Annotated in this window: 84 protein-coding genes (1 of these 84 cut by a window edge); 41 read left to right on the top strand and 43 right to left on the bottom strand. The window is 48.8% G+C overall.

The annotated features are described in order from the left end of the window. Positions 1 to 352 precede the first annotated feature (352 nt). The gene (locus ACKFKH_RS05815; RefSeq protein WP_446857302.1) at positions 353 to 1,678 is read right to left on the bottom strand and encodes an AAA-like domain-containing protein; all 1,326 of its coding nucleotides are present in this window, start codon (positions 1,676 to 1,678) and stop codon (positions 353 to 355) included. Positions 1,679 to 2,861: 1,183 nt separating this feature from the next. Between ACKFKH_RS05815 and ACKFKH_RS05810 the strand changes: the two genes are divergently transcribed. Both ACKFKH_RS05810 and ACKFKH_RS05805 read left to right on the top strand, forming a co-directional pair. Beyond that, complete coding sequence (locus ACKFKH_RS05810) at positions 2,862 to 4,595, top strand: putative bifunctional diguanylate cyclase/phosphodiesterase (RefSeq protein ID WP_446857301.1); 1,734 nt, start codon at positions 2,862 to 2,864, stop codon at positions 4,593 to 4,595. Positions 4,596 to 5,125: 530 nt separating this feature from the next. Continuing rightward, positions 5,126 to 6,610, top strand: coding sequence for an esterase-like activity of phytase family protein (locus ACKFKH_RS05805; RefSeq protein ID WP_446857300.1), 1,485 nt, complete (start codon positions 5,126 to 5,128; stop codon positions 6,608 to 6,610). 231 nt (positions 6,611 to 6,841) lie between these two features. On the opposite strand, the gene ACKFKH_RS05800 is transcribed toward ACKFKH_RS05805, so the two are convergent. Beyond that, positions 6,842 to 7,924 carry a hypothetical protein gene (locus ACKFKH_RS05800; RefSeq protein WP_446857299.1) on the bottom strand — a complete coding sequence of 361 codons (1,083 nt, stop codon included), beginning with the start codon at positions 7,922 to 7,924 and terminating at the stop codon, positions 6,842 to 6,844. A 586-nt stretch (positions 7,925 to 8,510) separates the two neighbouring features. Between ACKFKH_RS05800 and pstS the strand changes: the two genes are divergently transcribed. The 5 genes from pstS to pstB all read left to right on the top strand — a co-directional run bounded on the left by pstS (position 8,511) and on the right by pstB (position 14,383). Continuing rightward, positions 8,511 to 9,557, top strand: a complete 1,047-nt coding sequence (gene pstS, locus ACKFKH_RS05795; RefSeq protein ID WP_446857298.1) for a phosphate ABC transporter substrate-binding protein PstS — start codon at positions 8,511 to 8,513, stop codon at positions 9,555 to 9,557. A 141-nt stretch (positions 9,558 to 9,698) separates the two neighbouring features. Further along, positions 9,699 to 11,558 carry an iron uptake porin gene (locus ACKFKH_RS05790; RefSeq protein ID WP_446857297.1) on the top strand — a complete coding sequence of 620 codons (1,860 nt, stop codon included), beginning with the start codon at positions 9,699 to 9,701 and terminating at the stop codon, positions 11,556 to 11,558. Positions 11,559 to 11,646: 88 nt separating this feature from the next. Continuing rightward, positions 11,647 to 12,618: a phosphate ABC transporter permease subunit PstC gene (gene pstC / locus ACKFKH_RS05785; protein ID WP_446857296.1), complete on the top strand. Its 972-nt coding sequence runs from the start codon at positions 11,647 to 11,649 to the stop codon at positions 12,616 to 12,618. 82 nt (positions 12,619 to 12,700) lie between these two features. Continuing rightward, positions 12,701 to 13,567, top strand: a complete 867-nt coding sequence (gene pstA, locus ACKFKH_RS05780) for a phosphate ABC transporter permease PstA (protein ID WP_446857295.1) — start codon at positions 12,701 to 12,703, stop codon at positions 13,565 to 13,567. Between the two features lie 3 nt (positions 13,568 to 13,570). Then, on the top strand, positions 13,571 to 14,383 hold the full coding sequence (gene pstB / locus ACKFKH_RS05775; protein ID WP_446857294.1) for a phosphate ABC transporter ATP-binding protein PstB: 813 nt from the start codon (positions 13,571 to 13,573) through the stop codon (positions 14,381 to 14,383). A 197-nt stretch (positions 14,384 to 14,580) separates the two neighbouring features. Here the strand turns inward: pstB and ACKFKH_RS05770 are convergent, their stop codons facing one another. From ACKFKH_RS05770 to ACKFKH_RS05755, 4 genes are all read right to left on the bottom strand, one after another. Next, positions 14,581 to 14,988 carry an ExbD/TolR family protein gene (locus ACKFKH_RS05770; RefSeq protein WP_446857293.1) on the bottom strand — a complete coding sequence of 136 codons (408 nt, stop codon included), beginning with the start codon at positions 14,986 to 14,988 and terminating at the stop codon, positions 14,581 to 14,583. Between the two features lie 491 nt (positions 14,989 to 15,479). Continuing rightward, positions 15,480 to 15,893, bottom strand: a complete 414-nt coding sequence (gene arfB, locus ACKFKH_RS05765) for an alternative ribosome rescue aminoacyl-tRNA hydrolase ArfB (protein ID WP_446857292.1) — start codon at positions 15,891 to 15,893, stop codon at positions 15,480 to 15,482. 21 nt (positions 15,894 to 15,914) lie between these two features. After that, a complete protein-coding gene (rpsU, locus tag ACKFKH_RS05760; RefSeq protein ID WP_446857291.1) occupies positions 15,915 to 16,097 on the bottom strand; it encodes a 30S ribosomal protein S21 in 183 nt (60 codons plus the stop codon). A 96-nt stretch (positions 16,098 to 16,193) separates the two neighbouring features. Then, a complete protein-coding gene (locus tag ACKFKH_RS05755) occupies positions 16,194 to 16,484 on the bottom strand; it encodes an RNA recognition motif domain-containing protein (RefSeq protein ID WP_446857290.1) in 291 nt (96 codons plus the stop codon). Positions 16,485 to 16,745: 261 nt separating this feature from the next. Here ACKFKH_RS05755 and topA point away from each other — a divergent pair, with 261 nt between their 5' ends. Further along, positions 16,746 to 18,944 (top strand): type I DNA topoisomerase, encoded by a 2,199-nt coding sequence (topA, locus tag ACKFKH_RS05750; protein WP_446857289.1) that lies wholly within the window; start codon positions 16,746 to 16,748, stop codon positions 18,942 to 18,944. 302 nt (positions 18,945 to 19,246) lie between these two features. On the opposite strand, the gene ACKFKH_RS05745 is transcribed toward topA, so the two are convergent. Continuing rightward, complete coding sequence (locus tag ACKFKH_RS05745) at positions 19,247 to 19,423, bottom strand: hypothetical protein (RefSeq protein ID WP_446857288.1); 177 nt, start codon at positions 19,421 to 19,423, stop codon at positions 19,247 to 19,249. A gap of 166 nt (positions 19,424 to 19,589) precedes the next feature. Here ACKFKH_RS05745 and ACKFKH_RS05740 point away from each other — a divergent pair, with 166 nt between their 5' ends. The 4 genes from ACKFKH_RS05740 to ACKFKH_RS05725 all read left to right on the top strand — a co-directional run bounded on the left by ACKFKH_RS05740 (position 19,590) and on the right by ACKFKH_RS05725 (position 21,786). Next, positions 19,590 to 19,838 (top strand): helix-turn-helix domain-containing protein, encoded by a 249-nt coding sequence (locus tag ACKFKH_RS05740; RefSeq protein WP_446857287.1) that lies wholly within the window; start codon positions 19,590 to 19,592, stop codon positions 19,836 to 19,838. A gap of 103 nt (positions 19,839 to 19,941) precedes the next feature. Continuing rightward, entirely contained in the window at positions 19,942 to 20,505 is a 564-nt protein-coding gene (efp, locus tag ACKFKH_RS05735; RefSeq protein ID WP_446857286.1) for an elongation factor P, read from the top strand. A 139-nt stretch (positions 20,506 to 20,644) separates the two neighbouring features. After that, positions 20,645 to 21,169 carry an acetyl-CoA carboxylase biotin carboxyl carrier protein gene (accB, locus tag ACKFKH_RS05730; protein ID WP_446857285.1) on the top strand — a complete coding sequence of 175 codons (525 nt, stop codon included), beginning with the start codon at positions 20,645 to 20,647 and terminating at the stop codon, positions 21,167 to 21,169. A 263-nt stretch (positions 21,170 to 21,432) separates the two neighbouring features. Beyond that, positions 21,433 to 21,786, top strand: a complete 354-nt coding sequence (locus ACKFKH_RS05725) for an ArsR/SmtB family transcription factor (protein ID WP_446857284.1) — start codon at positions 21,433 to 21,435, stop codon at positions 21,784 to 21,786. 327 nt (positions 21,787 to 22,113) lie between these two features. Here ACKFKH_RS05725 and ACKFKH_RS05720 read toward each other — a convergent pair whose 3' ends face one another. The 7 genes from ACKFKH_RS05720 to ACKFKH_RS05690 form a co-directional block, all read right to left on the bottom strand. Next, a complete protein-coding gene (locus ACKFKH_RS05720; RefSeq protein WP_446857283.1) occupies positions 22,114 to 22,776 on the bottom strand; it encodes a GerMN domain-containing protein in 663 nt (220 codons plus the stop codon). A gap of 121 nt (positions 22,777 to 22,897) precedes the next feature. Further along, on the bottom strand, positions 22,898 to 23,674 hold the full coding sequence (locus tag ACKFKH_RS05715) for an LmeA family phospholipid-binding protein (RefSeq protein WP_446857282.1): 777 nt from the start codon (positions 23,672 to 23,674) through the stop codon (positions 22,898 to 22,900). Between the two features lie 952 nt (positions 23,675 to 24,626). After that, positions 24,627 to 25,283: a glutathione S-transferase family protein gene (locus tag ACKFKH_RS05710; RefSeq protein ID WP_446857281.1), complete on the bottom strand. Its 657-nt coding sequence runs from the start codon at positions 25,281 to 25,283 to the stop codon at positions 24,627 to 24,629. Beyond that, positions 25,283 to 27,127, bottom strand: coding sequence for a proline--tRNA ligase (locus ACKFKH_RS05705; protein WP_446857280.1), 1,845 nt, complete (start codon positions 27,125 to 27,127; stop codon positions 25,283 to 25,285). The genes ACKFKH_RS05710 and ACKFKH_RS05705 overlap by 1 nt, the downstream gene beginning before the upstream one ends. A gap of 435 nt (positions 27,128 to 27,562) precedes the next feature. Continuing rightward, positions 27,563 to 28,090 (bottom strand): cofactor assembly of complex C subunit B, encoded by a 528-nt coding sequence (locus tag ACKFKH_RS05700; protein ID WP_446857279.1) that lies wholly within the window; start codon positions 28,088 to 28,090, stop codon positions 27,563 to 27,565. Between the two features lie 81 nt (positions 28,091 to 28,171). Beyond that, complete coding sequence (locus tag ACKFKH_RS05695) at positions 28,172 to 28,549, bottom strand: PadR family transcriptional regulator (protein ID WP_446857278.1); 378 nt, start codon at positions 28,547 to 28,549, stop codon at positions 28,172 to 28,174. A gap of 1,165 nt (positions 28,550 to 29,714) precedes the next feature. Continuing rightward, positions 29,715 to 30,365, bottom strand: a complete 651-nt coding sequence (locus ACKFKH_RS05690; protein ID WP_446857277.1) for a response regulator — start codon at positions 30,363 to 30,365, stop codon at positions 29,715 to 29,717. A gap of 321 nt (positions 30,366 to 30,686) precedes the next feature. On the opposite strand from ACKFKH_RS05690, the gene ACKFKH_RS05685 reads away from it, so the two are divergent. Then, positions 30,687 to 31,241 carry a DUF3611 family protein gene (locus tag ACKFKH_RS05685; RefSeq protein ID WP_446857276.1) on the top strand — a complete coding sequence of 185 codons (555 nt, stop codon included), beginning with the start codon at positions 30,687 to 30,689 and terminating at the stop codon, positions 31,239 to 31,241. A gap of 123 nt (positions 31,242 to 31,364) precedes the next feature. After that, a complete protein-coding gene (locus ACKFKH_RS05680) occupies positions 31,365 to 32,582 on the top strand; it encodes a glycoside hydrolase family 10 protein (protein ID WP_446857275.1) in 1,218 nt (405 codons plus the stop codon). Between the two features lie 18 nt (positions 32,583 to 32,600). Here ACKFKH_RS05680 and ACKFKH_RS05675 read toward each other — a convergent pair whose 3' ends face one another. After that, the gene (locus ACKFKH_RS05675; RefSeq protein WP_446857274.1) at positions 32,601 to 32,840 is read right to left on the bottom strand and encodes a DUF2949 domain-containing protein; all 240 of its coding nucleotides are present in this window, start codon (positions 32,838 to 32,840) and stop codon (positions 32,601 to 32,603) included. A 523-nt stretch (positions 32,841 to 33,363) separates the two neighbouring features. Continuing rightward, positions 33,364 to 34,185 carry a nucleoside triphosphate pyrophosphohydrolase gene (gene mazG, locus ACKFKH_RS05670; RefSeq protein WP_446857273.1) on the bottom strand — a complete coding sequence of 274 codons (822 nt, stop codon included), beginning with the start codon at positions 34,183 to 34,185 and terminating at the stop codon, positions 33,364 to 33,366. Between the two features lie 659 nt (positions 34,186 to 34,844). Here mazG and eno point away from each other — a divergent pair. Together eno and ACKFKH_RS05660 are read left to right on the top strand one after the other, a co-directional pair. Further along, complete coding sequence (eno, locus tag ACKFKH_RS05665) at positions 34,845 to 36,137, top strand: phosphopyruvate hydratase (RefSeq protein WP_446857272.1); 1,293 nt, start codon at positions 34,845 to 34,847, stop codon at positions 36,135 to 36,137. Positions 36,138 to 36,629: 492 nt separating this feature from the next. Continuing rightward, positions 36,630 to 37,238, top strand: coding sequence for an exonuclease domain-containing protein (locus ACKFKH_RS05660; RefSeq protein WP_446857271.1), 609 nt, complete (start codon positions 36,630 to 36,632; stop codon positions 37,236 to 37,238). 218 nt (positions 37,239 to 37,456) lie between these two features. Here the strand turns inward: ACKFKH_RS05660 and ACKFKH_RS05655 are convergent, their stop codons facing one another. Next, positions 37,457 to 38,827 carry a glycosyltransferase family 4 protein gene (locus tag ACKFKH_RS05655; RefSeq protein ID WP_446857270.1) on the bottom strand — a complete coding sequence of 457 codons (1,371 nt, stop codon included), beginning with the start codon at positions 38,825 to 38,827 and terminating at the stop codon, positions 37,457 to 37,459. Between the two features lie 98 nt (positions 38,828 to 38,925). Continuing rightward, the gene (locus tag ACKFKH_RS05650; protein ID WP_446857269.1) at positions 38,926 to 39,999 is read right to left on the bottom strand and encodes a glycosyltransferase family 4 protein; all 1,074 of its coding nucleotides are present in this window, start codon (positions 39,997 to 39,999) and stop codon (positions 38,926 to 38,928) included. Positions 40,000 to 40,627: 628 nt separating this feature from the next. On the opposite strand from ACKFKH_RS05650, the gene ACKFKH_RS05645 reads away from it, so the two are divergent. Further along, positions 40,628 to 40,783 carry a hypothetical protein gene (locus ACKFKH_RS05645; protein WP_446857268.1) on the top strand — a complete coding sequence of 52 codons (156 nt, stop codon included), beginning with the start codon at positions 40,628 to 40,630 and terminating at the stop codon, positions 40,781 to 40,783. 198 nt (positions 40,784 to 40,981) lie between these two features. Here ACKFKH_RS05645 and lipB read toward each other — a convergent pair whose 3' ends face one another. Next, complete coding sequence (gene lipB, locus ACKFKH_RS05640) at positions 40,982 to 41,653, bottom strand: lipoyl(octanoyl) transferase LipB (protein ID WP_446857267.1); 672 nt, start codon at positions 41,651 to 41,653, stop codon at positions 40,982 to 40,984. Positions 41,654 to 41,901: 248 nt separating this feature from the next. Here lipB and hpf point away from each other — a divergent pair, with 248 nt between their 5' ends. Further along, complete coding sequence (gene hpf / locus ACKFKH_RS05635; RefSeq protein ID WP_446857266.1) at positions 41,902 to 42,552, top strand: ribosome hibernation-promoting factor, HPF/YfiA family; 651 nt, start codon at positions 41,902 to 41,904, stop codon at positions 42,550 to 42,552. Positions 42,553 to 42,966: 414 nt separating this feature from the next. Then, a complete protein-coding gene (locus tag ACKFKH_RS05630; RefSeq protein ID WP_446857265.1) occupies positions 42,967 to 45,075 on the top strand; it encodes an elongation factor G in 2,109 nt (702 codons plus the stop codon). Between the two features lie 477 nt (positions 45,076 to 45,552). On the opposite strand, the gene ACKFKH_RS05625 is transcribed toward ACKFKH_RS05630, so the two are convergent. After that, entirely contained in the window at positions 45,553 to 45,774 is a 222-nt protein-coding gene (locus tag ACKFKH_RS05625) for a ChaB family protein (protein WP_446857264.1), read from the bottom strand. Between the two features lie 27 nt (positions 45,775 to 45,801). Between ACKFKH_RS05625 and hemL the strand changes: the two genes are divergently transcribed. Next, the gene (gene hemL / locus ACKFKH_RS05620; protein ID WP_446857263.1) at positions 45,802 to 47,223 is read left to right on the top strand and encodes a glutamate-1-semialdehyde 2,1-aminomutase; all 1,422 of its coding nucleotides are present in this window, start codon (positions 45,802 to 45,804) and stop codon (positions 47,221 to 47,223) included. A 244-nt stretch (positions 47,224 to 47,467) separates the two neighbouring features. Beyond that, a complete protein-coding gene (locus ACKFKH_RS05615; protein ID WP_446857262.1) occupies positions 47,468 to 48,676 on the top strand; it encodes an NACHT domain-containing protein in 1,209 nt (402 codons plus the stop codon). A 289-nt stretch (positions 48,677 to 48,965) separates the two neighbouring features. On the opposite strand, the gene ACKFKH_RS05610 is transcribed toward ACKFKH_RS05615, so the two are convergent. The 3 genes from ACKFKH_RS05610 to ACKFKH_RS05600 form a co-directional block, all read right to left on the bottom strand. Continuing rightward, positions 48,966 to 49,409: a phospholipase A2 gene (locus tag ACKFKH_RS05610; RefSeq protein WP_446857261.1), complete on the bottom strand. Its 444-nt coding sequence runs from the start codon at positions 49,407 to 49,409 to the stop codon at positions 48,966 to 48,968. 310 nt (positions 49,410 to 49,719) lie between these two features. Beyond that, positions 49,720 to 50,304 (bottom strand): hypothetical protein, encoded by a 585-nt coding sequence (locus ACKFKH_RS05605; RefSeq protein ID WP_446857260.1) that lies wholly within the window; start codon positions 50,302 to 50,304, stop codon positions 49,720 to 49,722. 273 nt (positions 50,305 to 50,577) lie between these two features. Then, the gene (locus ACKFKH_RS05600; protein ID WP_446857259.1) at positions 50,578 to 51,003 is read right to left on the bottom strand and encodes a hypothetical protein; all 426 of its coding nucleotides are present in this window, start codon (positions 51,001 to 51,003) and stop codon (positions 50,578 to 50,580) included. A 349-nt stretch (positions 51,004 to 51,352) separates the two neighbouring features. On the opposite strand from ACKFKH_RS05600, the gene ACKFKH_RS05595 reads away from it, so the two are divergent. Next, the gene (locus ACKFKH_RS05595) at positions 51,353 to 55,084 is read left to right on the top strand and encodes a WD40 domain-containing protein (protein ID WP_446857258.1); all 3,732 of its coding nucleotides are present in this window, start codon (positions 51,353 to 51,355) and stop codon (positions 55,082 to 55,084) included. A 177-nt stretch (positions 55,085 to 55,261) separates the two neighbouring features. Here ACKFKH_RS05595 and ACKFKH_RS05590 read toward each other — a convergent pair whose 3' ends face one another. From ACKFKH_RS05590 to ACKFKH_RS05580, 3 genes are all read right to left on the bottom strand, one after another. After that, positions 55,262 to 57,850 (bottom strand): sigma 54-interacting transcriptional regulator, encoded by a 2,589-nt coding sequence (locus ACKFKH_RS05590; RefSeq protein ID WP_446857257.1) that lies wholly within the window; start codon positions 57,848 to 57,850, stop codon positions 55,262 to 55,264. Positions 57,851 to 57,858: 8 nt separating this feature from the next. After that, positions 57,859 to 58,692: a hypothetical protein gene (locus ACKFKH_RS05585; protein WP_446857256.1), complete on the bottom strand. Its 834-nt coding sequence runs from the start codon at positions 58,690 to 58,692 to the stop codon at positions 57,859 to 57,861. Between the two features lie 261 nt (positions 58,693 to 58,953). Continuing rightward, positions 58,954 to 60,141 (bottom strand): glycosyltransferase family 4 protein, encoded by a 1,188-nt coding sequence (locus ACKFKH_RS05580; protein WP_446857255.1) that lies wholly within the window; start codon positions 60,139 to 60,141, stop codon positions 58,954 to 58,956. Positions 60,142 to 60,610: 469 nt separating this feature from the next. On the opposite strand from ACKFKH_RS05580, the gene ACKFKH_RS05575 reads away from it, so the two are divergent. Then, positions 60,611 to 61,798, top strand: coding sequence for a histidine kinase (locus tag ACKFKH_RS05575; protein ID WP_446857254.1), 1,188 nt, complete (start codon positions 60,611 to 60,613; stop codon positions 61,796 to 61,798). Positions 61,799 to 62,003: 205 nt separating this feature from the next. On the opposite strand, the gene ACKFKH_RS05570 is transcribed toward ACKFKH_RS05575, so the two are convergent. After that, positions 62,004 to 63,518, bottom strand: a complete 1,515-nt coding sequence (locus tag ACKFKH_RS05570) for a tetratricopeptide repeat protein (protein ID WP_446857253.1) — start codon at positions 63,516 to 63,518, stop codon at positions 62,004 to 62,006. Positions 63,519 to 63,717: 199 nt separating this feature from the next. On the opposite strand from ACKFKH_RS05570, the gene ACKFKH_RS05565 reads away from it, so the two are divergent. Both ACKFKH_RS05565 and ACKFKH_RS05560 read left to right on the top strand, forming a co-directional pair. Continuing rightward, positions 63,718 to 64,269: a glycosyltransferase family 39 protein gene (locus ACKFKH_RS05565; protein WP_446857252.1), complete on the top strand. Its 552-nt coding sequence runs from the start codon at positions 63,718 to 63,720 to the stop codon at positions 64,267 to 64,269. Then, positions 64,266 to 65,348, top strand: a complete 1,083-nt coding sequence (locus ACKFKH_RS05560; RefSeq protein ID WP_446857251.1) for a hypothetical protein — start codon at positions 64,266 to 64,268, stop codon at positions 65,346 to 65,348. The genes ACKFKH_RS05565 and ACKFKH_RS05560 overlap by 4 nt, the downstream gene beginning before the upstream one ends. A gap of 44 nt (positions 65,349 to 65,392) precedes the next feature. Here ACKFKH_RS05560 and ACKFKH_RS05555 read toward each other — a convergent pair whose 3' ends face one another. Then, entirely contained in the window at positions 65,393 to 66,364 is a 972-nt protein-coding gene (locus tag ACKFKH_RS05555) for a DUF6492 family protein (protein WP_446857250.1), read from the bottom strand. A 153-nt stretch (positions 66,365 to 66,517) separates the two neighbouring features. Further along, positions 66,518 to 68,302: an N-acetylmuramoyl-L-alanine amidase gene (locus ACKFKH_RS05550; RefSeq protein WP_446857249.1), complete on the bottom strand. Its 1,785-nt coding sequence runs from the start codon at positions 68,300 to 68,302 to the stop codon at positions 66,518 to 66,520. 183 nt (positions 68,303 to 68,485) lie between these two features. On the opposite strand from ACKFKH_RS05550, the gene ACKFKH_RS05545 reads away from it, so the two are divergent. Both ACKFKH_RS05545 and ACKFKH_RS05540 read left to right on the top strand, forming a co-directional pair. Then, positions 68,486 to 70,147 (top strand): CTP synthase, encoded by a 1,662-nt coding sequence (locus ACKFKH_RS05545; protein WP_446857248.1) that lies wholly within the window; start codon positions 68,486 to 68,488, stop codon positions 70,145 to 70,147. 208 nt (positions 70,148 to 70,355) lie between these two features. After that, the gene (locus ACKFKH_RS05540; RefSeq protein ID WP_446857247.1) at positions 70,356 to 70,571 is read left to right on the top strand and encodes a hypothetical protein; all 216 of its coding nucleotides are present in this window, start codon (positions 70,356 to 70,358) and stop codon (positions 70,569 to 70,571) included. A gap of 72 nt (positions 70,572 to 70,643) precedes the next feature. On the opposite strand, the gene ACKFKH_RS05535 is transcribed toward ACKFKH_RS05540, so the two are convergent. The 3 genes from ACKFKH_RS05535 to ACKFKH_RS05525 form a co-directional block, all read right to left on the bottom strand. Beyond that, complete coding sequence (locus ACKFKH_RS05535) at positions 70,644 to 73,589, bottom strand: hypothetical protein (protein ID WP_446857246.1); 2,946 nt, start codon at positions 73,587 to 73,589, stop codon at positions 70,644 to 70,646. Positions 73,590 to 73,661: 72 nt separating this feature from the next. After that, entirely contained in the window at positions 73,662 to 75,908 is a 2,247-nt protein-coding gene (locus tag ACKFKH_RS05530) for a hypothetical protein (protein ID WP_446857245.1), read from the bottom strand. A gap of 248 nt (positions 75,909 to 76,156) precedes the next feature. Continuing rightward, complete coding sequence (locus ACKFKH_RS05525) at positions 76,157 to 78,388, bottom strand: hypothetical protein (protein ID WP_446857244.1); 2,232 nt, start codon at positions 78,386 to 78,388, stop codon at positions 76,157 to 76,159. Positions 78,389 to 78,625: 237 nt separating this feature from the next. Here ACKFKH_RS05525 and ACKFKH_RS05520 point away from each other — a divergent pair, with 237 nt between their 5' ends. Beyond that, the gene (locus ACKFKH_RS05520) at positions 78,626 to 79,207 is read left to right on the top strand and encodes a YkgJ family cysteine cluster protein (RefSeq protein ID WP_446857243.1); all 582 of its coding nucleotides are present in this window, start codon (positions 78,626 to 78,628) and stop codon (positions 79,205 to 79,207) included. A gap of 300 nt (positions 79,208 to 79,507) precedes the next feature. Here the strand turns inward: ACKFKH_RS05520 and ACKFKH_RS05515 are convergent, their stop codons facing one another. Further along, positions 79,508 to 81,724: an FdhF/YdeP family oxidoreductase gene (locus ACKFKH_RS05515; protein ID WP_446857242.1), complete on the bottom strand. Its 2,217-nt coding sequence runs from the start codon at positions 81,722 to 81,724 to the stop codon at positions 79,508 to 79,510. Positions 81,725 to 82,532: 808 nt separating this feature from the next. Between ACKFKH_RS05515 and ACKFKH_RS05510 the strand changes: the two genes are divergently transcribed. Then, the gene (locus tag ACKFKH_RS05510) at positions 82,533 to 83,036 is read left to right on the top strand and encodes a L,D-transpeptidase (RefSeq protein WP_446857241.1); all 504 of its coding nucleotides are present in this window, start codon (positions 82,533 to 82,535) and stop codon (positions 83,034 to 83,036) included. A 184-nt stretch (positions 83,037 to 83,220) separates the two neighbouring features. Further along, complete coding sequence (locus ACKFKH_RS05505; protein ID WP_446857240.1) at positions 83,221 to 83,958, top strand: hypothetical protein; 738 nt, start codon at positions 83,221 to 83,223, stop codon at positions 83,956 to 83,958. Positions 83,959 to 84,058: 100 nt separating this feature from the next. Here the strand turns inward: ACKFKH_RS05505 and ACKFKH_RS05500 are convergent, their stop codons facing one another. From ACKFKH_RS05500 to secD, 3 genes are read right to left on the bottom strand one after another with little or no spacing between them, the layout of a single operon-like run. After that, complete coding sequence (locus ACKFKH_RS05500) at positions 84,059 to 84,472, bottom strand: hypothetical protein (RefSeq protein WP_446857239.1); 414 nt, start codon at positions 84,470 to 84,472, stop codon at positions 84,059 to 84,061. 11 nt (positions 84,473 to 84,483) lie between these two features. Beyond that, on the bottom strand, positions 84,484 to 85,443 hold the full coding sequence (gene secF, locus ACKFKH_RS05495) for a protein translocase subunit SecF (protein WP_446857238.1): 960 nt from the start codon (positions 85,441 to 85,443) through the stop codon (positions 84,484 to 84,486). Further along, positions 85,440 to 86,855, bottom strand: a complete 1,416-nt coding sequence (gene secD, locus ACKFKH_RS05490; protein WP_446857237.1) for a protein translocase subunit SecD — start codon at positions 86,853 to 86,855, stop codon at positions 85,440 to 85,442. Before secD ends, secF begins: the two co-directional genes overlap by 4 nt. 380 nt (positions 86,856 to 87,235) lie before the next feature. On the opposite strand from secD, the gene ACKFKH_RS05485 reads away from it, so the two are divergent. Further along, positions 87,236 to 89,845, top strand: coding sequence for a dynamin family protein (locus ACKFKH_RS05485; RefSeq protein ID WP_446857236.1), 2,610 nt, complete (start codon positions 87,236 to 87,238; stop codon positions 89,843 to 89,845). Between the two features lie 148 nt (positions 89,846 to 89,993). On the opposite strand, the gene ACKFKH_RS05480 is transcribed toward ACKFKH_RS05485, so the two are convergent. Together ACKFKH_RS05480 and ACKFKH_RS05475 are read right to left on the bottom strand one after the other, a co-directional pair. Then, positions 89,994 to 90,398 carry a hypothetical protein gene (locus ACKFKH_RS05480; protein ID WP_446857235.1) on the bottom strand — a complete coding sequence of 135 codons (405 nt, stop codon included), beginning with the start codon at positions 90,396 to 90,398 and terminating at the stop codon, positions 89,994 to 89,996. 467 nt (positions 90,399 to 90,865) lie between these two features. Then, a complete protein-coding gene (locus tag ACKFKH_RS05475) occupies positions 90,866 to 91,849 on the bottom strand; it encodes a pyruvate dehydrogenase complex E1 component subunit beta (RefSeq protein ID WP_446857234.1) in 984 nt (327 codons plus the stop codon). Between the two features lie 218 nt (positions 91,850 to 92,067). On the opposite strand from ACKFKH_RS05475, the gene ACKFKH_RS05470 reads away from it, so the two are divergent. Together ACKFKH_RS05470 and ACKFKH_RS05465 are read left to right on the top strand one after the other, a co-directional pair. Next, the gene (locus ACKFKH_RS05470) at positions 92,068 to 92,523 is read left to right on the top strand and encodes a cupin domain-containing protein (protein ID WP_446857233.1); all 456 of its coding nucleotides are present in this window, start codon (positions 92,068 to 92,070) and stop codon (positions 92,521 to 92,523) included. Then, complete coding sequence (locus ACKFKH_RS05465) at positions 92,523 to 94,178, top strand: CocE/NonD family hydrolase (RefSeq protein ID WP_446857232.1); 1,656 nt, start codon at positions 92,523 to 92,525, stop codon at positions 94,176 to 94,178. Before ACKFKH_RS05470 ends, ACKFKH_RS05465 begins: the two co-directional genes overlap by 1 nt. Here ACKFKH_RS05465 and ACKFKH_RS05460 read toward each other — a convergent pair. Next, positions 94,163 to 95,452, bottom strand: a complete 1,290-nt coding sequence (locus ACKFKH_RS05460) for a pentapeptide repeat-containing protein (RefSeq protein ID WP_446857231.1) — start codon at positions 95,450 to 95,452, stop codon at positions 94,163 to 94,165. The genes ACKFKH_RS05465 and ACKFKH_RS05460 overlap by 16 nt on opposite strands. Before the next feature lie 35 nt (positions 95,453 to 95,487). On the opposite strand from ACKFKH_RS05460, the gene ACKFKH_RS05455 reads away from it, so the two are divergent. The 5 genes from ACKFKH_RS05455 to ACKFKH_RS05435 all read left to right on the top strand — a co-directional run bounded on the left by ACKFKH_RS05455 (position 95,488) and on the right by ACKFKH_RS05435 (position 102,497). After that, on the top strand, positions 95,488 to 95,955 hold the full coding sequence (locus tag ACKFKH_RS05455) for a GNAT family N-acetyltransferase (protein ID WP_446857230.1): 468 nt from the start codon (positions 95,488 to 95,490) through the stop codon (positions 95,953 to 95,955). After that, entirely contained in the window at positions 95,942 to 98,578 is a 2,637-nt protein-coding gene (locus ACKFKH_RS05450; RefSeq protein WP_446857229.1) for a phospholipid carrier-dependent glycosyltransferase, read from the top strand. Before ACKFKH_RS05455 ends, ACKFKH_RS05450 begins: the two co-directional genes overlap by 14 nt. 99 nt (positions 98,579 to 98,677) lie before the next feature. Beyond that, the gene (locus ACKFKH_RS05445) at positions 98,678 to 99,277 is read left to right on the top strand and encodes an L-threonylcarbamoyladenylate synthase (protein ID WP_446857228.1); all 600 of its coding nucleotides are present in this window, start codon (positions 98,678 to 98,680) and stop codon (positions 99,275 to 99,277) included. Positions 99,278 to 99,833: 556 nt separating this feature from the next. Further along, positions 99,834 to 100,673 carry a sensor histidine kinase gene (locus tag ACKFKH_RS05440; protein ID WP_446857227.1) on the top strand — a complete coding sequence of 280 codons (840 nt, stop codon included), beginning with the start codon at positions 99,834 to 99,836 and terminating at the stop codon, positions 100,671 to 100,673. 123 nt (positions 100,674 to 100,796) lie between these two features. Next, on the top strand, positions 100,797 to 102,497 hold the full coding sequence (locus tag ACKFKH_RS05435; protein ID WP_446857226.1) for a serine/threonine protein kinase: 1,701 nt from the start codon (positions 100,797 to 100,799) through the stop codon (positions 102,495 to 102,497). A 469-nt stretch (positions 102,498 to 102,966) separates the two neighbouring features. Here the strand turns inward: ACKFKH_RS05435 and ACKFKH_RS05430 are convergent, their stop codons facing one another. The 3 genes from ACKFKH_RS05430 to ACKFKH_RS05420 form a co-directional block, all read right to left on the bottom strand. Further along, complete coding sequence (locus ACKFKH_RS05430) at positions 102,967 to 103,281, bottom strand: WGxxGxxG family protein (RefSeq protein ID WP_446857225.1); 315 nt, start codon at positions 103,279 to 103,281, stop codon at positions 102,967 to 102,969. A gap of 141 nt (positions 103,282 to 103,422) precedes the next feature. Beyond that, complete coding sequence (locus ACKFKH_RS05425; RefSeq protein ID WP_446857224.1) at positions 103,423 to 104,769, bottom strand: UDP-N-acetylmuramoyl-tripeptide--D-alanyl-D-alanine ligase; 1,347 nt, start codon at positions 104,767 to 104,769, stop codon at positions 103,423 to 103,425. 796 nt (positions 104,770 to 105,565) lie between these two features. After that, positions 105,566 to 105,853, bottom strand: a complete 288-nt coding sequence (locus tag ACKFKH_RS05420; RefSeq protein WP_446857223.1) for a YiaA/YiaB family inner membrane protein — start codon at positions 105,851 to 105,853, stop codon at positions 105,566 to 105,568. 473 nt (positions 105,854 to 106,326) lie between these two features. Here ACKFKH_RS05420 and ACKFKH_RS05415 point away from each other — a divergent pair, with 473 nt between their 5' ends. From ACKFKH_RS05415 to ACKFKH_RS05405, 3 genes are all read left to right on the top strand, one after another. Further along, a complete protein-coding gene (locus ACKFKH_RS05415; protein WP_446857222.1) occupies positions 106,327 to 107,688 on the top strand; it encodes an NAD(P)/FAD-dependent oxidoreductase in 1,362 nt (453 codons plus the stop codon). A gap of 699 nt (positions 107,689 to 108,387) precedes the next feature. Continuing rightward, the gene (locus ACKFKH_RS05410; protein ID WP_446857221.1) at positions 108,388 to 112,908 is read left to right on the top strand and encodes a hypothetical protein; all 4,521 of its coding nucleotides are present in this window, start codon (positions 108,388 to 108,390) and stop codon (positions 112,906 to 112,908) included. 660 nt (positions 112,909 to 113,568) lie between these two features. Then, complete coding sequence (locus ACKFKH_RS05405; RefSeq protein WP_446857220.1) at positions 113,569 to 114,930, top strand: tetratricopeptide repeat protein; 1,362 nt, start codon at positions 113,569 to 113,571, stop codon at positions 114,928 to 114,930. A 93-nt stretch (positions 114,931 to 115,023) separates the two neighbouring features. Here the strand turns inward: ACKFKH_RS05405 and pgeF are convergent, their stop codons facing one another. Next, positions 115,024 to 115,343: the 3' end of a peptidoglycan editing factor PgeF gene (pgeF, locus tag ACKFKH_RS05400; protein WP_446857219.1), read on the bottom strand. The gene runs 466 nt beyond the window's last position; 320 of the gene's 786 nt are visible here — the last part of the coding sequence; its start codon lies beyond the right edge, outside the window — the gene reads right to left on this strand; the stop codon is at positions 115,024 to 115,026.

Here is a 115,343-nt window from a genome sequence, read left to right as displayed (position 1 = left end):
TGGACTGTAGACGCTAAACTGTAGACTTTGGACGCTGGACTTTGGACGCTGGAGTTTAGTATTCAGTAGACCCCCTGCGTGAATAGAATTTTCGATGTCACCTGCCGCTTAGGTCTTGCTCCGTTTGGGTCGGCTTGTGCCCCCTAAATCCCCCATTCTGGGGGACTTTGAAACCGCAAGTCTTGGCTCAAAGTCCCTCACTTGTGGGGGGATTCAGGGGGCGTTTCCGGATTCGCGCAGGAGGTCTAGTCTTCGGTCATTGATTTTCAGTCCCAGGTCTAAAGTCTAAAGTCTAAAGTTCAACGTCTAAAGTCTAAAGTCCAAGCTCCTCTATACTTTACTCAAAACTTTTCTAGCTCACCGCCAATGACTGGGCAAAGTATTTGCGATACAGGTGACAGCTTGGTACAACGTGCTGGTCGCGAATCTTGACCAACCCCTTGCTTTGAAGTTTGAAAGACTGAACGGCTTCTAGCTCGATCGGGGTCGGAGACAACACAACTCGCTTGAGCGCCTCTACCAGTTCGGGGTATTTCTGCAAATCCCACAGCAGGTTTCTCAAATGGGGGCTATAGATACTTTCGGTGGAGATGGCGTTTTCATTGAGTTGTTCGAGGGTGACCTCTTCTAGACTGAGGTGATGTAGCGCCAACTGTACCAGATAAGGACTGCCCCCCACCAGCGTCAGCAAATCGTCAGCGCAGGTTTCGGGTTGTTCTAGTCCATATCGCTGGGCCAGATCGCAGATTTGCTCTTGGGTAAAGGTTGGTAGCTCGATCGCCAGCCCCGCATTAAAGGGCGATTGGTGCATATTTAGCGGCACGTAGACTTCGGTAGAATGCACCAGCACGAGGCGCAGTTTTTGCCAGAGATCACTTCTACCATCGCCATAGCGGGCTTTTTCGTACCAGGCTCTCAACATGCCAAAAAAATCGGTGGCAATTTCGGGATATTCAAACACCACATCGACTTCATCAAACGCCAGCACCAAAGGGGTCTCGACCTCTGACAAAATGTAGTTCTCAAAGTAGTTGGTGCAGTTGTAGCTGTTGCCAAACAGATCGTCCCAATGCTTCTCTAGCTGGTTGGGGAGGCCCAGGCTCTGAGTGACAACGGCACAAAACCACTGCAAAAAGCGCTTCAAATCAGTGAACACAGTCGAGTCGGCCAGTTGCAGGCTGGAAATGGCCGTAGCAAATCGCTGATCTCTGGCTTGAGAAAGTACTCTGGCGACGAGGGAAGTTTTTCCCATTTGGCGGGGAGCTTTAATTCTCAACAACGCCCCTGGTTGAAGAATGGTGTCGTAGGCCAATGTCTCGATCGGGGGCCGTTCGACATAAAAGTTGGAGTCTAGCGGTAGTTGACCACTCAACAATACTTGCTGCCGATTTCCCCCCAGGGAGTCTGAGTCCGCATAATCTTCGGCTCCTAACGTCAGGTCAAACGCCCGAAAGTAGTTTTCTAACGTCTGCTGATCGACCGCAACTTTACGACTTCTCACCCGGGCCAACGTGTTGGGGCTAAGTCCGGTACGATCGCTCAATTCTTGCAGTGTATAGGGCTTTCCAAAATTGCTTTGGCTGACCGATCGTTGCTCTGCGGTCTGCAATCGTTGCCACCCTTTTGAGCTTAGGATGATTCCTCGTTTTCGCTTGATTTGATGAGGGCGTTGCGACATGCGGGTAAAGGGGGACGACACAGAAGAAACCGGATGACCATGAAAGGAGCATTCTAATACGATTTCACCCTGTCGTTGCACCGTACAGGACAGTTTCCAGGTTCAAAGAATGATCACTTTGTACGGAGATAGAAAAGTTGTTGAGCGGTTGATCAAGCTAACTGGCAAACTCGACAAGTTTCTTCTGTGATGCAGCATTACAATTTAATTGTCTGGCTTTTAAGAGTAAGAAAAAGGGAGAATAGGCGATCTTAAGTTCATCAAAACCCTCTCGAAAGGTGAAGATTTTGCCGTTTTTTATCATCGCTTTTTATCCGCAGTGAGTGAGCTAAAAATTAACAATCATTGCCTCGTCACTATATCAGGCTTAAATTGTGGATCTGATTTGTTTTTTTAGGTTAAAACTATATAAATTACTTCAGGTCGGAGTTAATACTTCAAGTATCTAATTGTGATGCGCCTAAAATAGTCATCATTTATCAGAAGCCAGCTTATTTCCTGCAATTTTTGCTCACCGTTTGAAGTGAAAGATCGCGCTGCATCAAGTTTGGCACTCGCTCTTGTCTTGAGTCTTTTTCTAACTTGTGTGCTTAACTAGTGATCTTGAGTAGTCAAGGATTCCCTTGAGATGCAAGCTGTATAAAGGTAGCAAAACTCACTTTACTTACCTCAGTAGTATGATTAGATCTAAGTAAGAAGCCGAGTAGTGTAAGATGTAGCTTTCCAGCTTCCCCCTACCAAGATCTGTGCATCAAGATCGGTAAGGTAATTTTTGTCAGATCGGCGATCGCTGAAACCAGAGTTCCTGAGTTTGTAACTACCTTCAAACAATTCAAGGGTGCATGAAGAGTGACCATTATGAGAATCAAGAACCCAGGTAGCCCAGTATGCTCAATCAAGATAAGTCAAGACTGTAGCGGCCAGACTGTGACCCTGATGAAACGAAATAGTAGAGCTAACCTGATTGACTCAAGCGCGATCAGGGTGACGACTCCTGTTGAGCGCTTCTGCAACGTTCAAATTGATGATCTGCCCCTCAACAACCAGGATTGCGGTCAAAATTAGTGCGTGTAAACTGTTTCTTAAGTTGAGTTGTACACACGCTCTTTTTGCCCAAGTCTTATCGCTAAATCATTTTTTCGACGTTCTGTGACCGCTCTCTTAAATTTCCTTGAATAAACAAATGGCGACTATTCTAGTAATCGAAGACGAGGACATCATCCTTGATAATCTACTAGAGATTTTAGAGTTAGAAGGCTTTCAGTCGATCGGGGCAGAACACGGAGCCGCTGGGATTGCCAAAGCCAAAGCCTATCGACCCGATATCATTCTCTGCGATATCAGAATGCCCGAACTTGACGGTTATGGTGTCCTTGAAGGTCTACGCCAAGACCCTGACACGGCGACGATTCCGGTGATTTTTCTCAGCGCTAAGGGCGATCGTTCTGACGTTCGTCGCGGCATGAATTTAGGAGCCGATGACTATTTGACGAAGCCTTGTGCCATCGCTGACTTGCTAGAAGCTATTCAGTCACGCCTTAAAAAAAAAGCAGTCCTCTTACAGACTTATAGCCAGTCGTCGCACTCATTTTTGCAGTCGATCGCGCATACTGACTCGTTGACCAATTTGCCCAGTCGCTTTCTGCTTCACCAGCATCTTCAACGGGCGATGGAGCAGTCAAATCAAGAGCAGTCGATCGCGGTGCTCTGTGTCAATGTCAATCGGTTTAGAACCATCAATGCTACCTATGGTCATGGAATTGGCGACGAGTTGCTGCAAACGATCGGTCAGCGGCTTCAAAAAACTGTCCAATCAGCCAGTCTCATTGCTCGCATGGGTGCCGATGAGTTTGGGGTAGTTTTGACAAGCGTCCTTGATCAGCAAGCGGTTGCGGATGTTGCACAACTGATTTTGACGGCAGTGACAAGCCTCTATTCTCTCAAGGGACACGAGATCAGGGTGCAGGTCAGCATTGGGGTTGCCTTACATTCTCGACATGCCAAAAGTTCGGAAGAGTTGGTCTTGAGGGCAGAAACGGCGAGGCGCTGGTGTCAAAAGCAGGGACAGAGCAGCTATATGTTTTATAACCTGACGATGGATGCGGTGGAGGCCGAGCGGCGATTAATTGAGTCTGACCTGGGTAAAGCGCTTGAGCAGTCAGAGTTTCAGCTTTATTATCAGCCACAGGTCAACCTGATGACGGGTCAGATTGTGGGGGTGGAGTCGCTGATTCGCTGGTGTCACCCTCAGCGGGGAATGATTCCGCCGAATGCGTTTATTCCGGTTGCCGAAGAGATGGGGTTGATTATTCCGATCGGCGAGTGGGTGTTAAGAACGGCCTGTCTACAAGCGCAACAGTGGCAGCAGATGAGTCTTCAACCGCTTCAGGTCTCGGTTAATTTGTCGATGCGTCAGTTTCAGCAGGCGGATCTGGCGCAACGGGTGGCGCAAATTTTGCAAGAAACGGGGCTTGCTCCTGAGTTATTGGTCTTGGAACTGACTGAAACTTGTCTGATGAAGGATGTAAATTCGACGATCAAAACGCTGCGATCGCTCAAGAAGATTGGTGTAGAAATCTCGATCGACGACTTTGGGACGGGCTATTCATCGCTCAATTATCTCAACCATTTGCCGATCGATACGCTCAAGATGGATCAGACGTTTGTGCGGGAGGCAACGGTCAACCGAGGGGCGGCAGCAATCTCGACCGCAATTATGGCGATGGCTCAAAGCCTGAAGCTAGAAGTGATTGCAGAAGGGGTCGAAACGCATAAGCAACTGCTCTTTTTGCGGGAGATTGGCTGTCAGGCTATGCAGGGGTTTCTCTACAGTCCGCCGCTCCCTGCGGATGAGTTGCAGCCGTTATTGAGAACCGATCGACGCTTACAGATGATCAGCGCTTGCTCTAAAGGTTGATGACGGCGGGTGGATGACTGCTTGACACTTGCTGGAATAGAAATGGGCATTGCAGATAACAGGGATGATCTGTGAGAAGCGTTCATCTTTTCGCCCCCTAAATCCCCTAATCTGAGGGACTTTGAAGGTTTGATTTCCCTCTGCACTGGGGACAATTCATTCCGTAATTCAGCAACACGCGATGTGCAACTAACTTGCCCTCATCCCAACCCTTCTCCCCAGGGAGAAGGACTTTCAAAACTTGTCCGATTCCCTCTCCTTGGGGAGAGGGCTAGGGTGAGGGCAGGTTATCTTCAAGCGTTTAGGAAAAGTTGCACATCGCGTAGCAACGTCTGGAAATGATATTAAAAACTTTGAGGTGAGATCGTCACGGATTAGAAAACAAATTCTTGACCCGATCCGGAAAGCTTCACCCGTTCCTCAACCTACGCTTAAATACGGAACTTTTGTATAAAGTAGCCAAGAAGAAGCTCAGCACTTAAAGCTGGCTTAAAGTCGTCTTAATAAATTCATAGAATGCTGAAATTGTAGTGATTTATACGCTCAAAATGTTGCGATCGAACGCTCGGTTTCTACTGACTCATGGTTTGCTGCTTCTGACGATGGCAGCGCTGCCGACTGCCGCTAAAGCAGGGGTATTAGTCAACAGCTTGACCATTCCTGGAGAATCCACTGACAAAAATCCTGGAAATGGTGCAAATGTCAATCGTCTCGGTTTTTTCTCAGACCTTTACTACGATCGCCACGAAGATGTCTACTATAGTTTGGCGGATCGGGGGCCGGGTGGCGGAACGATCGCCTACAACACACGGGTACAAAAGCTGTCTCTAAATGTAAATGCTCAAACGGGTGAGGTTGGAGGCTTTAAGCTGCTCGACACCATTCTGTTTACCAAAGAGGGGCAAAACTTTAATGGGTTGAACCCTAAAGTCTTGAATGGTGACTCAGCCAAATTGGGTCTGAGCTTTGACCCAGAAGGTTTTGTGGTGGCTCCAAACGGCAACTTTTATGTGTCTGATGAGTATGGGCCATCGATTAACGAATTTACGCCAAAAGGGGTGTTTGTGCGATCGCTGACCACGCCTGACAATCTGATTCCTAGAGAAGGAAAAACGCTCAACTTTTTTGACGGTCGCCCAACGATCACCACAGGTCGCCAAGACAATCGGGGCTTTGAAGGAGCGACGCTCAGTCCTGATGGCTCAAAGCTGTATGCGATGCTGCAAGATCCTTTGGTGAATGAAGGCGATCCGGATGGTCGCCGGGGACGCAACATTCGCATTGTGGAATTTGACACCCAAACTGGAAAAAGCACGGCTCAATATCTCTATCAGCTAGAAGACCGCGCCGACATCAACGATCGCATTCCGGGCACAACAGAAGACTTTGTCCCCAACGCTCAGGGACGCAACATCGGCATCAGTGCGATCACGGCGATCAATGACAAAGAGTTTTTGGTCTTAGAGCGAGACAATCGCGGCATCGGTGTAGAAGATGCGAAAGGCACAACTCCGGTGGGCAGCAAGCGCGTGTTTAAAATCAGTCTGGCAGGCGCGACCAACGTCCAAAACATCAGCCTCGCTGGGACGAACACACTTCCGAGTGGCGTGACCCCCGTCAACAAATCCCTGTTTCTGGATATTGCGGGGCTGCTTAAAACGGCAGGCATGAAAATTCCTGAAAAGATGGAAGGACTGGCGATCGGCCCCAAACTCAAAGATGGTTCCTATGCAGTTTTGGTGGGCACCGACAACGACTTTAGCGTCACCCAAAATAGTAGCGGTGTTCAATCTGATGTTTGCACTGGGGGCACTCAAGTTGCGCTGGATGCGGGCTGCCCGACTGGAGAAACGCTAATTCCAACCTTTCTGTACTCCTTTAAGGTGAGCGGTGACGACCTCAAAGGATTTGTCCCCCCGTCAAAAGTCCCCGAACCGACGACGGCGGGAAGCTTGGTGCTGCTCGGCTTAAGTGGATGGCTGCTTAAAAAGAGAGGCGGGCGATCGGGGGTTTAATACTTCGTCAAGCCAGGGGTGAGGGGTTGCCTTTGGCACGCTTCGCGAGAGGGATGAGGGATGAACAAATCCTGATGCTTTTTTCGTCCCTTGACTTTGAGACGACGGGCTTTAAACAACCTGTGCCGAGTCACGAACCCAATTTCAATGAGATCCCCAATCTCTTTTCAGAAAGCGGGGATCTTTGTTCTTACCCTGATTCAATATTTGGATTCAAAATTGGGCAGACGGCTAACTTCTAGGATCTTTGAGCCAAGTGACGAGAATTGTTCCAACTTCTCCCTTCATGGGCACCAGACTGATGAAAATAGTCGTGCTGCCTTTCTTGAGTTGGTAAAGATCACCACCCCCAAAGGCTCCCAGCTTAGTCACCCCTTCTGTGAAGATGGTATTCAATTCTGCTGCCAGAAAGGTGTTGTAAAAAGCATCTGGAGCTTGACCTGCTGAAAACTTTAGGCGATCGATGCCTTTTCTAGGCACTGCTGGTATTCCATTCTGAGCCTCTTCCTCGGTTGGAATCTGACCGAAAAAGAACTGCGGCTGCTCAAACTGGTCTACGGTGGGAATGTCTCCCTCCACGTTGTCCCGCCCCGGCGGAAAGACTGAACCAATCATCTCGACAAACTCTTCGGGAGGCACCACAGCCCCTTTGAGGGTAGAGAGATCCTGAATGCGCTCAGGAGCCAGCACGACGACCGTAGTACTACCATCTGGAAGCAAGCTGAGAAAGAGCGTCTGTTCGCCTTTGGAAACCTGAAAATACTTTGCGCCGCCTTCGTCTCCGGCTGGCTGAACGTTAAAGCCTTTTTTCTTGGGTTCAGATTGATAAAAGTTGGCGACAGCATCCAATGTGCCAGTGGCGATTCGGCAATTTTCGCCCAGTCCTTTGGCAAAGCAGTCGGGTGTAGACGGCTGAAAATGAGGAAAATCGGCGAAGGGATTGGTGACGTTTTCGTTTCTGCTGGCATTTGTCCCTTGCGCGGCAGGAGGAGTCGGCGTTTCTGTCGCTGGTGTAAGTTGTGGCAGCGTTTTTAAGACGGTGGGGCTAGTTGAGGGACGGTTAATTTTGGGCGTGGAGGGCCGGGTCGCTTTGGGAACCGTGACTCTGGGGGTGAGTTTGGTCTGAGCGCCTGCTTTGGTTGTGGGCAGTTGGGTGATTTTGACGGGAGCCTCTTTGTCTTCGGGCGGCTTTTTCTGCTCTTCAGGAAACGGGACAAACAAAAACAGGGCGTGCAGCCCCAAAGCGGCAAACAGCATCGGGCGAAATAGCGTCTGCAAAGGAGGCAGAGAGGGTAGAGGAAGAGATTTGATCATGAGCCGTTTTGCGGGGGTCTGCTTGGGAGGGAGGAAAGGTTGAGAAGTGGGCAACAGAACAATGTGAGCCTCAAAGACTCAGGATTGTTTGTTTACGGTGGTCAAAAACTTGTGGTCGATCGATTCCCTATTAACGATAGAGGATCTGTTGGCGATCCGGTTAGTCGTGGGTCATATTAGCATTGAATTTTTTCTATCTTCAGTAGATCAACTAGATTCCTCAGTCGATTTACTGATTTATCCTAAGTCGTTGAATTAGCAGCTACTTAGGGTAGCAACTCTCGATAACTACAACAAAACTTACAGCAATGTTGGTCTGATCAGTCAGCGTGATAAAACCTTTGTCAGTTTGCATTGATCAATATACAACCTTGGACAGAGTTGTAGCGACCTCAAATTCATCAAGATTCTATGCTGTAATGCGTTTCAGATTGTATTTAATCTTCCGTTCGCTAAAATTTAACTAAAGATTAAATAGAAATTAACCATTCATTATTCTTTCGTTTGTTTTGGCTTAACTACTTAAGTTGTAGGGTTGTCAGTGTGACTTCAGTATTAATTCGGTCTTTGTTGAGGACGAGGCACAATGTCATTTTCTACAACTGCTCTGCGTCGTGCTGTTACTGCCTCAGTGGTGACTGCTGCGATCGCATTTAGTCCCGTTTTGACCGCAATTGCTCAAGCGGTGACGCTCAATGGAGCGGGGGCAACTTTTCCGGCTTTACTTTATGACCGTTATCGCGCCGAGTTTCAGAAGAAAACAGGCATTTCAGTAAACTATCAAGCGGTCGGTAGTGGGGCTGGAATTCGTCAAACGATCGCGGGTGTGGTTGACTTTGGCGGCAGTGATGCAGCCATGACGGATGCAGATATTGCAAAAGTCCCACAAAAACGGGGCGGGATTATTCTCGTTCCCACGGCTGGAGGGTCTGTTGTTCCGATTTATAATCTTCCTGGCGTTCCGAATTTAAAGCTTGGCCGTCAAGTTTTGCCCGATATCTTTGCCGGGCGCATCACTCGCTGGAACGATCCCAAAATTGTGGCTGATAACCCTGGTGTCAATCTGCCCAACTCTGATATCAAAACAGTCGTTCGTGCAGACGGTAGTGGTACAACGTTTGTATTTGTGAATCACCTGAGTGCGGTTAGCCCTTACTTTAAAGGAAGAGTGGGTGTCGGCACGGCTCCTAAGTGGACATCTAACCCCTTAAAAGGGCGCGGAAATGCTGGGGTTTCGGCTCAAGTCAAGCAGACAGCTAACTCGATTGGCTATGTCGAGCAGTCTTATGCTGAGGAAAACAAACTGACCGTTGCTCAGGTACAGAGTAAGAAAGGAGAATGGCTCTCTCCTTCACTCAATGCAACCAATGCTGCGATCGGGTCTTTGACTCTACCCGACAACTTCCGCGTGTTCAACGGCGACCCGGATGCAGGCTACCCGATCACCGGCCTAACCTGGATGATGGTTTACAAGCAATATGACAGCCCAGAAAAATCTGCCGCAATCAGGAAGTGGATTGAGTGGGTGCTAACCGATGGTCAAAACATCAACAACACCCTCGGCTTTGCTCGCCTCAAACCTGCTGATGCCCAAAGGGTACTGCAAACTGTAAAGGATCAGGTAAAACCTTAGAAGCTCAAAGCATTTTGCTATCAATCGTGGGACGACTGGATGATAGCTTTTTGATTTTGATATCTGAAGTTCATCATTCAGCGTTTCAATACCAGACGATATTCAGGTTCATTTAATTTGTGATGTGAGGAATTTAGTACAATGTCTAGACTTTTCTGGAGTTTGCTGGGGATCGCTCCAGTTTCTCTGTGTTTTAGCGCGATCGCCGCAGTTGCGGCCGTCCCGGAAGCTCCTGTTCAACCAGAAGTTTCAACGACCCAATTGGCACAGGCAACCCCTTCAGTCAGTCAAGTGCTGAATCAGGTTGATGCGAATGCGCCCCTGGCTCAAGTCACGTCTGTCTCACAGCTTTCGGATGTGCGTCCCACGGATTGGGCGTTTCAAGCGTTGCAGTCTCTAGTTGAGCGCTATGGCTGTATTGCAGGCTATCCTGACAAGACCTATCGCGGCAATCGGGCCCTGACTCGCTACGAATTTGCGGCTGGGGTGAATGCGTGTCTCGATCGCGTCAACGAACTGATCGCGGCATCGACGGCTGATTTGGTCAAAAAAGAAGATCTCGCCACCCTGCAAAAACTGCAAGAAGAATTTGCGGCTGAGTTGGCGACGATTCGCGGGATGGTCGATTCGCTCGAAGCCCGCACCACAACGCTCGAAAAGCAGCAATTCTCAACCACCACCAAACTCGCTGGAGAAGTTATTTTCTCCGTAAGCCAGGCTTTTGGCGATGAACGAGCCATCAACTCAGATGTGCAGCGCGTCATTGATTTTCCAGGCACCTCGGCAGCCGCTCGAAACACAGCGATCACGAATGCGATCGGGGCGGGTGCTGCTAGAAATGTCCAAGACAATACCATCCTTGCAACTCGCGTTCGTCTCGCACTGGATTCTAGCTTTACGGGACGCGATCGCCTGAGAACTCGTCTGCAAGCCAGAAACATCACTTCTTTTAGTGGGGCGGTGACCAACACCAACATGACCCGCCTGGGCTATGACGGCTCTAACGAAAACACCGTTGAATTAAACCGTTTGGAATATCGCTTTCCCCTCGGCGACTTAACGACTGTTTTCGTCGGAACAGGCACCAACGATGGTTTGGAGTTCAACGATTCAGTTCCAACATTAAGTCCTGTAGAATCGAGCGGTTCTGGAGCGATTTCTCGATTTGGGCGCTACAACCCGATTTTTAGAGCCTCTACCGGAACGGGGGTCATCATCAACCAGAAGTTTGGCCCAGAATTTACGGTAGGAAACAAACTCACCTTATCGCTGGGCTATCTGGCTCCCACAGGGGACGCACAAGATCCGACGGTCGATCGTGGCTTGTTTAACGGCAGTCATGCAGCCCTGGCACAGCTTGTGTTTCAACCAACTCCCAACATCGGGCTGGGGGTCACTTACGTCAACGCCTATTACAGCACCGGAGCGGGCATTTCGGGCAGTACAGGCAGCGGCTTTGCAAACAATCCGTTTAATAGCTCACAACAAACGGACGCTTCGACCACGGCGACCGCAGCCCAGAGATTAACCAACGTTCCGACGACGACCAACGCGGTTGGACTACAAGGCAGCATTCGCTTAAGCTCTAAATTCATTGTTTCGGGCTGGGCAGGTGTTACGGATGCTAAAGCAGAACGGCGCGTCATTGGGGGCGGATCAGCGATCGATCCCTTTGTCCGTCGGGGAGACAAAGCCACTATTTGGAACTGGGCCGTCACGCTGGCGTTCCCTGATTTGCTCAAGGAAGGCAACCTGGGCGGCATTGTCTTTGGGATGCCTCCAAAAGTGACCGACAACGATTACGGATTAAACAATCGCACCGCGACCAGCGTCCGTCGAGAAGATAGCGACACGTCATATCACCTGGAAGCGTTTTATCGCTATCGGCTGAATGACAACATCGCGATCACACCCGGCTTGTTGGTGATTTTTAACCCAGAACACAACAGCGCCAATGACACGATCTACGTGGGTACGTTGAGAACGACGTTTACCTTCTAATCCACGGGCGGGAGAAGGTGAAATCAGGACTGTTTTAAGCGCCTGCAATCCACTTTCTCCCCTGTCCTTTATTGAGGTTGAATGACTCATGACTGTTGACCCCGTTGAATTGAGCGATCGCTCCACTCCCAGCCTGCTTACCAGCGAACAAGACACGTCCTGGTTAGATCAAGGATTTGCGCGTATGGTTCAAGGAATCGCCCTGGCGACGGTGGCGATTTTGTTTTGGATGGGGTGGGTGATTTTTGTTGAAGCAAAACCTGCCATTCAAGCGTTTGGATTAGGATTTTTGACGCGCCAAGAATGGGATGTAAACGAGCTTCAATTTGGGGCTATCACCTATATTTATGGAACGCTGATCAGTTCGGCGCTCGCCCTTCTCATTGCCATCCCCGTCGGGCTGGCAGTGGCTCTGATCACGAGTGAAAACTTTTTGCCGCCGTGGGTACGATCGCCCCTCAGTTTCTTGATTGAGCTAATCGCGTCGATTCCCAGTGTGATTGTGGGCTTTTGGGGTATTTTGGTTTTGATTCCATTCCTCAAGCCATTTCAATTATGGTTATATCAGCAGTTCAGTTGGGTGCCTTTGTTTAGCACTGAAACCTTTGGGCCGAGTGTATTTGTGGCGGGTGTAATTTTATCGGTGATGATTTTGCCCACGATCGCTGCGATTAGTCGAGAAGTTCTGTTATCCATTCCTCGCGATTTGAGAACGGCATCAATGGCACTGGGCGCAACTCGTTGGGAAACCATCTTTTCGGTATTACTTCCGTCGAGTGCTTCAGGAATCATTGGAGCGATCATGTTAGCGTTAGGTCGAGCATTAGGCGAAACGATGGCCGTAACGATGGTAATTGGCAACTCTGATCAGTTGAGTGTGTCACTATTCGACTCAGGCAATACCATTCCTGCCATTCTCGCCAACCAATTCCCTGAAGCATTAGAGCAAATTCACATCGGATCGTTAATGTATCTGGCGCTCATTCTATTCGCTCTAACATTGCTCGTAAATATTGGGGCCGTCTTTTTAGTGCAAGTCTTCAGCTTCAAAAACAACTAGGTTGATTACTAAATTTACTACTGAAAATACGCTGATCATTTCCTCCCTCCTCCCTCCTCCCTCCTCCCTCCTCCCTGTTTCAATGGATCAAGAACTGACCAAACCCCTACCCGCTACCCGGACTCTCTTCACCTATGGGATGACCGCGATCGCTTTCCTGCTCACCGGGCTGGCACTGCTTCCCCTGCTGTCGATTTTGTTTGAAATTCTTAGCAAAGGCTTGCCTCATCTCAAGTGGGAGACTTTTACAGCCCTGCCTGCTCCTGTTGGCGTTGAGGGGCCCAATGGCTTTGGAAATGCGATTTTGGGAACGATGCTCATGGTGAGTCTTGCGGCTCTGATTAGCGTTCCGATCGGCGTATCGACTGCGGTGTATCTATCTGAATTTGGGAAGCAAACCTCGATCGCTCGGACGATTCGTTTTGTGGTATCAATTTTGAGTGCTGTGCCGTCGATCGTCGTAGGCGTTTTTGCATACGGTGTAATTGTTGTAACGACGAAATCTTTTTCTGCATTCGCAGGCAGTTTTGCGTTGTCGATCATTATGTTGCCGATTATCGTTTTAGCAACTGAGGAAGCATTGAAGCTCGTTCCGGTTCCCCAACGGCTTGCGTCTGCTGCTCTGGGTGCAAACTCGATGCAAACTACATTCCGAATTGTATTAGCGTCCGCATTACCGGGGATTACGACTGGCATTCTGTTAGCGATCGCTCGTGCCGCAGGTGAGACGGCTCCTTTACTGTTAACCGCTCTCTTTAGCCAGGGCTGGATCGAAGGACTCAGCGGGCCGATCGCGTCCCTTCCAGTCTTGATTTACAACTATGCCAACTCCGCCGCCAACGAACAGTATCAGTTAGCCTGGAGCGCCTCTGTCATTTTATTGGGAATGGTTTTGATCACCAACATTTTGTCACGCCTGATTACTCACAAAAGCTCACCTTCTCGTTAAGTTATGCAACCTAGACTCGATCGCTCCCTCACTTCCAATAAAGACAGTTCACTCGCGCTTTGTGTGCAAAATTTGAGCTTTTATTACGGCGATCGCAAAGCAGTAGAAGGCGTTTCGATGGACATTTATTCCAGTCAGGTGACTGCGATTATTGGCCCGTCTGGCTGTGGCAAATCGACTTTTATCAAAGCGCTCAATCGAATTGGTGAACTAGAAGGCAACGTGCGGGTTGAGGGACAGGTCAAATTTTTTGGGCAAGACATCTACAGTCGGCGCGTGAACCTCAATCGACTGCGGCAACAAATCGGCATGGTGTTTCAAAAGCCCAATCCCTTTCCGATGAGCATTTACGACAATGTGGCTTACGGGGTGCGGGTGTTTAGCCGTCCGTCGCGATCGACCCTGGATGAAATCGTCGAAACTGCGCTGCGAGGAGCAGCCCTCTGGGATGAGGTCAAAGATAACTTGAGCAAATCGGCTCTGGGCTTATCTGGTGGTCAACAACAGCGACTTTGTATCGCTCGATCGCTCTCCGTCAAACCCAAAATTCTGTTAATGGACGAGCCTTGTTCTGCGCTAGACCCGATCGCCACCATGAAGATCGAGGAACTGATTCACCAACTTAGAGAAGAGCTGACGATCGTCATTGTCACTCACAACATGCAGCAAGCTTCTCGCGTCTCCGACTACACGGCCTTCTTTAGCACCGACGAAAGCCGCATCGGTCAGCTAGTCGAAATGGGCACCACCACCGACATCTTCACCGCCGCCACTAATTCTCGAACTCGCGATTATGTCGAAGGGCGATTTGGTTAGCGTGACGTGAATTCAGTGAAGTCTCTCGCTGCGGTTGGCCGTTCGGGAAAGCAAGCTAAATTCTCTAAGAGTGAGGGACTTTGAACTCTAATGTTAAATAAAGTCCCCTAAAATTGGCAGCTTGAGGGGTAGAAGCGCTGAACACCAAAGCGAAAAGCTTGGTCGAATTTACGTTTGGGTAGATGAATTTATTTGGATTACTCGATCGCTAGAGAGACTCGATCGCCGCCCACATCTCGCAGCACGCCCAGGGTTTTCACGACTTTTTCGTAAGGAAGGGCTTTGTCTGCCTTGAGCACAATGCTGCCTTTGGGATTCTTTTGAAAGTAAGTCACAACTTGTTGAGCGACTTGAGCCTCATTCACATTAGCAGTGTCGATGAGGACTCGTCCCTGTCGATCCAAACCAATCACCAGAGGATCTTGAGGTCTTTCTTTATTCGTTCCTTTGTCTGTAGTCGGTAGTGATGCGTCTACTGCCTGAAAGTTGGTCAGAGACATGGAGACGAGAATGAAGAAAGTGAGAATCGTCATGATCACATCCATCATCGGAACCAGATTCACTTCTGGCATTTGTGATCCTTGTTTTTGGTGTTTAAATTTCATGTCTGGTAGCGTTGTTCAGAATGGAATCAAGACGGTTTCTAACTGCAAACGGATAAGTCTAAAGTCTTCACATGAGCGGGGTCTGAGGGATATGTCTCATCGCCCAACAAGGCCAGCAAGGAAGCCAGTCCTACAAGAGTTTCCAGCAGTTAAACCGTTCGCTCCAGGGCACAGGCGATCGACAGCACTCCCAACGGCACCATGACCGGCCCACCTTTACTGACCATATCGAACAAATTGGACATAATTTAAGGATGCTCTCTACCGAGTAATCTTAGATACGGAACTTCGATAGGCACACCCCTACTACAATAGCGGAAGTTCTCTCTAAGACTGGTTAAGGGTAGGTAAGGGCGATCGTAAGCCTACGTTAAGCTCTGATTTTTGCTCGACATCAATGGCTAGAACGACGCTTCCAAAGGAACTATTCTTTCTAAAATTCTGCAAGTATGGATGTCAACTGTCTGAACCGCCGAACCCTGTTCTAATCGTCACTCGGTTACGGGTTTTCTTAAAGATTTCACCTGACTGCGCTTGATCTTGCTCTCAAGGCGTTTTTTCTGAGAACTGCGCGTGGGCTTGGTGGGTTTGCGTCTGCGAGGAACGATCGTCACCGATTTGATCAAGTCCCTGAGTCTTTTTAAGGCTTCTTCTCGATTTTGCTCTTGGCTGCGATGCTCTTGAGCTTTGATCACGACCACGCCTTCCTGGGTGATGCGCTGATCTTTGAGGTCTAAAAGGGCAGACTTGAGGCGATCGGGCAGCGACGAAGCTCCAATGTCAAATCTTAGATGAATGGCACTCGCTACTTTGTTGACATTTTGCCCTCCTGCCCCCTGAGAGCGGATCGCAGTCATTTCGATCTCACTTTCAGGGATGGTGATGTGTTGGGTAATTTGCAACATGCCCGGAGGGTTGGATTAGCTTTAGCGGTTGAATCGACGTTGTTTTTGTTTAGCCAGAGCTTTACGCTTGCGTTTTTCGATCGGGGTCTCAAAGTGGCGGTGCTTCCGCATGTCGGGGAAAATGCCCGCTTTAGAGACTTCGCGCTTAAAGCGACGCAATACAGAATCAATTCTTTCGTCTTCGCCTGGAATGACTTGAGTCATAGAAATCTCCGAGTGAGTGAACTGTAGGGGTGATCAAAGTGAAGCGGACTGCAAACATCCGCCCCTAGACAAACTAAGACGGCCTAATGTCTAATTCTAATAGCGACGCGGCGATCGATTGCCACCCCCCGCAGGCCCCCGATCTTCGCGAGGCTTGGCTTTGTTCACTTTCAGGTCGCGCCCCATCCATTCTGCTCCGTCGAGGGCGGTAATAGCAGCTTCTTCTTCGGCATCACTGTTCATTTCGACGAACGCAAAGCCCCGCATCCGTCCAGTTTCGCGGTCAGTAGGGAGTTGCACTCGCTTGACCGTTCCATATTCAGCAAAGATCTCAGTCAGGTCTTCTTGTTTGACCTCGTAAGAGAGATTGCCGACGTAAATTGACATGAGAAAGTCTCCAAAAATCAAAAGCGGGTGAACTTCTCTTCGGAGAGACGCGCACCAACGCACGACACAGCCGAGTCGAATTTTCTCACGCTAACATGCATAAGCTGAAAATACGATAGAATTCGCAGATTTCTTTACTAGAAGATTTGGAACCACTCGCTAATTAAACATTTTTTCACTCGTCTTGATTCAAGTGTACTATGAATGAAACTAATTTTTGACCGTTTGCACGCCCATTATTTAGGCCATTTTTAGGCAAGTATGGCTAATCTACTCTTGATTGAAAGTCCTGGCAAATCTAAAAAACTCAGCCAAATCTTGGGCGCAGGTTGGACGGTGAAAGCCAGTTTGGGGCATGTGCGCGAGTTGGCAAATGATGGTGAAGATTCTCTAGGATTTGATTTGATGGGCGATCGCGTCCAGTGTCGCTATGAACCGAGGGGCGATCGCGCTAAAAAGGTTCTGGCAGACTTGCGGCAAGCGGTCAAACAGGCGGATGTGGTTTATATCGCCACTGATCCTGATCGCGAAGGGGAAACGATCGGTTGGCATTTGCAGCAAGAACTGCGGCTCAAAAATCCTCGGCGGGTGGTCTACAGCGAAATTACTCCGGCGGTGGTGAAGAAAGCGATCGCCGCTCCTCGATCGTTGGATCAAGCCTTGATTGATGCGGGACGCGCTCGTGACTGTCTCGACAAACTGGTGGGCTACAAAGGCAGCAAGCATGTCGTCTGGAAGCTCAACAATGGGGCAAAGTCAATGGGACGGGTTCAAAGTGCCACGCTGCATCTGTTGTGTCAGCGAGAGCAAGAAATTTTAGCCTTTAAGCCACAGGACTATTGGAGTGTATGGGTGGACTATGCCGAAGGGTTCAAAGCTTTTTATCGACGCAGTTTGAATCCGACGAAAAAAGCAACCCCCTCCCCCGACGATGCCGCAGAGGGCAAAGAAGCACCTGAATCGGATCGCGTCACGTCTCAAGCCGAAGCCGATCGACTGGTGGCGATCGCGCAGTCCTCTCTCCATCAGGTGGTGCAGATTGAGCGCAAAAACACGACCCAATCTCCGCCGCCAGCCTTCATTACGTCTACGTTGCAGCAAGCGGCGGGGGCTAAGTTAAAGCTGAGTCCAGATGCCACGATGAAGATCGCTCAGTCGCTTTATGAAGGCGGACATATTACCTACATGCGAACGGATTCGGTGATGTTGTCTGAGCAGTTTCGTCTCGCAGTGCGGCAGTTTCTCGAAAAGCACGATCGCGACAATCTACCCACGCGATCGACGCAGCACCGCTCTAGTCAGACGGCTCAAGAAGCGCATGAGGCAATCCGGCCGACGGCGGTCGATCGCACGCCTGCACAGCTTAATCTTTCTGGAGAAGCTGCCAAACTCTATGACCTGATCTGGAATCGGGCGGTTGCGTCTCAATGTGCCCCGGCTCAAATCGCCAAAACCCGTGTGGTTACCCAGTCCGGTGAGGCTTATTGGGAAGCAAGGGGGCAGATTCTCACATTTGCAGGCTACACCTGCTATTGGAATAATCTCAGCAGCGATTTGGAGTTGCCCAACCTTCAACAAAATCAGTCTTTGACGCTCAAGCAAGCTGGCTCCGAGCAGAAACAAACTCAGCCACCGCCGCGCTACACCGAACCCAAGCTCGTACAACTAATGGAACGCAAAGGCATCGGTCGCCCCAGTACCTATGCGCCGACGGTGAAGACGCTCAAAGATCGAGAATACGTTCAAGTCGTGAAAGCCAAATTGCAGCCGACGGCTTTGGGCATGGAGTTAGATGCATTTTTGGTGAAAGCTTTACCGGATTTAATTCAACCTGAATTTACGGCTCAGATGGAGTCTGTTCTTGATCAAATTGCTGCCGGAAAACAAGACTGGCAACGCTACTTGACTGACTGGCATCGCACCTATTTTGAACCTGCTTTAACTCAAGCGAAATTATTCATTCAAACGAGCTTTCAGAGTTCGCATCCTTCGACATTTGGCGGCTACAGCGCAGAGGGAAGCAGCCCATCTAAAAAGTCACCGTCTGCAAAATCTTCGACGGTCAAATCTTCCAAATCTTCTGCAACGATCGCTAAATCTCCTAGCAAATCTTCGACTAAATCGACGACCGCTCACTCCAATAAAACACCCAGCAAAACGTCTAGTAAGCCTAAATCTTCAGTTAAATCTTCGACAAAGCCAGCGACTTCTAAAGCTAATTCATCTTACAAACCACGATCGCCTGACTCAATCGCTGACTCTCTCACAGATGCGCCCTGTCCGGTTTGTGGAGCCTTGTTAGAGCGATATATCTACACCAAAGACGGTCAAGAAAAGACGATGTTGAGATGTACGATCGCCGAAAATCGTCGCGGCAAATGTAAAGAAGTAGCGTTTTTTGACTCTCGTGGTCGGTTTTGGTCACCCAAGTTTGGAGAGTTAAATGTTGAGTTGATTTAATGTCAATTTGATGAAGTTCTTTCACTTCGTTGCTTAGAGCTTTTGCCCCTCAAGCTGCCAATCTGGGGGACTTTTGAAAAGATAATAATTTAACGTGAATTCGATAGAGTTTTTTCGCTTCGGTATTTAACGCTTCTGCCCCCCAACCCCCCAAATCTGGGGGACTTTCGGACAGGATTTCTTGCTCAAAGTCCCCCAAACTTGGGGGATTTAGGGGGCTGCCTGGAGTGATCGCCACAGCGAGGGATTTCATCGAATTCACGTTTTTTTAGAGTAAAGGCTTGAAGAATTTGAGACGATCGCTATCTTCTTTCAGGCAATTCAAACACGATTTCAAAGCGCTGATTGGGAAACAATCGTCGATAAACGTTCAGGAATTCTTCAGCATCCGATCGTTTTTTGTAGCGATCCAAAATAATCCACTGAGGCGAAACAAACCGCACGATGACCCACGGCTTTAGCCGCTCTCCATAAGTCATAATAATGAAGTCTCCTTTGAATCGAAGGAAGTACAGCCAGCGCGGGAACTGTCCAGGTCGAAGCGTTGGCTTTTGAGTTTATATTCTCACTGATTGCTACTTATGTAAAGCAAATTGCTACTTATTTTATGACAATCGATGCCTCATACTCTCGTACCATTGGACGGTGGCTCAAAAGCAAAATGACAACATCAAAGCCCGCTTCGGAGAGGCTGTCCGACAACGCAGGAGAGAGCTAAGTATCTCCCAAGAGCAATTAGCTGGACGGTCAGGATTTCATCGCAGCTACATTTCAACTGTTGAGTTAGGGATGCGGAACCCGACATTAGAAAACATTGAGAAATTTGCGGAGGCTTTGGAGATTTCGATCGCCGATCTCTTCACAAAATACGGCATCGAGATCAAAGACCAGTAGACACTAACTACTTCATCCCTCATCCCTCATCCCAAAACTCTCTTTTACAGGGTGACGCAGAGCGGTAAAATGAATTGCCGAACGTTCTCCCCTAAACACACTCATGATCTCCAGTAATGATTTTCGACCTGGCGTTAGCATCGAGCTAGACGGTTCTGTCTGGCGGGTCGTTGAATTTTTGCACGTCAAGCCAGGCAAGGGATCTGCCTTTGTTCGCACCAAGCTGAAAAACGCGCAATCAGGCAGCGTCGTCGAGCGCACCTTCCGGGCTGGGGAGACTGTGCCGCAAGCCAATCTGGAAAAAAGCACCATGCAGCACACCTACAAAGAAGGTGATCAATATATCTTCATGGACATGGAAACCTATGAGGAAGGACAACTCAGTGCCGCCCAGATTGGCGATCGCGTCAAATATCTCAAAGAAGGCATGGAAGTCAACGTCGTCAAATGGGGCGAACAGGTTCTAGAAGTCGAACTGCCCAACTCCGTCACCCTCGAAGTCACCCAGGCTGATCCCGGCGTAAAAGGCGACACCGCCACAGGTGGAACCAAACCCGCGATCGTCGAAACAGGGGCTCAGGTCATGGTGCCCCTCTTTATCTCAGTTGGCGAAAAAATCAAAATCGACACCCGCAACGATACCTACCTGGGTCGCGAACAAAGCTAAAAGTTTGAGTTTTGAGTTTTGAACGGCGCTCAGAGAATCTACCAATCTTCTCATCTCAGCCCACCCAGGTCTTCTCACTCAAAGCTCACCTCAGCACGACCGAACTCAAAACTCTTTTAAAACTGGAGCGATAGAAACTGTGCCACTGGACTTAAACGAACTCCGCGAATTGTTGACGGCTCTCAATCAAACCGATATCGCAGAGTTGACGTTGAAGAGTGATGATTTTGAGTTGACCGTGCGGCGAGGAATGCGAAGTGACACCAGACTGCCCCAGACGAGTGTGAGCGATGTGACCGCTGGCTTGCCCACTTCGGCGATTTCTCCAAGTTACCAGGGAGCCGCTCCCCTTCCCATGCCCGAAGTTCCTGTGGCTAGTCCGATTTCCAGCCCTTCGGCTCCCCCTCCCAGCGGCGATCGCCGCTTTGTCGAAATTCTCTCTCCGATGGTGGGCACCTTTTATCGCTCTCCGGGCCCCGATGAGCCGCCGTTTGTCGAAGCAGGCGATCGCATTCGATCGGGTCAAACGGTCTGTATCATCGAAGCGATGAAGCTGATGAACGAGATCGAAGCAGAAGTGTCAGGCGAAATTGTCGAAATTTTGGTACAAAACGCTTCCTCTGTGGAGTACGGACAGCCCTTGATGCGAATCAATCCTACGTAGATTCGATAGAATTCGCTGCAAATTTTTCACCTAAAAAAGCCCCTAAATTCCCCACAAGTGATTTGTGCTGTCTTTATAAAGACAAGGCTATACACTCTCACAAAACTTTATTCTGTAAAATTACGGTTTGTGTATTGTGGAAAACACGGGTGGCTCTGTGAAGTTTCCAAGAAGCCTGTGTTAGCGAATCGATAACTCTATTGCTATAGAGAAGTCATCTGGCTAAAATCTGGGGATCACATTCATCCTGTCGTCGCATTGACATGAAAACAGCAAAGCCTGTCCCCCAGGAAGTCGTCCAACAAGTTGCTGATTACTTTAGTGTTTTGGGAGAGCCGATGCGTCTCCGCATTTTGAATCTGCTGCGAGATGGTGAAAAGTGCGTTCAAGATCTCGTAGAAGCCACGGACACGAGTCAGGCAAATGTGTCTAAACACTTAAAGGTGATGCTTCAGGCTGGCATTCTCACACGTCGCACCAAAGGCACCCTGGCTTACTACTGTGTGGAGGATGAGTTGATTTTTGAGCTTTGTAATCTGGTATGCGATCGCCTTGCCAGCCGCATTGAGCAACAAGCCAGACACTTTCGCGATTTCACCCTGGCCAGCAAGCGATGAGAGAAGGCACCTGAGTTCTAAGGATCGTGAATCAATCTGGCGAATGCTGTTAGCCTCACAAATGCCTTCGGCAACGTGGCTATCAAAACAAAACCCGCAATCGCGGGCTAAATGGCTAATTTAACGTGAATTCGATGAGAGTTTTTTCGCTTCGTTGTTCACGGCTTCTGCCCCCCAAGCTGCCAATTTTAGGGGACTTTCAGAGAGGAATTCTGGTTCAAAGTCCCTCACTCGTGGGGGATTTAGGGGGCGTTCCTGGATCTAAAAGCGAAGCGAAGCGTTCCTCAAACTGACGTTAATTTAATTCACAACCCTGAGTTTAGAACTCTACTTTTCTGCTTTCTCAAATCCCTGACGGGTCATCGGCTGATCGAGCATCAATCCTTCGCCGCCCAGCGTTTCGAGTGGTTTGCCCTCAACTGAGAGAAAAACGGGCGCATTAGGGTCGGCACTGGTCGCAGTATAGAGAATCTGAGCTACTCGACCCACCATCGCAGCGCTGCCGCCACCCGCTGTAAAGGATTGAGACAAATCGACGTGGATGCCATCTGGTTTGACCTTGAGACTGCGAAGCTGCGTCCCTGGAGGAATGACTGAGGTGAGAGTTTTGTCGGGGGTTTGGGTGAGGAGGGTTTCGATCGCCACCGTTAAAGTCGCTTCAGTCCGATCGTCGGATTTGAGCTGGATGGGGACTGGGGTCGGTTTCAGTTCGCCCTCGGCATCTTTGAGGTAATAGATCTCAGCCGTTTTTTGCTTAGGGACGGGAGCCACTTTGGGCTGAGGCTTTTGGGTTTGTTGAATTGGGGCAGGCGGCGGGGCGGGTTGGCTAGATGGAGACGGTTGGGACTGCTCGATCGGCGCTTCTGCCGTTTTCTCGACTGCGGAATGCCACGCCAAAAATGCGGCTGCGCTGCCTCCGGTCACCACTAGCGCCGATAGACCTGCGATGACTCCAACTGGAATGCGGCGATTGGGCTGTTGATCTTGCATATGATAAATCTCCTAGAGGTTGGCTTTGACATTGACAAAGGATCGTCAAGGTGAGTATGCGGAGAAGCGTGTGACTCAATACAATCGTAGCGGTCTGAATTTCGGAAGTTTTAGAAAAACGTTACTTTTTGGGATCAGGTCTGACCTGCATAAACGCGGCCAATTGTAGCTGAGTCGGAGTTATCTGCAATTTTAGAACTCGTGCCGTAATTTGGGACTTTTCTAGCTGACGAAGATCAAAACGATCGAACACACGCGCGATCGCGCCCACAATTTGTTTGGGAGCAGGCTGACCGTTGGCCAGAAGGGTGAGATTCTCCAGTCGTAGCGATCGCCCTGAAATAATCTGCGGTTCTGCTTCGGCGACGATCGCCAGCTTTTCGGGGTAGCCTTGCTCTTGAAGTTCAACCTGTAGACGAATGCGCTGATTGGGCAAAAAAGTGACTTGTGGATTGACCAGATCGTAGCGTTCGGCTTGTTGGGCTTCGCTGCGTCTCAAAAATCCGATGCCCAAATTACGAAGTCGCGCAGTCACCGTGGGCGATCGCAGTGCGCGATTAATATCGTCTGACTTGAGAACGAGCCGCACCCCTGCCTGAATCGGTTCTGCTAACTTGAATCGTCTGCCTCTGCGCTGAAGGGCGATCGGGTCGGTTTCTAACTCTAATGCTTCAATCCGAACTTCTTTGACTGGAAAAAGTCCCCGCCCGGCGACTCGAACGCGATCGACTTTTCCATTCAAAATCTGATAGCTTGGGGCATTGTCCACCCGAACTTTTAGCTGCTCAACTGAGACAAACTGAGAGCGGATAGTCTTTTCAGCGAGGCGATCGACGATCAAACCAGTCGGAGACACCAATCCAATCAAACTGGATAAAACGATCGTCAAAAATTCCATTACGGCTCAAACGCGGGAATCATCTCTGCATCTCAAATTCGGTATTTCTGCTTTTATTTGTTATTTTTGCTGATTATAAAGTCGAACTGAACTTAGCCCAGTGGTGATGGTGGTGAGACATAATAGATTTTTAACTCGTACAGCGTCTATCTTAATGCTTGGGGCTGGTTTTCTCTTGATTACCTTGGGAAAATATTTGAGGTATCAATCTCCTCTCTTCAATCAGTGGACAGGTAGCATTCAGAGCCAGTTTGATGACGTACCTGGAGCTGGATTATTTCTTCTGGTTCCTAGTTATCTCACAATCACAATAGATCTGATACTCACTGGAATAGCTATTTCAGGAATGTTTCTCATGTGGAGCACGGCAAGAAGAAGAAATCCTCTGTTGAGAATTGTTTTACTTTTAACAGGTAGCCTTCTTGCATCTTCTGCCTTGGCAGCTTTTAACTCTGCTTGGGATAGTTTCAGATGGTCATTCTATACACTTGCCGTTGGACAGATCCTATGGGGTTCTGGACTAGTGTGCAATATCATAGCGATTTTTAACTCAATTAAATACAGCAATGGTAATAGATAAACCAAGCCCTAATATCGTTTACTATCACAGCATGAGCAGCGGTTTACAAAGCCTTCCTAGCGCCACCAGATCTGTGAACTCTTAACCAATGAACGCTTTACTACACACCTAAGCGTGGCAGTTGGTTGGACATGGCAGATAAACTCGGTGTTCTGTCGCGTCAATGTTTAGACCGCTGCACTCCAGACAAGATCACCTTAACTCAACGTGAATTCGACAAAGTTTTTCCGCTTCGTTATTTGGCGTTTCTGCCCCCAACCCTCCAATTTGGGACTTTTAGACAAGAGTTTTCGTTCAAAGTCCCTCACTTGTGGGGGATTTAGGGGGCTGTCTGAATCTGTGACTGCATGGAAGGATCAAATTCACGTTCCATTACGGCTCAAACGCGGGAATCGTCTCTGCCTCGGTGTGGGCAGCTTCTAGCCATTCTTGCATCGCGGGTAACGCCAAAACTGCCTTCACATAAGCTTGACAAACTGCATCAAGCGCAACTTGGTACGTCCGAAAGCGCAACACGACAGGGGCAAACATCGCATCGGCGATCGTAAACCGCCCAAAGAGCAGACTTCCGTCGCCACCATAAGTTTCTCGGCAGTTTCGCCAGATGGTCGTGACGCGATCGATATCCGCTTGCACCTCGGATGTCATTCCTTTTCCTGGTAGGGTTGCTCGACAATTCATGGGCATTTGTTGCCGCAGAGCTAGGAAGCCGGAGTGCATTTCTGCACTGATAGAGCGCGCCACCGCACGAGCCACCGGATCGCCCGGCCACCACGATCGCTCTGGAAACATCTCGCTCAGATACTCAAAAATTGCCAACGAGTCCCAAACCGTTCGATTTTGGTGCAGCAGAATGGGTACTTTGCCGTTGCCATCTGGACAATGTTGCAGGATTTTCGCTTTCGACTCTGGACTGTAAAGCGGAATGAGAATTTCGGCAAACGATAAGTCAAATTGCTTCATCGCCAGCCACGGACGCAGCGACCAGGATGAATAGTTTTTGTTGCCAATAATCAAGGTCAGAGCCATCATTTGAGTGCCTCTACAATCCAGCTTTTGAGCGTCGAAACTACCTCGGTTAATGGAATTTCTTGCACCGCTTTGTCGGCTCGTTTGACGACTTCGACTTTGCCATCTTTGAGCGATTTTCCGGTGACAATCCGATAGGGAATGCCGATTAAATCAGAATCTTTGAATTTGACTCCGGCTCGTTCGTTGCGATCGTCCAATAACGTCTCAACGCCAGCTTGATTTAACTCGTTGTAGAGTTTCTCAGCCGCCGCCACTTGATCGGAATCTGCGACATTGGGAATGATGACGATCGCATGATAAGGGGCGATCGCCACTGGAAAAATAATTCCATCTTTGTCGTAAGACTGCTCCACGGCCGCCTGTGCCAGCCTCGAAACGCCCACCCCATAGCAGCCCATCACCAGCGGCACTTCTTCGCCTTGCTCATTGGTATAGGTCGCCCCCATTGCGGTCGAATATATGGTGCCAAGCTGAAAAATATGCCCAATTTCGATGCCCCGTGCGGTCTTGAGGGTCTGAGTCGGATCGTGAAGGGCGCGATCGTCCGCCTTAGCCTTTCGCAAATCTACCACTTGAGGCAACTCAAATTCTTTTCCCCAATTCGCGCCGACCACATGGAAGCCAGACTCATTTGATCCGGTGACGAAATTTTTGAGATCAACCACGGTGGCATCAGCAAATCTCAGGAATTTGTCGGAGAATTTTTTAGTAAGCTCAAATCCCTCTAAAGGAGTTCCAAGTATCCCTAGTACGGATTTGAGATAGTCATCTTGCAAGTCTGGTGCAATGTATCCCAAAGGCAGCGGTTTAGATGCCCATTTTTGCTGGCTCTTGGCATCCGGAACGTTCAGCCCAATCACAGTTTTGCCGCTATACTGACTCGCCACTTTCACCAGCTCATTTTGCAGTTTCACCTCGTTGACATCCTGATCGCCGCGAATGCTAACTAGCACGGGCACCGTCATGCCGTTGTCATAAGTTGCTTGATAGAGAACATTTTTAACCAAATTAGTTGGCGAACATTTGAGGAAATCACAGACTTTGGCGATCGTCTCCGTCCCCGGTGTCTCGCGCTTCTCATAGGTAGTGAACGGCGAAGGTTCAACATCAGGCGGAAGCGACGTCGCTTTCTCAACATTGGCGGCATACTTACCATCGTCGGTATAGAGAATCTCATCTTCTCCGGCTTCTGCCAGCACCATAAATTCTTGAGAACCCGACCCACCGATCGCCCCCGAATCTGCATCCACCGCCCGAAACTCTAAGCCCGATCGCCGCAAAATATTGTGATAGACCTGATTCATTTTCTGATAGCTGACCTTCATTCCCGCTTCGTCCGCGTCAAACGAATAGGCATCTTTCATAATGAATTCTCGCCCACGCATCAAGCCAAACCGAGGACGAATCTCATCGCGAAACTTGGTTTGAATCTGGTAAAGATTGAGCGGCAACTGACGATAAGAGCGCACCATATCACGAGCGATCGTCGTGATCACTTCTTCGTACGTCGGCCCTAAGCAGAGTTCGCGCTGTTGGCGATCGATCAGCGCAAACATAGTGCCTTCGGCTTTGGTGTAGGTGTCCCAGCGCCCCGATTCGCGCCATAACTCAGCAGGTTGCATTTGAGGCAGCAGACATTCTTGCGCCCCGGCCGCATTCATTTCTTCGCGCACAATCTGAGACACTTTTTGCAGCACGCGCCACATCAGAGGCATATACGCATAGATGCCGCTGCCAACCCGCCGAATGTATCCCGCTCGCACTAACAACTTGTGGCTCGGAATTTCCGCATCTGTCGGATCTTCTCGTAGCGTCACAAACAGCATCTGAGATAGCCGCATCGCCCGTTCCCTTTTTGACGTTGAATAAGTCTCAGTCTAAAACACGGGGGGAAAGAGTGGGACAATTCGCGGCTGTGACCCAGGCGTACTCGATGTGCAACTTTTCCCAAACGCTTGAACAGACTGCCCTCACCCTAGCCCTCTCCCTGGGGAGACAGGGTGGTTTCGTACACCAAAAGGAAACCCCGGAAGCCTAATTTTTCAGTCTCTGCGAACACTTTCTGGCGCGTAGCGATCGCAACTTTGAGCGAACCTCAACGCAGGAACCAAAAATCCTCAGTATTTTTTCCTTGTATGAAACCACCCTGCTTAGAAGATTTCCTTTAATAAATTTACTCGGCTGTCTCCATTGAGAATTCTGAAAGTCAAAGTCTCCCAGAATTGGGGGATCTAGGGGGCTTCCCAAGATTGGTAACTTTTTTGCTACAAATCTCCCTACTCCAAAGGCTTTAGCTCCAAAACTCGCTGTAGCTCTGCTAACTCATCCCGATGTCCCTGAACGGTGATCGCAGTGGGCATCTTGGTCTCAGCGGACGACTCTACTTTCAAAGAGACCTGCTCCGATCGCGCCGCCCCTCGCCAATAAAAAACTCCCGCCAACGGTGACAGGAGTAGTAAGCCTAGCCAAAAGTTTGACCCACTGGGCAAAGAGTACGACAGCACTAGCGCAAAGCACAGCATCCCCGTAGCGGCCAACAGCGTCAAAAAAATCGCCAAAAACCAACTAGGACGAACTACTCCCTCAAACGTCACCTGATTTTCGGCAGCGTTGACTGCGACAACCCGATAGGCTCGTTGGTCAAAATACTGCCTCAATTGAGACAACAGTGACTCCTCCGATTGCTCAGAGGTCAGCTTCATGGTTTCGATTCTGGGTTTGACCGAGGCGCGAATAAAGAAAAACAGCCCGATCACCATCAAAATCGTCAAGAAGAAGGTGGAAGGAATAACAGAGGTGCTCATGTTGCAAATCAGGAGAGAAAAGTGGCCTGCCCAAGTTTAAGTCTAGTAAACAAAGGGGTCACTTTTGGGAGATCTCCAGAGTTAGCGATCGGCACCGACTTTAGCAACCGTCTGACTATCGCGTTTGACGGCGTATTCTTCCCACAGTCGCGCCAAATCTTGAGCCTGCTGCATTGCCTCAGACCGGATTTGATACATCCGACGTGGCCGCCCTCTCCCTTCGACTTTTTTCCAGTAGCCCGTTACCATTTCTTCGTCTTCCAAAAACTTGAGTGCACTATAAAGCACGGTGTCTGAAAGGCGGTAAAGCGGATGTTCGGTCTCTAAGAGTTGGATGAGTTCTGTGCCGTATGAGTCACCCCGCAGAAGGACTGCGAGAACGTAACACACCGCCAATTCCTTATTTAGGTAAAAAGGTGGTGGATCTTTGAAAAACTGATAGATATCCTCAAATTTCATCTGTCTGAATCCAAGCTTGCGACAATAACGATTGGCTCTCGATGATGCTTTGAAATTTGGTGTCTGACCTAGCATCATCACGGTAGCAATTACGCCTCTTAGATGGCCGTCCTTCTAAAGGACGAAATTACCTTGAGGGTGAAAAATTGCAGTCAAACATAGAGCACGATCGTGGGGTTATTACTTTGAGTGAGCCAGCAACGTATGTCTTTGAGAAGCGTCCAGTTTTTAGGACACTTCTTGGCAGGTTGTTGGTTCAAAAATGTAACGTTTTTGTGTGGTCAAGAAAACCCAAAAGCTAGTGCTGGGCATCAGGGCTTTTTCCAAATCCTACTGGTGTTGTACAACTTTTATACTGGGGGAGTATGAACTTGGTATGTCACCAGTAAAAATGCGCTTATCCCAAACAGCAACCTCATTAAATTGCTTAACCATATTTTAATTGTACAACTTGATTTTGAAGTTGGCTTCCTAATTTGCGGGTTAAGAAGTAAATTATTTTAACTTTACCGTAAACTTTTGACCTCACCTCTTATCAGTCAAGGAACTTGCTAACCCTGTAAGCCTCTCTCACGATTAGTAAAGACTTACAACCTGTTTAGAATCGACGTTTCAAAAAATGTTTCGCACACGAACCTATTATCAATGCTCTAAGTTTTCCGGACGTTAGTGAAGAGACTTAACAAACATTAATAATATCAACCCTCCCCATCTCTCGATTTCGATTATCCCGATCGTCTTAGAGCAGTCATGGCTCAATTTAAGGTCAACTACACTTGACAATTGACGACTTAATCTAATTAGCTTTAAGAAAAAATATCAGCTAAAAGTTGCTCACGTCTACTTAATGAGAACCTCTACCTACCAGTACAAAGGGCCAGCTTTGAACCTTTTTCCGGGATACCTGGATGAAGTTCATTAATCGAACGTACGAATTTTTGACGCACAACTAATAGAGACGGGTTGAGAGCAATTTCTAAAAAAGGTGACTGTCGAATGGGATATTCATTCTAGCGACCCAAATCGATTTTCGTCCGGACTGTCACCCCTTGCGATCGCCGTTTTAGCAGCACGAGAATGAATTTACTTGGGTGAGAGTCTATACTTCTTGTCTAAAAAAGCCGCGCTAACTTGTGCCAGATTTATAACTGACTAGACGAAAATCTCAAACCAGACCCGTTCTCAGAGCAACCACGGCTGCCTGCACTCGATCGTCCACAGACAGTTTGTTCATAATGCCGCGAATGTGGGTTTTGATCGTGTTGGGACTGAGGTACAGCGCTGCGGCGATTTCTGGATTACTACAGCCGTCTACCATCAATTTCAAGACTTCTAACTCACGCACCGAAAGCTGCCCCACGTTGGTATTGACCGCAGGTGGCTTGAGATGTTCTACAACCCGTCGGGCAATTTGTGGATCGAGGTAAGTGGCTCCTTCTTGAGCGGCCGCGATCGCCGCAACCAGTCGATTGACATCTGACCCTTTGATACAGTAGGCATCGGCTCCACTGGAGAGGGCGGCAATAATCTCGGTTTCTGAGGTGTGCGAGGTGAGCATGACAATTCGCACGTTGGGCAGGGCGGCCTTGATCTGCTGGGTGGCTGCGATTCCATCCAGGCGAGGCAGTCCGATGTCCATCACGATCAGGTCTGGCTTGTGTTTGAGGGCAGCTTCTACGCCTAAGTAGCCGTCATTGACCTGAGCGACGATCGTCAGTTGGGGATAGTCTTCAAGGGATTGTTCTAACCCTAGCTGCATCATGGGGTCATCTTCGACGATCAAAATTCGCAGGGGCGGTAACTCGATCGGATTCATAAGTTGCCGTGAATAGAGGGATGTTTCTCCATGATAAGTTGTATCCCAAAAACATTTCTCTGGATAGAGGGTTTTACGCCCTATTCGATTTTTGAAGGTTCTAGAGGTGTTTGGGGCTGCTAAAATCGTACTCTCTGGGGTTGAGGTGCAGGGTTCTCATTAAGTTAGAGACTGTAGGTTTAATAAACTCGAAGCCTGGGCTAGATAACAACTTTATTCAATCCACGATCATTTATTCAATCCACGATCAAACATAGAAGTAACCGACTTAATGAACGCATCCCTAAATGCCCTAACTAGCGCCATCGCAGGCTATTGAAGATGACCAAATCAGATCCGCCCACGCTTCGACAAATTGCCAGCACCTTTCGGCTAACGGGTTGGATTAGCTTTTGGGTGCAATTGGTGTTGACGGTGATTTCGAGTGCAATTTTGCTGTTTGCCTCAGTTTCAAATCGCACCCCCACCACTAATCCGGGAACCAGTGTCGGCGTTGTGTTGACGGTTTGTGGGATTGGGGTGTTAGGCTTTAATATGTTTTGGGCGATCGCTCGTTATGTTTCGATCGGGCGGCGACTGGATGGCGCTCCTGAAATTCGACCCAAAAAAGCAGATGCAATCCAGACGCTGAGAATGGGACTAATCGCGAGTCTGATCGGGACGCTGCTGGCACTGTTGGGAGCAGAAGCGATCGTGGGCCTGCTGTTTGGGAAGGCGGTCAGCCAGGGCGTTGCAGGTTTTGTCAATACTGACCCTGCCAAGTTTATCCAACCGCTTGACATTCTGGTGGTGCAGGCAAGTATCAATGTGATTTTGGCGCAGTTTTGTGCGATTTCTGCATCGCTGTGGCTGCTTAATAAGATGAGTCGGCAGTGAGGAATCTGCGATCGTCGCCTTGTAACTGTCCTGATGGCAGGCTGTGAGTTATGAGTAATGGCTCATTCGACCGATCGCGGGCCCCTGTTTTGTTTGAAAATCCTTCGAGTGCTTGCCTGATTCATGTCTAACGCTCAAACCGTCGATGATTTGGAGAAGAAACCGCGATTTCCTAGGGTCTGGCTGCGTCGGGGACTGTTGGCCGTCCTGGCGTTTGGGTTGGTGGTTTCTCTGTGGCAGGCTCCCGTGGTGCGGGTTGCTCAGGGGAAGACTGCTGAGATTCGTGGGGTCTGGATGACCAATTTTGGCGCAAGTCTGATGTACTACACGACTCGGCTGGATGAAACAGTTGCAAATCTGGCCCAGCATCGATTAAACACACTCTATCCTTGTGTCTGGAATCGCGGTCGCCCTTTGCATCCCAGTCCGGTTTTTGATCGGGCGAGTCGATCGCAGTCCTTTAAATTGCCCTTTCAAGATGTGTTGTCTGGCGTGGTGAAACAGTCTCATCGTCAGGGTTTGAGAGTGATTCCGTGGTTTGAGTATGGGTTGATGATTCCGGTACGATCGCCCATTGCCCAACAGCATCCCGATTGGTTGACGAGGACTCAAAGTGGTGGAGGCACGATCGAGCTAGCCGAATCAGGCATCGAGCAAGGTTGGCTCAATCCTTCTCATCCAGCAGTTCAGCAGTTTCTCACCGACCTGATTGTAGATGTGGTGAAACGCTATCCGGTTGATGGGATTCAGCTAGACGATCACTTTGCGCTGCCGATCGAGTTTGGCTATGACCCTTATACAGTGAAACGTTATCGGGAAACTCATCGCGGCAAATCTCCTCCAAAAGACATGACAAACCCTGAATGGATGGACTGGCGGGCTGACCAAGTGACTCAATTGATGGGCAAGATTAGTCGAGCAGTCCGATCGGTGCGTCCGGGGGTGGTGATTTCGCTGTCGCCTAATACCCCTGATTATGCCTATCGCAAATCGCTACAAGACTGGCGACGCTGGGTAAATTTGCGGCTGGTGGATGAGGTTGTGGTGCAGGTGTATCGTTCTGATTTGAGTGGTTTGAAGGCTGAGTTAGAAGGCGGTGGGTTTCGAGATTTGAGTTCTCAGGTGCCGATCGCCATTGGTCTTTATGCGGGTCGATTTTTGAGTGCAAAACCGATTCAGCAGTTGCAGCGAGAGGTCGAAACGGTGCGATCGTCGCAGTATTCAGGAGTCTCTTTTTTCTGCTGGGAAACCACTTTTTGGCTGTTTAAAGGAAGCCCTCAAACCCAAGTCGAGCGGGGTTTTACCAAACTCTTTCCAACTGCCAGCCGTCCGACTGGTTAGGTCACTGAATCTAATCCGCTACTTCTCTAACCAGTCCAAGATTTGATTGAGTTGGTCGAGTGAGACAAAGCCATAGCGCCAGAGAATCATCGGCAGCGGCCCGCGTTCTTGTTGAGAATATCGCAGCGCCATCGCGATCGAAGGGGGCGAAATGGCTAATTCATTCTGCAAAAAATTAATTAGCTGCACGTTGCTTCTGTCGAGATTGACAACAGCCTCCTCTAACTCATTGATAATCTCTTTTGGCAACGCAACCATTTCTCAGCAAACCCCTGGATAAAATTGTTAACTAGTAGACATTTTGGATGTTCATGCTATCACTAAAGTTAAGAGTTGAGCCAAACAACTTTAGTGAGTTTTTTAGAGTGTGGAAGTGACTTTGTTAAGAAGTCTGCTGAGAGAAGTAAAGTGCCACAGCATTCAAGCAAAGCCCGACTCAAGTTCTATGCCCTCACTTAAACCACACTTATTTAAAAGTGATCTTTAAGATTGATTAAAGATTGAATCATTTTACGCAAGTATTTCTACATTTAGAGGCTTTGGGAAGCATTTAGACTTCTTACCCCTACATCTAGGATCATGCAGGTTAACCTTTGTCCGATCTCTTCGAGTTACCCGCAAGGGGTCGCTTCCAGTTGCCTGCAAAGGGTTGAGATTCTTGGCTTCGGTGTTTACGGCTTCTGCCCCCAACCTCCCAAATCTGGAGGACTTTGAGATAAGCACATCCCCCCTCGCAAAGCGGATTACCCCCAAAGGGGGAACAGATCATCGAAGTTCTTCCTCATCCCTCATCCCTCAGCTTTACCTTTGCCTGTTGCCAGAGTTGCTCCAATTCTTCCAGACTGTACTCGGTGAGGGGACGATCGACTGCCCGTTCCATTTGCTCTAGTCGTTGGATAAATCGTTGATTGGTGCCCCGCAGCGCTTCGACGGGATCGAGGTCACACCAGCGGGCCAGATTGATCACGGTAAACAGCAAATCGCCTAGCTCTGCCTGCTGTTCTGCGGGAGTTTCGTCGGTCAAAGCTTGCTGAAATTCGCCCAACTCTTCCTGAAATTTAGCCCAAACGTCGGCGATCGTTTCCCATTCAAAGCCTGCTTGAGCCGCTTTTTGAGAAATCTTCATGCCAGCCGTCAAAGGAGGGAGTGATCGAGCGTAGCGCTTGAGTTTGTAGCTAAGTTGCTGGGTGGTTGCAAAATCTTCGCCTTTTTCGGCGGCTTTGATCTGCTCCCAATTGCGATGTACGTCTTCGACAGATTGAACTTCGACCGTCCCAAATACGTGAGGGTGACGACGAATCAGCTTTTCGGTAATTTTTTGAGCCACGATCGACAGATCAAACTGTCCCGCATCTTGAGCCACCTGCGCCTGAAGGACAACCTGTAATAAAAGATCACCTAATTCTTCGGCGATCGCGTCTTGGTCTCCCGTTTGGATCGCGTCTACTACTTCATAAGCTTCCTCAATCACATAAGGAGTCAAGCTTTGAGGCGTTTGGGCTAAATCCCAGGGACAGCCACCATCGGGCGATCGCAGTTGAGCCACTACCTCAATCAGTTGTTGAAGTGCTGTAAGAGTCGAGACGGTTGTGGGAGAAGTCATCTTTAGAGTTATGAGAGTTAGTTGATTTGATGAATACGAGATGCAGTTTAAAACTAATGTCTCTTTTGAATTAAGGATCGAGGATGTAAATAACCTGTCATTTTGGCTGGCGGTTCAAACCGCGCCTATGAGAACGAAGTCTGCCTTCGCAGATAGAAAAGTGTTTTAACCTGGGCAGGTTTTGTTCCTATAGGCGCGAATTAATTTGCCGAGTTTATTTAATTTACGATCCCAAGCAGGGTTAGGAATCTCAAGGTCAGTCGATTTGTGATCCCCAAACCTCTTTTGGAAGTCTGTCACTACCCGCAAGTTTTTCTTGTATTCGTCGTGCCAAATACACTGTTATGGTCATTGCCATGTCACGATCGCCAGAGAGCTTGTATCCATTTTCCAAACTAATGCGACAAAAGCGGCAAGGACATTGGATCGGCGATCAAAGACTCTGCTCTGGTTAAAGTCCAAAGTCTAATGTCTAATGTCTAAAGTCCAATATCTTTTCTAGATTCGCCCAAGCATCATGCCCCGTTGGGTTTTCCAGGTTCATGACTTGAGGCTACCTTTATCGTAGAAGATGTTGGTAATGACAAGCTTAAAAAGAGGGGTGCCCAGAAGTTGCATATTCCTCGTCGCCTGTCCTTCATCCCTTTAGAGAGGTCTACATGATTGACATGTCCGAAACTGCGATCGATTCGATTCATGCCCGTGAAATTCTTGACTCACGAGGGCGACCGACGATCGAAGCCGAAGTCACGCTTCTCAATGGTGCGTTTGGGCTTGCCCAGGTTCCGAGTGGAGCGTCAACCGGAAGTTTTGAAGCTCACGAACTGCGCGATGATGACAAAAGTCGCTATGGGGGCAAGGGGGTTCTCAAGGCGGTACAAAATGTGGAAGAGACGATCGCGCCAGAGCTAATCGGGCTGGATGCGGTCGATCAAGAATTAGTCGATCGCGCCATGATTGCGCTGGATGGGTCGCCTAACAAGTCAAACTTGGGAGCCAATGCGATTTTGGCTGTGTCTCTAGCCACTGCAAAAGCGGGAGCCGAATCGGTAGGCTTGCCGCTCTATCGCTATCTGGGCGGGCCGCTGGCCAATCTGTTGCCCGTTCCCTTAATGAATGTGATCAATGGCGGTGCCCATGCCGACAATAATGTGGATTTTCAAGAATTCATGATTGTGCCGATCGGAGCCTCCTCCTTTAAAGAAGCACTGCGCTGTGGGGCAGAAGTGTTTGCTTCGTTGAGTAAAGTGTTGCATGACAAAGGCCTCCTGACGGGCGTGGGTGACGAAGGCGGCTTTGCTCCCAATCTAGAATCAAATCAGGCGGCACTGGATTTGTTGATGATCGCGATCGAAAAGTCAGGCTACAAACCGGGCACCGAAGTTGCTTTGGCGTTAGACGTCGCCGCGAGTGAATTTTACAAAGACGGCAAGTACACCTACGATGGCACGGCTCACGATGCGCCTGTGTTTATCGATTATCTGGCGAGTCTGGTCGATCAGTATCCGATCGTTTCCATTGAAGATGGTTTGCATGAAGACGACTGGCAACACTGGCAACTGATGACCGAGAAAATTGGCGATCGCTGTCAGCTAGTGGGCGATGATTTGTTTGTCACCAACATCACTCGGTTGCAAAAAGGGATTGAACAAAAAGCAGCGAATTCTATTTTGATCAAACTGAATCAAATTGGATCACTAACAGAAACGCTACAAGCGATCGACTTGGCCACACGAAATAGTTTCCGATCGATTATTAGTCACCGCTCTGGAGAAACGGAAGATACGACGATCGCAGATCTAGCCGTGGCCACTCGTGCGGGACAAATCAAAACCGGATCGCTTTGTCGTAGTGAACGGGTCGCCAAATACAATCGTCTCTTACGAATCGAGGACGAATTGGGCGATCGAGCGATCTATGCAGGCAAAGTTGGCATGGGGCCAAAATCGTAATCAAACTGTTGATTAGAGAGCAGATGAGGCATGAGAAAGTTAATCTGTTTCATCTGTTGTCTAATCCTTGTTAATGTGAATTCGATGAAATCTTTCGCTACGGTGATTAATCTGGGCAGCCCCTTAAATCCCTCAATACTGGGGGACTTTGAACCAGAAATCTGATCTAAAAGTCCCCAAAGTTGGGGAGGCTACCGTGTATACATAAGTCGATTGATCTGTACTTGCCGTAATCCTTCGCCCCCTAAATCCCCCAAATTTGGGGGACTTTGAACGCTGATCAGGGTTCTAAATTCTGGAAGTCTTTTTTGCTTAAAGTCCCCCAGAATGGGGGATTTAGGGGGCTGAAGCCGACTAGAACGAAGTGAGTATAGACTTGTGTATACACCGTAGCAAAGTTGGGGGGTGGGGGGCAGAAGCGCTGAACAACGCAGCAAAAAGACTGCATCGAATTGATGTCTTGTTAACGTGATCAGGATGGAGTGCTGAAGATTGCCTGACTTTTATTTAGTGCTGGATTTAGAAGCCACCTGTTGCGATCGTGAATCTATTCCCAGAGAGCAGATGGAGACGATCGAGATTGGGGCGGTGATGGTAGAGCGCAAGACATTGGAAACGATCTCATCAAGTTACCCGCAGGGGGTCGCAGAATTTCAAACGTTCATTCGTCCGGTCACTCACCCTGGGCTGACGGAGTTTTGTACGCAGCTAACCTCAATTACTCAAGCAGATGTAGACAGTGCCCCAAAGTTTGAGGAAGCGATGGAAACCTTTGAGCAGTGGCTAACCAATTATCCAAACTACTTGTTTTGCTCGTGGGGTAAGTTTGACCAACTTCAGATCAAAAAAGATTGTCGTCTCCATGAGATTCCGTATCCCCTCGGTCGCAAACATTTTAATCTCAAGACTCGATTTGCTCGCAGTCAGCGTCTAAAGGATCGAGTCCCCATGCTGCAAGCGCTAGACCTGATTCAGAGTCCTTTAGAAGGAACGTTGCATCGCGGCATTGATGACGCTCGAAATCTTGTCAAACTGTTGCCCTACGCGCTGGGAGTAAAGGCGATCGAACCAGCGAACGATCGTACAGAAGCTTCTATTTAACGTGGCGCTACGTCAGTTTGATCAAGTTTTTTCGCTTCGCTGTTTGGCATATCTGCCCCTGACCCTCCAAGTTTGAAGGACTTTCAGACTAGATTTGCGGTGCAAAGTCTGTCACTCGTGGAGAATTTAGGGGCTGCTCGAATTGACAACCGCAGCGAGAGATTTCATCGACAGGTGAATCTAAAGTTACTCGCTGCGTGATCTAACCAAACTAGTTTCTAAGAAACTTTGCTCAAGGTTTTGGTTGGCAACGCTTTGGGGGCCAAGTAAGCCGATCGTCCGCCTACCAACTTTTCATGCGTGATTGACTGAGCCAACACTCTTCGATACAGATCACTCAATTGGGCTGCAACGCCTGACCAGCTAAAGTTTCGTTGAACTCGCTCTGACGCTTGTTTTCTCAGCTTTTTGGCCCAGAGTTCGTCGGAGTAAATGCGCCTGATCGCGTCGGCAAAGGCTTCTACATTTTGAGCAGGCACGAGCAATCCAGTTTCTTCGGGGACGATCGAAAACTTCAAACCGCCCACCGCAGAAGCAACGACAGGAGTGCCACAGGCCATCGCCTCGATCGCCACCAATCCAAATGGCTCATAGTGACTGGGAATCACACACACATCGGCAGCCGTGTAATAGAGCGGCAAGCGATCGTGGCCCACTCGTCCGACAAAAGTGGTTTGTTCTGAGAGTCCCAGACCTTCGACGATCGTTTCAATTCTCCGACGTTCTTGTCCATCTGATTGAGTTGGGTCACTCCCGCCGACAATGACCAGATGGAGATTAGGATTTTCTTGCAGTTGGGCACAGGCGCGAACCAGCGTTTCGATCCCTTTGCGGGGATCAAATCTGCCAACATAGAGGGCGATCTGCTGGTCAGGTTTAAAGCCAAGCTGCGATCGTGCCTCTGATCGGGGAATCGCCTGAAAGTTTTCGATGTCGGTTCCACAGGGAATGACTTCGATGTGCCCCAGTTGAGAAACTAGCGTGCGTAAGGCTTCCTGCTCCTGGGGACTGGTGGCTACAATGCAATCTGATTGTTCTAAAATTTGTTGTTCAACCGCTAAACGAATGGGCGCGATCGCAGGTTGATTCTGCACCGCCTGATACTTAATAGCACCCAGTGAATGATAAGTGTGAATTAGCTGCACGTTATGGGTTTTCTTCACTTCTAAACCCACCCAGGCAGACATCCAATAATTGGTGTGGATCAAAGGATAGTGATACTTGGCTTGATAAGTTTGAAACGCTTCGACGAATGCTGGCATAAACTCAAACAAGCGATCGCGAGGTACAAATTCCTGCGGCCCAGCAACCAAGCGAATGGTTCGGCAATGGGGAGAATGCTGCACGATCGTTTCATCGTCTTCTCGCGTTTTGCGGGTAAACATATCGACCTGCCAGCCCAATTTTGCCAGCGCTTCTCCGACCTGCCGCACATAGACATTTTGTCCGCCTGCTTCTTCTTTGCCGATATCGGCTGCCGGGTCGCCATGCTCCGAAATGAGTGCGATCGCCTGTCGGTTGGGCAACGTTGATCGTATCAAACCGTGGGATGTCGGGTTAGATGCCTTATCTTCTTTGAGAAGTACCATTCTTTTACCTCATTAGTTAGGTAGTGTTTAGCAATCGGTCTGCAACTGAAGACTGCTAAAAGCTACTAGCCGAAAGTGGATGTGTCTCGAATCGTGTCTTAGCTCATCGCTAATAGATTGGACAGTCGCTCGATCACAGTCAGCCGCTTGCCTAAAATTTGTCGATAGACGGCTTCATAGCCATCGGTCATTTTCTGAACGCTAAACTTATCAACGACATGCTGACGACAATCGGCGCGCTCGATCGTTTCAATTTGATTCAACGCTGCGATGCATTCGTCTACGGTGTCACACAAAAAGCCCGTTTTACCATGATCAATGACTTCGGGCGCAGATCCTAACCTCATGCCAATGACCGGAGTCCCTGAAGCCATCGACTCGACCATGACTAAGCCAAATGGCTCACGCCAAGTAATCGGAAACAACGTCGCGACCGCGTTGCCCATCAGCGTATTTTTTTGAACGTGATTCGCTTCGCCCAGATATTCGATCTGAGTGCCGTCAATATGGGGTTTGAGTTCGGCTTCGTAGAAGTCTCGATCGACCACATCAATTTTGCCCGCCATCTTTAGCTTCCAGCCTGTGCGTTTGGCAATCTCGATCGCCACATGGGGCCCTTTTTCAGGAGACAGCCGTCCGAGAAATGCTAGATACGGCGGCTCACTCGGTTGAGCATAAAACTTGTAGCTATCGACATCGATGCCGTTGTAGACCGTCGCAGCGCAGTTTAGCTCCAGTCTTGGCTCACGTTGGGCATCCGAAATGCTCACATAGGGCTGACGGCTGGCGTGGCTGTACATCTTCTCGTTGTCAGGAGTAAATACGCCATGTAGCGTATGGACTGTGGGCGTTTTGGAGAAATGTGCGTAGGGCAACGCGGGGCAGCCCATGTGAGAGTGTATGATGTCAAAATCCTGAGCTTTTTGATAGACCTGACTGAGTTGCAGCATTTCATAAATCTGGTGTTCTTTCACCGTCGGATCAAGCCGCAACGCACGAGCATGAACCGATTCTAGCTTTGCCAAACTGATCGAGTCGCCAGATGCAAATAGCGTCACTTCATGGCCACGACGCACCAATTCATCGGTGAGCAAGCTTACTACTAACTCAATCCCGCCATAAGCTGGGGGGGGGACGCGCTCCCACAAAGGGGCAACCTGAGCAATCCGCATACAAACCTCCTACAAAGTCAAACTGTTTAGAAGTCTCGTTCTAGCTACAGAGTCCTTCCAAGCTAATTTCGCTTGAGAGATATGTCAGATTTAATTGAAATTCAAATTTCTGCCAAGTCGGAGATTTCACCTTGACAATTTGAGAAGTTCCACTTTTGCTACAAGCGTGGTACACCAATGCTACAAGTTGTCGTAAGAAAAAACACTTATTTGAGAGACCTTGTTTAGAAGCGTCGAAACCCGCTCACTGCCTAGAGATGTCCGCTAAGAAAGCGGCGGGTTTATTTGGCTCTCCCAAAGTTTAATCCGCTACAAATTAGACTAACTGAGCGAAGGTGAGGGTATTACGCCATGCATAGGTTGCGATCGACTTCTAAAATTGGTCACGATCGCTGACAAAGCTTATTTCTTCGATACACAAAAAAACATTTGTTAACTCAAAATCTCGTCCTCTAGATCCAACTGCACGTTTAGGAGCGCAGAGAACCTATTTCGAGCCTGACGAACCCTGAACCGGAAAGTTTCCGAGCACGATCGCAAATTTTGTATTACTTTCCTTCGCCGCTCACTGCCTGGGTTCCATAGCTATTCGGGCAACCCAAAATTCCCCACCCGTCAAGGCTGTCGAATGCCGTTAGCTTCGCAAGTGCCTTCAGAAACGCGCCTAAAAGAACAAAGTTTGCCTTCGCAGATTAGGCCGATTCAGGCTTTGTTAATCCGAGAAGGCGGACTGTGTTCTCGTAGCTGCGGTTTGAACCGCCAGGCAAAAAGTTTTGTCAGTTAACGTGAATTCGACAGAGTTTTTTCGCTTCGTGATTCAGCACTTTCGCCCCCCAACCCCCCAATCTGGGGGACTTCCGGATGGGATTTTTTGCTCAAAGTCCCCCAAACTTGGGGGATTTAGGGGGCTGCCCGGAGCGATCACCGCAGCGAAGGATTTTATCGAATTCACGTTCAGTTAACTAGCACCGACCCATAACCTTTATTCAACCCATTCCACCTCAAAAACCTCAGCAAAAGCCTTCACCACATCGGGCTTAATTTGTTGAACCGTGATGCCTGGAATGAACTGTTCTAAACTACCCACAGGCCGGTCAGGAATGCCACAGGGGACAATTTGATCAAACCCCCGTAAATCAGGGCAAACATTCAGCGCAAATCCGTGCATCGTAATCCAACGGCTGACTTTGATGCCGATCGCTGCTACTTTTCGCCCTTCGACCCAGACTCCGGTTAAGCCAGCAATTCGCGTTCCGCTCAAGCCATAATTCGCCAAAACTTGGATAATCACTTCTTCTAACTGGCGCAAATACCAATGCAAATCTTTTTGGTAAAACTGCAAGTTCAAAATCGGGTAGCCCACCAATTGACCCGGACAGTGATAAGTTACCTCGCCTCCTCGCTCAACCCGGTGTAATTCGTACGCTGTTTGGGTGGGATCAAACTTCAAAAAGTCGAGTGTTGCGCCGTGACCCAGGGTGTAAACGGGAGGATGTTCTAACAAAATCAAGACATCGTTTAACTTAAGATTTTCTTTATGTTCTGCGACTAGCTTTTGCTGCCAGGCCCAGGCTTTTGAGTAAGGAATGAGACCGCGATCGTACAGCACACAACAGCGCGTCAAAGATAGACTTTCTAAAGGTGAAAAACTCACAGGCGATCGCAATCTTACCTTTAATATAAACGAATTCTAAACGGCTGACGTATCCCAACGCAAATGCTATTTACAATGTCTTAGAACCGCTGAGAAATCAAGGGGAGTTACTCCTAAATTGCCCTTAGATTACAACAGAAATTATCAAGAATTATCACAGGATGCAACACATTCTAAAGAGGACTGTCTGCCAGAATACAAAGTGTTAGGGTAACAGTAACACCCAAATCTTTAAGGGGAGAGCCTCTATGAAGCTTGTTATCCAGGGCAAAAATATCGAGATCACTGAACCGATTCGTGAGTATGTCAACCAGAAGATTGAGAAGGCCGTCAGCCACTTTCAAAACCTGACCACCGAAGTTGATGTACATCTATCTGTTGCTCGAAACCCCCGGATCACGCCCAGTCAAATTGCTGAGGTGACAATCTATGCCAATGGTGCCGTTGTGCGCGCCGAAGAAGGGAGCGAAAGTCTTTACGCCAGCATTGATATGGTTGCCGACAAGATTTCTCGACAGCTTCGCAAATACAAAGAGAAACGCTACGATAAGCGACACGAAGCCAAAACATCAGAAGTTCTAACCGATCAACCTGTTACCGAATTGTCCCTCGATCGCACCCCCGAACTTCCCGCCACTGTTTTACGAACCAAGTATTTTGCGATGCCACCAATGACGATCGCAGAAGCGCTAGAACAATTGGAACTAGTTGGACACGACTTCTATATGTTTTGCAACTCAGAAACAGGCGAAATTAATGTCGTTTATGAGCGAAATCATGGCGGACATGGCGTGATTCAACCCCGCAAAAACAACGGACACACTCACTCTAGTAAAAATGGAAAAGCCCACACAAACGGTCATTCAGCCGTCGATCGCGAAGGACACACTGTAAGTTAGCGCCGAGGATTCCAAATTTCTAACGTTAGATCCCTGACTTCTTAAAGAGGTTGGGGATCTTGTGTTTGATAAGCTGTTATATTGAACTCAGTTGTCATCACTTCAAAAACAACTTTATTAAGATAAACGGTTAATTTGATCACAAAGCGATCGCGCTACTCCATAATTCAGACATACCAAATTTTCTTCGAGATCAAAGCATTGATTGACCTGATCTATTTACCTGATCAAAGGTTTTGCGAAAATTTCTGATCGACTAATCCGTGGATGAAGGATGTCGTCACTTTCCAGCTTTGCCCAAATTCTTGATCCAGCTTGGACAACCTTTAAGAAAAATTCGCCAATCGATCGCAGACTGCTTAATTTTTGAGGCAGTTGAGATGACTTACTTTTCTTTTTTTCAGGGAGGAATGTATGAGCGATAGACTATCATCGGGTTCCCGAAGCGTTGCGATCGTGGGGCCCTATTTAAGTGGAAAAACAACCCTTCTCGAAAGCCTTTTGTGGGTGACAGGCGCAACGACTCGCAAAGGCAATGTGCAAGATAAAAATACGGTCGGAGACAGTGCCCCAGAGGCCCGCGATCGTCAAATGAGTGTCGAAGTCAACGCTGCCAGCACCCAATACGGCGGCGTTTCTTTTAATTTTCTCGATTGTCCGGGGTCAGTCGAATTTTCTCAAGAAACCTACAATGTGCTGATTGGCGTGGATGCCGTTGTCGTCGTGTGTGAAGCGGTGAGCGATCTCTTCGAGTTACCCGCAAGGGGTCGCGTTCTTAGCCTTGCGCCCTTATTCAAATTTCTCGACGATTGGGAGATTCCGCATCTAGTTTTCCTCAACAAAATGGATCGGGCTGATGTCGATTTTATGGAGGTTTTGCACGCACTCAAATCGATTTCTAGCCGTCCTTTGGTGCCGCATCAATACCCCATTGGGCGGGGCGAAACGCTCACAGGCTTTATCGATTTGGTCACCGAGCAGGCCTATCACTATCATCCGGGTGCCCCTGCCGATTTCAAAGAGATATCTGCTGAAGCAGATCGCGTTCCGTTTCCCAACGAATTAAAGGAACAAGAAACGATCGCTCGGACTGAAATGTTAGAAACGCTATCCAATTTTGACGACCATTTGTTAGAAGAACTGCTCGAAGACATTGAGCCACCCGAAGCAGAAATCGTTCAAGATCTCAAGCTGGAATTGGGCGCAGATTTGATTGTGCCTGTGTTTGTGGGGGTTGCCGATCGTGATTTTGGCGTTCGTCCTTTATTGGATGCTCTAGTACGCGAAGCGCCCGACTCCGAAACGACCGCAGAACGACGCGGCATTATTCTCAGCGCCAGTACGCCGTTGGCTCAGGTTCTCAAAACCTACTTCACGCCTCAAGGGGGAAAACTCTCGCTGGTGCGGGTTTGGCAAGGCACGATTCAAGATGGCACCGTGCTAAACGGGGTGCGAGTCGGCGGCATTTATCGTCTAACCGGGCAACATCAGCAGGGGTTACAGTCCGCTCAGGCAGGTGAAATCGTCGCCCTGGGACGGATGGACGGCATCAAAACGGGCGATACGCTCACCTGTGTCGAGGCCCAAAATGCGACAGAGTTGCCCAAAGCCGAGAAAATTGAACCCGTCTACGCCCTCGCGATCAATACCGAAAAACGCAACGATGAAGTCAAACTCACCGGAGCATTGACCAAACTGTTAGAAGAAGACCCTTCACTACACTGGTATCAACACGGCGACACTCACGAAATTATTCTCTGGGGTCAGGGCGAAATCCATTTGCAAGTAGCGCTCGATCGCCTTCGTCGCAAATACAATCTGCCCATGTGTACCCATTTGCCGCAGGTCGCCTACAAAGAAACGATTCGTAAATCCGCCACCTCTCACGGACGCTACAAACATCAGACAGGTGGACACGGCCAGTTTGGCGACGTGTATTTGGATATCAAACCCATGTCACGCGGTCAAGGCTTTCAGTTTGCCGAAACGATCGTCGGGGGAGTCGTGCCCAAACAGTACATTCCAGGCGTGGAAACGGGGGTACGAGAATATCTAATTCGCGGGGCGTTGGGCTTTCCCGTCGTCGATGTGGCGGTAACCTTAACAAATGGGTCTTATCACAGCGTCGATAGCTCAGAGCAAGCCTTTAAGCAAGCGGCCCGATTGGCGATGCAAGAAGGATTGATCAAGTGTGAGCCTGTTTTACTTGAACCGATCGTGCGGGTGATTCTCTCAATTCCGACAGATTTCACCTCCAAAGTGCTGCGGCTGGTGAGTGGTCGGCGCGGTCAGGTGTTGGGTTACGACGCAAAAGCCGATTGGCAAGGTTGGGACGAAGTGACCTGTCTGTTACCCCAGGCGGAAATGCACGATCTGATTGTGGAACTGCGATCGCTCACAATGGGCGTGGGTTCTTTTCACTGGCAACCCGACCACCTACAAGAAGTCCCTGACAAACTGGCGGAACGAGTTCTCTCAACGATGGGAAATGGGAACGAGAACGGTCGATCGCACAGCCATTAAACCTGGATTTTAATCTGGATTCGATGAAGTTTTTTCGCAAAGTTCTCTACTCGTGGGGGATTTAGGGGGCTGCTAGATTAACAACCGCAGCGAAAGATTTTATCGAATTCACGTTAATGTCAATTCGATGAGAGTTTTTTCGCTTCGTTGTTCACGCCTTCTGCCCCCCAACCCCCCAATTTTGGGGGACTTTAAGAGAGGAATTCTGGTTCAAAGTCCCTCACTCGTGGGGGATTTAGGGGGCGTTCCTGGATCTAAAAGCGAAGCGAAGCGTTCATCGAACTGACGTCACGTTAAAAGCGATCGAATCACGCGCTTGTCATAGAAAACTCAATCAAAAAGGGAGAGCGATCGCCATTCAGCAAAATCGTTCTCCCTTTTTTCAATCCAACGAATTTGAAATTTCTCCTCAACCAATTGCAGAGCAAATGCCCCTAAAATTCACAATCTAAAAACCAAAATCAAAAAATCAGAAAATTAACCAACTTCAACCACTGCCAGACAAACTTCTTGAGAGATGCCACTGTTTAGACTTACGGCCTGGTTTCTGACAGCGCTCCAGGCGATTTGATGAGCTTTGGTCTCTTCCCCATACCACTGAAGAGCAGAGTTAAACGCTACTCTGTAAAAGTGTTGAGCCGTCTCAGAAAGCTGATTGCGAATGCTCGCAGGTAACTCCTGATTGTTTTGGTACGACATCCTAGCCGCCTCCGGTAAGTGAGATAATTGTTTAGTATTGCTTGCAAAACTCAGAAATCTGCCTATCTTGAGGAATATCTTCGGAATTGGCATCAGAAAGCACTGCTACAGCTATTGCAACGCGATCGCAATGGATTAAAGGAGAAAACATTGATTACAGGCACTTTGAGAACCACTAAATCAGAAGAAATCTTTGCCGCTGCTCAAAAACTAATGCCCGGTGGAGTCAGCTCTCCCGTACGAGCGTTCAAATCGGTGGGCGGGCAGCCGATCGTCTTTGATCACGTCAAGGGCGCATACGCCTGGGATGTCGATGGCAATCAATATATCGACTACATTGGCTCCTGGGGGCCGGCCATTTGTGGTCATGCCCATCCCGATGTGTTAAGAGCGCTTCATGAAACGTTAGAAAAAGGCACCAGTTTTGGCGCTCCCAATGCCTTAGAAAATGTCTTGGCGGAAATGGTAATCGATGCCGTCCCCAGCGTCGAAATGGTGCGATTTGTCAATTCAGGGACTGAGGCTTGTATGTCGGTTTTGCGACTGATGAGAGCCTTTACTAACCGCGAAAAGCTGATCAAGTTTGAGGGCTGCTATCACGGTCACGCCGACATGTTTTTGGTCAAAGCAGGCTCTGGTGTCGCCACGTTGGGCTTGCCCGATTCTCCTGGCGTTCCTAAATCGACGACCAACAATACGCTGACCGCCCCCTTCAATGATTTGGACGCGGTGAAAGCTCTGTTTGAGGCGAATCCGGGCGAAATCGCAGGTGTGATTTTGGAACCGATCGTCGGTAACGCTGGCTTTATTCCTCCCGAAGCTGGCTTCTTGGCCGGCCTGCGCGAATTGACTCGCGAACATGGCGCGTTGCTCGTCTTTGACGAAGTGATGACAGGCTTTCGGATTGCCTACGGCGGCGCACAAGAAAAGTTTGGCATCACGCCAGATTTGACGACGCTGGGTAAGGTGATCGGCGGTGGGCTGCCTGTGGGTGCCTATGGCGGTCGCAAAGACATCATGGCGATGGTTGCCCCGGCTGGCCCCATGTATCAAGCCGGAACGCTGTCTGGCAATCCGTTGGCGATGGCGGCTGGTATCAAAACATTGGAACTATTGCGCCAACCAGGGACGTATGAGCAACTCGATCGCATCACCTCCCGCCTGACTCAAGGGCTTCTGCAAGTTGCCAAAGAAACAGGTCACGTCGCCTGCGGTGGCTCGATTAGCGGCATGTTTGGCTTCTTCTTTACTGAGGGCCCGGTTCACAACTACGAAGACGCGAAGAAGTGCGATTTGAATAAGTTCGGTCGCTTTCACCGGGGCATGTTAGAGCAGGGCGTTTATCTGGCACCGTCTCAGTTTGAAGCGGGATTTACTTCCCTGGCGCATACCGATGAAGATGTCGATCGCACCCTGGAAGCCGCCAAAGCAGTCATGACCAGCTTGTAGAGAAATTTGAGTTCTGGCTTGAATCGCAACTCAAAATCAACCTGCAAATTCTGGTTAGCATGGAATATTCGACATCAGGGCAATCTTTTTGGGGTTGCCTTTTTTGTTGTAGTTAATCCGCGAAGCGAGTTAGCACGAGTTAATCTCCGCAGGGATTAAAATCTAAACGTTGCGTTAGGGTTTCCGTAATTCCTCGGAGGAAATGATAGAACAGAGGCGTGAATGATGTTTAGCGAGTTGCCCCGTGTCTAAACTTTTTCAGCGTCAATGGATCTTGGTTTTTGTTCTGACATTTCTAATTACTTTTGGCTCGGTCACGGCAACGCATTCTCAAACGCCTTCAAGTCGAGATGCGGTAATTCTTGAGATCAAAAAGTCTGCCGATCGACATGTCAAAACAGACAGTTCGATGCAAACTGCAACAGTGCTAAAGCAATTTGAAAAGAATGATGCAGGACTGACTCCACCTGAAATTATTACAATTTACGAGGAGGAATACGCCCGACTCAAGGAAGCAAAGGAGGCTGACCCCTGGGAGCAGTTTTTACCGAAAGTGGGGTGGGTTGCTGCTGGTTTACTAGGTCTTTGGGCGATTTGTCGAGACACGATTAACACCTGGACGAAAACGCTTGCAGACAAATTCTTTAAGGCAATCTACAACCGATTTGCTGGGACGAAACTTTTCTGGGGCATTGCGTTAAAGAAATATCATCAGGCGTTGATTGGCAAATATCGCGAACTCAAGGTTCCGTTTCGCTCTGCCGATCGACCGCTCAAAATGCAAGATGTCTATGTGCCGCTCAAGGTCAAGGGTAGCCAAAATTATGACTTAATCGATGCATATCAAGCGGTTTCGCAGTACAAGCGATTGATGGTGACAGGGAAACCGGGATCGGGCAAGTCGATGCTGCTCAAGTATTTGACGCTGAGTGAGGCAGAGGGGCGGTTGGCGAGTTTGCCAGATCAGCCTGTAGCAGTTTTGTTGGAGCTATTTCGCCTGAGTGATGGGTCTGAGATTTTGCCGCAGTTAGTCAAGGCGCTGGAGCGAGAGGATTTTCCACACGGGGAGAACTTTTTGCAGCAGGCGTTAGACAAGGGAACGATTTTGCTGCTGTTGGATGGGCTGGATGAAGTGGGAAGTGCTGCCCGATCGCAAGTCATTCAAAAGCTCAAAGATTTTCTCGATACCTATGAAAAGTGTCGGTTTGTGATGGCTTGTCGATCGCAGGTTTATCAAGGCGAATTTAGCGATCGCGTCGATCGCACGTTAGAAGTCGTTGAGTTTACTGATGTGCAGATGCGGCGATTTCTCAAAGCTTGGGCGATGCCGCCAGAGAAGTCGATCGATCAATTAATGCAGACATTGCGTGATCGTCCTCGCATTCTCGAACTGGCGAGAAATCCATTGCTGCTCACAATCATCGCTAAATCCCCCAAAATTGGGGGACTTTGAACCGTAGATCATTCTTAAAATTGGAGAATTTTTCCATCTTAAAGTCCCCAGAATGGGGGATTTAGGGGGCTTTCCGAGATTTCACAACTCAAATCGGACTGCCATAGTTCAGCAATTTTCAAAGGGCTAGAATCTTCAACAAAGTCAGTTCGATGAAGTTTTTCGCTTCGTTAATGAACGCTTCTGCCCCCCAAGCTGCCAATTCTAGGGAACTTTCAAACAAGGTTCAAAGCTCATCGAACTGACATTAACTTCAGCAAACTTGATATTCAATTAGTGCCATTTTCTTCTAGGGTGTTAGCCGTCTTGTCCCTGTCGCGGTGAGTGCTGCCACTGCTTTATAGTATTTATTAGCCGTGTCGTAGCAAGCAACTCGCCGTACTCCTGGTCGATGTTGTTGCCTGCAAGCTCTCCTCATGTTGGACAAGAAGCGTTGATCGCACTCTTGAAACCCTAATTTAGCCTGAAAGCGCCGTCTGATGCGACCTCGGTCATTCTGCAAACGCTGTCTGAGGTTGAAATAGCAACGATCGTGAGCAATACAAGCCTCCCGAAAATTAGCGATTTTTGGAATACGATCGGGTGACCATGTACAAATATCCGTCTTAAAACCATCAATAGTCCCACTACGCTTTGCAGTTGCACTCATCGGTAAAACGGCTTCCAAAGCCATTCCGCTTGATAAGACAACACTTGATAAGAAAAGTCCAATCCACTTGTCCTTAATGTTCATCTTTTCCTCTATTAGTCCTGTTAATTACAAAGCGCTATGTTGCTGAATGGAATCGTTCAGGTTCAAAAATTACGTTCCGAGATTGTAGTCGAAGGGGCAGCGATCTAGCTTCAGGTTGATAGACGGTAATGCTAAATGCACTTAAACTGAATGCACTTAAAGCACCCATTACAAAGAGTTGCATGATGACTGATCTCCTACTGTGTTTCAAGCTGTGTTTCAAGCTGTGTTTCAAGATTGAATGTGAGCGATCGTGGTTAGTTAGAGTCCACTAAATTCCAGTTGTTTGATGCAAGTGAATATGGGGCAGTTAAGGCAAGCGATCGCGCACCAGATCCCAAATCACCTTTTCATATCGCCACTGTTCTGATTGGTTGGGATAGTTTGTACAGGCTTGCTGGAGTAGCCGATTTGCGGTGCTGCGATCGCCCTGTAGCAGAGTCAGCAGCTTCAAGTAAAGCGGATGGTCAGTAGAGAATGTAGGAGTTGGAGAAACGGCTGGCTGATTCAGTTTCCGCCTGGTTTCTGAGGACGGTTGGGCTTCGGGATGAAGTAGATGATTGGTCGCGTCGGTAGTAGTAGTGACCGCTGGAGAAGCAGTAGTTTGGTTGACTGCTTGTATGAGATCTTGTGGTGGTTGGGCTTCGATAGCTTGCTCATAGGTTGGCAGTTCCTCACGGCGACTCACCAGAAACAAACTACTGATAAAAATGGTTAGATAGCTACTAGCGACAAACAGCAACATCAGTCCCAAAGGAAATGAGATTGCAGGCTCCGGTTTAGAGATGAGTGCAGTTCTCAATTGTGGATATGGCGCAATATTCTCTACTAATGCGTGAGAGGTAAGTCTATTGAGTTGATTTGAAAGTTGACTTGAAATCGGTGGGATTGGCATCGTTGACTCCCTGTTTCAAGATGAATGGATTGTAGAGTGATGTGAATTCGATGGGAGTTTTTCGCTTCCGTCTTCAGCGCTTCTGCCCCTCAACCCCCAATCTGGGGGACTTTTAGATCATAGTCTTCGTTCAAAGTCCCTCACTCGTGGGGGATTTAGGGGGCTGCCCGGATTTGTAACGGCAATGAAGGATTTCATCGAATTCACGTTAGAGTGGAAGCGATCGCTAGACGTGAAAGAGCGATCGCTGACAATCATCCTGCTCAGAAACCACTATTTTTTACAGTATCCAGACTGGTCTACATAGATTCCTTGCACTGCTCCACCCACTAGATGCCTAAATCGCAAACACTTATTAGAAGTTGCAGCGTCTTCTAATTTGTCCATGAGCAGCCCACCGTATACTGCCCCAGCAGCCCCACAGACAGCAGCGCCAACTCCACCGATGGGTGCACAAGCAATGCCAGCAGCACCGCCAATCGCACCTGCACTAGCCCCTTTATATTTAGAAAGCTTGCTCCATAGTCGTCTAGTGGTGCCTCGCTTGAGGTAGGTACTACAGGTGGCAATGCCGCAAGTGTATACAAAGCTTCTTGTTTCAGTCAGTTTTCTCGCAGCTAGAGCCGGAGTAGTTGTAGCATTAAAGATCAAAGCGAGTCCAACAATCAAGGTAGAAGTGCGAACACGATTTAACTTCATAGAAGCCTCCTTTTTAGTCAAAAAATCAATGCTTTAGAAAATACCAACTTGGCGAAAACTGTTTACCGCAGCCTTCATCAAGGGACGATTTGGACATTATCTTGCTGAGAAGTGAAATTCAGCGATTCAACGAAACGTTCAACACAAGATGTTTGATAGCTACATTGCTGTCTAAAGCACAACTCCAACCCACGCTGAGAGTGTATTCTGGACTTATTCCCTAAAGCAAGAAAGGATGGGTAAGGCTGGAAAGGGGCTTAGAGTCTTGAATCGATAGCTTGGGGAAAGTGTATGGATTGGGGAAGTCCCAAAAAATCCCCAAACTTTCTTGAATTCTGAGGGGACATCTATGGCAAGAGTGAGCTACGGTTCTAAAGCACAAGCCCAAGCCAAACACCTTCTAAACTCTCTGCTCGCTTATGCAAATAGACTTGAAAGTGAGTGCAACCCCATTCCTAATAGAGATTTCTCGATAACCTGGCAAACTGAACAGCGGTGTGTGGTTCGCACAAAAATTAGGGTTTTGCAAGAACTCACAACTCGATCGCCAGGTCACGACCCGTTAAACTCAGAACAAATTAGAGAATCGCTCAAATGCTACCGAGATTTTCTTAAAATTTTGCAAGACCATCGGACGGCTACTCAAGGCGCAGAATACTGGCACTTTACTCTTGAATTGTGGCATCCCCGTCAGGAGAGTGAAGCAAACCTATCGCGATTTGACACTGAGTGGGAGCAGCGAAAACAGCCCCGGCCGCGGGAAAGCCGTAATGGATTGAATGCTGCAATTCCACTAACTTTGGCGAAGCAAATCGGAACGATCGCAGGCGCACCCAATGTTTCAACCCTTTATGGGCGAACAGCAGAACTAGAAACGCTGAGACAATGGATACTTGAGGAGCGCTGTCGGTTAGTGGCGATCGTCGGCATGGGTGGCATTGGCAAAACGGCACTTGCTGCTAAATTTGCTTACTCTTTTAGGCAAACATTCGATCAAGTCATTTGGAAATCACTGCTTCAAGCGCCTCCATTAGAAACGCTCCTCTCAGAAATTCTTCAAACCCTCGTTCCGGAACAAAACATTCCTGATCACATACCTGATCGCATAGACACCTGCACAACTCAGCTACTAAAACAATTGCGTCTAAATCGCTGCCTCTTGATATTAGACAACCTTGAGGCGATTTTACACAACGGTGAGCTAGTGGGAACTTGTCGAGCAGGTTATGAAGGATATGAAGATCTGCTTAAGCAGCTTACGGACGTGCCTCACCAGAGCATTGTTGTACTGACAAGTCGATACAAGACTAAAGAAGTCTTTGCGCGGGAAAGCGTAAAAACACTTCAACTCAGAGGACTACAAACACCTGAAGGGGAAGCCATTCTGCATCTAAACGAGCTATGTGGCACTTCAGAAAACAAAAAACAGTTAATTGAGTCTTATCAAGGCAATCCCCTTGCTCTCAAGCTTGCCTCAGCTTCGATCCGCGATTTGTTTGATTGCAATATTGCAAATTTCTTACAGCTAGGAACTGCCCTCTTTCGAGAAGTCTCAAACCTGTTGGATGAACAATTTGAACATCTCAGTCCATTAGAACAGCAAATTCTATACTGGCTTGCAATTAATCGCGATTTCATTTGCATGACAGATCTACAGAACGACCTAATTTCTACTAGACCAGCAGAATTACTCCAAGCGTTAGAATCTGTGCAGCGTCGATCGCTCATTGAACAAAGCCAAGCTAGTTATACGCTCCAACCTGTTGTCATGGAATATGTCACTGAGCGCTTCATAAACCAAATTGTCAGTGAAGTGGTGACGCAAGACATTAAACTATTCAACAGTCACGCCCTGGTCAAAGTACAAGCCAAAGACTACGTGCGAGAAACGCAAATTCGATTAATTGTTCAGCCTGTCATTGTTGCTTTAGAGAACAAGCTGAGAACAAAAGCTCGTATTGAAATCCGTCTTGAAGACCTTTTAGCCACTCAACAGCAGCAAGATCCGGGAGAGCGAGGGTATTTAGCTGGAAATATACTGAATCTTTTTAGAGAACTTAAAACAGATTTGAGCGATCGCGACTTCTCAAATCTAACCATCTGGCAAGCAGATCTTCGAGGCTTAAAGCTTCATCGAACTAATTTTGCAAATGCCAAGTTTGATCGGTCTAGTTTCACGCAAAAGATCAATTCAGTTCTTGCGATCGCGTTTAGCCCAGATGGTAACTATCTTGCTGCGGGTGATACGGGTGGCGAGATCTATGTTTGGCAAGTTGTCGATGGTCAAATATTTCGTGAATTCAAAGAACATACTAACTGGATCTTCTGCCTTGCATTTAGTCCTGATAGTAAAACTCTAGTCAGTGGTTGCGGTGATAAAACTGTGAAGTACTGGAATGCAGCGACAGAACAACTAACAGAACAACTAATTAGAACATTGCAATGTAAAGATGCGATTTTTTGTGTGGTGTTTAGTCCCGATGGTCAGACAGTTGCGATCGCCAGTGGAGATGGCACGATCGAAATCCGGAGTCTCAAAGGAGAACACTTAAAGGTATTTCGAGGACACACCGAGCGAGTCTGTTGCGTTGCATATAGCCCTGATGGACGCTTACTCGCCAGTGGAGGTGCCGATCAAACGGTGAAAGTGTGGGACGTTGATTCTGAACAACTACTCAACACGCTGCAAGGACACACAAATCAAGTTCGCTCTGTTGCCTTTGGCCCTGATGAAATTTTGGTCAGTAGTAGTGAAGATCAAACCATTAAGCGATGGGATTTTAAGACTGGGTATTGCATTCAAACATTAAGCGAACATACTGACTGGGTGGATGCGATCGCATTTAGCGCGGATAAACAACTGCTGGCTAGTGCCAGCGAAGATAAAACGATTAAACTCTGGGATGCTCAAACTGGAAAGCTTCTAAAAACATTGGGTGGACATAGAAGACCCATTAGAGCATTGACTTTTCACCCTCAGAGTCGAGTTTTGGCAAGTGGGGCCGAGCAATCAGTGAACTTGTGGGATGCAGACAGCGGACAGATTTTGAAGACCTTCCAAGGCTTTGCAAATCCGGTTCATCGAGTCGTGTTTAGCTCAGATGGTCAGAGGGTGGTCAGTGCCCATGAAGACAGCGTAATTCGCGTCTGGAATCAACAGACAGAACAACCTCCGAAGACTTTAGAAGGACATGCAGGTTCAGTTCGTCGGATTAGCTTCGCCCCCAATAACCAACTCCTGGCGAGTTGCAGTAATGATCACACTGTGAAATTGTGGAACGTTGATTCGGGGCAGCTTTTAACGACATTTCAAGGACATCAAGGGATAGTTTGGGCAGCAGCTTTCAGCGCAGACGGCAAAACGATTTCTAGTTGTAGTGCTGATCAGACGATCAAAGTGTGGGATGCTTCGCAAGTGAAGCTGTCTGGGGAAAATGTGGTGGAGGTGAAGTCATGTCTTAGAACATTAGAAGGACATCAAGATTGGGTCGTGACAATTGACCTCAGCGCAGAGTGTCAAATGCTCGCAAGCGGAAGCTTTGATAAAACGATAAAGCTCTGGAATTCTGAAACTGGAGAGATTGTTAGAACCCTACAGGGTCACACCAGTCCAGTACTTACAGTTTGCTTTGACCCTAGCGGACAACTGCTTGCAAGTGGCAGTGACGACCTAAAAGTTAAGCTCTGGGATATTCAGACTGGGGACTGCTTGAAGACTTTGAACGGACATACCCAGAGCATTTGGTCGATTTGCTTCATAAATCTCGAAGGACGCGAAATTGTGGTCACTGGAAGTGCCGATAAAACGATTAAGCTGTGGGATGTTGAGACTGGGGAACACTTAAAAACATTAGAAGGACATACCAAGCACGTTCTTTCTGTTAGCTTTCATGACGACAGTCAACGGTTGGTCAGTGGTAGTGCAGATGGAACAATCAAATTGTGGGACGTGCAGACAGGCGAATGTTTGAGAACCCTAGAGGTTGAGCGTCCTTATGAAGGGATGAACATTGCACGAGCAACTGGACTCACAGAGGCTCAGAAGCAGACACTCAGTGCTTTAGGTGCGATCGCTCAGTAGTTCGTGATTTCAGAAAACTTTAGTTGAAGGTTACGTCAACTTGATGAAGTTTTTTCGCTTCGATGTTTAGATCTTTTACCCCCAACCGCCCAATTCTGGGGGACTTTAAATTCAAAGTTCTTTAGTAAGGGGTTTAGCGGCATTTTTAGTTGAAAGATCGCAGCGGGAGAATTTATATTAACCCACAATTACTTTCCATAGCAGAGAGCCGATCGCGACCATCGCTAAATGCTGAGGTAATAGATTTTTGAATGGCTGACGAGCAATCTTTTGAGTGAGAAAAACACTCAGCCAGAATGAAAAAATTAACGTTACACCCTGCAAAAATGAAATCACAGCAGGATCAGCAACGGCGATCGGAAGCGTCATGCCCTGAGTCTTTAACCCGAAGGTGGCGATCGTGACGGGAATGATTTGTCCTGCCTCGGTCAAACCTAATCTTAGGTAATGGGCTAGACTACTCCCCAAAACAAGCGGCAGATATCCATAAGCTAATTCTAAAAATGGACGAGATTTAGTACTGAGCAAACGAGTTAGAGAATGGGCGGATAGTGCAATTACACCTGGAATCAGCAACGCTAAAGTAGACACACCTGCATGGATTCCGAAATCACTTAAATGTAAATTCCAACCAAACTGCTGCTCAATCTCTGGCAACCGATGCAAAAACACCGCCCCGAATAGCAAAAACAATAGCGAAACTTCGGAATAACTGGGTGTGTGGGTTGTCCAGAGTTCAATTCCTGGGGGTCTAAAGTTGAGTTCGACCGATCGATGGGGACAGGCTTTGAGACAAGTCATACACAAAACGCAATCCTTGTTATCTTGCAGTTGCGCGGGATGCGAATAAACTGGACAACCACCCGTTTCCAGCCCTTCGCCTTTTTGCGGGCCGCCCTTATAACATTGATACGTTGTACAGCTTGCCGAGCAAATTCCCTGTTGGGCGCGAAGTTCGATCATTGAAAGCTTGGCAAATAAACCATTCATGCCACCGATCGGACACAAATAGCGACACCAAAAACGACGTTCAAATAACATGGAAAAAACGACCGCTCCGGCTGTGATTAGAAGTAGCAAACAGCCCGATAAATAAGCGACATTTTCCAGATTCCACAACTCCTCCCAGAGTAAAATTAGCGCAAACATGCCAAACAAAAACCAACCGCCCCATTTTTCTGCTTGTTGACGCGGCCAGGATTGCAGTTGTCTAGGATAGATCCACAGCGAAATTTTTTGCGCCAGTTCTCCGTAAATCATAAACGGACAGACCGCACACCACGCTCGACCAACAAACGGAAACGCCACCAAAATCAACATCCACCACCACGCCCAAAACATACTTAAGGCAAAGTTTTGATCACGGCTTTGAGGTGCCAACATTAACACTGCAACGATCAGCCCAAAGAATCCTAGCGTGAATCCATAGTTGATGCGATCGGGATACCAGGGACTACGCAAAAAATGACGGAGTTTTGGGTAAGCATTCAGCAAGTTTAGGCGAAATCGACGAGTCTTGGTGCTGACTGACCAAAACACTTCTTCGGTGAGTTCTGCGGCTCCGTCAGATTGAGCGATCGCTCGTTCGATCAAGCTTTGTAGCTCGGTCGAGTTGCCCGGAAAATCATAGCCTTGTAGCCGCCTGAGCGCTTCTGGAGTCACCTTCTGTTTGGGAATTGCTCTGGCTCGACTCGCCAAACTCAGGTAATAGTCCAACATCGCCGCTACATCTGCTTTCCGAACTCGCAACGGTGCAATTTTGATCGTATGTTTGATCAGTTTACAGCGCTCCAATCGTGGCAAAATTCGTTCAGAAGTCATCATAATTCGAGCGTCACAGTGGCGCGGTTCTTCTCGTCCGACGGGATGGTATTCGCCCGTGGCCAAAAGCTGCACCAACTTTTCCTCAAGCTCTGCGGGAATGTCTTCTAAATTGTTGAGCAAAACCGTTCCTCGCCCAATCCAATCGAGCAATCCGGGCTTATTCGATCGCCCAAACAATTCTGCCCCCGTCGATTGCAGCAAATTACAGTTCACCTTGATCATTGGTTCTTTGCGATCGCTCGACCCAAAATGAATCAACGTCGCCGCATTATCTTTCTCTAACCCCGGCTCTCCAAAAATCAACACAGGTTGACGATCGCTCGCCGCCTTTTTGATCTCCTGCCGCATCCGCACCGCATACCGACTTGACCCGACAATTCCCCGCTTCACCCTCGGCACCAGATAGGGGCGCAATGCAGTCTGGCGATCGCGCTCATACGCCAACTGAGACGAAACCTGCTGTAACTCATCCGCTAACTGGCGAGAAAACGTTTGCGAAATTTCGGGAAACTGCTGCGTCAGACTCAAAAATTCCTCACGGGGAATCGTCCACAACACGCAGTCACTCAAAGTAATCGTCGTTTCCTGAGCAGGCTCGTTGAGCAACAGTTCTTTGAGATAAAGTGTCGCACCTGGTAGCAATCCCGATGCTCTGGCAACACTCGCCTGACTGGTTCGATAACGCTCAATCCTGCCCGCATAGAGAATGTACAGCGCAGGGGGCGGCGTGTCTTCCAGCACGAGACGGCGATTTTCCAAAACCGATTCTGAATGAAGGGCGATCGCAATCGCTGCCAAAGTCTGATCAGAAAGTGATCCTAAAGTTGTGTTTTGTTTGAGCCAATCCTGACGTTCTGCGGGTTCCATGCCTGTGCCTTTGATGCGTATCTTTTGATTAGCACGATCGCACGACCCATCCGCCAGACAAAAACTAAACTTCATTTAAGACTTCAGCCGAGTCCAGCTTCTTGAAAGGCTTGTTCTAGCGCTGCTCCAACTTTGATTTGTAAGGCCCAGTTGCGGAGGTAGCTTTGATCAAGGTTGCTTTGCTGTAATTTCATCACGCCCAAAATGTCTTTCCATTGCTCGGTTGAGCCAGTCGTTTGTCGCCACTTTAGCTTTTGCAGAATGATGTCTTCTGGGGTACAAACGTAAATTTGTCCTTCAGGAAAATCCAGAGTTTGCCTGCGCTTCATCTTGCTTTGAGCAAAAGAGTCTGACTGAAATGGGAAAATATCCGCCTTCTCAGATGACGCATTGTCAATCACATTGAACGATCGATCTGCACGATTTGACTCGATCGCCTCCAAAACAGATGTTTCGCTAATATAGAAATCCGCCTCGATGAAGGCCTGCACCAAAGACTGCACCTTTGTCGAAGCGATTTCGATAGCAAGGTCAATATCTCGTGTTCCTCGACTTTCGCCATGCAGCGAACTGGCAACCGACCCACTCACATAGTAAGGAATGTCTAAGGGAGCCAGAATATTTGCAACTTTGAGGGTGAAGGTGATGGGATCAAGAATCATCGGCAAAGAAGAAACGAGGAGTGAGCGATGCAACTCAAGCCATTCTGCCCCATAGCGTCTTTGCAGGTAAGTTTTAACCGGGGTTTCTGTACTTTGACACAATCCCCAAATTCGGGTTCGCCAAGTCAGGTTAAAGGCTCTAAACCGATAATGCCTATCTTCCACTGACATATTCTTCAGCTTCGCAAAGAGAAGCCAATCAATTTGACGATCGGTGTCCGGGGATTGAGCGCAGTAGCCGACGGGTATCGCCATATCACTTTGCTGACTGATTCATCTGAGTTACTGAATAGGTTCTATTTTGCCTCGTTTCAATGACTTGTGTTGAGCGCGATGATAATAAAAACCCACGTTCAGGAGGAGGCGTTGCTGATTGGAGGGATGAATGCGTGGGAAGTGTCCATCTTTTCGCCCCCTAAATCCCCCAAAATTGGGGGACTTTGAACATGGGGTTTCCCGCCGCTTTGGGGCAATTCATCCCACGATTCAGCAATGCTCAGGAGGAAAGCGGATTTTTTACCAGTTCACCTGCGATCGCTCGTGTAAGACTCGCCCATAGACAGCCTCGGTTTGCTGCGCTAACTTTGCCCAATCAAATCGCCTGGCCAGATCTTTGTAAGCGTTATCGACCAGCCATTGGGCATATCGGGGATTTTGCAGCACTTCTAAAATGCCCCAGGCGAGAGAATCTGGATTGTTGGTTTGGGTGACGACCCCCGTTCTCAGATGGCGCACCACCTCTGGCAAACCGCCCGTATCCGAGACCACCACAGGAACCTTCGCCGCAAAGCTTTCTAACGCCACAATGCCAAACGGCTCATAGAGACTGGGAAAAACAGCACAGTTGGCGATCGTCTGAAATTTATCCAAATCCTCATCGGGCATAAACCCTGTGAAATAGCACTTCTGCCAAATTCCCAGATTCCACACTTGCTGCTTGAGGTGATCGGTATTGCCCCCGCCGATAAAGACAAACTTCACTTGATGATTCATCGCTCTGATCACCTTGGGAGCCGCCTCGATCAGCACCGCCACGCCCTTCTCATGACTCATGCGCCCCACGTAATAAACGATTCTCTCCTCATCGGCCGCAAACCGTCGCCGAAAGCCCCAATAATCAAAATCAGGGTGAGTCTGCTTCTTCTCAGCGCGAATCCCGTTGTAGACGACATCAATTTTGTTCCACGGGGTATCGAGCGATCGCTCGACTTCTCGCCGCATGTAATCCGTACAAACAATCACCCGCCACGCATCGTAAGAGAGCCGCTTTTCTTTTTGACTCACATAGCGCTGCGCTTCGGTATGAATGCCGTTGTAGCGTCCAAACTCAGTCGCATGAATGGTGGCCACCAGCGGAATTTTGAAACAGAGCTTAAGGGCGATCGCCGCATCTTCAACCAGCCAATCGTGCGCGTGAATAATATCAAAATGGCCCTCTTCTTGAATCAGTTTGCCGCCGTGTTGCCCCATACTCTGATTCATATTGGCGACCCAGTGAAAGAAGTTGTCGCTCTCACCCACGCTCACCCGATGCACCTGCACCCCATCCACCACCTCATAATGAGGAGCCTGTCCAAACTGCACCGTGATTAAATGAATCTGATGCCCCAGTTTGACCAGTTCAGGATACAGTTCTGCAACATGTCGTGCGATCCCGCCCACAATGCGCGGAGGAAATTCCCAGGTCAACACCAAAATCTTCATCAGCCCCAATTTAACTCTCTGATTCAAAGATAATCATTACTTTAAAGGGATGAAGGATGAGGGAGGAGGGATGAAAGAGAACTGTGAGTCTCTAGTCAGGTCGCACGATGGATGCTGATACCTAGATCGCTCCGCTACATCCCCTTACAGGGACATGGATTTAGAGTTGCACATCGCGTCAATTAAGTTTTCAACATCGAAAGCCATCCCTCATCCCTCATCCCTCATCCCTCATCAACTGTCCCAGAACGCGATAGTCTATTAATTAGCAGATAGTTATAAATTGTTCTCCTTGCGATGATCAAAGCTTGGGCGGATAAACTCTGCTTCATTTCAGTCTAAAGTTGACAGTATATTAGGTTTAAGGTTCCCTTTGGAAACTTAGCTTACCAGGTGACACTGCTCATTAAGCTCTGTTACCTTGATTGCAAAGCCAGTTCGATTCGTCTGTTCTAACGATTCATGAGAAATGCAGGCACCTCCTGAAAAGTTAACAAATCCTGAAGTGCCTCTACAGATTCTGCTGTTTGTAGATCGTCGCCCCAATTCTCGTGAGCAGATTCAGCAGATTCGTCGCTTTTTAAAAGAACTGAGCGCAGAGTATCCGTTTGACCTGCAAGTGATTGATGTCAGTGAGCAGCCTTACCTGGCAGAGCATTTTCGTCTGGTGGCGACCCCCGCCCTCGTCAAGACTCACCCCGAACCCAGACAGACCCTGACGGGAACGAACCTCGTCGCTCAGTTAAAAGACTCCTGGGTGCGCTGGCAACGATCGGCTGAGGACTATCTAAATCAAGCGATCGAGCCAGAACCCGATCTTACCGAAGTCTCCAATTCTGACAGCGAGTTGCCCAAAGCGTCTTCTCTGATTTACTCTACTGAACTGTTGCAGCTTTCGGATGAGATTTTTCGCCTCAAGCAAGAAAGAGAAGAACTTCAGGCGCAGATTCAATTTAAGGATCAGATTATTTCGATGCTGGCGCACGATTTGAGAAACCCGTTGACGGCGGCTTCTTTGGCGATCGAGACGCTAGAAATTGGCCACAACGCTAGAGAAGCTTCTCGCCTGACGACCGCTCTGACGACTCAGCTTCTCAAACACGCTCGGACACAAATTCGGACAATCGATCGCATGATCACTGACATTCTCCAAGCGGCCAGGGGCACCAGTTCTGAGTTACACATTCAACCCAAACGGCTCGATCTGGGGTTGCTGTGTGAAGATGTTTTGCAGGACTTAGAAGAGCGCTTTAAGACCAAACTGCAAGTTATCGAAACTGACATTCCTACGGATTTGCCCCAGGTCTACGCTGACGAAGAACGAGTGCGTCAGGTGTTAATGAACATTTTGGACAATGCTGCAAAGTACACGCCTTCGGACGGCAAAATTCACGTCTCAATGCTGCACCGCACGACCCAAAAAGTACAGGTGAGCGTTTGTGACAACGGGCCAGGGGTGCCCGAAGAAAATCGAGAGCGGATTTTTGAAGATCACTACCGTCTTCAGCGAGACGAGGCGCAGGATGGGTATGGGATTGGGCTATCGCTCTGTCAACGGATTGTACGATCGCACTATGGTCAGATTTGGGTCGATTCGGTTCCCAATCAGGGCAGTTGTTTTCACTTTACGCTGCCAGTTTATCGTCCCCAAAGGTAGGAAGTTCTGTGGTGGGTTTCACAAGGCCCAACATACGCTACTCATATCTTCGGGCGGCGTTGCTGAATCAGGGGATGAATTGCCCCAAAGCGGCGGGAAACCCAAGGTTCAAATTCCCCATTTTTGGAGGAATTTAGGGGGCTGCCCTAATCACCGTAGCGAAAGATTCTATCGATTTCACGTTAAATCAGAGGCTCGATCGCACTTAACGCTGACCGGGAGGCGTAAAAGAAGTAGGCGCAGAAAATGAGTCGTCTCCAAATTCGCGACAAAACCAGATGCTCAACTCCCAGGCAGATTTGAGATGCTTGAGGGCAACGTGAGATTCGCCTTTGTAGTCGTGGGCGGCTTGGTTTCCGATACGACGGATGTCTTGCAGCTTGCGGTGAATTTCTTCTGGTAAATAGCCCGTATCAAAGAGGCGATTCAGCAGATCAAGTTGAGATTCCTCCAAAACAGGGGGTAGCGCTACTTTTTTGGCAACGCTTTGGGCCAGCAATTCGCCAAACTGCCGCAGTTTCATCAGACCAGTGACGGGATCGTCGGTTAAATATTTTTCTGCCAGCGAGGCCAGCGTTGCGAGTTGCGGCTCGTAGTCCTGCAAAAAAGCAAAATTCGCTGAAGTTGAGCTATCTGAGGCGATCGCAGGCTGAAATGAGTTGAGCAAGCTGATGGTTTTGTTGTAGTTTTTCCAGTCTTGTCGGGCACAAAATTGACTGGCTGCGATTTGACGATCGTGGATTGCCTGCTGCATATCTTCTTGATGAGCGTAGGCTTGAGCGCGACCGAGATAGGCTTCGGGGTATTCGGGCTGTAGCTTGATGGCGTGAGAAAAATCAATCAGCGCATCCTGATAATTGCCCATTGCGCTCTCAATTTGGCCGCGTCCGACATAGCTCATGGCATCTTGAGGATTCATCTGTAGCGCCTGATTGAGGTCAGCTTTTGCGCCCAAAAAGTCTCCTATTTGTAGACGAAGTTTGCCCCGGTTGCGGAGGGCGATCGCATCCTGTGGATTGAGCTTTAGGGCTTGGTTGAGGTCAGCGATCGCGCCTTGTTTGTCACCCATTTTGCTTTTGGCAATCGCTCGACAACAATACACCGTCGCATCTTGAGGATCGGCTCGGAGCGCCCAGTCTAAGTCTTGCAGCGCTTGGGCACAGTTTCCGTTTTCGGCCCTTTTGAGAATCTTGGCCAAAAGTTGGGCATGAGAGGGCATCTCGATCGGCGGTTCAGGCTCCGATGGGGGCGGCGATGGTTGAAGCTGCTCGATTTTTTGCAGACAACGGCGACAACTGTCAGAATCTTTTGCCAACAGATAGAGGTGAGCGGCGGTCTTAAAGCTACCAATTGCGGCTGGACGCATCATCAGTTTTTGCTCGATCGTGCCCTTCAGTTGGTGGGCATCGGCATCTTTGGGACTACGACGAATGGCAGCCTGTACATCTTCTAGCGCTCCAGAAAAGTTTCTCAACTCCAAGCGACCCAGAGCGCGGGCATAGTAAAACTCACTGCGATCGCCATCCTGATTGAGCGCGGCTGTGTAGTCAAAAACGGCAGCACAAATATTGCCCAACTCAAAGTGAGCGAGTCCTCTGCGATAGTAAGCCTGGGTGAGATGAGGCGTGAGGGTGATCGCTTGACTAAAGGTTGCGATCGCGCTTGAGTAGTCTCCTTGACGCGCTTGCTGAATGCCTTGATCGAGTAGAGATATCTCCATGAATGACGATCGTGATGGTTGACAACACTATATCTTAGAGAAGTTTGAAAAGGGTCTAGCGCTGGTTGACTGACAAAACTCCTGAACTCCTCCGCTTCTTGTAGGTTGGTGTTGAGCAAAGCGAAACCCACCGTCGCCTCTCTGGTACGTCAAAGATTCTTCTTAATCTTGGCTTAGATACCCTCATCAGACGTGATTTATGAAGATATTTCTAGCCCATTTTGCAAAGCTGCGAATTTTAGCGATCGCTCTGCTAATTGTTGGTGTTTTTTTTAGATTCACGAATCTTGATAAGAAGATTTTTTGGCTTGACGAAGCAGCAACTTTGTTTCGGGTTTCTGGATATGCCGAGACTGAGTTAATTGCTTCATTTTCTTACAGCCGTGTCGTTAGCGTCACAGAGTTGGCTCAGTTTCAGCGGCTTGATTTAGAAAAGCAGAAAATGGATATTGTCAAAAATTTAGCGGTAGAAGAACCACAGCTTTCACCACTTTATTTTGTCATTTTACAATTTTGGATTCAATGGTTTGGGCACTCGATCTGGGCGATTAGAAGTTTGTCAGTTTTGATTAGTTTGTTGATTTTTCCTGCTCTCTACTGGCTTTGTTTAGAGTTATTTCAGTCATCCTTAATCGGATGGGTCGCAGTAGGAATTGTTGCTATTTCTCCTTTCCATGTTTTGTTTGCCCAAGAAGCGAGACCTTATTCTTTCTTTTCACTCACGATTTTGCTTTCAGTGCAGCACTTTTGAGAGCAGCCAAACACCCAAATCCAGTCAATTGGGCACTCTATACGGCGACCATTGTATTAGGAATTCATTCGTACTTGCTTTTTGGTATGACTGCGATCGCTCACGCAATCTACATTAGTCTTTATGAAGGCGTGATCAATAAGCTCCAACGTAAAAAGGTGTTAATCAACTATTTAGTTTCCAGTGTGTGCGGACTTCTTATTTCTCTGCCCTGGCTCTTTTTAGTAATCGTTAATGTCGCCAATATTCCCCAATTAAATGATACTAACAAATCATCATCAGGAGGACTGGGAGCCTTTCGAGAGCTTATTGGTGGCATCAGACAAACATTCTTTGACTTTACATCGGATGCTTTTTCTAGCATCCAATTTTTTGGTTTAGATATCAACTTGTATTCACTTTCAAAGATTTTGTATCCTTCTCTAAATCTCGTCTTTATCGCTATCATTGGCTACGCTGCACATACACTTTACTATTATTTAAAGTCAACGTGGCTTTATGTCTTGCTGCTGGGCGGTACTGGAGCATTGTTTTTAGCGTTATTAGGAAAAATCTTGCCTCGCTACTTAGTTGCCACTTATTTGAGTGTTGAAATTTCAATTGCTTACCTGATAGCCACCAAACTGCTTTCTACCAGAACTAAAATCATCAAAAATCTGTTTTGGAAGGGCGTTACAACTGCTCTAATTGTGATGGGAATTGTTTCTTGTTGCGCGATCGCTCAAGCAGATACCTGGTGGAGCAAAGGCAATAGCCAAAATCTTCAGCTTGCAACCTTAATCAATCGATCGCCCAAGCCGTTACTGATCAGTGATGCCATCCCTTTAGAGTTGCTGTCTCTCAGCTACTACCTCGACCAAAAGGTCAGCCTACAAATACAACCGCAGTGTGCTTTTTGCCTAAATTCAACGGCTAAAAATCAGCCTGTCGCGATCCCAAAGATTCCGATCGCTTTCAGCAGTCTCTTTTTATTTCATCCGTCTGAAGCTTTAAGAAATGGACTTGAAAAAACCTACAAATTGTCTTCACTCAAAGCAGAAAAAACTACATTTGAAAATGTTTGGAAGTTAGAGAAATAGATACTGTAGAGTTTTGTGCAAGCCTATTACTTTCTGCTCAATCGCTAAGGTTCAGCATAGTCGTTGAGATAGCGATCGACTTTTTGCCAAACTTGATCAACTTCTAAATTAAGCCAGCTTTGTACAACCACAAAGAAATGACTGCTGTCGGGGCTAAATACTTTGTCTACATCCCAGCTATCAAAGCCTTCTTTATACCAAACCGAATCGTCTTCAGCGTAGAGACAATTTTCGATGCGAATGTGATGTCGATCGAAGCGATCAGTTTCTTCCAAAAAGATGTAGTAGAGACCATATTCTGTCCAGGGGATGGAAACCGAGAGGAACGATCGCCAACCCAGTAATTGACTACGACGTAAGGAATCTTTGGGCAAAAATTGAGCATAAAACTTCAACAAAGTGGCTCTAACTTCTCGCTTAGTGCCAGGAAACTTTAGCTGTTGATAAATTTGTGATAAGTAGTCTCGTAGCTCAAAAATTCCTTGTTTGCTCAAGACGGCTGGTGTGACATTATGCAGCAGATCGCGGTGACGAGATTTGAGTTTCAAAACTTGCTCTGCCCAGCCATACCAATCAGTCTGCGTGTTTCTTTCAACCGAGTGAATAAAGCAAACGCCTTTTTCATTTTGCACTAAATCACTGTAGTAAACTGGTTTAGTACAAATTACATCGGCATCTAATGTTAGATAAAAATCGGTTTCGATCTTGTCGGCGATCGCGATTTTGATAATCTGCTGTTTGTACCATCCAGGCACAGACTTAAAAATGCTAAATCGACTGCCGCAAAAAATCTTAAACTCAGGCACTAAACTTGATTCTGCAATCACACAATAGCGATCGTCTTGAATCAAATCTCTAATCTGCTCAAACTCACGATCGGGCGTGACAATCCAGCATTTCCCCAGATCTTTGAAAAACCGTTTGAAGGACTTATCTAAAATCTCAAACCTTGGATAATCTTTTAAGGTCAAAGGTAAGACCGCATCAATTTTTTGAGCATCCTTCTGAGCATTCACAGGCAAATTCCTCAAGTCTATGCACCTTGCTAAAGGCGATACTAAGCTGACTAACCACCTTCAATCCTGACATAGACCCTATAAATTTTGGGTAAAGCACTTCCAGAAATTGTGTGAATTCACGCAGTATGTTTGAGCAAGCCGAAATCTGGTCTAGCGATCGCGCCTCAGCCATTCCGTAATTCCATCAGCCAGCGAGAGAATTAGCGCTTTTTGAGACTGAGGATCGGTAATCCATTCAAACTCGATCGGGTTGATCATAAAGCCCAGTTCTAATAAAACAGACGGCGTAACGGTAGGACGAGTCAGCGCTAAGTTATTCCAAAACACGCCATAGGAGGGGCGATCTAATGTCTTGACCAGATGATCGTGCAGAAAGGCGGCTAGATCGTAGGCTTGAGCGTTGTACCAAAAAGTGGCTATACCCTTGGTATTGATGGCATCTCCGTCGTCGGGCAAGGCGTTGTAGTGCAGACTGAGCGCGATCGTCGGTTCGAGTTTGTTGATGATGGCGACGCGATCGTTGGGTAATAAATCAATGTCCTCCTCGCGAGTTAAAAAAACCGTTGCACCCCGATCGACTAACTGATCCCGCAGCGCTTTTGAAATCAACAACGCCACTTCTTTTTCGGGGTAACCCGTTCCGCCTCTCGATCCAAAGTCTTCGGGGCCGCCGTGTCCTGGGTCGAGCAGGATTTTGAAGCCGGAGAGTGAGGAGGAAGGAGTGAGGAGTGAGGAGTGAGGAGGATGGCGCAGCGAGAGGATCAATGTCGTGCCTTCGTAGCGCAGTTTGTAGCCCCATTGAGACTTGAGCGAGAATGTGTATTCGACTTTGCCAGGTTCGGTTTGTTGCCAGTCGAGACGAGAAATCACGCGATCGCTCGTCAACCGAATCGTATCCGTCTGGGCGGTCGTATTGTGTAGCGTCAGCTTGAAGGTATTTCTAGCCTGCTCGATGGTGATGGGAACGGGCACCTGGAGGGGAAACAGCACTTCTGTCCAGTCGCCTGCTTGTCTCGATGTGATCCCGCGAATCAGCGATCGTACAGGCACCGATCCTGACGAAATCTTCACGTCTTTGCGATTGATCCAGCCGCCGTAATCAAGTCGTACCCAGTCGCCTTCCTGTCCGGTGATGGTGGCGCGAGTGCCTTGCGGTAGGGGGGTGAGGCGAGAGTAGTCGGTGCTGGCTCCTGTGCGGGCCGTCCCAGAAGGAACGATCACCTCAGCGATTTCGAGTTGGCTGGGAGAGAGAATTCTGATCTTACCGGGGGCAGTTTGGGCGATTTGAGAATCCTTCAAATTCAAAAGATACTGCGGTTTTCCTAGCTCTGCGATCGAAGTCGCCGTCGCACATGCCGCATATTGACTAGCTCCTTCTGACGTAGGCTGCGTCAATCCCGTTAGCACTCCCGAATTGGCAGGTAAATTCATCACAGTCTGACGCTGGAGCGGAAGGATACGATCGTCTACTTTCACCGACACCAGCGCATTCTCAGGGGCAACCGCCGCAAAACAAATCAACTCACCTGGCAATCGAGCGATATCCACCGCAGGCGAGAGAGAATCTTGACCAAAAGCAGCGCCAACTAACGGCGGAACAAGCGGTTCACGAGTCACCGCAACCTTAAGTTCCTGATCTTGATAGCGCACCGTAAACAGATTGTCCCCTAACTGCAATGGAAAACTGGGCGCAAAATGACCTTGAGGACTGCGATCGAGGCGTTCACCATTCACCAAAACCTGCCCCGTTGGAGGAGCCGACCCAATCAAAAAAATCTGCTTCGCCGTCGTTTTGTGATCGGCTGGAGGATAGGCAACGTACAGCTTTTGCGGGTCTGCCACCCTGGTAGAAATTAAGTTTGGTGAAGAAGTCGCCCAAGTCGGGAGCGTGACCAACAACACCATCAGCAATGCCAGCCCAAGAAATCTTTGCATGTCGGGTGAGAATGAGGAGCGATCGGATGAGTAAACATTTTAGGGGATGAGGGATGAGGGATGAGGGATGAGGGATGAGGGATGAGGGAGGCGATCGCTGAACTCGAAACTCATTCCCTCGCTCAGTGCTGATCGCTATGTAGAATAAACGGGTTATCCTCCAGCGTTTCTGCTCTTCTAGATATGGCTAAATTTGTGTTTGTCACGGGTGGCGTTGTCTCCAGTATTGGCAAAGGCATCGTAGCGGCAAGTTTGGGTCGGTTGCTCAAATCACGAGACTACTCGGTGTCGATTCTCAAACTCGACCCTTATATCAATGTCGATCCAGGAACGATGAGTCCTTTTCAACATGGGGAAGTGTTTGTCACAGAAGACGGTGCCGAAACTGACCTCGATCTCGGTCACTATGAACGGTTTACCGATACCGCAATGTCACGGCTCAACAGTGTGACAACGGGTTCGATCTATCAAGCGGTGATTAATAAAGAACGGCGCGGTGATTACAACGGGGGTACGGTTCAAGTCATTCCACACATCACGAATGAGATCAAAGAACGAATTCTAAGAGTAGCGAATAATACTAATCCCGATGTTGTAATTACTGAAATTGGCGGCACTGTAGGCGATATTGAATCGTTACCGTTTTTAGAAGCGATTCGACAATTTCGTAAAGAAGTGGGACGGCAAAACGTGCTGTATATGCATGTGACACTCGTGCCCTGGATTCCGTCAGCGGGAGAAATGAAGACTAAACCGACGCAGCATTCTGTCAAGGAACTGCGATCGATTGGCATTCAGCCCGATATCTTGGTGTGTCGCAGCGATCGCCCGTTGCCGCCTGGTTTAAAGCAAAAAATGTCAGAGTTTTGTGATGTCTCGCCCGAATGTGTGGTCACGTCTCAGGATGCGGTCAGCATTTACGAAGTGCCGTTGAATTTGGAAAAAGAAGGTCTGGCCATTCAAGCGATCAACCTGCTGCAACTCGAGCAGCGCCCGTTGAATCTCAGTCAGTGGCAAACGATCGTCGAGCGGCTCTACTGTCCGACGGGACAAATTGAAATCGCGATCGTCGGTAAATATGTACAGCTAAATGATGCTTATTTGTCAGTCGTCGAAGCGCTCAGACATGGGTCAATTTCGGCTGACAGTGGCTTAAATTTGCGCTGGATCAGTTCTGAAGATATTGAAGAAAACGGGGCTGACTATTATCTCAACGGAGTCGATGGGATCGTTGTACCAGGCGGGTTTGGAATTCGCGGAGTCGATGGCAAAATTAGCGCGATCGAGTATGCCCGGTTAAACAAGATTCCCTTTCTCGGTCTGTGTTTGGGAATGCAATGTTCGGTGATCGAATGGGCCCGCAATATTGCTCATCTCGAAGAAGCCAGCAGTGCTGAGTTTATCTCTGATGCCAAAAATCCGGTGATCAATCTCCTACCCGAACAGCAAGATGTTGTGGATTTGGGAGGCACCATGCGGCTTGGCTTATATCCCTGTCGATTGGTTCCCAACACGCTCACTTTCAACCTTTACCAGGAAGAAGTCATTTATGAGCGACATCGCCATCGGTATGAATTTAATAATCAATACCGCAGTTTGTTTTTAGAAACGGGCTATGTGGTGAGCGGCACTTCTCCAGATGGGCGCTTGGTGGAGATCATTGAGCTTCCTAATCATCCGTTTTTTGTGGCGACTCAATTTCACCCAGAGTTTCAGTCGCGACCCAGCAGTCCTCACCCGTTGTTTAAGGGATTTGCTAAGGCTGCCTTGTCTTATGGGTTGAGAATGAAAGGGAGTGCAGAATCGCAGGTAGAAGGGCAGGAGGTTGTGGGGGTGAAGGGATGAGGCACGCTTTGCGAGAGGGATGAGGGATGAGGGATGAAAGTAATCACTTCGGTTGATGCATGAGTTGATTCATGAGGGTCAACATTTTTTAGTTCGGTTCTTAGTTGATTGTTGGGGACGACTCTTGAGTTTCAGAGTAACTTCTGTAAATCTCTTGAACTATTGCAGTCAATCTGGAATGCTGAGTCTCAGGACTTGAGGAAGTGGTGTGTCTTTCTGGATCAAACTAACTTACGAACGAAACGTTTATGTGATTGATCTCGATCGAGTCGCTGCCTTTTGTCAGATCTCGAAGGGTCGATTGTCTTTTGTGGTGCCCGATGGAGAGACGACGATCGTCATTCACAAACAAACGGATGCTGAAACTTACCAGAAACTTCTGGACTACATTGAGAAGGCAACTGGACAAAGCTTGGAAGAGTGAGGGATGAGGGATGAGTTGGTGGAGAATGACTTGCCCATTTGCCTGATCCCTATTGCTTCCCTTTTTCCTTTTTTATGGAGATACGCCAATCAAAGTTTCCTCAGTCGTTGTAAAGGCTCCTTGTTGCATTTTGTTGTCTGAGACGAAGGTGAGACGATATTGGAAGCTGCGCTTTGAGCCATCTTTGAGGGAGATTCTTAGCGGGACGGGTGCGGTGGCGGTTCCTGATAGTTCTAGCCGTTCTTCGCGGTGGTAATGGTGGTCTTTGTCGTCATATTTCACATCAACGAAGACCATTCTGAATGAGCCAGGGGTGAACAATGGAATGAATTCGATGTCTAATGCCCCTTCAAACGGATCGTTGACTGCGATCGCCGTGGCTTCCGTGGTGACTTTCTCAGATTCTTGACGAGAACCGTCCTTTAGGTGATGAACTAGGTAGTAGCTGTAAGTGCGGGCGCTGGGGTCGTCGAGGCGGAGTTTCCAGAATTGGGCAGGAGAGTTGGCGGTGAGGGTAATGGTTTTGGTTTTGCTCCAGCCGTTCGGACTTTGGTAGAAAAGCACTGTGTCAATCGAGTCGATCGCGCCCCAGTCAATTCGGTTAGGCACGATTTTCAGATCCAGAAAGCCCAAATGCTCAAAGGGATTGATTTGTAGCGTTCGATCTTCTGTAGGATTGGCAGCGACTTCGTAGGAATAAGTGTGTCCTTCCCATTCAGAACCCGGATCGAAATGATATTGCACGTTGTAATCGTAGCTTGTGTCAAACGTTGAATTCATGAACACTTCAAACTTATGCTCGGTCTGATTCCCCGGCTCAAATACAAAGTCTGCATGTTTGTGATCCACTTCATTCGCGGGACTGCCGTAATCGATCGCCACCTGAGCCGAGAGCAAGCCAATTTTCTCAAAGTCAATCGGCGCATCTACTGTAACGGTAAACACTCGGAAAAACGGATCGTCTAAATCGACTTCGACAAAGTGTTTGCGCTTGTCTTGCAAATCATTCAACATCAAGCCGATCAAACCCTGGGGAGCATAGGTGCGCTGGACGGCCTCCGATCGATTGTATTGCAGCGTGATGGTCTTCTGTTCGTCCTGGTGAATGAATTTCAGCTTCAACGCAATGGCAGGATCTCCGGCGATCGGGGTTGGTGTAGTAGGCGTAGGGGTTGGTGTAGTGGGCGTGGGCGTGGGTGTAGTGGGCGTGGGTATGTTTGGGGTAATCGCTGCGGGACGAGAAAGTTTGGCTCGAATCGTCGCAGTCGGACTGGCAATGACTTTTCCGGTGATTTCGGCCACTCTGTCTCGAAAATCGCCAATCCGTTGAGGCACGGCATCTCGCGATCGTACATGTCCTTTGCCCACCGGATCGCCACTAATGCTCGTCACCAGAGGAGACACAATGCCGATCGCCACTTGTCGCCGCCGTTGCGAGAGTCTGCGATTGTATTGTTGTTTGGTGGGTGAGTCGTCATTTTCGTAGCTGGCGTGGGCTTCGATCGTTACATCTTTGGGCACTGCCAGACGCTGAACCCAGGCTCGTAGCTGATTGCCATCACCCGAAAGATGGTTCCCAGGCGTGTCGGTGATGCCTTGCCGAGAAGTGGTATTCGAGAACTCAACGTCTGTCGGATTCGGTGAATTGTTCAGATATCCAGTATAGGCTCTCGATGTCGTAGACCATCCAGCTTCCCGTGGCTTTTCGTATTCAAAAAATAAGTGAAATGTTTCGTCTGTAGTGATCTGAGGATAGTCTACTGTGATGTCAGCGCTGGCATTGTCGTCTACATTCACATTCAGTTGATTGCTGGCGTTGAGCGATCGCACTTCACCATTCACTCGTACTGTTGGATTATTCCCACGAACTGTAATCGTTTCTGATGTTCCTGATGTAGAAGGTGTGTGTTCGATTCCATAACCATCTGGTAGCGGATTGGGATCTCGACTGAGAATCTCTAGCGTTGCAGGTTGGCGAGTCGTGGATGGATTCGGTGTGTCTAACCGAGTTGCGACCACATTTCTAATTGCGGAGGCTACACCAGATACAAGATTCTCAGACGATGGTGTATCAGGCGTTGGGCTAGGCGTTGCGCCACCGTTAGAATTTCCATTTCCAGATGAGTTGCCTGGTGAAGGCGTTGGCGTTTCTGGTATTGTGACTCGCCCTCCCGCAAACTCGCCTGGAGTCAGGGTTGGCTCAAACCAGTCCTTGAGTAAGTTTTCTTTGAAAAAGTCGAGGGCCCATTTCTCTTTTTCGGCACGATCGTCGGCACTCGAATAGTTCACTACCTCAATCTTAATCGCACCGTCTTGTACCAGTTTCTCAAATCCTGCCTCAATGCCCAACTTAAAGAAGTAATATTGTCCACTCAGACTGGCGCTAAAGTGATTGTAAACCCGCTTCATGTCTGCTGTAATTTTGACATCCAAAGCCGGCCGCATTCCCGTATATTTCAGATCATAGAGAACGCCAACGGGGGTAGTTCCTCGCTCAAAGGCTTTCTCTAAAATAATTGCGCCTTCTTGACTGAGCGTGAGACTAAAGGTTGCCGTATTCGTCGCATCCAAAGAAGGCACTGTCGCACCGAGAATTTTTTCAACCGCGTTAAAGGTTCCCGGCTGACTCGCTGAGGTTCCCGGCTGACTCGCTGACGCAGTAGTGCCCCCTGAGCCTTGTAGATTGAGCGCGATACACTGCACCGTCCCCTCGTCAAATGGCACCGCCGACAACTTGGGGCGATCGGGCGCAATCCCACTCAATTTGGACAAAATTCGCTGCTCTAGTTTGGGATCTAACTGCAAGTCCACATCAAACATCAAAAATCCGCCGCCCTTGACCCCTCCTGACACTGCCGCAGGCTTGTACTTGATGAAAGTGAAGGAAACCTGCTTGTCAGCCCCTCTGCGGGCAAATTTGACGGGGCGAGGCAGATACCAGAATTGGTTGGGGTCGGCGTGGTCAGCAAAGACCGTTGTGTGGTCGATCGTGAGGGTTTTGTTTCCGAGTAATAGCATGGGGAACGAGGGATGAGGGATGAAAGATGAGGGATGAGGGATGAGGGATGAGGAACGAGGGATGAAATGCTTTTAGGCGACGGGTAGCATTAGGGTGTCGGAGGAGGCTGAAGTCCAGTCGGTCGATCGAGATAGTCCGTTTAAGTGGCGGTAGGTGATGCGGTATTCGTAGGTCGATTTTTGGTCGTCGGCATAATCGAATTCAAAGGTCGAAGCGTCGTTGATTGACTGGAAGCTAAACAGGTCAGAAAAACTTAAGCCTGCGTCTTCGTCTTCATAGCGGAGTTCGACTTGCATTTCATAGAGGCGTTTGCTGGCGAAATCGACTTTTTTGGGCTGGACAGTCACAATACGATGGCCGCGCATATCGCTGCGAAGAATGATCCGGCGATCGTTGGTCACAGACGGCGGCACTTCCAACATTCGTCCACCTTTGAACAGGAGCGTCACTTGATATGCAACCTTCCGGTAATCGGGATTGACTAAATCAACCTTCAAACTTTTGGATGCACTATCATCTTTGCTAAACTCAAACGACTGTTCTGCGTAGACATCATTTTTGGAATCGTCGTAAATTAGATCAACGAATGCTCGTTCGACTAAATTCCAATCTAAATTAGGAACGATGGTCAGCGATCGCTTATTGGGACGAGGATCGCGAATGGTAATACGCTCGTCATCGTTGTCGTTAAAGATAGTTACAACGTCGCGGTTATCAGCAGCGCGATAAATAAGCTTATACTGAAACTTCGTCTGTCTGGGATCGCGAACAAACATTTTCCAGGTTTGATCACTGTGCGCTTGATCTAATAGCAGCGTGTCATCCATGCGAATGCCGTTTTGCTCGTCGGTATACTTGAGTTGAACTTCGACCTGCGGATAGCGATCCCACGGGAAACTCAAGGCGACGATCGGCACATGCACAATGCTATAAAACTCGCGGGGATTGATCTCAAAGTTGTCACCGTCAAAGACTTCCGGGACTGACTTGACTGAGATAGGACGTTCACTCCCATCGATTCCCTTAAAGGTAACGGTGTATTGAGCTTCGATGTCACGTCGCATTGTATTATCTGTGACAATACTTGCCCATTCAACTTGCGTTTTAGCGTTACTCGATTCTAATAAGACATTCGTAGGAGTGTTGCCATAGTTTAATCGCACATTGATCGAGCTAATCGAATCCTCTTCAAAATTAGCGCGAGAAATCACAGCCAATTTGCGCCGCTCAAACCACGGATCATCCAGATCCACCGAGAGAACAAATCTGTTGAGATCCAGACCCTGCTGGGTGATCACGCGAGACAAACCGCTCAAATGTCCCTGCGGATAGATACTGCGTTTAACGGTGGTGCGCTCGCTAATATTCACGTCAAGCGACTTGCGATCGATCCTCGTATAGTCCGTCTTTTTATAAGAAAAGCCACCCTGAACCCCCAAACGAGACACGCGATCGGCAAAGTTGGCCGCCTTATCCCACCCGTCTTCTTCTTCCTTCACAGGATCAATGCTGGGTTTAAAGAACGCATCCAAAATCATTTCTCGCACTTCGTTGACCGCTTGATCACGTCGTCCCAAAACCGCACTCTCGTCTTCGCCTTCAGGAATAAAGGTGTCTGCTTCGAGCACGATCGCTCGTTTTTCAACCAATTCGTCAACAGCTTTGTCAATGTCAACCGAAACAAAAATTGCATCAATGCCAAAATGCTCATCGAGATGTTTTTGCACCCGATCCCAATCCACTTTGAGACGCACTGAATACGCTGGACGCAACGCTAAATAATCGAGAGAATACACAATTCCGATCGGCGACATTTCTCCCTGAAGTGCTTTCTCCATCACCGTTACGCCATACTGATCCAACGCCACCGAGAATGCCGCTTGATTGTCTCCATAGAGCGAAGGTTTTGCCGCCTGATCGATTTTGAGAACAAACTGAGGTGTCGTGCTGTTGGGAGCCGCCGTATCGCCCGTCTGTTTGCCAAACAAGAGCAACCGAACAGTGCCATCGACCAGCGGAACGGGAGCCAGTCGGGGCGCTTGATTTAGCCCGGCTATCTGCCGTAATTTGCCGCGAATCTTTTCTAAAGTGGCTTCTTCAACGCCAATGTTGACATCAAAATTGAGAAATCCACCATTCCCCGCTTTGCCGCGATATTTAATTAATTGAATCTGGGGAATCTTTTGCCCTGTGACCGAATCCGCGATCGTCGTCAACTTAGGCATCATCGGCAAATAATAATACTGCAACGGATCGGCATGATCCGAAAACAGCGAAACGCCTTCAATAATATGAAACGGAGGGTTGAGATATAGCATTGCTTTTTGGGGACGATCAATAAAGTCAAAAACAATTTGAATTGAAATTGCAACGAATTTGAGAGCAAAGGACAAGTAGAATTTGATGAATCTTACGGCTACGGTCGCAAATCCAGGAGAGCAAACTAAATCCCCCCCAAGTGAGGGACTTTGAGCTAGAACACTTGTTTTAAAGTCCCCCAGAATTGGGGGGTTGGGGGGCAGAAGGACAGCGAAGCGAAGAACTTCATCGAACTGACAACCTAGACTCAGACAGGCATCCGTAGCGCCAGCGTTAGCGAATCTGTAAGCTGAGGAGTTACATTCGCCTTGCGCTCGGTGCCATCATTCATATAAAAGACAGCATTCCAGGTGTACTTGTTTGAGTGTTTGTCTTTGAGTGCAACAGACCAGGTTTGCGGCGTTTTTGCAGTGCTATCAAACGTCATATCGTAGCGTTCTACAATGTCATGCACTTTGTCTTCATAACTCAGTGACACAATCACTAACGCCACCTTGTTAAAGTCAATTCCAACAGGCACCACTTTGACATCTAGCGAGTCTTCGATCTTTCTGCCGACCATGATGGTCAAGTCTTCAGTGGTGGCTTCTGGAATCTCTTCAAGCTGGCCGTTTTTGAGTTGAACTGTACCTTTGTAAGTGATTTTGCCGATCTTTTCATCGATCGCCGGAAACTCCCAATCAAAGAACGGTTGTGATTTGCTCAATGCCGCAGTGGTGTTCTTGGTGTAATGATTTAATTCATCAACATATTTCACATCCACAAAAATGGTTTGAATGTCTTTATCCAAGTCACCTGCTGCACGCAAACTCACCGTCTTGGTTGCATTAAACGGATCATTTAAATAGAGTTGCGGAGAGCGTGAAGATGCTTCTGTCACTTGATATTCTTTACCATCCGCCATAAAGTACTTAACAATGTACTTGTAAGGTTGTTTGACGGGTGCAAAAACCACTTCTCTGAGCGTTGCTTTTGGGCTGGTTTTGTCGAGTAAATAGGCGCGTTCGATCTGTCCCACATCGCCTTCAGAAGCGTCATAGTTGATCTTCACTTGCACTTGACTGACTTGACTCCAGTTGATATCACCGGGGAGAACGTCGATCGCTAAAATCCCCGTTTCACCCACGTTAATAGTCAAGAACTTTTCATCGGTCGGAATCTCCTGAGACTTGTAAGCACGGCTCTCGTTTTTGTAGTTAACTTGGTACCAATACTTGTAGTCCCATTTGGCATTTTCAATGAAAGACTTGAACTTCTCTAACTTGTCGGGACTGTTAAAGCTAAATTCCTGAATCTGATGAACGCTGCCTTCTTTGTAGTCAAGGTGAACTTCTACACTATCCAACGGCAGATCTTTGAAGTCAGCATTGACCCGAATCGGAACTTCTAATGTCTTAAAGAAGGGATCATCGAGATCAACGATCGTGGCATAGTCTGACCACTTCAAGGGTTGACCATCTTTATCCAACAGCGTTGTGATTGGTTCTAGCATCCCTTGAGGAGCCATGTTCCATTCAACTGCCTGACTTTCTTTGTAGCGTTGATTGACATTGTTAAACTTGTATTGACTCAGACGAAGATGAAAGTCTGTTAGATTGTCAGGCACTTTCTTTTGTTCTTCGGTGAACGGTTGTAGCTTGTCTTCGTTGGAGGCTTTGATCGCTTCTGCCAGCGTATTCATCGCCCAATCACGAATCTTTTGCTTGACATCTTCCGTCGCTTTAAAGTCTCTAAAGTCAATTTCTACACCGCCCCACTGATGCTGACTAGCGTACTCACTAACGGTTTTATTGATCGTCGTTCTGTTGCGATTTGAGCCGCCAAACAACCATTTCCAGATCGAGCTAAATGCACCTTGAGACTGCTCTCTCTTGGTAAAATCTTCGACAAAGCTCGAAAACTTGCTGGAATCAAACCAGATACGAGCCGTAATCGGAGGTAATTTCACTGCACAATACAAGTCGTAAACCACTTGAACAAATCCACCTTTGTTTTGCAGTGCCTGTTCAAAAAAGGTTGCACCCAGATCGGTTAGCTCAACAGTAAACGGGGTGATGTTGCGTCCATATAGAGACGGTTTGCCGGGGTTAAAAACAGTTTCAACAAACTTATCGCTAATGCTTTCGATATTAAGTTTTGCGGTGCCTTTGGTGTAAGTAATTGAGCCAATTTCAACTTCGGGTGGTTTAACGTTGCTACCCACATAGCGTTGATTGACTTGCTCTTGCAGCTTTTTGACGATGAGTTGTTTCTTCTCTTCAGGAACGCTAAATTCCACGTCACAAATCAAGAAACCGCCGCCTTTTGATTGGTCAGCCCGCTCGATCGGCATCCGATATTTATAGAAGCTAAACGAAGGACGGCCATTATCATTCATCCGAAATCGAGGAACATCGGGCACCAGATAAAACTTATTTGGGTCTTCGTCTCCATAAACCTGAACACCCTCGATCGTTTGTACGTCATCAATTTTCAACATAAATCTGATTCCTGAAATGAATTCTGAAAGCTCTAGCGGATGGTTTTAGCAGTGAACCAACGCTCTTGTTTCTCGATTCTGCTCAATTAGGATCAGAAATAGGGGTAGCCGATCGGGGAATGTTTTGTGAAGACGTTAAACGTTAGATATTAAGCATTAGACATTAGACTAAAGACCGAACAGTGCTTCCCTGTCCAAACTCCAAAATTCAGTGTCTTGAATACGATCGCCACCCCTATGAACCAGACTTCTAACCAGGTTATGGCTCTGTTTGAGCAAATTGACCAACAGACCGAAGAATTTCGGCAAGCGACTGGGTTATCTTGCTCGTCTGACTGTGGTCGCTGTTGTGATCGTCCCAGCGTTGAAGCAACTGTATTGGATGTGTTGCCATTAGCGATCGCGCTCTTTCAACAAGGCAAAGCAGAAGAGATTCTCGATCAGTTAGAAACCGATTCACCCCAGCGCTGCATTTTTTATCAACCTGACCCTACAAATTCTCAAAAAGGACGGTGTGGAGTCTATCTCTGGCGGCCGTCCCTCTGTCGTTTGTTTGGCTACGCAGCCGTCAGAGACAAACACGGCCAACCCCAACTCGCCGCCTGCACAGAACTCAAAGCCACCCGATCGCTCACCCTCACCCACATTCAACAACAGCTTACCCAAGGATTGTCTGCCCCCAGTTTTGTCGAGTTTGCGACGCGAATGGAAAGTATTGATCCCGCGATCGGTTCCCAACGGTTTCCTATCAATCAGGCCATTCGATTAGCTCTGCAAAAGGTAGGCTTAAGCGCCCAGTTTTCAGACCTCGAAGATTAAATGTTGGAGCATGACAAGAGACTTTAGACATGAAACTTTGAATATTAAACATTGAACTAAAAACCGTATGCGAAAGTCCCCCAGAATTGGGCTACCGTGTACACACAAGTCCGGAATCGCTTCGTTTCGATCGGCTTCAGTCCCCTAAATCCCTCATTCTGGGGGACTTTGACAAAGGAAAGATTTCCAAAGTTCAAAGCCATGACGACAGCTCAAAGTCCCTCACTTGTGGGGGATTTAGGGGGCTTCCCAAGGTTGGTAACTTCTTTGCTAGAAATCTCCTTAGTCCTTAGTCTTTAGTCAATAAATAACAACAGGAACTCGCTTAAAAGCAGGCGTACCCGATCGCTCATCTACGCTCGCCTTAAAAATCACATTGACTTCGGGGTAAAACATTAGCGCGGCTCCTGGGCGGACGGTGCCATAAATGATCTCGACGTTCTCTAGTTTGCCAGCATCGCCTTGTACGGTGACTCGTTGATGTTCGGTAAATCCTGCGCTTTCGGCATCCGATCGATTCATCAAAATGCAGTTGCGGTGGGGCATCGCGCGATATTTGTCGCCCGGTTTGTAGACGACGGTATTGTGCTGTGAATAGCTGCGTCCGGTGGTCAACGCCAACACGAGACTGCGAATCGCATCAGAAATGCCAAACTCTTGAGCCGTCGGTAATGTCAGATGCGGCAGGGGCGTAACAAACATCTTGGCTTTGCCCGAAGGCGTGGCAAATTTGGGCGTGTTAAAAATGCGTCCCTGAATGGTGAATTCTTGTTGAGTGCTGTCGATCGTCGCCATCGCTTTAAAGCCAGGAATCGTCTGGGCAATCAATTGACGAACGTATTTTGTGTCTTGCAGTTTGCGCCAGTCGATCGGCGTGTCGCCATGAATCCGATGAGCAATTTCGGTCAACAATTCCACTTCTGAAATCAGATCGGCCTGTTTAAGATGGCTTTCTCCTTCATCGTTGAGCCGCACGAAATTGTTGCCTGATTCTGCTGTCGTCTTATGGGGATTTTCAAAGCGGGCAAAGACCGGAAGGATCAGCGTGTTTTTCTTGGCCAGTCCGTGGAAGTGTCCCAGGTTGGGCTTGGTTGCCACATAGAAAATGGTCTCGATGTTCGACAAAGCGCGTTTTGCCTGGGTGAGGTCGGGATTTGCGGCGTAGAGATTGCCTCCCAGACAGAGCAGCGTATCGACTTTTTCAGAATCGGCAGCGTCGATCAAGGCGCGAGTGTCATATCCTTGAACCCGACTGAGTGAGGTTCCTAGCAGTTTTTCTAAGGCTTCCTGAATTTCTTTTTTGAGGTGAATCGTCACGCCCATCGACCCAAAGCCTTGCACGTTGGAGTGACCCCGAATTGGCATCGTTCCGGCCCCTTCTTTGCCTGCATTTCCACTCAATAGGGCCGTATTGGCAATGCTGTAAATGTTGTCCACGCCGTTTTTTTGCTGCGTCGCGCCCATCGCCCAGGCAAAGACGACTCCTTTTGCAGCGCCAATGATCGAGGCAGCGGCCACAATTTCAGCTTGAGAAACGCCACAGGTCTTAACGATCGTTTCCCAGTCGATCGCTTGTGCGTAGGCCACCACTTCTTGCCAACCGTCGGTATAGGATTCTAAATACTCCGATTGAATTAAACCTTGCTCAATCAACGATTTTTGAATGCCAGTAAATAAAGCAACATCACTCCCAGGAATCGGTTGAAGATAGAGCGAAGAGATGTCTGAACCTCGAATCAAAGACTTAATCGGAAAGGCAGGAGACGCAAATTTCACCAATCCCACTTCAACGATCGGATTGACGACAATCACTTTACCGCCTCGATCGCGCAGTTTGATCAATTCATTCATCAGTCTAGGATGGTTGGCTGGCGCATTCGACCCAATCAGCACCACACAATCTGCTTGTTTGAGACTGTCTAGACTCACCATCGACGTACCCGATCCAAACATTTGCTTGAGTCCGGTCGTAGAAGCCGCATGACACAGATCAGAACAGTCCGCCAGATTGTTTGACCCCAGTGCCCGGATCATCAATTGCAGCAAAAAAGCCGCCTCATTCGACGATCGCCCCGAACTGTAAGAAGCCACTCGCTCTGGAGCCTTGCCAAAAGCCGCTTCTGCAATCTCATACACCTCATCCCAACTCAGCCGCTCATACTGGGAACTGCCCTCTCTAAGGATGAGCGGCACGCTCAACCGACCCAGATTGTTTGCCTGCTCAGAAGTCAGTTGTTGAAGGTCTTGGATCGAGCGATCGTAAAAGTGGGCCGCAGGTTGAAGCTCAGACGCGATCGCTTCGACACTTTTGGCGCACCGCTGCAACACTTCTCCATCCTCATTGACAAATCCGCCTTTTTGTCCGCCTGTGCCCCACGCGCAAGAGAGACAGGCACTTTTGTGGAGGAGTGTTTTCCAAATTTTGGCACCATCAGGCGACAGCGTATGTTCTGCCCAATATTGAATCACAGGCATCCCGCCGCCAACTTGGGGAGTTTTGTGAGCGTGTTCGTCCATGTGTTGATTCCTACCCTACAAATTGAATCTAACGTGAATTTAATGAATCTCTCCACTCCAGTTACAGAGTTAGCTTGACTTCTAAATTCCCTCTTCACACAAGGCTTTGAACCAAAAATTTTTGTCTGAAAGTCCTCTAGAATTGAAAGCTTGGGGGCAGAAGGTGCAGTCAACGAAGCAAAAAACTAGATTTCTTCGAGTTACCCGCCAGAAGTAGAATCTATGCTGAACTTAATAGGAGCGATCGCAAACTTAAGGAGATTTTCAAATAAGAATATACCTACGTTACCCCACCGCCTACGGCTCCTCCCCTTAGCAAGCTGCCGTGTACATACAAGTCGATTGATCTGTCATTGCTGAGAGCCTTCGCCCCCTAAATCCCCCAAAAATGGGGGACTTTGAGCCGTCGTCATGGCTTTGAACTTTGGAAATCTTTCCTTGGTCAAAGTCCCCCAGACTGGGGGATTTAGGGGGCTGAAGCCGACTGAAACGAAGCGACAATGACTTGTGTGTACACGGTAGCCTTAGTAAGGTGAGGCTGGGAGGGGTCAGAGAGATCAATTTGGGTAAAAGTATTCCTGGAAATCTCCTAAGAAACAAAGATTGTTTAAGATAACCTGCTACAAAATTAAATTCATCAAAAGTTACGAACATCTCGATCGACCTACGTCGAAAGTTAGATAGATACTGACAGCCCAAAACTTGGTACTCTCACACTAGAGACAGATGACCTGATAGCTGAGAAACTGTTTCTCTCTTGTTTGTAGTTTTGTTTCCAAAGTCGATGATGAATCAATCTGTGAGGATCGTGAGCCTGTTACTAGCGATTTCTGCCTGGGTCAGCCCCTCGGCAACCGTTGCAACAACGCCCCTTCCCAAAGCGATCACGACTCCCGATTCTCTGGATCGATCCATTACTCAGCCTGTACGATTAGAAATTCGTCTCAGTAAGCGTCAGGTGACGGTCTTTCGAGGAGACAACAAAGTTAAAACCTATCCGATCGCCGTGGGTCGTCCCGGTTGGGAAACGCCGACAGGCACCTTCAAAGTCAGAGAAATGGTTAAAAATCCCGCTTGGATACATCCGTTTAAGGGCTTTGTGATTCCGGGAGGCGACCCTGAAAATCCGTTGGGACGGCGCTGGATTGGCTTTTGGACAGACGGCAAAAATTGGATCGGCTTTCACGGCACGCCCACGCCTCAATCAGTTGGAAAAGCCACCTCCCACGGCTGCGTACGGATGCACAACAAAGATGTCGAAGAACTTTTTCAAAAAGTCAGTCTGGGGACAGTTGTTGAGGTGATCAAGTGAGCCGATACCAAAGGCGTTACGAAATAAAATCCAACTAATGACAGATCAACTAAACTTCACATCTCCTTAAACTTCTGACGGTGGCGATGATCCTGATCACAGAGGGTCAGGTGTCGTGGCAAGCGATCGCACTTTTAGAAGCCCGATCGTCTGCACAGAAATCATCAGATGTAAGGAGATACTCATGAACGGAACTCAGAAAGGTATTCTTGTCAAATTGGCTGGCTCGATCGGCGTAGTCGGAGCTAGCTTGATGGCGCTTCCTTCTTTCGCAGCCTCCCCGCTCAACCCCAATCCCAAAATCTTTAGCGAAGCCCCCTACAATCGTCTGGCTCAAGCGACTCCCAGCATGATGACCCCGGCGACCGAGAGTGTGACGACCGAAACGACCATTCGCTCCTCATCTCCCTCGTTGGCCAAAGTCAACCCCAACCCCAGCATCTTTAACGAAGCTCCCTACAATCGTCTGCTGTCTCAATCGACGGGGGGAGCTAACGATCGTCCTGCTGCTCCGGCCGCCGAACCTTCTAACGTTGGCCCGACCATTCAGCAGTCACCGGGCAGTTCTCCGACCACTCCTGGCACCACTGAAACCACTCCTGGCAGCACAACGCCTGGTTCTTCTGGAGATGTCACCGTTCCGACTAGCCCCAGCGAATCGACGACTCCCAGTTCTCCAGGCACCACAACCCCTGAGTCAACCACTACACCCAGTTCTCCAGGCACCACAACGCCCGAATCGACTACACCCAGCTCTCCAGGTACCACAACCCCTGAGTCAACCACCACACCCAGTTCCCCAGGTACCACAACCCCTGAGTCAACCACCACTCCAGACTCGACGACACCGAGCGAAGACTCTACCACTCCTTCTGGAGACTCCAGTGGCGGACAGTCGGGCGGCGTTCGAGCGCTCTGGTAACGGGGAGGACGCTGGACTGAAGACTTTGGACTTGAAACTTTGGACTTGAGACACAGGGTTTAGGTTTTCTTGTCCAAAGTCCCTCGTCCGCTCACCTGTATCATTGGCGGGGATAAACCCACTTCCATAGAGGATGGCTTTTACCCTGCTGATGAATTTTGAGGACTTGTTTTTCTAGCCGCTGACGTTCGAGGAGGGGTAGCCCAAATAGAATGTTGCGGCTTTGCCATATCAAGGTAGACAGCGTGACCCCAATGCAGAGCGCCAATCCCACCGAGGCAAGCAGATGGTAACCCAGACCCAACCGCAGCGCCGCCCAGGTGAAATATTGCCGCAAAATCGCAAACACGTCTCGCAACTCCCACAGGCTGAGAAGCCCGATCGTTGCCCACAGTCCCAAAGCCAGCAGCCACCTCGTCAAAACCGTCAACTCATGGAGCTTCTGAACCGCAGCCTCAAAGCCAGGATCGCGGGATAGCTCAATCTCTGAAACCGACTGATCTGGCTGATCCATATCTGTAATGACTAAGCCTCAGTAGCATCAGGCGTGGTGGTCGGAGCGATCGCTTTCCCCGTTTTTTCTCTCCAAAAGGCAAGCAGCGTGCTGGCAATAAAGATACTCGAATAGGCACCCATGACAAAGCCGATGATCAAAGCCAGGGCGAAGTTTTTCAGCGTTTCTCCGCCAAAGAAGAAGATGGCAAACAGCGTCAACAGCGTGGTCATGGTGGTGTTGATTGACCGTCCCAAGGTTTGATTGACGGCTTCATCGACAATATCGTTAATGTGACGACCCGGATTGAGGGCGATCGTTTCTCTCACCCGGTCATAAATCACAACGGTATCGTTGACGGAGAACCCGACGATCGTCAGCAGGGCGACAATAAACAAACTATCGACTTCAGTACCGCTGACCAATCCCAAAATGGCGAAGATGCCAACGGTAATCAGCACATCGTGTAAGAGCGCGACGATCGCAAACACGGCATAATCTGGCTGAAATCGAACGCTGAGATAAAGGGCAATGCCTGCAAAGGAGACAATCAGCGCCAACAAGCCTGACTCAAAAAGCTGTTTCCCCAGGGTCGGGCCGACGCTATCGATCTGAGTCGTTTTGGGGTTGAAGGCTCCGATCTTTTCGGTGAGGGCTTGTTGAAGTTTGGTGCGCTGATCGACGTTGAGATTGGCAGTCCGAATGGAGATGATTCGCTGCTCTGGGCCAACGGCTTGAATGCTGCTACCTCCCAGTCCTTGATCGTCTAAAACGCCTCGCACGGCATCGAGGTCGATCGGTTTACCGCAATTGTCAGGTTGGGTGCAGTCGAGTTCTAATTGGAGGCGCGTTCCTCCGACAAAATCCAAACTTGGGCGCAGCGGAGTGCCAATCTGATTCCAGGAAATGGCCATCGCGATCAGACCCGCCAAAATAATCGCTAGAGAAAGCGTCCACCAGATTCCTCGTTGACGGATGACTTGAAGTTTCATGAGGCTGCCTCCGCCGAGGGTTTGTTGGTTGTGGGTAAGTTGGGGCAAAACAATTCTGGTTTGCGGAGTCCTTGGATGCCCAGCACAAAGAGAAGCAGGGTGCGGCTACAGGTCAGGGCGGTAAACATACTCACCATCACGCCCAACGCCAGCGTCAGGGCAAATCCTCTCACCAGTCCGGCACCCAGCCAAAAGAGCGCTCCGCAGGCGATCAGAGTTGTGACATTACTATCGAGAATGCTGGAAAAGGCGCGGAAAAAGCCCGCTTCGACCGATCGATACAAGGTCTTTCCGGCGCGCAGTTCTTCACGAGTCCGCTCAAAGATCAGCACGTTTGCATCGACTGCCATCCCAATACTGAGAATGAATCCGGCGATTCCTGGTAGGGTCAGCGTCACACCCAGCAGATTGAAAGCCGCAAAGGTGAGGAGGGAATAGATGATGAGCGCGATCGAGGCAATGGCTCCCGGCAGACGATAATACACCACCATAAAGACGAGGACGAGGAACAATCCACCAATCCCAGCGTAAATGCTGCTCTGAATGCTGTCTCTCCCCAGGGTTGCGCCAATGGTGCGATTCTCGACGATTTCGACGGGTAGAGGGAGTGATCCGCCACGTAGCTGAACGGCTAAATCTTGGGCTTCTTGAGCCGTAAATCGTCCGGTAATCGTTGCACCGCCGCCTGTGATGCCTGTTTGAGCGAATTCTACGCCGACGTTGGGAGCGCTAATCAGTCCGTTGTCGAGGAAGATTCCTAAGCTGCGTCCGGTGCCTGCCAGATTTTTGGTCAACTGGGCAAATTTCTGACCGCCATCATCGTCAAATCGCAGGCCGACGCTCCAGGTATTCGAGTTGGGCGTAGTTTCGGGGTAGGCATCTTTGAGGTTTTTACCCACGAGGGCAGGTGGCTCAAACAGTCCCAAAATGGCTTGGTCGCTTTGTTTGATTTTTGCCTGATTGTCGTCGATCGCTTTCTGGTCGCCCGATTTTCTCAGTTCTGTTTGTTTGGCAAGCAGTTCTTGGCGCAGTTGTTGTTCGATCGGCAGTCTGGCCTCAGTACCTTTTTTCTGTTCTCGAAAGTCGAGTTGAGCGGTGCCGCCGAGGACTCGTTCTGCCTGTTGAGGATCGCTCACGCCGGGGAGTTGGACGAGAATCTGATCTTCGCCCACCGTTTGCACCACGGGTTCTGAAACGCCCAATCCATTGATCCGTCCCTCAATCACTCGCTGGACGGCTTCCAATTCGCGAGAGGTGACTTTTTTAATTTCTTCGGATGGCTTAACCTGAATCGTAAGCTGTGAGCCGCCCTGCAAGTCTAACCCCAACTGCACGGGCACTTTGACGATGACAAAAATCGCGGCAATCACCAGAGCCAAAATCACCAAAAGTAATGAACGCTGCCTTCCCATACCCAAACCTGCTATGACAAACGCTATGATAGCGCGTTAGAGTTTTGAGTTATGAGTTTTGAGGGTTGAGTTAGTGCAGAAGGGGGCTGACCATTTGCCTCAAAACTTTAGAGAAGCTGGTCTGTACAACGTGAATTCGATGAAATTCTTCGCTGTGGTTACAAATCCGGGCAGCCCCCTAAATCCCCCACCTGTGAGGGACTTTGAACGAGAAATCTTGTCCGGAAGTCCCCAGATTTGGGGGGGTTGGGGGCAGAAGCGTTAAATGCCGATGCGAAAAAACTCTATCGAATTCACGTTGTACAAGGTGCTGTTTTGCACTGTTACAACCTCCGAGGCAGTGGGCACATTGAGCCTGAAGAATTACAAGACACAGATTTATGGCTGCCACTTCTATCTCCTCAGCTAACCGATCAGAAGCGACAGATATACTCAATCAGCTTTTAGAGGAGCGACTCCAGGAAAACGAGATTGAGAACCAGTTGATCTTTTTGGCAGCGTTAGCTGGAGTTTTGGTAGGTGTGACCTTTGCCGACACTCAAGTTACTGACGAGGAACAACAGCGCCTGAAGCAAATTGTGGCTGAATTTATTCCAGCCAAGAGCATTCTGCGATCCACAGTTGTGCAGATGTTTCAGAAAGTTCGCCAAGGTAGATGGTATGCCAGACTCAATGAGCTTAAGAAGCTGTTGCGCTGCCTTTCCGAATCAGAATGCTTACTATTGCTTGCTTTTGGCTATGAATTGGCGATCGCAGATGGAAATATTGATCCGAGGGAAAGGCAATATTTGAACCGAATTGCCGATCACACCAGCCTCAAAAGTGGTTTGTCAAAAGCATTGGAGTTGTCCTTCACAGAGACTGTGATCGAGGAGACTGAAGAGGTTAAAGAGGTTCGCTACTGGCTTGATCCAGCTAGATTTCAGGCATTAGATCCCGTGTTCTCTGCTGCTGCCTCTCGAATCTTGTTACGCTTTCCCCGGACAAGTAGGCCTCAAGCTACCAGACTATCAAAAGGGGTAAGTTATGAGACGTTGGCAACCTTTCAACTTGAGCATCAAAGACTTGAGCAAATTTGCGGAGAAGCATCTAAGATCATCCAAAGCGATCGCAATCAAGCAATTCTCCCTCAAATAGAAGCAGCCCTCGCCAAAATTTCTAAAAGAATTCGATCTCAGACGTTTCGGATTGCAGTGGTTGGAGAATTCAGTCAAGGAAAATCAACGCTGCTCAATGCGTTACTTGGAGAAGAAATCCAACCTGTACGAGCGATTCCCTGTAGTGGTGTGATTACGGTACTGCGATACGGAGAATCTAGACGAGTGCTTTGCCGCTATAAGGATGGACGTGAAGAAGAAATTCCATTTGAGGAATACCAGGAAAAATCAGCAATTTCAGAAGAGGCGGCTTTATGTAATCGCAATGATGAATTGTTGAGGTCAGGTCTGGAGGAAATTATCTTGGAGCATCCGGGTCTAGAACTCTGTCGGTATGGAGTAGAAATTATTGATTCACCAGGGCTGAATGAACATCCTGAGCGCGAAAATATTACCCGAAAGCTGCTGAAAGATCTGGATGCGGCGATTTTCTTGGTGAATGCTTCTCGCCCACTCACAATGGGAGAACGAGAACTTCTACAAAGTATGAAAGCTCAACTCAATGGTGGGAAACCTGATCAGCCTGCAAAGAACTTATTTGTTCTTGTGAACTTCATGGATCTACTCCGACGGGAGAAAGACCGCCAGCAAGTGCAGCAGCTAGTTGGGAATTTTGTTTATGGTGAAGCTGCCATTCTGGAGCGCAAAAACCGTCTTCACTTCATCTCGGCTCAAGCAGCGATCGATGCCATTCTTGATGGTGAAGAGAATGAGTATCTCGACAGTTTTCGTAACTTTTCCCAGGCTTTAGAAGAGTTTTTGATTGCTGAACGAGGAGCGCTAAAGGTAGATCTCGCCACCCAACAAGTTCACTCTGTTCTAGAAGAATCCATCATTACTTTGCAGCAGATGGAGGCGAGTTTGGACAGCGACGTTACTTTCTCTGAATCTGAAAAACAAGTTGTTGTATCGAGTCTTAGAAAAATCTACGACGGATCAATTCGACTTCAAGCTTTGATTAAGCAAGAGCAGGAACAGTGCATTTTTGCAATCCCAACGCTCTGGGAAGACGGCATACTTCGCGTTAAATACCGAGTCACTGAAAGTAGCAAAAACTGGACTTCTGAGCAGAGTGAGAACGAGAAGATTGCACAAGACTTTTCTAATTTTTTCCTTAGAGATGTAACGTCTGAGCTAGAGTTTCTTCTGTGCAACATTCAAGAGAGCCACATTAAACCACATATCGAGAAGTTGACTAGTGAGATTTACCAGGAGATCGAAGCAGTTCAAGTCAGTCTATTGGCTCTCGATATAAGATTCGGATTGCAATTAAACCGCCAGCATGAACTTTCCCTCTCCCGTCTGGACAATTCTCTAACCATCGACATCTCTAAAACAGCAAAAGATGAAGCGCAGGATGCAAGCCTCGGTGGTGGTGTGTTGGGGATTGGGATTGGCGCTGTAGTTGCGGCTGCAACGGTTGGCGTTCTACTTGCGCCTGCTGTATTGGTGGGAGCAACAGTTGGCGGCATACTTGGCTGGCTTTCCAAACCTGATCCTGCTGCTCTAAGAAACCAAGCGTTACAGGCTGGTTTTCAAAAGCTCGAACAAGTCGAGAAAGAGATTGGAAAGCAGATTCTCGCTGATGCTTCTTCAAGTTTTATTATTCTGCGCGATGATGTAAAAAGAGCATTTCAGTCTCCAACTTCTGCACTTGCTAACCTTTTAGCGCAGAGGGAACAGTCGTTGCAAACATCCCTGGAAGATCGTGAGATTGAAAAAGTTTCGATTCAGCAAGACATTACTCAACTCAGTGAAGTTTCAGGGCGACTTATCCTAAGCAAAAATCAGAACAACGATGCGGAACGTCACACCCCATTCGAGAATGAATGAAGCGCTGTCAGTTTTACGGCACTTTAGAGTTTTGAGGGCTGAGTTTGATAGGAAGTAGGCTGAACGCGATCGTTCCCCTCAGCCAAACGGACACAGAACCGCAGCAGAAAGATTTTGAAAATTCTCCAGTTGGCTGCTTTGAGATGCGCTAGTGACAGGTTGCGTTGATGGAAACCGATCGACCGCTTGCCAGTGCCAAACTCAAAGTGGCGCAATTGGAGCGAATCGGATAGATCGGAACGATCGGATGCAAAACGCCACGGACGATCGTCGTACGACTGGTTGGGGTGACAATAATCGTCTGGGGATAATTGACCGATGGATGAGACGTAAACCCAAAGCTATCGCGCACCACTGTTGGCGCAGTAATCACGATCGACTGAGGCACCCCAAACGGATCGATAAAGTTGGTCTGCGAGTAAATTGTCGAATAGGACGGCTGAATCGGAATGGCTTTGACGGGCGCACCTCCGATATCCGGCGAAGCGATCGCTCGTCCTGACAGCAATGGAACGATCGAGAGGGCAACTAAAAGAGACAGACGTTTCAGCATGGCCATGTCTTAATTTGAGGTGACTTTCAGTGTTCGCACCCTTGCCTTTAGGATAACGCGGACAAAACGGTAACAGCCAGGTTTTGAGGGAAATCTTGGCCGCAAGAAACAGGTTGGCAATGACGATCGTCAATCGTACGTCACCCATCTCGAATTTGACAAAGGTTGGTCAACTGTATGCAGATGCTTTGAATGCGGCGGGCAAGTAGAGTTATTGGGTTAGAAAAAACGGCGTTGCTGAATCAGGGGAGGAATTGCCCCAAAGCGGCGGGAAACCCAAGGTTCAAAGTCCCCCAATTTTGGGGGATTTAGGGGGCGAACAGATGGACACTTCCCACGTATTCATCCCTCTAATCAGCAACGCCGAAAAAATTTCTATAGAAAATTCTCCACATCAAATTCACCTAAAAAATAAGGGCACACAATCTGCACCCTTAAGCGAATGATTTCAATAGCGAAACTCAAAACTAAACTTTGGCGGCAGTCATTTTTTTGACGGCATCGATGATGTCTTGGGGTTGAACGATCGTCAGATTTTCCAGTGCGCCATTATAGGGAGTAGGAATGTCTTGAGACGACAAACGTAGGACGGGAGCATCCAACTCATCAAAGAGGCGATCGTTGATCGAAGCCACAATTTCAGCCCCGATGCCGCCTGTTCTCATACATTCTTCGACGATGATCACCCGGTGGGTTTTGCGAATAGAAGCGCCGATCGTTTCAAAGTCCAACGGCTTCAACGACAGCAAATCGATCACTTCTGGGTCGTAGCCTTCTTTTTCTAGCGTCTTGACGGCTTGCAGAACGTGATAGCGCATCCGAGAATAAGTCAAAATCGTTACGTCTTCACCTTTTCGCACCACTTCGGCCTTGTCGAGCGGCAGCACGTATTCTTCATCTGGCAGATTTTCTTTAAGGTTGTAAAGCAACACATGCTCAAAAAATAGCACCGGATTGTCATCTCGAATCGCAGCTTTGAGCAATCCTTTGGCGTTGTAGGGCGTGGAGCAGGCGACAATCTTGAGACCCGGAACGGCTTGAAAATAAGCTTCTAGCCGCTGAGAATGTTCGGCACCCAACTGACGACCAACCCCACCCGGCCCACGAATCACCAGCGGAATCTTGAAGTTGCCGCCTGATGTGTAGCGCAGCATTCCAGCATTGTTGGCGATTTGATTGAAGGCCAACAGCAAAAAGCCCATATTCATGCCTTCAATGATCGGACGCAAGCCTGTCATCGCTGCCCCGATCGCCATTCCGGTAAAGCTATTTTCGGCGATCGGCGTATCCAGCAGCCTCAGATCACCATATTTTTTGTACAGATCTTTCGTGACCTTATAAGACCCGCCATAGTGACCCACATCCTCACCCATCACCAGGACGCTAGAATCACGCGCCATCTCTTCGTCAATGGCTTCTCGTAGGGCGTTGAAGAAAAGGGTTTCTGCCATTGTTCCTCTAAAAAGTTGCAGCATCCTATTTTAGAGGAGGTTGGGCGATCGCGGAAGCCTACAGTCTGGTCAACTGGCCCGTCAACTGAAAACCGCTTTCCCTCCTTTATGAGAAGAATCCTAATTCTTAATACAGATTCACTTTGTATCTCAAATAGCGGATAAGTTGAAGAGAAGACGCTGAAATCGGACTATTCGTGACTCTAGAGGAACGCTTCATGATGGATGATAGTTGCGTCATACCTGTGATCAAATCTCCCAACGATTATCAGGCTTACCGCATCAGCCCCAATGATACCAATCGATTGGCGATCGTCTTCGATCCGGTGATTGCCAATTTCTCGATGACTTTTTGTGTCGAAATTTTTGATGTCGGCGGCAAGACTCCGCCCAATCGCCATCAGTTAGCGGTTGAAATGTTCTTTGTCCTCAAGGGAGAAGGCATTGCCGTTTGTGATGGCAAAGAGGTGGCGATTCGAGCCGGGGATAGTTTGCTGGTGCCCCCGACGGGCATTCATGAAGTGAGAAATACGGGCAGCGATCGCCTTTATGCGCTCTGTATTATGATTCCCAATGAGGACTTTGCGGAACTGATTCGCAGTGGGGTTCCGGCGGAGTTGGATGCGGAAGATATGGCGGTTTTGCGGCGGGGTGGAGTGCCTGTTTTGAGATGATGTATGGGGTACGCGAGAAACAGACTGGCTCGATACTGACGCGCGATCGGGTGCGGTTGGATGCAGACATCTACTATCCCGATGGAGAAGGGCCGTTTCCGGTTTTGTTGATGCGGCAGCCTTACGGTCGAGCGATCGCTTCCACGGTTGTGTATGCTCATCCGATCTGGTATGCCTCACATGGCTATATTGTCGTGGTTCAGGATGTGCGGGGGCGGGGCACATCTGAAGGGGAGTTTAAGCTATTTGAGTCAGAAATTGAAGACGGCTACGATGCGGTCAATTGGGCGGCGAGTCTTCCGGGCAGTTCTGGCGATGTGGGCATGTATGGCTTTTCTTACCAGGGGATGACGCAACTGTATGCGGCGGTTAAGCATCCGACTGCGCTCAAGGCGATCTGTCCCGCGATGTTGGGCTACGACCTGTATGACGATTGGGCCTATGAAGGTGGCGCGTTTTGTCTACAGGCGAACTTAGGTTGGGCAATTCAGATTTCAGCAGAAACCGCTCGACTAAAGGGAGATGAAGCGACGTTTCTGGCGCTGTCTCAAGCTGCGAAGAATCTGCCCTTGGGCGATCGCATTCCCGCTCGTCCTGAAATTTTGCGGGGTCGCGACTCTTTTTATGAGGAATGGCTCGATCGCTGCGAGTTACCCGCAAGGGGTCGTCCCGCTGGCGATCCCTACTGGCAGAGACTCTCACCCAAAACTTACGTTGAAGCGTTTGATCTACCAATGCTGCATATTGGTGGCTGGTTTGATCCTTACCTGCGCGGCACGTTGAATCTGTACAAGGCGATGGAATCGAGCGATCGACCTCAACATCTGATCGTTGGCCCGTGGGCGCATTTGCCGTGGGGTCGAAGAGTGGGTGCGTTGGATTATGGCGCAGCGGCGGTGAGTGGATGCGATCGCCTGCAAATTCGATGGTTCGATCAGTTTCTCAAAGGCATTGACACGGGATTGCTGCAAGATTCCCCAGTCCAACTTTTTGAAATGGGCCGCAACGAGTGGAAAGCGCTCTCTCACTATCCCACAGCAACTCCAATGCCGTTCTTTCTCACCAGTACTGGACTGGCTGGCATGGACGATCGAGACGGTCATTTGATCGCGTATCCCTCTTCTCTCAGTCCTGCGATCGATCTGCTGGTTCATGATCCCTGGCGACCTGTGCCAGCGTTGGGCGGACATGCGGCGGCTCCGTCGGGGTCGTTCGATCGGGCTGCTCTCGATTGTCGCAGTGACATTCTCACCTACACCTCAGACCCGTTGACCGAAGATTTGCATTTGGTAGGAGATGTGTTTGCAGAGTTTTACTGTAGAGCGGATACGCCCAGTTTTGATCTGTGTGCGGTCTTGTCAGAAGTCAAACCCAACGGCAGCGTTTACAATTTCACCCAGGGTTATCTTCGAGTTGAGGCTGCTCAAGAACTTTTGCAAATGACGCTTCAGCCGACTTGTATTCAAATTCCTCAAGGGAGTGCAATTCGCTTAAGTTTAAGTGGGGCCTGTTTTCCAGCGTATCCGGTGAATGGGGGGACGGGCAGTTTGCCAGGAGAAGCCAGAGCGATCGACGCTCAAATCATCACGATCGCCCTTCGCAGTGGAGGTGACTTCCCCTCAAAATTGCGCTTACCGATTCAACCCCACGTTTGAACTTCTACAAACTCAGCGGGACAAGCCATCGGTTTTGAGTCAGTCGTCGCTTTGGGCATTTTGGGCAAAACAGGCTTTGATTCTTTGCTTTCACATAGTCTGGAAAGCGTGATCGGCGCTCCCGATCGTCCGGTTCTGCCCATACTCACCAGCCCGATGTAGGTTTTTAGCCCTTTGACTTTGGGAACGGCGGCAACCATCGTTAGGCGGGTACGATCGCCTTGAGAAAAAATCCGGTAAGCATACTTTTCAGTTTCGGCGGGGACGTTGATCCGAAGGTCTTCTAGCTTGGTCGCAAACCGATTTTTTTCAAGCAAATGGGCTTGCTGCGATCGCATCAGAGACCCCATATTTTGCTTGACTTCTGGAGAAACTTGGGCTTGCAGGGCGGCTTGCTCTGTTTTGATGGCTGCACTCAAGTCAGCGTCACGGGTGCCTTTGAGACTGGTGCCCTCAATCAGCGCATTTTTAAGGAGAGCCGATCGCAGGTTAGCGTTGTCGAGAATGGCGTTCTTGAGGTTGCTGCTGATCAGACAAGTGCCCGACAAGTTGGCATCAGTGAGATTAGCGCCACTCAAATCAGCCTTGACCATGATCGCACTGCTCAGATCTGCCCCTTTGAGCGTTGCCCCACTCAGATCCGCGCTGGCAAACTCTAACCCGTAAGCCTGAAATTCTTTGTTGTTGGTGAAATCAGGAATCGAACTTGACCCCTGACAGAGATAAGCCGACAACGCACTGGGATCGATCGACCCAAACGGAAACCCCGCAGGTCGAGCGCTACCCAAAATTTGCCGAAAACCGCTCAAAGTAGCGCCACTCAAGTTAGCATTGCTCAGATCTGCCCCGCGCAAATTCACCCCGATGAGATTAACTTGAGACAATTTGGTGCCTTTTAGTAAAGCGCCTGACAACTGAATGCCCTTCGTAGAAGCGTTTTTGAGATAAGCTTCGCTGAGGTCGGCTTTGGTAAAGTTAGTATTTTCTAAGGTGGCACGATCGAGATACGTCCGATTTAAGTTTGCACCCGTCAGATCCGCATCCGTCAGATTTGCAGAGCCGAGATTTGCGCCGCTCAGATTCGCCCCTTTAAGATTCGCATTGACTAGATTTGCGCCAAATAAATTAACATCCTTTAAATCTGCCCCACTCAAATCACACAACGGACACTGATTGGTTTTTAATAAGCGCTGAACGTGATCAGGATTGGCCGCCACAGCCGGAACCGCCCAAACCAGAAACACCGCAGCGATCGATAGATTTTTAAGCAACATTGCAGGAATTCTTTGAGTAAAAAATTGGCTGACCTATGGTAATCGATCGCACCCTTCCCACTATCAAACTTGCAGAATTGCCCAATGATTTTGGGGCGATCGCCGCCATTCGCACCACCGTCTTTCAAATCGAACAGGGTGTTGACGAAGCATTGGAATTTGATGGACTGGATGATGAGGCGATCCACTGGTTGGCCTATTTGGGCGATCGTCCGGTTGGGACTGCACGAGTCAGGTTTTTGGATTCAGAGATTGCAAAGCTAGAGCGTCTGGCCGTCCTTTCAGAAGCGAGAGGTCAGGGGATCGGTAAACAGATCATGCAAACAGCGATCGCCTTTTTAAGTGAAAAAAGTATTTCAGAAATCCGTATTCATGCCCAAGAACCTGTAAAAGAGTTTTATGAACAACTGGGTTTTGTCAGTGAAGGCGATCGCTTTTACGAAGCAAACATTCCCCATTTCAAGATGAGCAAACGGTTGGAATCAGGCAGTGGGCGCAAATAAACCGACTTGGGTGACAGGGCTGCCAATCTTGGGGTCAGTATGGTTGACGGGAGCGATCGTCGATCGGATTTGGTTTGCGGCTGACCGATCGATTCCCGGTTGGGATCAGGCTGACTATCTGACGGGCGCAATGAACTATTGGCGGGCCTTTCAGACTCCTGACTGGTTTTCTCAAGACTGGTGGACGAGCGTCTGGATGCTGTCTTCCAAAATGCCGCCCCTGGTCTATATCTCAACCACGCCGTTTATCAGTCTGTTTGGAGCGGGGATCGAGCAATCGACTTTGGTCAATCTGCTGTACAGCGCGATTTTGCTAACTGCGGTTTATGGGTTGGGGCTGCGCCTCTTTACAGTAGAAGTCGGACTGTGGGCGGCGGGGCTGTGTTTGTTATTGCCGGGACTTTATAAAATTCGTCTCGACTTTTTGATTGACTATCCCTTAGTGGCGATGGTGACGCTGAGTTTTTGGCTGCTGACGCTGCTAGTCACGGAGGTCGAAACAGAAGAACGGCTGGCTTTCTCCTTGTTCACCAGACTGCGGAATCCCGAAGATCGCTCCATCGTTATCCGATCGCTCTCCAAATTCCTCCTCTTACCCATTGGATTCGGAATCGCATTGGGGTTGACGTTTTTAGCCAAACAGCCTGCGATCTTTTTTCTATTGGTGCCGATCGCTGCCTTCCTGTTCTCGATTTTGCAGCACCGCCATTGGAAGAAGCTAATTCAATTATTTTTAGGCTTATTTGCCGCCACAACGGTTTGTCTGCCCTGGTATCGCACCAATTGGCTACTCATTCTCACAGCCGGAAAACGAGCCACCGTAGACTCCGCGATCGCAGAAGGTGATCCTCCCCTCAATACGCTGGCTGCCTGGACATTCTATCTTCGCGAGATTCCCATCCTCGTATCACTGCCGATCTTTGTCGTCGGGCTTGTCGGACTGGTGCTGTATTGGAAGCGATCGGTGATCGTCGGACATTGGTTTTGGGCAAATCGACGCTTACAGCGCATTTCAGACTACGGGGGACTGAGGGCACGAGGCTATCGCCAAAAAACCCATCGATCGTGGTGGCATTCCGTCCGGTGGCTGTTGATTTTTCTAATCGGGGCGTATTTGCTGTGTTCGCTCAACGTGAATAAGGACGATCGCTACATCACGCCTCTGTTGCCCGTTTTGACCGTTTTGCTGGCTCAGGGATTGGTCTTATATCCCGATCGACTGCGGGCGTTTCGCTGGGGTGCGGTTGGCTTATCAGGAATTTTGATGTTGCTCAATTTGCTGCCGTTGAATGTGGTTCCTAAACTGCCTTTCGACAAAAATCAGCATCCCGCAGTTTGGGGCGGCGAGTGGCACCATGCCAATGTGATTGATGAAGTGATTCGGACGGTGCCTTATCTACGATCGACGATCGGCGTTCTCCCCTCGACGGTGGAATTAAATCAGCACAACCTCAATTACTATGGCGTGTTGAGAAACTTTCAGGTCTATGGGCGGCAGGTTGGCACAAAACTCAAACAAGTGGGGCAAGACGTGCGATCGCTTTCCTGGCTCGTCACCAAAAGCGGCGATCAAGGAGCCATTCGTCAACCCGAAGCCCAAACCGCCCTGGGAATCGCGATCGCGCAGAGCACTGACTTTCAACTCCAAAAAACCTGGCCGCTGCCCGACAACAGTGTGCTAAATCTTTATCGACGGCGCGTTCCTCTCGTTCAGGTGCAGCCGAGTGACGAGGCTTGTGGTTCGGGTTGTGGGCCGATTCGATTAGAGCAGGTGAGAGCACCCAGTCAAGCTGCCCCTAACAAACCGATGCCCGTCACCTATCGCTGGTCAGGGTCATGGGAGCAGTTGCGATCGGGCTTGGTTCTCTTAACCTGGCGGGCAGAAAAGCAAAAACTCGACCCTCAAGCGACTCGCTGGCTTCATGATCACGCGATCGGGTTGGGAATGCTGCAACGCAACAGCGCCGACCCCAAAGCTCAGTTTCAAGTGATCGAACGGACGGCGACTCTACCGCCCGCAGCGGCCCAAGGCAGCTACACCCTCGAAGCCACCTACCTCAACCGAGAAACAGGCGAAACCTACAGCATTTCAGTCCCCAAAATCAGCGTCCAAATTGCAGACACGGCTCCAGAAATTGCAACCGTTGAATTGGATTGGGTGACCCAACTGCGATCGCTCTCCACCAACTTACCCAAGGGACTATCCGCGCTCGATCCCATCTTTGAGCAAATTGGCAGAATCAATCAGTTTGATCCCATCCAAGACTACGTGACTCAAGCCAAACAGACGTTGGAATTTCGGCTAAAACAAGAACCTCAAAATTTAGAATTCTTTTACGCGCTGTCTCTAGCAAATGTGCTGAAACGACAACTGGGGGGAGCGATCGACAGTTTCCAACAGGTGACCCGACTGGATGCTAACAATCCCAACGCCTACGCCTATCTAGCCTTCGTTAATCTCTACGACTTTCGCCCACGAGCGGCCCAATCTGCGCTCAAGACGGCCTTTGACCTCAACCCCGACCTTCCTGAACTTCACGCCCTCAATGCAGTCGCCGCCCTGATGCAGGGAAATGTGGGGCAAGCGTGGCAGGAGTTCCAGAGCTTTCAGAAAGGGGAGTGATCAAATTCTCGATTGTGCAAAAATTAAACTGCGTGAACAACGAAGTGAAAAACTCTTATCGAATTCACGTTAAACCAGATTTTTCTTTCACGGTTCAGAATGCCTCAAGTTTCATTTCGTGAGTTTGTTGAGGGGATACGATCGGGCCAACATCTAGGCAGTTTTGTCACGGATACGGTTCCGGCGTTGGCGGCGAGGCCCGATCGCGCTGACCTGATTTTCACCACCAAACAGCGCAGTTTAGACAAGCCTTTGATTTTGATGGCGGCGACGCTGGAGGATCTTTGGCCCTACGTTTTGGGCAGTCAGGCAGAGCAACAAATTTGGCAACAGGTCACCGATCGCCACTGGCCGGGCGCTTTAACCTTGGTGCTGCCTGCCACTGAGCGAGTGCCTGCTGTGATGAACCCCGGTGATCCGACGACGATCGGCGTGAGAGTGCCTGATCAGGCGATCGCTCGTACCATTCTGCAAGAAACGGGCCCTTTGGCAACGACGAGTGTGAATCGATCGGGACAGCCTGCCCTACAGACCATGCCCCAAATCGAAGCAGAATTCCCAGAAGTTTTGACCCTTTCTCCGTCTGAAATGATGCACTTAGAAACCAGCCAACCCGCATCCGGACAGCCCTCCACCGTCGCCAAATGGGTCGAAAACGGCTGGCAAATTTTACGCCAGGGAGCCATCACCCTCCATTAGTTGACACTCCCCAGCCCTAAAGGGACGGGGATTCTTGGCTCATCGAAACCACTTAAACTAGATTCCTTGCAGTCTCTAGCCCAGAGGTGGGATTCTCCCCAAGCGTTAATTCGGGTATGCCCTACCCTATTTGCTTTTCAGCAAGTCCTGTTTAATTTTGGAGGCAATTGCTCCAAAAAGCTGTTCGTCTAGCTCCTCTGAATCTTTTACCTACTGCAAGGTGGAGTCTAGAAAAATGCAGTAGAACCGCATAGATTCAATTTTCAAGGTTCAGCGTGTCTTTCGACGACAAGGTTTTTTAAGTGGTTGATTACCTTTCCACTGATTCAAATGCATGGCAAAACAGGAGATGATTTTGTGAAGATTTCTAGAAGTTGGACTCTGCCCACTAACGTGGGCGCGGGAACCCTCCATTCCGGTAATCCAGAAAAATTCGGATATAAGTGTATTAATTAGAGCAAGTTCGTTTCAAGAAAAAATTAGTTCATCTTAGAGCGGAACTCCTGGGTCAAAAATCCTTCGAGTACTCTGAGAACGGTTGTGCGTCAAGGTTTGTATGATCTGGATAAATCTCGTGTGCCTGGGGAGTGGTCTGAGTGCGGGTTTGATGGCAGGCTGGCTTTTGTGGCACTCCAAACTGCGAATAGAACAAGTGAGCGATCGCCAAACCCAACTGTCCTATCAAATGGCGATCGAGATGAGCCAATTCAAGGGTGGTTTTTTGGCGCGGACTTCTCACGAATTGCGATCACCCCTCAACAGTATTATTGGCGTTCACCAACTCATTCTCGCTGACCTGTGCGAGTCGCCCGAAGAAGAACACGAATTTATCACGCAAGCCCACGAATCAGCGCTAAAAATGGTACGACTGCTGGATGAAGTGATCCAGGTTGCCAAAACCCAAAACAGCACCAGCGTTCCCAAATTACAGCCTGTACAACTGACCAACGTGCTGCACGAGGTGGACAATATGACCCATCTTTTAGCAGAAAATCGCGGTTTGAGAATGACGATCGAGCTACCCGATCCTGAGATTTTTGTGACGGCTGATCCGCAGTGGCTCAGACAAGCGCTGGTCAGTCTAGTTAGCAGTGCGATTAACCAAATGCAACAGGGCAAGATCAAGCTTTCTCTATCCGCCATTGATGCCAAATTTGCTCATCTGGTTTTAGAAGACGAACGCCCGATCGCCCAGTGGCAAGAAGCGATCAATTTACTAGAATCTACACCCGACCAGACGACTTTAGAACTTTCTCCCGGATTTAACCTGATTCTCAACCAAACCCTACTCGAAGCGATGAAGGGCCGACTAGAACTGCTGCAACTTCCCTCTGGTGACGAAACTGGAGAGACTTCTACTTGCATTCGCTGCTCCATTCCGATCGCCAATGTCTAACGCCCAACGTCCCCTGTCTAACGCCCAACGTTTCCCTCTCCACTCCCCAACCTAGTGAATAGGATCTCAATGCCAAAACTTTGCTAGACTCACTCAAGCTAACTGCTTACCGCGAATAGCCCCATGATGGATACGCTAATCGGCAAAACGCTCCAGGGCGGAAAATATACGCTGGATGCAGAACTGGGTCGAGGAGGGTTTGGCATTACCTTCAAGGCGACTCATCACTATCTCAATCAAGTGGTCGTAATCAAGACGCTCAATGAGGCGTTGAGAAATGATGCGGCTTATTTAGATTTTCAGCGTAAGTTTCAAGATGAGGCGCGACGGCTGGCGATCTGTGTACATCCCAACATTGTCAGAGTCAGCGACTTCTTTTTGGAAGATGGCTTGTCTTATATGGTGATGGACTATATTCCCGGTGAGACGCTAGAAGAATTGGTGTTTCCCGATCGCCCCCTCCCCGAATCCACAGCCATCCATTACATTCGACAAATTGGCTCGGCGCTGCGAGTGGTTCATCAAAACGGGCTGCTGCATCGAGACATCAAGCCCCAAAATATTATTCTTAGAGAAAACACTCAGCAGGTTGTCTTAATCGACTTTGGCATTGCACGAGAATTTACCCCCGGCTCAACTCAGACGCATACCAGCATGATTTCGGTGGGCTATGCGCCGATCGAGCAGTACCTTTCTCAAGAAAAGCGTAGTCCTGCAACCGATGTCTATGGATTGGCGGCGACGCTTTATTCTTTGGTGACGGCGACGATCCCGATCGCGTCGATTTTGAGAGATAGACAGCCGATGCCAGAGCCACGTGGGTTGAGACGTAATCTCAGTGCAGCAACCAATCAAGCCATCATGCGAGGAATGGCGATCGACATGCAGTATCGCCCGGCGAGTATCGAAGACTGGTTGGCACTGTTGCCAGGAGAATCGGGAGGGGCAGTCTTGGCCAGCGAGGAGCTACTGCAAAACTTGTCTCAAACCCCACCTCCGCCTATTGTTTCGCATACCGAAGAGCCGACGATCGCCCTTCGTCCGCCTGCTAACAGAATTCCTGTTGAAACGATCGCGCCTCAGTCTCAGCAGATCGCGCCTCGGCAAATTGTCGAACCTTCTCGCAAATCTGGCTTAAAAATACTTTTGGGTCTGGTGGCGCTTTCGGGCGTGACGATGGCACTCGTTGGGTTAGCCAGTGTTTTGTTGAGACGACCTGAACCTGCCCCGATCGTTGCAGAAAGTCCTCAGCCGTCTGTCGAGCCGTCGGTTTCGCCCAGTCCTGAGCCTGAGAAAGTTGTTCCTATTCAAACGCCCTCCCCTTCTCCCAAGCCTGTCGAGCTTGAACCCACCCCGCCTATCGCCTCTCCCGAACCGACTCCACCCGCCCCACAGGAGCCTACTCCGCCAAAAGACCCGTCCCGAATTCCAGGATTTCCAACGGGTACGTCTGAGACCGAAGTGCGATCGGCCTTGGGAACTCCAACCAGAGTTAAGGCAGGCTATTGGGCAAATACGCGCAGTGCTTTATATGAAGTGGTGCCAGATCGCATTTCTCTCGCCTATATTTACGATCAAAGTTCAGGTAAAGTGCGTCAGACCGAAGCCTCTTTTGCTCAGTCGATCGACGATTTACAGATTCGGGTCACGCTCAATGGCATGATGGGCAGCCAAGCAACGGACGACATTATGCAAGGCCTTCAGCGCGTCTATCAGCGACAGTCTAATCAATTTAGCTTCAATCAAAACGGACTAAAAGGGACGATCGAACGTAACAGCAGCGATCGAATTTATATTGCTGTTTGGGATGCTGATTTGCATTAGTGATTTGTCCAAATCTTCTGCCTCCCAATGCATCCAGCCTCCTCTTTTTAGAGGATGTACTGACTAGTAACCACTAGAAATCTTCATTTGCGATCTTGATATTTTCAAAACGAGATCCCCAACTTTGCTATAAAGCGGGGATCTGATACCAGATGAAAATATAGCAATCCAAAATCACTCGTGAAATGCAGGGTTGATCGTGCCCCCTAGATCCCCCAACGTTGGGAAACTTTGAGCCGAGAGACTTCCTAGATTTCAAGACCCATTCCCAAGTTTCAAAGTCCCCCAGAATGGGGGATTTAGGGGGCGAAGCGGACTGGAACGGAGCAACAAAAATCTGTTCATGACTCATTTAGGATTGCTATAGGTTGCAGCCGATCGATCAAACTCCCGCACAAGTAGGGAAACTAGGGAGCAAAGATCTGTAGCAAGTCACCGTTGATGGCTATGGCACCTCATCAGCAAAAAATTAATATCTGCGAGATCCGGTTGTTTCGCTGGTGACACCAGGATCGCGGTAAGCGGCTCCTTCATCTCTGCTCTTGCGGCCCATCAGCCCAAACAAGCCGAGCAAACCGAGCAAACCCCAATAGCCGTTTCTGCCTTCGTTGTTGTACTCTACGTTGGAGGTGCCGGAAGTGGTGCCAGTCGTGGTGTCGCCAGAGGTTGAGCCACCCGTACCAGGTGCAGCGGATTGAGCGGACGCGATCGTAGCGGGCAAAACAGAGAGGCTCAGTGCCAAAGCGCCCATTCCCAAAACGCTGGAGATTTTTGAAGTTTTCATGATTAGAATCCTTAAGCTTTATGACTGGATGTGAACACTACACAATTTATTGACTCACCAAACAGACGAAATCATTCTTAAGCTGGAGATAGTGATCTGCTTAAAGTTCAGTTTTATTTTTCTCTCAAAATTGTGGCTAGATTATGGCTCACTTAAAGCCAATCGCAATCCCTCGACAACGCGGTCGAGTCCGACGGCCCGTGAGGCTTTGAACAAAAGGCGATCCCCAGTTTTTATAGTCTGCTTTAAGTGCTCAATGATGTCTGCGTGGGTGACAAATTTTTGAGCATTGAGAGAGGAAGCTCCGATCGTCAGTGCAGTCGCTTCTGGCTCATCGGCCAGGATTAATAATTGATCTAGCTGAAGATGTTTGACCATCGCGCCCACTTGTTGATGAAAGTCGAGGGAGCGATCGCCCAATTCTTTCATGGTTCCTAAGATGGCAATGTGTCGCTTGCCGGGGGTTTGTGCCAAAAGTTTTAAGGCGGCTAACATCGACTCCAGCCCGGCGTTGTAGGTTTCGTCCAGTATCACGATATCGTTGGGCAAGTCAAACTTTTGCGATCGTCCTCCGGGTAGACAGACTGCTAGATGGGTTAGTTGTGATTCATCTAAGTGAAGCGCTTTGACCACTGCCAAAACTGCTAAAAAGTTGAGCGCGTTGTGTTCTCCGGGAAGCGGTAAATGGAATGGAATAGATTGTACTTTTAGCGTTTCAGAATCTATCAACTGCCCGTGAACGTCGCCGCCCTGTAGACCATAAGTGATGGTTTTTCCGAGCCATACCATTTGAGCCGTCTTTAGCAGTAACGGGCTGTCATGATTGAGAATCGCGATCGCATCACTTGACATTTCTGTCAGCAATTCACATTTTGCTTGAGCGATCGCGGTTTCTGATCCCAATCTGCCGATGTGTGCCGTCCCCACATTTGTAATGACTGCGATATCAGGACTGGCGATTTGACTGAGTAAAGCGATTTCTCCTTGCGCTCTCATTCCCATTTCAACAACGGCATAATCATAATCATGATCGAGTTCCAACAGCGTTTTAGGAACTCCGATTTCGTTGTTGTAGTTTGCTTGAGTTTTGAGAACTTTTCCATAGTGTGACAGCGCGGCTGCGATCAGTTCCTTGGTAGTAGTTTTGCCGACCGAGCCTGTAATGGCAATCACTGGAATATTGAATTGTTTGCGCCACCAGTGAGCGATCGCTTGATAGGCTGCCAACGTATCTGAAACGATCAGCAGATTTGAGTCTTGAGTCGGGAATTGGGTATCGACGATTGCGGCGATCGCGCCCTGTTCTAAAGCAGCGTTGACAAAATTGTGTCCGTCAAACTTTTCGCCCCGCAATGCTAAAAAAACTTCACCCGGTTTGATGTTGCGGCTGTCGGTGGTGATGTGGGTGGCGGTTTTGGTCAGGTCAGACAACTGATGAGCAGCACCCAGAACTTCGGTCAATTGAGCAAGCGTGGCGTGGAAAGGCATAGCGGAAGGGATGAGGGAGGGCGTTGCCCCGCTTTCGCGAGGAGGGATGAAAGAATGGTGCCAATTGATTTTGGGTGTGGGCATTCCTTCGCTGATTATTAAAGAGCGATTCGATCGTTTTTGTCAAAGTTGGGAGCGATCAGTCTCGCAAATCAGTGTTTTGAAGTTGGTTAGACCTCAGATCCTCTTCTAGTATTACGGCTGTAGAGTAGCTACAATACAGCATTACTCAGGAAGACAAACATTTTTGCTATGCTTTCATGTCAATCAATTCTGGCAACAGCCGCAACTCCAATTTCAAAGAACGATGTTCTGGTTAGTGATTAGTTGCAGATCGGTGGCTAAGAACTAATGACTAATGACCCGCCATTTGAAGATTCTTACAACTGATTCAAGACTGGTATAGATGAACTCGAAACTGTTACCGCTCAAAAAAATAAGGTCTGGATCTAGATGATCGTTGACCCTTTTAGTTAAGGCATCTTAAGGTAGGTCTTGGGCAACTACAGTGCAGGGCGTTGCTGAATCAGGGGATGAATTGCCCCAAAGCGGCGGGAACCCCAAGGTTCAAAGTCCCCCAATTTTGGGGGATTTAGGGGGCGAAAAGATTGACACTTCCCACAGATTCATCCCTCCAATCAGCAACGCCCAGTGCAGAAACGATTCGATCGCTAGTGAGGATTGTGGCGACTTGACAGTACCTCAATTTTTGGGATGTTCCTGTCCCAGATGATTTATCACCCTGATTCAGCAACGCCGAATTACCCTTCTCTCTTTACCAATCAAAACTCAAACGCTATTTTTTGAAGGGATCATGCTCGGCTAAAATCTTCTCTAATTTGGCTTCATCCACTCTCGAAATTAGCCGCTTGGATTCGTGAATATCGCGAGTGGTTTTTGACAGACTAAAGGTAGAGCCAACCGTAAACAAAACGCCCATTCCCATATAGCCTTTTACCCAATTATCGACAGGCAAATTGAGAATTCCAACCGTCGTCGCTGACACAGAAAGCACAAAAGAAGCCCACACTTGAACCACCCACGCACTGGTCGGAGCATCCCGATCGACGTTGTATTTTTGCATCGTTTTCTCCAAAAAGATTCTTTGTAAGTGATGGTTTTGAATCTTTAAGCAAAGACTAGCAGGGGTCTTGAGCAGAAGATTTACAAAGTGGACAGACCGATCGCCGTCCCTTAACAATTATTTTAGAAGTGAGAAAAATCCCAATTAAAACATCCTCTCAAAGTCTTAGTCTTGACTGCACGAAAACTTCACCCTTTAGGTAAGCGCTTTGTCTCTTTAACGTCTATCTATTGAAAAGATTGAATGAAGGGATCAAATTGGTAAAAAACTGCGATCCCCGTAACAGCAACTACTCAGACTCGGAATCAGGCTGACTACACTAGTAGAAGCTTGGGTAAACTCTAGCCAACCTCTCCGATTCTTTAGGCTCATATTTAGCATTAAAGATTCAGTCTCAGGCTTCAGATCTAACGTTCACCGTTATCGTTCGGACTCAAATTCCAGATTCAACCAGACCCACAAGTATGACAACAATGGTCAACGCAACTGAAAAGCCCAAACATCGCGTCGTCATCATTGGGGGCGGTTTTGGTGGACTCTATGCTGCAAAAGCGCTAGGAAACTCCTCCATCGAAGTCACCCTGATTGACAAACGCAATTTCCATTTGTTTCAACCCCTTCTCTATCAGGTTGCTACTGGAACGCTCTCCCCGGCTGATATTTCTTCGCCGCTGCGATCGATTCTCAGTCGTCACAAAAATGTTCGCGTCTTGATGGAAGAAGTCGTAGATATTGATCCCCAGGCAAAGACGGTGATTTTGCGAAAGGAAGAATTGCCCTACGATACGCTGATTGTCGCGACGGGAGTCAGTCACCACTATTTTGGCAACGAACATTGGAAAGACAATGCTCCCGGCTTAAAGACGGTTGAAGATGCGATCGAGATGCGGCGGCGGATTTTTATGGCCTTTGAAGCAGCCGAAAAGGAAACCGACCCCGAAAAGCGCAAAGCGTGGCTAACATTTGTGATTGTGGGTGGCGGCCCAACTGGAGTAGAACTGGCCGGCGCGATCGCAGAGTTGGCCTTCAAAACCCTCAAAGAAGATTTTCGCAACATTGACACCACCGAGGCTCAGATTCTCTTGCTCGAAGGTCTCGATCGCGTGTTGCCGCCTTATGCGCCTGACTTGTCTGCCAAAGCAGAAGCCTCTTTGACGCGACGCGGTGTGACGGTGCAGACCAAAACCAAAGTCACGAATATTGCAGACGATGTGGTGACGATCGAGCGCAATGAGCAAGTTGAGCAGATTCCAGCCCAAACGATTCTCTGGGCGGCGGGTGTGAAGGCTTCGGCAATGGGCAAGATTTTGTCAGATCGGACGGAGGTCAGCCTCGATCGAGTGGGGCGTGTCATGGTCGAACCGGATCTGAGCGTGTCAAACCATCCTGATATTTTTGTGATTGGCGATCTGGCGCATTTTGCTCATCAGGGCGAAAAACCGTTGCCTGGTGTAGCCCCTGTCGCGATGCAAGAAGGTCAATATCTGGCCAAATTGGTCAAAGCAAGACTCAAAGGACAGTCGCTTCCAGCTTTTTCCTACGCAGAGATCGGAAGTCTGGCGGTGATTGGGCAAAATGCTGCCGTCGTCGATTTGGGCTTTATTCAATTCACTGGAATCATCGCCTGGTTGATCTGGGTGGTGGCTCACATCTACTATCTGATCGAATTCGACAACAAACTGGTTGTGATGTTTCAGTGGGGATGGAGCTACTTTACGCGCAAGCGAGGCGCACGATTGATCACAGGCGATGATGCGATGGTGGAAGTTCACATGGCGGGCAGCGATCGCAAAGAGAGGTCTCCTTCGGCGGGCAAGACGGCGATCGAGGTTTAGTTCCGCTGACAGATGCAGCATTTGGTTAACCATACGACACTGAATGCTGCTCTGGTTCAAATATCAAGAGCGTTAGAACGTTTGTAGACGAATCAAGCTTTGAGAATTTACGAAATCAAACTGACAATTCTTTGACTTGCGAACGCAGAATTGGATTTGCAATCTTAAATCTTAGTTGTGTCAGGTTGTCGATCGCGGCTCATGATTAAAAGCGTGTTCTCAGCCCATGAGCAGGTTGACCGCTTCAAACTCACGGTCGTTAGAAGTCTTTTACACTTCATTTTTTACACTTCAATTTTAGAAGCCTCAGACATCAAAGATTGCAGAAGATTAATGTCACACTTCTTAAGATTGAGGGCTATTTGCATCCCACAACACGATGTTTTTTCGCAGAGAGATCAAGAAGTTTTTGGCGCATCCGGAACTTTACGATCGATGAGTGTTTTAAAACTCACCTCCACAGACATGCGCTCCTGAGTGGCTCGTCTATTCATTCAGGCGGTTTGTAGAGGAGTTCAAAACCATTTCGATTTTGTTGTTGCTCGTGTTTACAGAATTCAAACCGTTCAACATACAGACATCAGTTTAGCAATCAATTAGTTATTTTAATTCTGTTTCCTACAGCAATCTTTAATTGATTGATCGCTGACTGTTTTTGACGTGCTTAAACTCTCTATTCCCTCTAAGGAAAATTGCTCCATGACTGTTTCTCAAATTGCAACCATTCTCCAGTCCACTCTGCAAAATGGACAACTTGAACTCAAAGAATCCACGATCGAGTCTCTCCCGTTAGGCAGTCTGTTCGCCTTACTCGAAAGCGAAGGAATCGTTTTCAATCAAGCTGAAATTATTGCTGAAAGCGATCGCGTCACCCTTACGGGATTGGCTTCAATTCTCAACGCCACTAACGTTTTAGTAGAAGCCGTTTTTCAAGATTCCAACGATCGTGTAAACTTCGCTCTCAGCGCTAAACAGCTACCGATTTGCCGCATTCCTGGTGCTGCGTGGTTAGATCTGCGAGACGGACAGCTTGCCTTACAAGTGATTGCAGGGGATATTGCAGGGAGCATTAGCGGTAGCGTTCGCGTGGGTGATAGTGAGATTTCTACTGCGCTATTGGTCGGCAAGGTTGAAGGCGAAGTGGTTCTGCAATGGACGATCGCACAACTCGACATCTCAGCGATCGCGGCAACATTTCTAAACGGCGCATCAATGCCCCCTGATCTGCCAAACCTTGCCTTTAAGGATATTGAAACCACCATTCAGCCAAAGTCTCGCAGCTTCTCGTTTCGAGCCAGTTCTGCTCAGGCGTTGAGTTTTCCCCCCAGTGGAAACGGATTTAGCATTACAGAAACCAGTCTTGCGATGAGCCGCGAGGATGATCAGATTGAGTGCGCGATCGCCATTCACGGTCAAAACTCGTTGGTCATTGCTGAAGAATTTGCCCTCAACGAAGTTCAACTAGAGTTCAAACTTGCGGGGCAAGAGTGGTCAATCTCTGGTGCAGTCGAGGCAGAATTATTCGCTCAGTCTCTAACGTTGGCAGCGGAATATCGTCAAACGCAAGACGAGAGAAGTCTCAAGCTTTTTGCAGCCGCGACTCCCGCAATTAAAATCGTCGATTTAGAAGACGCGGGACACTTCAGCTTGTCGCAAATTGGGTTGGAGTTGAGTAAAGAACGAACGACCGAACCCAGCACCGCGCAATCGGCTTGGAGTCTGTCGGCATCGGGTGCCATTCAAATTACAGACGTGCTTGATTTTGAAGGAACTCTGACGCTATTCAAACAGACTGACAGCACTGTGGGACTGATGTTTGAACCCGATCATGCCAGCGTTCGTTTGGCATTGCCGCCCACATCATCAATGGATTTAGAGTTTGGCGGAGTCTCGATCGTACGTCAACCCAGCCTCGATTCCACGACGACCGAATTTGCATTTGAAGCAGCAGTCACGTTAGCGTTTCAGGGATTTCACCCCACTGTTCACAAATACTTGCCGGAGACGATCCAAACCACATTCACAGCCGATCGTTATCGTGTCACTTTAACCGCAGATCGAGTGCTGCAACCGTTTGATTTTGTGATTCCTCCGATCGAGATCGATGCTGATACCCAAATTGATTTAGGGGTGGCGAGTTTAGATGTGTCGGATCTGGTGATTCGGCTTGGACAAGCGATCGAATTAGGGGCACAGCTTGGAGTCGGATTGCCCGCTAACTTAAATAAACTGTTTGGCGTTAACGATGACGGCACTGCACTCGTCGAATTCTTCAACACGTTTGACCCTAGCGATCGAGACAACACCGTCGTCAAAGCCGAACTCAGCATCGGCACCGCAGGCATCCAAATCATGCCGACCTCTTCGATCTTAAAAGCTGTGCAGTTAGTCGAAGAAAACGGCGAAACCTTCTGGTATTGCAAGCTTGGCAACGAGGGCGAATTTGGCGAAGTTAAGTTCAAAGTGCCTGTGTTTAAGTATGACTTGACTCGATCGAGCTTTATGGCCAGCGGCGGATTTGAGACGATTAAGCCCTTGGCGTTGCCGATGACTCCGATGAAACAGTTGCTCAAAGCCTGCAAACTTCAAGGTGCCGCGGATGCGTTGCCCAACAGTGTGCCGCTCAAAGAAATCAAGATTGTGGATGATCAGGGCAACTTTAAAGTCGATGAATTAATTGCTGAATTGGGCGCGATCGGAGCCAACCTTCCTGCCGAAATTAAGGATAGTTTGACGGTGATTGGCGACCATTTAGACGAGCTGCCCGATAGCTTTAAGCAATATCTCAACATCGAGATTCCTCAGAGCTTTGACTTTGATTTAGTCGTCACCCCCGAAGGCAGCGTGCGGTTTGATGCACGAGTCAAAGAAGGCGATCCGCCGATTAAGCTGATGTCTCCGGCGCTAATGGGAGTCTTGCCCGTTCTGAATTGTGTACAGCTTCGCGGCATCTCGTTTGGCGAATTGGCAGGCGGTAGCTTGTTCTTGCTGCAAGTCGATGCAACGCTAGACCAATTCGATTTGGTAACGCTGGCGAGTTCACTGCTGTTACCTGAAATTGAGAACAATCCGCTGCCCTCGTCGCGCAGTCTGCACCGTCGATTGATTCTCGACAAACTATTTATGGTGATTGTGTATCAGACGGTGATTCCGATTCCGATTCCCTTGTTCTATGACGAGATTGGCATTGAATACTTGGGGCTAGAAGGCGTTGAATTGGGTGCCCATGCTCAGTTTCCGATGCCGACCTTTGACCTTGCAGAAGCCGGAAAACTGCTGTCGAATTTCAAACAGTTCTTTACCGATCGAGACTTCCTCCTCGACCCCAACTCGGCTCCCAAAAACCTCAATCTCACCTTCTCCCTCAAAAAGAATTTCTTAGAGTTGCCCAAATACTTGAGTCCTAACGGAACGCTCTTAGGCGACGACAAAGGCGGCCCCGAAATCAACGCCTACGCCAGTCTTGCCAAACTAATGAACGGCATGAAGACGCTTTCTGTCAACGATTTAATTCAGGCGATGCCGCTGTCCGATCGGGTTGGCAACACCGCCGTCTCATTTGGTGCCCTGTCAGGAAGTCTCGGCTGGCTCGTCACTACGCCCGACGAATTCAGACAGATTGCTGCTCAACCTGCCCTCAAACAAATCGCCTATTCACAACTCGGATTAGCATCCACCGCGCCAGTCAATTCAGTTTTGAGCATCTTGCCGACCGTCACGACTCCTAACGAAGAGGGACTTGTGGTGTTCCTCAAAGGCAAGTGTGCGGTGAAGAATCTCGCCAGTTTTGAGACGACGTTTGGGTTGGCGGCATCTGGCTCGACAGGCTTCGCCACTGGCTTCCAAATGGTTGGCAAAGTTGCGGATACGATCGAGATGGGTTTTGCAGGTCGAGTCGCCATTCAGCCTAAAAACAGCACCGCCTTCCGATTAGAGGGACGCAGCTATCTCAAGATTGCTGACAAAACGGCGTTTAGTGGCGATGTGCAAATCAGCGATCGACGCTTTGAATGTAGTGGTTCGCTGGACTTATTCGGGCTGGGTGGCTCTGTGGCAATGAGCATCGATCGCGATCAAGGTGCCGATCTTCGCGGTGAACTGAACCCGATCGACCTCAGCATCTTCCAACTCACGGGAGCAAACGGTCAACCCAAACCGAGTGTATTCCTCGCAATCAAGCCCAACCAAATCCCGACGATGGATGTGTCTGGAGCCGTTCAACTTCTGGGTCTGCGGGGTGAAACTCGCATTAACGTCAGCGAGAATTCTTTCCTGTTTGCGGTGTCAGGTAACTTGTTTGGTCGGTTTGGCGGCAGTATGCGGGCAAGCGGAACGCGACTCACCGATCGGGCAAACTTCCGAGTTTCTGCCACGATGCAAACCGATCTCTTGCAGTTCATCAAAACCGAAGCCACGCAAGTCATCAAACAAGCGGCAGACAAAGCGCAAGCCGATATCACGATCGCTCAAACACGAGTCGATGCGGCTCAACGAGATGTGAATAGTCTTCAGCAAACGGTGGATCAACAACGAGCGATCGTCCGGGGAGAACGGGCGGCGGCTCAACAGAAGTTTGACAGCGCTCAAGCAGATTTCAACACCAAGCAAGCCAAAGTCAACGAACTTAGTAACGGCATTCGCTCCCGACAGCAGGAGATTGCTCGCCTCAAGCCAGCCGACATCTGCATCAAAAACCCGTTTACGGGTAAGACGAGTTGTTCTCCTGGCATTCCTAGCCCCGCCAACGCTGCCCGCATTACCAAGTTAGGGCTTGAGATTGCAGGACTCGAAACGGCACTCAAAGGGGCAACAGGCGGACTCACCATCGCCAAGGGAGCGCTTGAGTTGGCGAGACGAGGGCTGAATACGACTCCGATCGACCTTGATCTCAGAGTGTCTGGGCCGTTGGTACTGCTCAAAACTGCGACTGGAACGTTAACCGCAACTCAAGAAACGTTGGCGCTAACCAAGCGAGGTGTAGGAGCCGCCGCGTCTGCCAATGATTTCATTGCACGGTTTGGGTTAGCCAATCTGCTGCAAATCAATTCGGCGAGTTTTGACGCTGACCTCAATACCGCTTCGGGCGGGCGGGTGTTGCTAAATGTCAATCTCACTTACCAAGGCAGAGTGTCTAACTTGGCGTTGAACTTCAATCTCAAAGAGCCGCAACTGGCTTTAAACGATGCTCAAGCGTTGGGTCGGCAGTTGTTGTCTGTTTGACTATTCGGCGGGAAGTCTTGCGCTCTAATCTTTGATTGAGCGTCGGGATGAAAGCCAGGGCGTTGATGAACTGTCCCCTTAACCGATGTGAAGCGTAGCTGAACAAGAGCTTGGGGACGGCGAAGAAGCGCCACTCTCTTACAAACGCAACGAGAGAGTTTGATATGCTTGTATTGGTCGTTGACCCACCCGCATGGCTGACAACAAAAGGCTTGAGTCTAACTCGCCCTGGAACGAGCATGAGCAACGGGAAAGAAACAAGTCCTGCTGGTCGGAGATTTCCGTAAATCCAAGATGCGTCTGTCGAATTGAAATCAACAACCTTGGGAAGCAGGGTTGCTGCCAGGGTAGTAGAGCAATCTGCTGCGGGAGTTAGGCTCACAGCGCGTGTAGCACACCTCCGGAGGACAGGTAAGACCAAGATCGTACTCGGTACGAAATCTCGTTCGCGAGATTCCCCAACGTGGCACTGACCGATGAAACTGGAAGCCCGCTCTGTATGCGTAGCATCAGAGTTGGGTACTTCACATTACAAATCGTCTGTAGGAAGAGTCTTACAGGCGATTTCTCGCGTCTGCAACCGTGTTAAATCTTGACCGTAGTAATTTGTCGATCGCACTCCACGTTAATATGAAGAGCGTGTCCCCAGTCTGTGAGGATATGCGTCAACCTCTCAACTCGCAAATCGAATTTCTGCTTCATCAAGGACAGCAACTGAGCAAAGCTGGCTCCTACGAAGGGGCGATCGCCTACTTTGACAAAGCATTAGAGCGGTATCCCAATTGGTACATCGGTTGGTATGAGCGAGGGAGAGCACTCCAGGAACTCGGACAATATGAAGCGGCGATCGCCAGCTTTAAAGAAGTCATCCTTCTCAAACTTGACTTTGCTCCCGCCTGGCACAATCAAGGCATGATCCTGGCAAAACTGGGACGATATGAAGAAGCCATCGCCAGCTACGATCGCACGCTTGACCTCTACGCCAACAACTACAAAGCCTGGTACAACCGGGGCAACGCGCTGGTGAAGTTGGGGTCGGTTGGGGAGGCGCTGCACTGCTACGAAGAAACGCTCAAACTCAAACCGGACTACGCGCGGGGCTGGTACAATCGGGCGATCGTGCTGACTCAACTGCGCCGCTATGATGAAGCGATCGTGAGCTACGATCGGGCGCTCAAGTTTCGTCCCCATTTTTCCGATGCTCACTACAATCAGGGCAACCTGTTTAATCGGTTGGGGCGCTATGCGGAGGCGCTAATTTGCTACGAACGAGTGTTACGCATCAAGTCTGACTTACACGAAGTCTGGTACAACTACGCCAATATTTTGCACAAACTCGGCTCTCACGAGCAAGCTTTAGAAAGTTACGACAAAGCGATCGCCCTTCACGCCGATTCTCACGAAACCTGGTACAACCGGGGCAATACGCTAGAGGCGCTGTGTCTGTACGAAGATGCGATCGCCAGTTATCAGCAAGCTTTGACGCTCAAACCCGATTTGTATGAAGCCTGGCACAATCAAGGGTGCGCCTATCAGCATTTGGGGTTTTATGAAGACGCGATCGCCCGATATGACCAGGCTCTCACTCTAAAACCTGACTTTCATGATGCCTGGATTAGTCGCGGCATTGCCCTTCGCAAAACGCATCAATATGAGGCAGCGATCGCTAGCTTTGATCAAGCGTTAGCAATCTATCCAATTTGCGCTGACAGTTGGTATCGACGCGGCCGCGCCCTGGGGCACTTGGGACAGACTGAGGCAGCAATCGAAAGCTATGACGAGGCGTTGAGTTTAAATCCTCAATGTGATAAAGCCTGGTACAGTCGGGGCGTTTCTTTGGGGCGATTGGGCAGACATCAGGCGGCGATCGAGAGCTACAACAATGCGCTGGCAATCAATGCTCACTTTCCCAATGCCGAGAGTAGTCGGAGTCTTTCGCTAAAAGCTTTGGGGAGGGAGGTAGAAGGGAGGAGGGAGGAGGGAGGAGGGAAGAGGGAGGAGGGATGGCGCGAAGGACTTTGAGCCAAAAAATTCGTCCGAAAGTTCTCCAGAATTGGGAATTGAGGGGCTGGCGCGCTGGGTACCGAAGCGAAAAAACTTCATTGTGTTATCTGGTTAGCTTGTGGGATTTTGACTGACGATGCCTGACCATTGGGCTTTTTTGAGCTTTTCACGACGGTAGGAGAAAAATTTGGTCGCGTCTTGATAGGTGCAGTGAGGCGCGATCGCCACCTGATCGGGACTGATGCCCAACTGCTCAATCTGCAACGCATTCACCCGTCGCACGTCTAATCGGACTCGCCCTGGGGTCGCATCGGGGAGTATGGGGGAATTGGGTAGGGCCAAGAGTCGCTCTATGCTGGCTTCTAGCGGACTGTCTGGATCGATCGCCAGCACCGTCGCTCCCACTTCTACAGCGACATGGGTAGATACTT

This window comes from Phormidesmis sp. 146-20 (assembly GCF_052939475.1).
Note: the sequence above shows the minus strand (reverse complement) of the source record. Positions and strands in the feature narration are given on the sequence as shown.

Bases quoted from the DNA above. Each gene is read 5' to 3' on its own strand.
- ACKFKH_RS05815 (WP_446857302.1), bottom strand. From the start codon at position 1,678: ATGTCGCAACGCCCTCATCAAATCAAGCGAAAACGAGGAATCATCCTA.
- ACKFKH_RS05810 (WP_446857301.1), top strand. From the start codon at position 2,862: ATGGCGACTATTCTAGTAATCGAAGACGAGGACATCATCCTTGATAAT.
- ACKFKH_RS05800 (WP_446857299.1), bottom strand. From the start codon at position 7,924: ATGATCAAATCTCTTCCTCTACCCTCTCTGCCTCCTTTGCAGACGCTA.
- pstS (WP_446857298.1), top strand. From the start codon at position 8,511: ATGTCATTTTCTACAACTGCTCTGCGTCGTGCTGTTACTGCCTCAGTG.
- ACKFKH_RS05790 (WP_446857297.1), top strand. From the start codon at position 9,699: ATGTCTAGACTTTTCTGGAGTTTGCTGGGGATCGCTCCAGTTTCTCTG.
- pstC (WP_446857296.1), top strand. From the start codon at position 11,647: ATGACTGTTGACCCCGTTGAATTGAGCGATCGCTCCACTCCCAGCCTG.
- pstA (WP_446857295.1), top strand. From the start codon at position 12,701: ATGGATCAAGAACTGACCAAACCCCTACCCGCTACCCGGACTCTCTTC.
- pstB (WP_446857294.1), top strand. From the start codon at position 13,571: ATGCAACCTAGACTCGATCGCTCCCTCACTTCCAATAAAGACAGTTCA.
- ACKFKH_RS05770 (WP_446857293.1), bottom strand. From the start codon at position 14,988: ATGAAATTTAAACACCAAAAACAAGGATCACAAATGCCAGAAGTGAAT.
- arfB (WP_446857292.1), bottom strand. From the start codon at position 15,893: ATGTTGCAAATTACCCAACACATCACCATCCCTGAAAGTGAGATCGAA.
- rpsU (WP_446857291.1), bottom strand. From the start codon at position 16,097: ATGACTCAAGTCATTCCAGGCGAAGACGAAAGAATTGATTCTGTATTG.
- ACKFKH_RS05755 (WP_446857290.1), bottom strand. From the start codon at position 16,484: ATGTCAATTTACGTCGGCAATCTCTCTTACGAGGTCAAACAAGAAGAC.
- topA (WP_446857289.1), top strand. From the start codon at position 16,746: ATGGCTAATCTACTCTTGATTGAAAGTCCTGGCAAATCTAAAAAACTC.
- ACKFKH_RS05745 (WP_446857288.1), bottom strand. From the start codon at position 19,423: ATGACTTATGGAGAGCGGCTAAAGCCGTGGGTCATCGTGCGGTTTGTT.
- efp (WP_446857286.1), top strand. From the start codon at position 19,942: ATGATCTCCAGTAATGATTTTCGACCTGGCGTTAGCATCGAGCTAGAC.
- ACKFKH_RS05725 (WP_446857284.1), top strand. From the start codon at position 21,433: ATGAAAACAGCAAAGCCTGTCCCCCAGGAAGTCGTCCAACAAGTTGCT.
- ACKFKH_RS05720 (WP_446857283.1), bottom strand. From the start codon at position 22,776: ATGCAAGATCAACAGCCCAATCGCCGCATTCCAGTTGGAGTCATCGCA.
- ACKFKH_RS05715 (WP_446857282.1), bottom strand. From the start codon at position 23,674: ATGGAATTTTTGACGATCGTTTTATCCAGTTTGATTGGATTGGTGTCT.
- ACKFKH_RS05710 (WP_446857281.1), bottom strand. From the start codon at position 25,283: ATGGCTCTGACCTTGATTATTGGCAACAAAAACTATTCATCCTGGTCG.
- ACKFKH_RS05705 (WP_446857280.1), bottom strand. From the start codon at position 27,127: ATGCGGCTATCTCAGATGCTGTTTGTGACGCTACGAGAAGATCCGACA.
- ACKFKH_RS05700 (WP_446857279.1), bottom strand. From the start codon at position 28,090: ATGAGCACCTCTGTTATTCCTTCCACCTTCTTCTTGACGATTTTGATG.
- ACKFKH_RS05695 (WP_446857278.1), bottom strand. From the start codon at position 28,549: ATGAAATTTGAGGATATCTATCAGTTTTTCAAAGATCCACCACCTTTT.
- ACKFKH_RS05690 (WP_446857277.1), bottom strand. From the start codon at position 30,365: ATGAATCCGATCGAGTTACCGCCCCTGCGAATTTTGATCGTCGAAGAT.
- ACKFKH_RS05685 (WP_446857276.1), top strand. From the start codon at position 30,687: ATGACCAAATCAGATCCGCCCACGCTTCGACAAATTGCCAGCACCTTT.
- ACKFKH_RS05680 (WP_446857275.1), top strand. From the start codon at position 31,365: ATGTCTAACGCTCAAACCGTCGATGATTTGGAGAAGAAACCGCGATTT.
- ACKFKH_RS05675 (WP_446857274.1), bottom strand. From the start codon at position 32,840: ATGGTTGCGTTGCCAAAAGAGATTATCAATGAGTTAGAGGAGGCTGTT.
- mazG (WP_446857273.1), bottom strand. From the start codon at position 34,185: ATGACTTCTCCCACAACCGTCTCGACTCTTACAGCACTTCAACAACTG.
- eno (WP_446857272.1), top strand. From the start codon at position 34,845: ATGATTGACATGTCCGAAACTGCGATCGATTCGATTCATGCCCGTGAA.
- ACKFKH_RS05655 (WP_446857270.1), bottom strand. From the start codon at position 38,827: ATGGTACTTCTCAAAGAAGATAAGGCATCTAACCCGACATCCCACGGT.
- ACKFKH_RS05650 (WP_446857269.1), bottom strand. From the start codon at position 39,999: ATGCGGATTGCTCAGGTTGCCCCTTTGTGGGAGCGCGTCCCCCCCCCA.
- ACKFKH_RS05645 (WP_446857268.1), top strand. From the start codon at position 40,628: ATGCCGTTAGCTTCGCAAGTGCCTTCAGAAACGCGCCTAAAAGAACAA.
- hpf (WP_446857266.1), top strand. From the start codon at position 41,902: ATGAAGCTTGTTATCCAGGGCAAAAATATCGAGATCACTGAACCGATT.
- ACKFKH_RS05630 (WP_446857265.1), top strand. From the start codon at position 42,967: ATGAGCGATAGACTATCATCGGGTTCCCGAAGCGTTGCGATCGTGGGG.
- ACKFKH_RS05625 (WP_446857264.1), bottom strand. From the start codon at position 45,774: ATGTCGTACCAAAACAATCAGGAGTTACCTGCGAGCATTCGCAATCAG.
- ACKFKH_RS05610 (WP_446857261.1), bottom strand. From the start codon at position 49,409: ATGAACATTAAGGACAAGTGGATTGGACTTTTCTTATCAAGTGTTGTC.
- ACKFKH_RS05605 (WP_446857260.1), bottom strand. From the start codon at position 50,304: ATGCCAATCCCACCGATTTCAAGTCAACTTTCAAATCAACTCAATAGA.
- ACKFKH_RS05600 (WP_446857259.1), bottom strand. From the start codon at position 51,003: ATGAAGTTAAATCGTGTTCGCACTTCTACCTTGATTGTTGGACTCGCT.
- ACKFKH_RS05595 (WP_446857258.1), top strand. From the start codon at position 51,353: ATGGCAAGAGTGAGCTACGGTTCTAAAGCACAAGCCCAAGCCAAACAC.
- ACKFKH_RS05590 (WP_446857257.1), bottom strand. From the start codon at position 57,850: ATGAAGTTTAGTTTTTGTCTGGCGGATGGGTCGTGCGATCGTGCTAAT.
- ACKFKH_RS05585 (WP_446857256.1), bottom strand. From the start codon at position 58,692: ATGGCGATACCCGTCGGCTACTGCGCTCAATCCCCGGACACCGATCGT.
- ACKFKH_RS05580 (WP_446857255.1), bottom strand. From the start codon at position 60,141: ATGAAGATTTTGGTGTTGACCTGGGAATTTCCTCCGCGCATTGTGGGC.
- ACKFKH_RS05575 (WP_446857254.1), top strand. From the start codon at position 60,611: ATGCAGGCACCTCCTGAAAAGTTAACAAATCCTGAAGTGCCTCTACAG.
- ACKFKH_RS05570 (WP_446857253.1), bottom strand. From the start codon at position 63,518: ATGGAGATATCTCTACTCGATCAAGGCATTCAGCAAGCGCGTCAAGGA.
- ACKFKH_RS05565 (WP_446857252.1), top strand. From the start codon at position 63,718: ATGAAGATATTTCTAGCCCATTTTGCAAAGCTGCGAATTTTAGCGATC.
- ACKFKH_RS05550 (WP_446857249.1), bottom strand. From the start codon at position 68,302: ATGCAAAGATTTCTTGGGCTGGCATTGCTGATGGTGTTGTTGGTCACG.
- ACKFKH_RS05545 (WP_446857248.1), top strand. From the start codon at position 68,486: ATGGCTAAATTTGTGTTTGTCACGGGTGGCGTTGTCTCCAGTATTGGC.
- ACKFKH_RS05535 (WP_446857246.1), bottom strand. From the start codon at position 73,589: ATGCTATTACTCGGAAACAAAACCCTCACGATCGACCACACAACGGTC.
- ACKFKH_RS05530 (WP_446857245.1), bottom strand. From the start codon at position 75,908: ATGCTATATCTCAACCCTCCGTTTCATATTATTGAAGGCGTTTCGCTG.
- ACKFKH_RS05525 (WP_446857244.1), bottom strand. From the start codon at position 78,388: ATGTTGAAAATTGATGACGTACAAACGATCGAGGGTGTTCAGGTTTAT.
- ACKFKH_RS05520 (WP_446857243.1), top strand. From the start codon at position 78,626: ATGAACCAGACTTCTAACCAGGTTATGGCTCTGTTTGAGCAAATTGAC.
- ACKFKH_RS05515 (WP_446857242.1), bottom strand. From the start codon at position 81,724: ATGGACGAACACGCTCACAAAACTCCCCAAGTTGGCGGCGGGATGCCT.
- ACKFKH_RS05505 (WP_446857240.1), top strand. From the start codon at position 83,221: ATGAACGGAACTCAGAAAGGTATTCTTGTCAAATTGGCTGGCTCGATC.
- ACKFKH_RS05500 (WP_446857239.1), bottom strand. From the start codon at position 84,472: ATGGATCAGCCAGATCAGTCGGTTTCAGAGATTGAGCTATCCCGCGAT.
- secF (WP_446857238.1), bottom strand. From the start codon at position 85,443: ATGAAACTTCAAGTCATCCGTCAACGAGGAATCTGGTGGACGCTTTCT.
- secD (WP_446857237.1), bottom strand. From the start codon at position 86,855: ATGGGAAGGCAGCGTTCATTACTTTTGGTGATTTTGGCTCTGGTGATT.
- ACKFKH_RS05485 (WP_446857236.1), top strand. From the start codon at position 87,236: ATGGCTGCCACTTCTATCTCCTCAGCTAACCGATCAGAAGCGACAGAT.
- ACKFKH_RS05480 (WP_446857235.1), bottom strand. From the start codon at position 90,398: ATGCTGAAACGTCTGTCTCTTTTAGTTGCCCTCTCGATCGTTCCATTG.
- ACKFKH_RS05475 (WP_446857234.1), bottom strand. From the start codon at position 91,849: ATGGCAGAAACCCTTTTCTTCAACGCCCTACGAGAAGCCATTGACGAA.
- ACKFKH_RS05470 (WP_446857233.1), top strand. From the start codon at position 92,068: ATGATGGATGATAGTTGCGTCATACCTGTGATCAAATCTCCCAACGAT.
- ACKFKH_RS05465 (WP_446857232.1), top strand. From the start codon at position 92,523: ATGTATGGGGTACGCGAGAAACAGACTGGCTCGATACTGACGCGCGAT.
- ACKFKH_RS05460 (WP_446857231.1), bottom strand. From the start codon at position 95,452: ATGTTGCTTAAAAATCTATCGATCGCTGCGGTGTTTCTGGTTTGGGCG.
- ACKFKH_RS05455 (WP_446857230.1), top strand. From the start codon at position 95,488: ATGGTAATCGATCGCACCCTTCCCACTATCAAACTTGCAGAATTGCCC.
- ACKFKH_RS05445 (WP_446857228.1), top strand. From the start codon at position 98,678: ATGCCTCAAGTTTCATTTCGTGAGTTTGTTGAGGGGATACGATCGGGC.
- ACKFKH_RS05440 (WP_446857227.1), top strand. From the start codon at position 99,834: ATGATCTGGATAAATCTCGTGTGCCTGGGGAGTGGTCTGAGTGCGGGT.
- ACKFKH_RS05435 (WP_446857226.1), top strand. From the start codon at position 100,797: ATGATGGATACGCTAATCGGCAAAACGCTCCAGGGCGGAAAATATACG.
- ACKFKH_RS05430 (WP_446857225.1), bottom strand. From the start codon at position 103,281: ATGAAAACTTCAAAAATCTCCAGCGTTTTGGGAATGGGCGCTTTGGCA.
- ACKFKH_RS05425 (WP_446857224.1), bottom strand. From the start codon at position 104,769: ATGCCTTTCCACGCCACGCTTGCTCAATTGACCGAAGTTCTGGGTGCT.
- ACKFKH_RS05420 (WP_446857223.1), bottom strand. From the start codon at position 105,853: ATGCAAAAATACAACGTCGATCGGGATGCTCCGACCAGTGCGTGGGTG.
- ACKFKH_RS05415 (WP_446857222.1), top strand. From the start codon at position 106,327: ATGGTCAACGCAACTGAAAAGCCCAAACATCGCGTCGTCATCATTGGG.
- ACKFKH_RS05410 (WP_446857221.1), top strand. From the start codon at position 108,388: ATGACTGTTTCTCAAATTGCAACCATTCTCCAGTCCACTCTGCAAAAT.
- ACKFKH_RS05405 (WP_446857220.1), top strand. From the start codon at position 113,569: ATGCGTCAACCTCTCAACTCGCAAATCGAATTTCTGCTTCATCAAGGA.